At 44.7% G+C, this 115,343-nt stretch carries 90 protein-coding genes and 1 pseudogene (1 of these 91 running past the window's edge); 77 read left to right on the top strand and 14 right to left on the bottom strand.

What is annotated here, in order from left to right:
• From Q0110_RS06275 to Q0110_RS06170, 22 genes and pseudogenes are all read left to right on the top strand, one after another.
• Positions 1 to 537, top strand: the 3' portion of a protein-coding gene (locus Q0110_RS06275; RefSeq protein ID WP_297904340.1) for an NAD-dependent epimerase/dehydratase family protein. 441 nt of this gene lie to the left of the window's left edge; only the last 537 of its 978 coding nucleotides appear in the window; the start codon falls outside the window, past its left edge; the stop codon is at positions 535 to 537.
• Positions 538 to 547: 10 nt separating this feature from the next.
• Positions 548 to 1,450 carry a LicD family protein gene (locus Q0110_RS06270; protein ID WP_297904336.1) on the top strand — a complete coding sequence of 301 codons (903 nt, stop codon included), beginning with the start codon at positions 548 to 550 and terminating at the stop codon, positions 1,448 to 1,450.
• Between the two features lie 11 nt (positions 1,451 to 1,461).
• Positions 1,462 to 2,502 carry an acyltransferase family protein gene (locus Q0110_RS06265; RefSeq protein ID WP_297904333.1) on the top strand — a complete coding sequence of 347 codons (1,041 nt, stop codon included), beginning with the start codon at positions 1,462 to 1,464 and terminating at the stop codon, positions 2,500 to 2,502.
• Positions 2,499 to 3,956, top strand: coding sequence for a radical SAM protein (locus Q0110_RS06260; RefSeq protein ID WP_297904330.1), 1,458 nt, complete (start codon positions 2,499 to 2,501; stop codon positions 3,954 to 3,956). Before Q0110_RS06265 ends, Q0110_RS06260 begins: the two co-directional genes overlap by 4 nt.
• A 16-nt stretch (positions 3,957 to 3,972) precedes the next feature.
• A complete protein-coding gene (locus Q0110_RS06255; RefSeq protein WP_297904327.1) occupies positions 3,973 to 4,725 on the top strand; it encodes a glycosyltransferase family 2 protein in 753 nt (250 codons plus the stop codon).
• 228 nt (positions 4,726 to 4,953) lie between these two features.
• A complete protein-coding gene (locus tag Q0110_RS06250) occupies positions 4,954 to 6,513 on the top strand; it encodes an ATP-binding protein (protein WP_297904324.1) in 1,560 nt (519 codons plus the stop codon).
• A gap of 83 nt (positions 6,514 to 6,596) precedes the next feature.
• Positions 6,597 to 7,715 carry a DUF5009 domain-containing protein gene (locus Q0110_RS06245; protein WP_297904321.1) on the top strand — a complete coding sequence of 373 codons (1,119 nt, stop codon included), beginning with the start codon at positions 6,597 to 6,599 and terminating at the stop codon, positions 7,713 to 7,715.
• A gap of 88 nt (positions 7,716 to 7,803) precedes the next feature.
• Positions 7,804 to 8,010, top strand: a pseudogene (locus Q0110_RS06240) (DUF5009 domain-containing protein); the annotation flags it as partial.
• A gap of 27 nt (positions 8,011 to 8,037) precedes the next feature.
• Complete coding sequence (locus Q0110_RS06235; protein WP_297904318.1) at positions 8,038 to 9,249, top strand: L-serine ammonia-lyase; 1,212 nt, start codon at positions 8,038 to 8,040, stop codon at positions 9,247 to 9,249.
• 37 nt (positions 9,250 to 9,286) lie between these two features.
• A complete protein-coding gene (locus Q0110_RS06230; RefSeq protein ID WP_297904311.1) occupies positions 9,287 to 10,291 on the top strand; it encodes a glycoside hydrolase family 43 protein in 1,005 nt (334 codons plus the stop codon).
• A gap of 139 nt (positions 10,292 to 10,430) precedes the next feature.
• Complete coding sequence (locus tag Q0110_RS06225) at positions 10,431 to 11,057, top strand: TetR/AcrR family transcriptional regulator (protein WP_297904307.1); 627 nt, start codon at positions 10,431 to 10,433, stop codon at positions 11,055 to 11,057.
• 86 nt (positions 11,058 to 11,143) lie between these two features.
• Complete coding sequence (locus Q0110_RS06220) at positions 11,144 to 12,430, top strand: TolC family protein (protein WP_297904298.1); 1,287 nt, start codon at positions 11,144 to 11,146, stop codon at positions 12,428 to 12,430.
• Between the two features lie 27 nt (positions 12,431 to 12,457).
• Positions 12,458 to 13,348: an HlyD family efflux transporter periplasmic adaptor subunit gene (locus Q0110_RS06215; protein WP_297904297.1), complete on the top strand. Its 891-nt coding sequence runs from the start codon at positions 12,458 to 12,460 to the stop codon at positions 13,346 to 13,348.
• Positions 13,326 to 14,246, top strand: a complete 921-nt coding sequence (locus tag Q0110_RS06210) for an ABC transporter ATP-binding protein (protein ID WP_297904294.1) — start codon at positions 13,326 to 13,328, stop codon at positions 14,244 to 14,246. The genes Q0110_RS06215 and Q0110_RS06210 overlap by 23 nt, the downstream gene beginning before the upstream one ends.
• A 130-nt stretch (positions 14,247 to 14,376) precedes the next feature.
• A complete protein-coding gene (locus tag Q0110_RS06205) occupies positions 14,377 to 15,111 on the top strand; it encodes an ABC transporter ATP-binding protein (protein ID WP_297904291.1) in 735 nt (244 codons plus the stop codon).
• A 3-nt stretch (positions 15,112 to 15,114) separates the two neighbouring features.
• The gene (locus Q0110_RS06200) at positions 15,115 to 16,200 is read left to right on the top strand and encodes an ABC transporter permease (protein WP_297904288.1); all 1,086 of its coding nucleotides are present in this window, start codon (positions 15,115 to 15,117) and stop codon (positions 16,198 to 16,200) included.
• A gap of 3 nt (positions 16,201 to 16,203) precedes the next feature.
• Entirely contained in the window at positions 16,204 to 17,295 is a 1,092-nt protein-coding gene (locus tag Q0110_RS06195) for an ABC transporter permease (protein WP_297904285.1), read from the top strand.
• A 63-nt stretch (positions 17,296 to 17,358) separates the two neighbouring features.
• Complete coding sequence (locus Q0110_RS06190; protein ID WP_297904282.1) at positions 17,359 to 18,678, top strand: gluconate:H+ symporter; 1,320 nt, start codon at positions 17,359 to 17,361, stop codon at positions 18,676 to 18,678.
• Positions 18,679 to 18,696: 18 nt separating this feature from the next.
• Entirely contained in the window at positions 18,697 to 19,218 is a 522-nt protein-coding gene (locus Q0110_RS06185; protein WP_297904279.1) for a DUF4833 domain-containing protein, read from the top strand.
• Positions 19,219 to 19,300: 82 nt separating this feature from the next.
• Complete coding sequence (locus Q0110_RS06180; RefSeq protein ID WP_297904277.1) at positions 19,301 to 19,774, top strand: RidA family protein; 474 nt, start codon at positions 19,301 to 19,303, stop codon at positions 19,772 to 19,774.
• A gap of 3 nt (positions 19,775 to 19,777) precedes the next feature.
• Complete coding sequence (locus Q0110_RS06175; protein WP_297904274.1) at positions 19,778 to 20,881, top strand: D-TA family PLP-dependent enzyme; 1,104 nt, start codon at positions 19,778 to 19,780, stop codon at positions 20,879 to 20,881.
• 61 nt (positions 20,882 to 20,942) lie between these two features.
• Positions 20,943 to 22,025, top strand: coding sequence for a membrane dipeptidase (locus tag Q0110_RS06170; RefSeq protein ID WP_366139653.1), 1,083 nt, complete (start codon positions 20,943 to 20,945; stop codon positions 22,023 to 22,025).
• 573 nt (positions 22,026 to 22,598) lie between these two features.
• Here the strand turns inward: Q0110_RS06170 and Q0110_RS06165 are convergent.
• Both Q0110_RS06165 and Q0110_RS06160 read right to left on the bottom strand, forming a co-directional pair.
• Positions 22,599 to 24,143: a HAMP domain-containing sensor histidine kinase gene (locus Q0110_RS06165; RefSeq protein WP_297904269.1), complete on the bottom strand. Its 1,545-nt coding sequence runs from the start codon at positions 24,141 to 24,143 to the stop codon at positions 22,599 to 22,601.
• A 224-nt stretch (positions 24,144 to 24,367) separates the two neighbouring features.
• Positions 24,368 to 25,255, bottom strand: a complete 888-nt coding sequence (locus tag Q0110_RS06160) for an AraC family transcriptional regulator (RefSeq protein WP_297904266.1) — start codon at positions 25,253 to 25,255, stop codon at positions 24,368 to 24,370.
• Positions 25,256 to 25,349: 94 nt separating this feature from the next.
• On the opposite strand from Q0110_RS06160, the gene Q0110_RS06155 reads away from it, so the two are divergent.
• From Q0110_RS06155 to Q0110_RS06100, 12 genes are all read left to right on the top strand, one after another.
• Positions 25,350 to 26,801, top strand: coding sequence for a rhamnulokinase family protein (locus tag Q0110_RS06155; RefSeq protein WP_297904263.1), 1,452 nt, complete (start codon positions 25,350 to 25,352; stop codon positions 26,799 to 26,801).
• 88 nt (positions 26,802 to 26,889) lie between these two features.
• The gene (locus Q0110_RS06150; protein ID WP_297904257.1) at positions 26,890 to 28,149 is read left to right on the top strand and encodes an L-rhamnose isomerase; all 1,260 of its coding nucleotides are present in this window, start codon (positions 26,890 to 26,892) and stop codon (positions 28,147 to 28,149) included.
• Positions 28,149 to 29,174, top strand: coding sequence for an L-rhamnose/proton symporter RhaT (gene rhaT / locus Q0110_RS06145; protein WP_297904496.1), 1,026 nt, complete (start codon positions 28,149 to 28,151; stop codon positions 29,172 to 29,174). Before Q0110_RS06150 ends, rhaT begins: the two co-directional genes overlap by 1 nt.
• Positions 29,175 to 29,185: 11 nt before the next feature.
• Positions 29,186 to 29,986, top strand: coding sequence for a rhamnulose-1-phosphate aldolase (rhaD, locus tag Q0110_RS06140; protein WP_297904255.1), 801 nt, complete (start codon positions 29,186 to 29,188; stop codon positions 29,984 to 29,986).
• A 3-nt stretch (positions 29,987 to 29,989) separates the two neighbouring features.
• Positions 29,990 to 31,738, top strand: a complete 1,749-nt coding sequence (locus Q0110_RS06135; protein WP_297904252.1) for an alpha-L-rhamnosidase C-terminal domain-containing protein — start codon at positions 29,990 to 29,992, stop codon at positions 31,736 to 31,738.
• A 143-nt stretch (positions 31,739 to 31,881) separates the two neighbouring features.
• Complete coding sequence (locus Q0110_RS06130) at positions 31,882 to 34,458, top strand: family 78 glycoside hydrolase catalytic domain (RefSeq protein WP_297904249.1); 2,577 nt, start codon at positions 31,882 to 31,884, stop codon at positions 34,456 to 34,458.
• 145 nt (positions 34,459 to 34,603) lie between these two features.
• Positions 34,604 to 36,820, top strand: a complete 2,217-nt coding sequence (locus tag Q0110_RS06125) for an alpha-L-rhamnosidase C-terminal domain-containing protein (protein ID WP_297904247.1) — start codon at positions 34,604 to 34,606, stop codon at positions 36,818 to 36,820.
• 502 nt (positions 36,821 to 37,322) lie between these two features.
• Positions 37,323 to 38,384 carry a DUF1848 domain-containing protein gene (locus tag Q0110_RS06120; RefSeq protein WP_297904245.1) on the top strand — a complete coding sequence of 354 codons (1,062 nt, stop codon included), beginning with the start codon at positions 37,323 to 37,325 and terminating at the stop codon, positions 38,382 to 38,384.
• Positions 38,385 to 38,537: 153 nt separating this feature from the next.
• Positions 38,538 to 39,533 carry a DNA/RNA non-specific endonuclease gene (locus Q0110_RS06115; protein WP_297904242.1) on the top strand — a complete coding sequence of 332 codons (996 nt, stop codon included), beginning with the start codon at positions 38,538 to 38,540 and terminating at the stop codon, positions 39,531 to 39,533.
• 91 nt (positions 39,534 to 39,624) lie between these two features.
• Positions 39,625 to 40,674: an efflux RND transporter periplasmic adaptor subunit gene (locus Q0110_RS06110; protein ID WP_297904240.1), complete on the top strand. Its 1,050-nt coding sequence runs from the start codon at positions 39,625 to 39,627 to the stop codon at positions 40,672 to 40,674.
• 10 nt (positions 40,675 to 40,684) lie between these two features.
• Positions 40,685 to 43,729, top strand: a complete 3,045-nt coding sequence (locus Q0110_RS06105; RefSeq protein ID WP_297904237.1) for an efflux RND transporter permease subunit — start codon at positions 40,685 to 40,687, stop codon at positions 43,727 to 43,729.
• Between the two features lie 5 nt (positions 43,730 to 43,734).
• Positions 43,735 to 45,027, top strand: a complete 1,293-nt coding sequence (locus Q0110_RS06100; RefSeq protein WP_297904234.1) for a TolC family protein — start codon at positions 43,735 to 43,737, stop codon at positions 45,025 to 45,027.
• 152 nt (positions 45,028 to 45,179) lie between these two features.
• Here Q0110_RS06100 and Q0110_RS06095 read toward each other — a convergent pair whose 3' ends face one another.
• A complete protein-coding gene (locus Q0110_RS06095; protein WP_297904231.1) occupies positions 45,180 to 46,010 on the bottom strand; it encodes a class I SAM-dependent methyltransferase in 831 nt (276 codons plus the stop codon).
• A gap of 107 nt (positions 46,011 to 46,117) precedes the next feature.
• Between Q0110_RS06095 and Q0110_RS06090 the strand changes: the two genes are divergently transcribed.
• A complete protein-coding gene (locus Q0110_RS06090; protein ID WP_297904228.1) occupies positions 46,118 to 47,158 on the top strand; it encodes an AraC family transcriptional regulator in 1,041 nt (346 codons plus the stop codon).
• Between the two features lie 119 nt (positions 47,159 to 47,277).
• Here the strand turns inward: Q0110_RS06090 and Q0110_RS06085 are convergent, their stop codons facing one another.
• From Q0110_RS06085 to Q0110_RS06075, 3 genes are read right to left on the bottom strand one after another with little or no spacing between them, the layout of a single operon-like run.
• Positions 47,278 to 47,967: a DUF3823 domain-containing protein gene (locus Q0110_RS06085; RefSeq protein ID WP_297904226.1), complete on the bottom strand. Its 690-nt coding sequence runs from the start codon at positions 47,965 to 47,967 to the stop codon at positions 47,278 to 47,280.
• A 24-nt stretch (positions 47,968 to 47,991) separates the two neighbouring features.
• Complete coding sequence (locus Q0110_RS06080; protein WP_297904222.1) at positions 47,992 to 49,767, bottom strand: RagB/SusD family nutrient uptake outer membrane protein; 1,776 nt, start codon at positions 49,765 to 49,767, stop codon at positions 47,992 to 47,994.
• Positions 49,768 to 49,781: 14 nt separating this feature from the next.
• The gene (locus Q0110_RS06075) at positions 49,782 to 52,997 is read right to left on the bottom strand and encodes a TonB-dependent receptor (RefSeq protein ID WP_297904219.1); all 3,216 of its coding nucleotides are present in this window, start codon (positions 52,995 to 52,997) and stop codon (positions 49,782 to 49,784) included.
• A 700-nt stretch (positions 52,998 to 53,697) separates the two neighbouring features.
• Between Q0110_RS06075 and Q0110_RS06070 the strand changes: the two genes are divergently transcribed.
• The gene (locus Q0110_RS06070; RefSeq protein ID WP_297904216.1) at positions 53,698 to 54,987 is read left to right on the top strand and encodes a nucleotide sugar dehydrogenase; all 1,290 of its coding nucleotides are present in this window, start codon (positions 53,698 to 53,700) and stop codon (positions 54,985 to 54,987) included.
• 211 nt (positions 54,988 to 55,198) lie between these two features.
• Here Q0110_RS06070 and Q0110_RS06065 read toward each other — a convergent pair whose 3' ends face one another.
• From Q0110_RS06065 to Q0110_RS06045, 5 genes are all read right to left on the bottom strand, one after another.
• Entirely contained in the window at positions 55,199 to 56,758 is a 1,560-nt protein-coding gene (locus Q0110_RS06065) for an STN and carboxypeptidase regulatory-like domain-containing protein (protein ID WP_297904201.1), read from the bottom strand.
• Positions 56,737 to 57,588, bottom strand: a complete 852-nt coding sequence (locus tag Q0110_RS06060; protein ID WP_297904192.1) for a FecR family protein — start codon at positions 57,586 to 57,588, stop codon at positions 56,737 to 56,739. The genes Q0110_RS06065 and Q0110_RS06060 overlap by 22 nt, the downstream gene beginning before the upstream one ends.
• Positions 57,589 to 57,593: 5 nt before the next feature.
• On the bottom strand, positions 57,594 to 58,133 hold the full coding sequence (locus Q0110_RS06055) for an RNA polymerase sigma-70 factor (RefSeq protein ID WP_297904189.1): 540 nt from the start codon (positions 58,131 to 58,133) through the stop codon (positions 57,594 to 57,596).
• Between the two features lie 131 nt (positions 58,134 to 58,264).
• Positions 58,265 to 59,530 (bottom strand): carboxypeptidase-like regulatory domain-containing protein, encoded by a 1,266-nt coding sequence (locus tag Q0110_RS06050; RefSeq protein WP_297904186.1) that lies wholly within the window; start codon positions 59,528 to 59,530, stop codon positions 58,265 to 58,267.
• A gap of 88 nt (positions 59,531 to 59,618) precedes the next feature.
• Positions 59,619 to 60,545 (bottom strand): hydrogen peroxide-inducible genes activator, encoded by a 927-nt coding sequence (locus Q0110_RS06045; protein WP_297904183.1) that lies wholly within the window; start codon positions 60,543 to 60,545, stop codon positions 59,619 to 59,621.
• A 456-nt stretch (positions 60,546 to 61,001) separates the two neighbouring features.
• Between Q0110_RS06045 and Q0110_RS06040 the strand changes: the two genes are divergently transcribed.
• The 22 genes from Q0110_RS06040 to Q0110_RS05935 all read left to right on the top strand — a co-directional run bounded on the left by Q0110_RS06040 (position 61,002) and on the right by Q0110_RS05935 (position 90,643).
• A complete protein-coding gene (locus tag Q0110_RS06040) occupies positions 61,002 to 61,181 on the top strand; it encodes a hypothetical protein (RefSeq protein WP_297904180.1) in 180 nt (59 codons plus the stop codon).
• A gap of 157 nt (positions 61,182 to 61,338) precedes the next feature.
• Complete coding sequence (locus tag Q0110_RS06035) at positions 61,339 to 61,614, top strand: zinc ribbon domain-containing protein (RefSeq protein ID WP_297904178.1); 276 nt, start codon at positions 61,339 to 61,341, stop codon at positions 61,612 to 61,614.
• 287 nt (positions 61,615 to 61,901) lie between these two features.
• Positions 61,902 to 62,390 carry a Dps family protein gene (locus tag Q0110_RS06030; protein ID WP_297904175.1) on the top strand — a complete coding sequence of 163 codons (489 nt, stop codon included), beginning with the start codon at positions 61,902 to 61,904 and terminating at the stop codon, positions 62,388 to 62,390.
• Between the two features lie 158 nt (positions 62,391 to 62,548).
• Positions 62,549 to 63,346, top strand: coding sequence for an IclR family transcriptional regulator (locus tag Q0110_RS06025; RefSeq protein WP_297904172.1), 798 nt, complete (start codon positions 62,549 to 62,551; stop codon positions 63,344 to 63,346).
• Positions 63,347 to 63,363: 17 nt separating this feature from the next.
• Positions 63,364 to 65,139 carry a cytochrome D1 domain-containing protein gene (locus tag Q0110_RS06020; RefSeq protein WP_297904169.1) on the top strand — a complete coding sequence of 592 codons (1,776 nt, stop codon included), beginning with the start codon at positions 63,364 to 63,366 and terminating at the stop codon, positions 65,137 to 65,139.
• Positions 65,140 to 65,151: 12 nt separating this feature from the next.
• On the top strand, positions 65,152 to 66,246 hold the full coding sequence (locus Q0110_RS06015) for an endoribonuclease L-PSP (protein ID WP_297904166.1): 1,095 nt from the start codon (positions 65,152 to 65,154) through the stop codon (positions 66,244 to 66,246).
• Between the two features lie 36 nt (positions 66,247 to 66,282).
• On the top strand, positions 66,283 to 67,041 hold the full coding sequence (locus Q0110_RS06010) for a hypothetical protein (RefSeq protein WP_297904163.1): 759 nt from the start codon (positions 66,283 to 66,285) through the stop codon (positions 67,039 to 67,041).
• 93 nt (positions 67,042 to 67,134) lie between these two features.
• Positions 67,135 to 71,136 (top strand): SUMF1/EgtB/PvdO family nonheme iron enzyme, encoded by a 4,002-nt coding sequence (locus tag Q0110_RS06005; RefSeq protein WP_297904160.1) that lies wholly within the window; start codon positions 67,135 to 67,137, stop codon positions 71,134 to 71,136.
• A gap of 201 nt (positions 71,137 to 71,337) precedes the next feature.
• Positions 71,338 to 73,767 carry a cytochrome c biogenesis protein CcsA gene (ccsA, locus tag Q0110_RS06000; protein ID WP_297904158.1) on the top strand — a complete coding sequence of 810 codons (2,430 nt, stop codon included), beginning with the start codon at positions 71,338 to 71,340 and terminating at the stop codon, positions 73,765 to 73,767.
• 34 nt (positions 73,768 to 73,801) lie between these two features.
• On the top strand, positions 73,802 to 74,116 hold the full coding sequence (locus Q0110_RS05995) for a hypothetical protein (protein WP_297904155.1): 315 nt from the start codon (positions 73,802 to 73,804) through the stop codon (positions 74,114 to 74,116).
• Between the two features lie 41 nt (positions 74,117 to 74,157).
• Positions 74,158 to 75,174, top strand: coding sequence for a dihydroxyacetone kinase subunit DhaK (locus Q0110_RS05990; protein ID WP_297904152.1), 1,017 nt, complete (start codon positions 74,158 to 74,160; stop codon positions 75,172 to 75,174).
• A gap of 8 nt (positions 75,175 to 75,182) precedes the next feature.
• Positions 75,183 to 75,797: a DAK2 domain-containing protein gene (locus Q0110_RS05985; protein ID WP_297904149.1), complete on the top strand. Its 615-nt coding sequence runs from the start codon at positions 75,183 to 75,185 to the stop codon at positions 75,795 to 75,797.
• A 70-nt stretch (positions 75,798 to 75,867) separates the two neighbouring features.
• Positions 75,868 to 76,740 (top strand): 3-hydroxy-5-phosphonooxypentane-2,4-dione thiolase, encoded by an 873-nt coding sequence (gene lsrF / locus Q0110_RS05980; protein WP_297904141.1) that lies wholly within the window; start codon positions 75,868 to 75,870, stop codon positions 76,738 to 76,740.
• 166 nt (positions 76,741 to 76,906) lie between these two features.
• The gene (locus tag Q0110_RS05975) at positions 76,907 to 77,791 is read left to right on the top strand and encodes a hypothetical protein (RefSeq protein WP_297904139.1); all 885 of its coding nucleotides are present in this window, start codon (positions 76,907 to 76,909) and stop codon (positions 77,789 to 77,791) included.
• Between the two features lie 53 nt (positions 77,792 to 77,844).
• Positions 77,845 to 79,164, top strand: coding sequence for an MFS transporter (locus tag Q0110_RS05970; protein ID WP_297904136.1), 1,320 nt, complete (start codon positions 77,845 to 77,847; stop codon positions 79,162 to 79,164).
• A gap of 19 nt (positions 79,165 to 79,183) precedes the next feature.
• Positions 79,184 to 80,182: a glycoside hydrolase family 130 protein gene (locus tag Q0110_RS05965; RefSeq protein ID WP_297904133.1), complete on the top strand. Its 999-nt coding sequence runs from the start codon at positions 79,184 to 79,186 to the stop codon at positions 80,180 to 80,182.
• A gap of 67 nt (positions 80,183 to 80,249) precedes the next feature.
• Entirely contained in the window at positions 80,250 to 80,591 is a 342-nt protein-coding gene (locus Q0110_RS05960) for a hypothetical protein (protein ID WP_297904130.1), read from the top strand.
• Positions 80,592 to 80,724: 133 nt separating this feature from the next.
• The gene (locus Q0110_RS05955) at positions 80,725 to 82,443 is read left to right on the top strand and encodes a phosphoethanolamine transferase (protein WP_297904128.1); all 1,719 of its coding nucleotides are present in this window, start codon (positions 80,725 to 80,727) and stop codon (positions 82,441 to 82,443) included.
• Positions 82,444 to 82,458: 15 nt separating this feature from the next.
• Complete coding sequence (locus Q0110_RS05950) at positions 82,459 to 84,960, top strand: ATP-binding protein (protein ID WP_297904125.1); 2,502 nt, start codon at positions 82,459 to 82,461, stop codon at positions 84,958 to 84,960.
• 443 nt (positions 84,961 to 85,403) lie between these two features.
• A complete protein-coding gene (locus Q0110_RS05945; RefSeq protein WP_297904122.1) occupies positions 85,404 to 86,576 on the top strand; it encodes a DUF418 domain-containing protein in 1,173 nt (390 codons plus the stop codon).
• Between the two features lie 50 nt (positions 86,577 to 86,626).
• Positions 86,627 to 87,949: a sigma-54 dependent transcriptional regulator gene (locus Q0110_RS05940; protein WP_297904118.1), complete on the top strand. Its 1,323-nt coding sequence runs from the start codon at positions 86,627 to 86,629 to the stop codon at positions 87,947 to 87,949.
• Positions 87,950 to 88,486: 537 nt separating this feature from the next.
• Positions 88,487 to 90,643, top strand: coding sequence for an LruC domain-containing protein (locus tag Q0110_RS05935; protein WP_297904115.1), 2,157 nt, complete (start codon positions 88,487 to 88,489; stop codon positions 90,641 to 90,643).
• Positions 90,644 to 90,707: 64 nt separating this feature from the next.
• Here Q0110_RS05935 and Q0110_RS05930 read toward each other — a convergent pair whose 3' ends face one another.
• Together Q0110_RS05930 and Q0110_RS05925 are read right to left on the bottom strand one after the other, a co-directional pair.
• The gene (locus tag Q0110_RS05930; RefSeq protein WP_297904112.1) at positions 90,708 to 91,670 is read right to left on the bottom strand and encodes a GNAT family N-acetyltransferase; all 963 of its coding nucleotides are present in this window, start codon (positions 91,668 to 91,670) and stop codon (positions 90,708 to 90,710) included.
• Between the two features lie 53 nt (positions 91,671 to 91,723).
• Complete coding sequence (locus tag Q0110_RS05925) at positions 91,724 to 92,638, bottom strand: DUF2156 domain-containing protein (protein WP_297904109.1); 915 nt, start codon at positions 92,636 to 92,638, stop codon at positions 91,724 to 91,726.
• A 244-nt stretch (positions 92,639 to 92,882) separates the two neighbouring features.
• Here Q0110_RS05925 and Q0110_RS05920 point away from each other — a divergent pair, with 244 nt between their 5' ends.
• From Q0110_RS05920 to Q0110_RS05900, 5 genes are all read left to right on the top strand, one after another.
• Positions 92,883 to 94,262 carry an FAD-dependent oxidoreductase gene (locus tag Q0110_RS05920; protein ID WP_297904106.1) on the top strand — a complete coding sequence of 460 codons (1,380 nt, stop codon included), beginning with the start codon at positions 92,883 to 92,885 and terminating at the stop codon, positions 94,260 to 94,262.
• Positions 94,263 to 94,272: 10 nt separating this feature from the next.
• Complete coding sequence (gene gnd / locus Q0110_RS05915; RefSeq protein WP_297904103.1) at positions 94,273 to 95,733, top strand: decarboxylating NADP(+)-dependent phosphogluconate dehydrogenase; 1,461 nt, start codon at positions 94,273 to 94,275, stop codon at positions 95,731 to 95,733.
• Between the two features lie 4 nt (positions 95,734 to 95,737).
• Positions 95,738 to 97,204, top strand: coding sequence for a glucose-6-phosphate dehydrogenase (gene zwf / locus Q0110_RS05910; protein ID WP_297904100.1), 1,467 nt, complete (start codon positions 95,738 to 95,740; stop codon positions 97,202 to 97,204).
• 4 nt (positions 97,205 to 97,208) lie between these two features.
• Positions 97,209 to 97,931, top strand: a complete 723-nt coding sequence (gene pgl, locus Q0110_RS05905; RefSeq protein ID WP_297904097.1) for a 6-phosphogluconolactonase — start codon at positions 97,209 to 97,211, stop codon at positions 97,929 to 97,931.
• A 150-nt stretch (positions 97,932 to 98,081) separates the two neighbouring features.
• A complete protein-coding gene (locus Q0110_RS05900; protein ID WP_297904094.1) occupies positions 98,082 to 99,269 on the top strand; it encodes a multidrug effflux MFS transporter in 1,188 nt (395 codons plus the stop codon).
• A gap of 82 nt (positions 99,270 to 99,351) precedes the next feature.
• On the opposite strand, the gene Q0110_RS05895 is transcribed toward Q0110_RS05900, so the two are convergent.
• Positions 99,352 to 100,128 carry a class I SAM-dependent methyltransferase gene (locus Q0110_RS05895; protein ID WP_297904091.1) on the bottom strand — a complete coding sequence of 259 codons (777 nt, stop codon included), beginning with the start codon at positions 100,126 to 100,128 and terminating at the stop codon, positions 99,352 to 99,354.
• A 500-nt stretch (positions 100,129 to 100,628) separates the two neighbouring features.
• Between Q0110_RS05895 and rfbA the strand changes: the two genes are divergently transcribed.
• From rfbA to rplT, 14 genes are all read left to right on the top strand, one after another.
• The gene (gene rfbA, locus Q0110_RS05890; protein WP_297904088.1) at positions 100,629 to 101,507 is read left to right on the top strand and encodes a glucose-1-phosphate thymidylyltransferase RfbA; all 879 of its coding nucleotides are present in this window, start codon (positions 100,629 to 100,631) and stop codon (positions 101,505 to 101,507) included.
• A gap of 25 nt (positions 101,508 to 101,532) precedes the next feature.
• Positions 101,533 to 102,609 (top strand): GDP-L-fucose synthase, encoded by a 1,077-nt coding sequence (locus Q0110_RS05885; RefSeq protein WP_297904086.1) that lies wholly within the window; start codon positions 101,533 to 101,535, stop codon positions 102,607 to 102,609.
• 17 nt (positions 102,610 to 102,626) lie between these two features.
• The gene (gene gmd, locus Q0110_RS05880) at positions 102,627 to 103,778 is read left to right on the top strand and encodes a GDP-mannose 4,6-dehydratase (RefSeq protein WP_297904083.1); all 1,152 of its coding nucleotides are present in this window, start codon (positions 102,627 to 102,629) and stop codon (positions 103,776 to 103,778) included.
• A 109-nt stretch (positions 103,779 to 103,887) separates the two neighbouring features.
• Positions 103,888 to 105,033, top strand: coding sequence for an OmpA family protein (locus Q0110_RS05875; RefSeq protein WP_297904080.1), 1,146 nt, complete (start codon positions 103,888 to 103,890; stop codon positions 105,031 to 105,033).
• Between the two features lie 96 nt (positions 105,034 to 105,129).
• Positions 105,130 to 106,527: an undecaprenyl-phosphate glucose phosphotransferase gene (locus Q0110_RS05870; RefSeq protein WP_297904077.1), complete on the top strand. Its 1,398-nt coding sequence runs from the start codon at positions 105,130 to 105,132 to the stop codon at positions 106,525 to 106,527.
• Between the two features lie 69 nt (positions 106,528 to 106,596).
• Positions 106,597 to 107,019: a Holliday junction resolvase RuvX gene (gene ruvX / locus Q0110_RS05865; RefSeq protein ID WP_297904073.1), complete on the top strand. Its 423-nt coding sequence runs from the start codon at positions 106,597 to 106,599 to the stop codon at positions 107,017 to 107,019.
• A 3-nt stretch (positions 107,020 to 107,022) separates the two neighbouring features.
• A complete protein-coding gene (def, locus tag Q0110_RS05860; RefSeq protein WP_297904071.1) occupies positions 107,023 to 107,580 on the top strand; it encodes a peptide deformylase in 558 nt (185 codons plus the stop codon).
• Between the two features lie 20 nt (positions 107,581 to 107,600).
• Positions 107,601 to 109,148 carry an acyl-CoA carboxylase subunit beta gene (locus tag Q0110_RS05855; RefSeq protein ID WP_297904068.1) on the top strand — a complete coding sequence of 516 codons (1,548 nt, stop codon included), beginning with the start codon at positions 107,601 to 107,603 and terminating at the stop codon, positions 109,146 to 109,148.
• Between the two features lie 12 nt (positions 109,149 to 109,160).
• Positions 109,161 to 109,493 (top strand): biotin/lipoyl-containing protein, encoded by a 333-nt coding sequence (locus Q0110_RS05850; RefSeq protein ID WP_297904065.1) that lies wholly within the window; start codon positions 109,161 to 109,163, stop codon positions 109,491 to 109,493.
• Positions 109,494 to 109,534: 41 nt separating this feature from the next.
• Positions 109,535 to 111,655 (top strand): tetratricopeptide repeat protein, encoded by a 2,121-nt coding sequence (locus Q0110_RS05845; RefSeq protein ID WP_297904062.1) that lies wholly within the window; start codon positions 109,535 to 109,537, stop codon positions 111,653 to 111,655.
• Between the two features lie 90 nt (positions 111,656 to 111,745).
• The gene (gene thrS, locus Q0110_RS05840) at positions 111,746 to 113,701 is read left to right on the top strand and encodes a threonine--tRNA ligase (protein WP_297904059.1); all 1,956 of its coding nucleotides are present in this window, start codon (positions 111,746 to 111,748) and stop codon (positions 113,699 to 113,701) included.
• 33 nt (positions 113,702 to 113,734) lie between these two features.
• Positions 113,735 to 114,349 carry a translation initiation factor IF-3 gene (infC, locus tag Q0110_RS05835; protein ID WP_297904056.1) on the top strand — a complete coding sequence of 205 codons (615 nt, stop codon included), beginning with the start codon at positions 113,735 to 113,737 and terminating at the stop codon, positions 114,347 to 114,349.
• Positions 114,350 to 114,404: 55 nt separating this feature from the next.
• Positions 114,405 to 114,602 carry a 50S ribosomal protein L35 gene (gene rpmI / locus Q0110_RS05830; RefSeq protein WP_297904053.1) on the top strand — a complete coding sequence of 66 codons (198 nt, stop codon included), beginning with the start codon at positions 114,405 to 114,407 and terminating at the stop codon, positions 114,600 to 114,602.
• Positions 114,603 to 114,707: 105 nt separating this feature from the next.
• The gene (rplT, locus tag Q0110_RS05825) at positions 114,708 to 115,052 is read left to right on the top strand and encodes a 50S ribosomal protein L20 (RefSeq protein WP_297904051.1); all 345 of its coding nucleotides are present in this window, start codon (positions 114,708 to 114,710) and stop codon (positions 115,050 to 115,052) included.
• Positions 115,053 to 115,343 lie beyond the last annotated feature (291 nt).

The following is a 115,343-nucleotide window of genomic DNA, read 5'->3' as shown; positions in this document are numbered from 1 at the left end:
AGTGGTTATGTGGATTGTTTGAATCCTAGGGCTTGCTACCCCTCTAGTAAACGTGCTTCGGAGACACTTTGTGTTTCTTATAAAGAGCAATATGGAGTGGATGTTGTAATCGCACGTCCTGGGCATATATACGGAATGGATACCGATCGCGATGATAGGGCATTCGCTCAATTCTTACGAAATGCTAAGAAAAATGCGAATGTGGTCATGAAAAGTGAGGGTTGTCAGGTTCGTTCTTATTGCTATGTTGAAGATTGTGCTTCTGCCTTATTATATATTTTGCTACGGGGTATAAATGGCAAGGCTTACAATATCGCAAATAGTGACTCTGTGTTATCTATTAAAGAACTGGCAGAGTTAATAGCTCAAGCAGCGGGTGTAAAGGTTATGTATGATATTCCTTCCAATTCCGAATCTAAGGGATATTCTAAAGTGCAACGAGCTGTATTGGATTCTTCATTGTTGGAATCTTTGGGCTGGAAACCTCAAGTATCATTGGAAGAAGGATTGAGACGAGTTTTAGGAATATATAAATGAAATTGTGGTTATGTTAAGCATACAAGATTACGTTAAAAACTCAGAGACACAAGCTCGATTAGGCTTAAGAATACCAACGAAGGAGGAACTAAAGCAAATTCAAGATATATTGCTAGATATGTATAAAGATATATTGTATATCTGTGAGAAAAAGCGATTAACAGTCTTGCTAGGTGGTGGTAGCGCATTAGGAGCAGTACGGCATGGTGGCTTTATTCCTTGGGATGATGATATTGATTTGATTATACCTCGAAAAGACATATTCTTGTTTTTAAGTACATTCAAAGAAGAGTTTGGTGATAAATATGATGTGACATCTCCGTCAAATGGAGGTGATGTACCTGATATAGTGCCTCGTATTCATCGTAAAAGAACTTTGCTTGTCAACTTGTTCGATAAAAGAAAAATAGGTCCATCTGGTGTGTCTATAGATATTACTATCATGGATTTTGTTCCAGAAAATAGGCTGCTTCGTTTTCTGCATGGTACGGTTTCCAATGTAATGTTTTTTCTGGTTAATTCAAAAGGTATGTGGTTGTGTTGTAATGAGTGTTCTGATAGTTTTTTTAGCTCCAATATCAAGTCGTATTTATTTTATAAGTTTCGATTGTTTGTAGGAGCTTCTTTATTTTTTATTAGCTATCGTAAAATCTGTTTATGGTTTGATAAATGGACTTCTTTGTGTAGAATATCAAACTTGTTGTCTATTCCGGTCGGTCGAAAACACTATTTTGGAGAAATGTTATGTAAAGATGTGTTTTATCCTCCAAAGGAAATGCTTTTCGAGGGAGTGAAAGCTTATGTTCCCAATGACTTAACAACCTATTTGAGGAATTTGTATGGAGAAGATTATATGTCACTTCCTCCTGTCGAAAAACGAGAATCACATCCTTTTGTCCTTTTGAATTTGTAATCAAGCGATATATGAATGCAAGGATATCTTACATTGATCAATTAAAAGGAATCGCAATCTTGCTTGTTGTGCTTGGGCATATTATAGGGTATAACAATTGTGAGAATAGTTTCTTATGGCGCTTTATCTATTCATTCCATATGCCTCTTTTTATGTTCATTAGTGGGTATGTTGCCCAAATGACATTTCGGATAGAGAATTTTGGTTGGAATGAGGTATCTTCTTTCATGATCAAAAAGTTTAGGACATTGTTGTTACCTATGGTAACTTGGGGAATTGTGATTCCTTTCTTTTTCTTAAGATCAACTGTTGAGAACAGCTTTATTGATTATCTATTAAACTATATTAAAATGTGGGGAGGTGGATTATGGTTTTTCGCTACTCTCTTTTTTCTCTCGATTTTATTCTTGTTATATAGATGGATCATTAAGCTGATAAATTCCAAATCAATCATTATGGATTATGTGATCTTATTATTCTTGTTTGTGCTTATTGTATTGTTGCATAAATCTTTGCCTAAAGATGAGGTTTATTCAGAAGGTATACGTTCTGTTTTTAGTTATTTCACGTTTTACTTTTTAGGAACAATAGTATGCAAACAAACCAAATTGAGGAATCTTGTTTTGGATGATAACTTGTTTTTCTCATTTTCATTTGTTATGTTTTACCTGCTGATACCTTCTTTTGTATATGATATGTCTTCAATGTTTAACCAATTGATGAAGATCGTGTTGTCATTATTCGCTATCCCTTCTTTGTTCTTTATTGTTCGCCATGTTTCTTGGAATAGACAGGTAGATAATATGTTCCAATATTTCGGCCGTGAGTCTTTATCTATTTATGTGACTCATAATGGGCCTTTTTCCTTTTTATTGGTATTATCCAATTATGTTACTTTATCATCTGTTGATAATATACTTTGTTTTTTATTCCTATTGGTATTTTCATTATTCATTTGTTATGCTTCTATATGGATAAGGAACATAGTCTCTATATCTCCTATTTTGGAATTATTTTTATACGGAAAATCTTATAAAAGAAAATCGATATGAACATCTATTTTATCAATCCCCCATTTAAGGCTAAGTATGGAAAATTCTCTCGTGAGTCTCGTAGTCCAGCAATTACGAAAAGTGGGGCTTTATATTATCCTCTATGGCTGATTTATGCGGCTTTGTATTCAAGCAAACAGGGACATAATGTCTCTTTTTTGGATGCTCCAGCTAAACAGTTAAATGAGGAACAGTCTTTAAACATTATTCGGAAGACGGATAATGAGCATTCATTGTTTGTTTTAGATACAAGTACGCCTTCCATTAAAAGTGACGTTGCTTTTGCCGGGAAGCTGAAGGCATTGTATCCTCACTCGTTTATCGTACTTGTGGGGACTCATCCTTCGGCTTGCGCAGAAGAGACGTTGGGTTATTCGAATGCGGTGGATGCGGTCGCTATTGGGGAATATGATTGTATCGTGAATGAGCTAGCGAATGTTCTGGACGCAGGAAAGGATCTGCGGGAGGTTCGAGGGCTTTGTTTTTGGGACGGGAAGGAGTTTGTACGAACCGCGCATATGCCACCGATGAAGAATTTGGATGATCTTCCTTTTGCCTCACAATTTATCAAGGAACATTTAAATGAGAGGGATTACTTTTTCGCTGCTGCCACATATCCCTCTATCCAGATATTTACCGGGCGTGGATGTCCCTTCCGTTGTAATTTCTGTGTCTATCCGCAAACGATGCATGGGCATGCTTTTCGGGCACGATCCGCAGAGAATGTGGTGGCCGAGTTCGAATACATTGCCGCTAATTTCCCAGATGTGAAGGAGGTAGTAATCGAGGATGATACATTTACAGCCAATAAGAAGCGAGTATTGGACATTTGTCGTTTGTTAGTGGAAAAGAAATTGAATAAACGGCTGAAATGGTTATGTAATGCTCGTGTGGACCTTGATTTGGAAACGATGTTGGCTATGAAAAAGGCCGGATGTCGTTTGATTATTCCGGGTATAGAGAGTGGTAGCCAACAGATATTGGATAACATCAAGAAAGGAACGAAGGTGGAATATTTCTATCAGTATGTTGCCAACGCTAAAAAGGCGGGTTTGTTAATACATGCTTGTTATATGGTCGGTAACCAAGGCGAAACCCGGGAAACCATGGAAGAGACTCTTCGGTTAGCGTTAAGGTTGAATACGGATACTGCCCAGTTTTTCCCGTTGATACCTTATCCCGGTACGGAGGCTTATCAGTGGGCGAGGGAAAACAACTATATAGAGACGGATTATGAGAAGTATTGTTTGCCGGATGGTACACATAACACCGTATTGTCTTTACCAGATCTTTCCGCAGGGGAAATGGTTGATTTCTGTAATAGGGCACGGAAGAAATATTATTTACGTGCCAGTTACATTTTACATAGGCTGAGAGTCGGTTTGCGTAATCCTTCAGACTTGAAACGTTCGCTTAAGGCATTCGCTAAGTTGAAACGCTATTTGTTTAAATAATCATTTGTATTTTAACGTGTTACCTCTTGTGTCCATTATAACCCCGTGTTATAATGCGGCTCCTTTTATATCCCAAGCGATTGAGTCCGTATTGGCTCAATCGTTTGAGAATTGGGAGATGATTATTGTGGATGATTGTTCTCGTGATGATTCACTCTCAATCATTCAAAAGTATGCGAGAATAGATTCCCGTATTCGATATTTACGGACGGATAAACCATCCGGCTCGCCTACGTTACCCCGTAATATGGGAATAAAGGAAGCGAGAGGACGGTATATCGCTTTTTTGGATAGCGATGATATGTGGTTACCGAATAAGTTAAGCGATCAGTTAAAAGTTTTTGAAAAGTCCGAGGTCGCTATTGTTTTCTCTAATTATGAGAAAGTAAACCTAGATGGTGAGCGAAACGGACGTGAAATAATAGCTCCTTGTGAGGTTGATTATCCTTTGTTATTGAAAGGGAATTGTATAGGATGCTTGACAGCCATGTATGATTCAGCCTTGACGGGAAAAATATTTTTCAAGGAAATTGGGCATGAGGATTATGTATGTTGGCTTTCTATCTTAAAGCAAGGGTATAAAGCGCAGAACACAAATACGGTGACGGCTCTTTACCGAGTTGGTGACCATTCAGTCTCTTCGAATAAATTAAAAGCCATGCGTTGGCAGTGGAACATTTTGAGAAATGAGATGGATTTGCCGGTGTATAAGGCTGTTTATTATTTTATTCATTATGCGATTAGAGCTTTTGCTAAGGCTATGAGGTGATCTTACTCAGTGAAATATTTGTATGCCTTAGATCTAGTGCTTACTCATAGACAAACTGTCTTGTAAAATAGAGGGCGATATTCTACTTCCAACTTATGGGATGTAAAATATCGCCCTTTATTAGGTGGAAAAAATCGAGTATTTCATAGAATGAAAGCTAGAACCGGAGGCTTGTTCTGAAAAAAGTTCTATCTTTGTTCAACAACAGGTGTAGTAAGAAAAAAGGTTATGACGACTGTGCGTAAATTACCGATAGGAATACAGAGTTTCGAGAATATTCGGAATGAGAACTATTTGTATGTGGATAAGACTGCCTTGATTTACCAACTGGTGACGAAAGGTAAGCCTTACTTTCTGAGTCGTCCTCGCCGTTTTGGGAAAAGTTTATTGATATCTACGTTAGAAGCCTATTTCCAAGGAAAAAAAGAATTGTTTAAAGGATTGGCCATTGATCAGCTAGAGCAAGATTGGAATGTTTATCCGGTATTGCATTTGGATTTGAATGCACGTAAATATGAGTCGGAGGCAGATCTGGTGGCTATATTGAACCAATATCTTGAAATGTGGGAGGCTGTTTACGGCGATGAGATGAAATTGCGAGCTCCGGAAGAACGTTTTTTTTACGTGATTCGTCGTGCTTGGGAACAAACGGGCAGACAAGTAGTAGTCTTGATTGATGAATATGATAAGCCCCTTTTGCAAACGATTTATAACGAACCCTTGCAAGAGGCGTATCGACATATCATGAAAGCGTTTTATGGAGTGCTCAAGAGTGCGGATCGTTATTTACGTTTTGTCTTTCTTACCGGAGTTACCAAATTTGCGCAAGTGAGTGTTTTCAGTGATTTGAACCAACTCAATGATATAAGTTTAGACTATGACTATGCGACCCTTTGCGGGATTACCCATGCGGAGTTGGTCGATAATCTAACGCCGGAATTAGAGCGGTTGGGGCAGATGCAGTCTCTATCAAGGGAAGAGACCGTGGAGACAATGGTGCGGCAGTATGACGGGTATCATTTTCATCCGAACCGAGAAGGTGTCTTTAATCCATTTAGCGCATTAAGTGCCTTGCAGAAGAGAGAGTTTGGCGATTATTGGTTTCAGACCGGTACACCTACGTTTCTTGTCGAATTATTAAAGAAAAGCGAGTTTGATCTGCGTATCCTGATTGATGGCGTAGAGACACAGGCTTCGGCCTTTACCGAATACCGTGCGGAACGGAATAATCCGATCCCTCTTCTTTATCAGAGTGGATATTTGACCATAAAGGAGTATGATCCCCGTTTTAAACTTTATAAACTCGAGTTTCCCAATGAAGAGGTTTGCTATGGTTTTCTGAACTTTATAACTCCTTTTTATTCATCTATATCCGATGAGGAAAGAGGCTTTTACATCGGGAAATTCGTGGATGATTTGGAGTCCGGGAACATAGATTCCTTTATGCGGCGTCTTCGTGTCTTTTTTGCGGATTTTCCGTATGAGCTGAATGACAAGACGGAACGTCATTATCAAGTCGTATTTTATTTGGTATTCAAATTGATGGGGCAGTTTTGTGATACGGAGATCCGTAGCGCAAAAGGTCGTGCCGATGCCGTTGTCAAAACAGCAAACTATATTTATCTTTTCGAATTCAAATTGAATGGCACCGTAGAGGAAGCCTTAAAACAAATAGAAGATAAGGGGTATCTCTTACCCTATCAAATAGACGATCGCAAACTTTTCAAGATAGGTGTTTCGTTCGATCAGGTGGAACGGAATGTTGGAGAGTGGGCGGTAGGAGATTAAGGATCCGACGCCCTATTTCTGTAAGGATGGCAGTAGCTTTTATATTTATGATTTTTGGGAGACTTTAAATGTAAATAGATTATATGGAAAAACAAAAACAACAACCCCAGCGGTTGCAATCATTGGATGCCCTTAGGGGTTTTGATATGCTCTTTATTATGGGCGGTGCTTCTTTATTTGTCGCTTTGGCGACATTGTTTCCGAATTCTTTTTTTCAGGCGATAGCTGAGCAGATGGAACATGTGGAATGGAACGGGTTGTCGCATCACGATACGATCTTCCCATTGTTCCTCTTTATTGCGGGTATTTCGTTCCCGTTCTCACTAGAGAAGCAACGAGGAAAAGGTATGACGGATGGAGCGATTTACAAGAAGATCGTCCGTCGTGGAATTACCTTGGTTTTCTTGGGAGTGGTATATAACGGGTTATTGTCGTTTGATTTTGACCACCTGCGTTGCGCAAGTGTATTGGCACGTATCGGGTTGGGATGGATGTTTGCGGCCTTGTTGTTTGTCCGTTTCGGTTGGAAACTGCGTGCGGGGATAGCGGCTTTTATCTTGGTTGGCTATTGGTTGGCGATGGCTTTTGTGCCTGTGCCGGATGCCGGTGGAGCGGGGCCGTTCACATTCGAGGGAAACCTGGTGGGGTATATTGACCGTCTGTTTCTTCCCGGATGTTTACATGAGACTGTTTTTGATCCGGAGGGTTTATTCTCTACCGTTCCCGCAATTGCCACGGCGATGCTGGGTATGCTCACCGGTGAATGGATCAAGCTGCGGAAAGAAGGGCTGACCGACCGAAAGAAAGTGCTTTGTTTGGTAGGAGCGGGAGCTGTGCTGTTGATCGTCGGTTTGTTATGGAGCTTGCTCTTCCCGATCAACAAGAAGTTATGGACAAGTTCCTTTGTCTGTGTAGTAGGTGCTTATTCCGTTTGGATGTTTGCTTTGTTCTTTTATATCATAGATGTATTGAGGTGGCGTAAATGGACCTTGTTTTTTACCGTGATCGGCATGAACTCCATTACGATCTATTTAGCGCAGCGTTTTATCTGTTTCTCCTATACTTCCGAGGCGATATTCGGTGGGTTGGCGAAGCTGATGCCCGAGACCGCTCAGCCTTTGGTGAACGCTATCGCCTATATCGCCGTTTGTTGGGGTTTCTTATATTTCTTATATCGTCAACGAATTTTCTTGAAAGTATAATAGATACATACTCCGTGGCTTCGACCTTTTTTGTTTAGTGGCGTTGGAGATGGTGTTACATCCGTTGGTTCGTGCGATTGATACACCTTGGCTGAAGGTATACGGCATGAAATCAATTCTGGCTTATATGCTTGCTAACGTGGTAAGTTTTAGGTGTATCGGAGAATCCTTGTTTTTCGGAACCCAGCAATATGTAGGAAATTATTATCCGGTGCTCATAGCCATGTGCAATGTATCGGTAATTTATGTACTTTTGTATGCGTTTTATAAACATAATATTTTCCTTAAAGTATAGAAACAAGAAAACTTAGATCGAAGAAAGATGGAATCAATCAAACAGATATATCGGATGGGGCATGGTCCTTCAAGTAGTCATACTATGGGGCCAATGCGTGCGGCACAAATGTTCTTGGAACGTAATCGGGGTGCCGTGCGTTTTAATGTAACCTTGTATGGTAGCTTGGCGGCTACGGGAAAAGGTCATATGACGGATGCCGCTATTCTTGAGGTGTTACAGCCGGTAGCGAAGACAAACATTACTTGGGAACCCAAGACTTTCTTGCCGTTCCATCCGAACGGGATGTTGTTCGAGTCGTATAATGAGAGTGGCGAGGAGCTGGATACATGGACCATATATAGTATCGGCGGGGGAACTTTGGCGAATGAGTCTTTTAATGAGTTGAAAACGGAGCAAGTGTACGATATGCATACGATCAAGGAAATACAGGCTTGGTGCGAGAAGACCGGCCATTCTTATTGGGAGTATGTTGAGCAGCATGAGGGACCTTCTATTTGGGATTATCTGGCTGAGGTATGGGATGTGATGCAGGATGCGGTTCGTCGTGGTCTGGAAGCGGAAGGTATCTTGCCGGGAGGCTTGGGCATTCGTCGTAAGGCTTCCGATTATATGATCCGGGCGAAAGGATATGGTAGCAGTATCAAGAGCCGGGGAATGGTGTATGCTTATGCCTTGGCGGTGTCTGAGGAGAACGCTTGCGGGGGGAAGATCGTAACCGCCCCGACTTGCGGTTCGTGTGGTGTAATGCCGGCGGTACTTTACCACTTGAAAGAGACGCGTGAGTTCCGTGATTCCCGTATATTACGTGCTTTGGCTACGGCGGGTTTGTTCGGGAATGTGGTGCGTACGAATGCCTCTGTGTCGGGAGCCGAGGTGGGCTGTCAGGGTGAGGTTGGCGTAGCTTGCGCTATGGCTGCCGGAGCTGCCAGTCAATTGTTTGGTGGTACGCCCGCCCAGATCGAGTATGCCGCCGAGATGGGGTTGGAGCATCATTTGGGATTGACTTGCGATCCTGTCTGTGGTTTGGTTCAGATCCCATGTATCGAGCGAAATGCGTTTGCCGCTGCTCGTGCTCTTGACGCTAATACGTTCTCGAACTTTTCCGATGGTAAGCACCGGGTAAGTTTCGATCAGGTAGTAGAGGTGATGCGTCAGACTGGTAATGATTTGCCCAGTCTTTATAAGGAAACCTCGGAGGGTGGTTTGGCGAAGAATATGGAGAATTCGAATGATTGAGATAGAATGTTGGTTTAATAACAAAAATTTACTATTGATGATAAAAGGAAAGAATAGTCTGTTTTGCGCAGTGTTGATGGTAGGTGCCTTGATGTCTTGCGGTGGGCCTAAGCAGGCTCCGAAAGAAGAGGTAGCGAAGAGTGGTAATCCTATATTTGAGGGTTGGTATGCGGATCCGGAAGGAATCATTTACGGGGATACTTATTGGATTTATCCGACACGGAGTGATCTGTATGAGAAGCAAACCGCTTTTGATTGTTTCTCTTCCAAGGATTTGGTGAATTGGACTAAACATAGTTCTATTATCGATACCGCAGAGGTGAAGTGGGCGAAGATCGCTATGTGGGCTCCTTCGGTAATCTGTAAGGATGGAAAGTATTATCTTTTCTTCGGGGCAAACGACGTACATGAGGGAGAGATCGGAGGTATTGGCGTTGCTGTGAGTGATCGTCCGGAAGGGCCTTACAAGGATTTGCTGGGTAAACCGCTGATCAACGAGATCGTGAACGGGGCGCAGCCGATCGACCAATTTGTTTTCCACGACACAGACAATGATGAGTATTATATGTATTATGGTGGTTGGAAGCATTGTAATATGGTACGCTTGAATAAAGATTTTACCGGACTTGTGCCATTCGAGGATGGAACGATTTATAAAGAGGTAACTCCTAAGGATTACGTGGAGGGCCCATTCATGTTCAAGAAGAATGGTAAATACTACTTTATGTGGAGTGAGGGAGGCTGGACCGGACCGGATTACAAGGTCGCTTACGCTATCGCCGATTCTCCTTTTGGCCCGTTTAACCGTATCGGGGAGGTCTTACGGCAGAATTTTGATATCGCTAATGGAGCCGGCCACCATTCGATCATGCACGTGCCGAATTCGGAGGATTACTATATCGTGTATCATCGTCGTCCGGCCGGTGTCGATACGCGTGACCACCGGGAGACTTGTATTGAGAAGATGACGTTTAACGAGGAGGGATTGATCAATCCTGTGGAGATTACGACCGAGGGAGTTGAGGCTCGTACGATTCAATAATTAAATGAAATAAAATAAGGATTACATAGCAAGAAAACTTTGGTTTTATTTGCTATGTAATTTTTTTATACTACTTTTGACGCATATGTCAAACTATAATGACAAACAATGGTGACAAAACAAAAAATAACATTTAATTATGGAAGCGAAAGATATGAATGAGATGGAGTCTCGCATCATAGAAGCGGCGAAGCGAGTGTTTGTCCGCAAGGGATACGAGGCGGCTACCATGAGTGATGTGGCGGCAGAAGTGGGTATCGGCAGGACTGCCTTACATTATTATTATAGGACGAAAGAGATTTTGTTCGACGCTATATTCGGGCAATTGCTTTCTTCATTGTTACCGAATATCGATCGGGTGTTGGATGAGGAGAGCACGATGTTGGAGAAAATGCCGGTGATCGTTGATCTGTATATGGGAATTGTTCGTGCGAACCCGATGTTCCCGAGTTTCGTGATAGGCGAGTTAAACAGAGACCCGGAACATTTGTTCCAAACCGTGATGAGAGATCCGAAGAAGATACAACCCATCCTGCGTCTTCGTAATCAGATAGAGGAAGAAATGGATAAAGGGCTTCTGCGGAAGATGCCGGTCATAGATTTGGTTTCGACCTTAGTGAGTTTGGTGGTTTTCCCGTTGTTGATCCGCAAGCCGTTGACGGTAGCCTTCCTTGATAATGATATGGGACGGTTTGAGGAATATATGGATAGACGCAAGGATTTGATCGTGGGTATCATAACCGACATAATGACCCCCAATACCTAATGCGATTCATTTCCCCGCTTGTAGAGACGTGGCATGCCGCATCTCATCTCAGCCAAATAGTATTGAAGATATTTTAAGTATAATATATGAAAGGTGTATATCTATTATTGAGTATAACCCTGTTGGGATATGTAGGAAAAGTTAGCGGGCAAGAATCGGTTACGATTACCCAATGTTATGAGTGGGCGAGGGAAAACTATCCGCAGATTCACCAAATGAACCTGATCGATCAGACAGAACGTTATAACTTGAGCAATGTCGGTAAGGCTTGGCTTCCCCAGCTTTCGGTAAGCGGCAAGGCAAGCTATCAGAGCGACGTAACGAAATTGCCTTTCGATGGGGATAAGATCTCCTCGCTTCTTCCTGGTTTCGAGATCCCGACTTTGAGTAAGGATCAGTATCAAGTCGTGGCACAGGTAGACCAGACGATTTGGGACGGCGGTAGTACCCGTTCGGCTCGTGCCTTGACCCGTGCCGAGGCAACTGCCAACCGGGAACAATTGGAAAGTGAGTTGTATGCACTGAACGACCGGGTGAACCAGATCTACTTCGGTTGCCTGCTACAAGACGAGTTGATACGTCAGAACGCTTTACTGCAAAAGGAGCTACAGATCAATATCGAGCGTATCAAAGCAATGATGGATAATGGTGTGGCGAATCAGTCGGATCTGGAGAGTATGGAAGTGGAACTACTGAATGCCCGCCAAAAAGAGATTGAGCTAAAGGCATCTCGTACAGCATATCGGCAGATGTTGGCTGTCTTTATCAATAAGCCGCTGACGGATCAGGTTATTTTGAAGACTCCGGAGTCGCCCGAGTATTCGTTGTCCACACAAATCAACCGTCCGGAATTACGTGCCTTGGATGCCAAGAGCGAATGGATCGAGATGCAGAATAAACAGGTCACGGCGAACCTGATGCCTCGTATCGGAGCTTTCATACAAGGTGGTTATGGTCGCCCGGGTTTGAATATGCTGGAGGATAGTTTTGAGCCTTATTATGTGGCCGGTGTCCGTCTTTCTTGGAATTTGGGGAAGTTGTACACGCTGAAGAATGACCGGAGGAAGATCGAGGTAAGCCGTCGCCAGATTGATGTGCAACGGGAGACTTTTTTGTTCAATACCCGCCTGCAACTTTTGCAGCAAAATACGGAGATAAAGAAAATGACAGACCTGATGCGTGCCGATGACGATATAATCCGTCTGAGAACAAGCATCAAGCAAGCGGCAGAGGTGAAACTGGAGAACGGCGTGATTTCCGTCATGGACCTGATCCGGGAGATCAACGCCGAGGACATGGCCCGGCAAACCGCCGCGGCACATCGTGTGCAACGCTTGATGACTATCTATAATTATATGTATACAACGAATTAAATAGAGTATGATAAATACAATTGATTTATGAGACATTTGATTCTTATCAGCCTATGCGGCCTTCTATGGACGGCTTGCGGCAATACAGACAATGATTTTGATGCTTCCGGTACCTTCGAGGCGACTGAGATCTTGGTATCTTCCGAAGCCAACGGAAAGATCATGGAACTGAATATCGAGGAGGGTGACCGCTTAAACGCCGGAGCCATCGTGGGTTACGTGGATAGTACCCAGCTTTTTCTGCGGAAGATGCAACTGTCTGCCAGCCTCCGTTCGGTAGATATACGCAAGCCGGATATCCGTAAACAGATCGCTGTCTTGGAACAACAAATCGCCACGGCTAAGACTGAGCAACAGCGACAAGAGAACTTGGTACGTGCGAAAGCGGGCAACCAAAAGCAACTGGATGATATCGTGAATAACATCAAATACCTTCAGAAGCAACTCGATGCCCAATACTCTTCTTTAAGCAAGACTACGGGAGGTGCCGACGCAGAGGTAGAGGGCTTGCAATACCAGATCATGCAATTGGATGATCAACTGATGAAGAGCCGTATCCTCAATCCCCAGACCGGTACGGTATTGGTGAAATGCGCCGAACCGGGAGAGGTGACGGCGGCGGGTAAACCGCTTTATAAGATCGCCGATACGGATTTACTTTATTTGCGTGCCTACGTGACAGCAGATCAGTTATCCCACCTGAAGCTAGGACAATCTCTCAAAGTCTTCGCCGACTATGGCAACGATCGCCGGGAATACCCCGGTACGATCACGTGGATCTCCGATAAATCTGAGTTTACCCCGAAAGGAATCCAGACGAAGGATGAACGGGCCAATCTGGTATATGCCATCAAGATCGCTGTCCGCAACGATGGTTATCTAAAGATCGGGCAATATGGGGAGATTAAATATGAATAACGAGATTCATATAAATCATATCACTAAGCGCTATGGTGATGTCGAGGCTCTGCGAGACCTATCGCTGGAGATCGGCTCTGGTGAATTGTTCGGATTGATCGGTCCGGATGGGGCGGGGAAGACCACCCTGTTCCGTATCCTGACTACGTTGTTACTGGCAGATAGCGGTTCGGCTTCCGTTTGTGGTTTAGACGTGGTGAAAGACCTGAAGGAGATCCGTCGGCGGGTAGGATATATGCCCGGTCGTTTCTCCCTCTACCAAGACCTGACGGTAGAGGAGAACCTGAACTTTTTCGCTACCGTCTTCAATACGACGATCGAGGAGAACTATGATCTGGTACGGGATATCTATAGCCAGATAGAGCCGTTTAAACATCGGCGGGCAGGGAAACTGTCCGGTGGTATGAAACAGAAGCTGGCCCTGAGTTGTGCCTTGATCCACCGTCCGGATGTTTTGTTCTTGGATGAACCTACGACAGGGGTTGATCCTGTTTCCCGCTCTGAATTCTGGGATATGCTGGATCGTTTGAAGCGGCAAGGCATCACGATCCTTGTCTCCACGCCCTATATGGATGAGGCTTCCCGTTGCGATCGTATCGCTTTGGTACGTTCCGGCGAATGTCTATCTATCGATACTCCGGTAGGTATCCGTGCCTCATACGATAGGCGGCTATATGCGGTACGGAGCATATCGATGTATAAGTTGCTGGGAGACTTACGGGAGTTCCCGGATACGAACTCCTGCTTCGCCTTTGGTGATGCTCATCATCTCACGTTGCGAAAGGATGGAGAGGATGTCATGAGACGGCTAAGGGATTATCTAAAAGGTAAAGGTTACGAAGACGTAAGCCTCGAACCCATCGAGCCAAGTATCGAGGATTGTTTCATGGCCTTATAGCATAATCCAGTTGTAGAGACGGGGCGTGCCCCGTCTCCCACTGTCTGATAGCATCTTTAAGTTTCCATTTAGAGGGGATGAGACGGGGCACGCCCCGTCTCTACAACCGTAGTATTTAATTAGATAATAAATGAAAGCGATAGAAGTAAAACAACTGACCAAACGTTTCGGTACTTTCACCGCCGTCGATCATATCAGTTTCGAGGTAGAGCCGGGCGAGATATTCGGCTTTCTCGGGGCGAACGGGGCGGGGAAGACCACCGCCATGCGTATGCTCTGTGGCCTATCCATCCCGACCTCCGGCGAAGCCCGGGTAGCCGGTTTCGATGTCTACCGGGAAAGTGAGTCCATCAAACGGAATATCGGATACATGAGCCAGAAGTTCTCTTTATACGGAGACCTGAAGGTATGGGAGAATATTCGTCTCTTCGGCGGCATCTACGGTTTGTCCAAGCAACAATTATCCCGGAAAACAGATGAGTTGTTGGATATCCTCGGTTTAGAAAAGGAGCGGAACACCTTGGTAGATTCCCTGCCCTTGGGCTGGAAGCAGAAACTATCCTTCTCCGTGGCGATCATCCACGAGCCTAAGATCGTTTTCTTGGATGAGCCTACCGGAGGTGTCGATCCTGTCACCCGCCGCCAGTTTTGGGAGTTGATTTATGAAGCGGCCGCCCGGGGGATCACGGTTTTCGTCACTACTCATTATATGGATGAGGCAGAGTATTGTAACCGTGTCTCTATCATGGTAGACGGGAAGATTGAGGCGTTAGACAGTCCCTCCGCTTTGAAGCGGGATTTTAAGACAACGAACATGAACCAAGTCTTCCACGCCTTGGCTCGAAAAGCAACGAGAGGAGAATAAACGATGAAACAGTTTATATCATTTGTTAGAAAGGAGTTCTATCACATTTTCAGGGACGCACGCACGACAATGATCCTCTTGCTCATGCCCGTCATTCTGATTATCCTGTTCGGATATGCCATCACGACCGAGATCAAGCGGGTACCGATCGCTATCTTCGACCAGAGCCGGGATGAGTTGACCCTAAAGATGACGGATCGCTTGAAAGCTAGCGAGTATTTCGAGTTATATACGATTGTCGATAGCTATAAGGATGCACAAGCCTTGTTTCGACAAGGAAAGGTACATGTCATAGTCGTCTTTCCCCCTCAATATGCCTCCACGCCCGATGCCCAAGTACAAGTCTTGGCAGATGCTACCGACCCGAACGAGGCTACGCAGTTAATCGCCTATTGCTCTGCGATTATCGCCGAGCAATTAAGAGGCGAGTTGGCTGTTGAGAGTAAGGCCGTGACTCCGGTTACGACTTTGCTTTACAATCCTCAGATGAAAGGAGCCTACAATTTCGTACCCGGTGTAATGGGCTTGATCCTGATCCTTATATGCGCTATGATGACCTCGATCGGTATCGTAAAAGAGAAGGAGATGGGAACGATGGAAGTACTGCTGGTCTCTCCGTTGAAACCCATCTATATCATTCTGGCCAAGGCGATCCCATATCTGTTACTGAGCATGGTGAATATCGCAACGATCTTATTGTTATCTTATTTTCTGTTGGACGTTCCGATAAAAGGCAGTCTGTTGCTATTAGTCTCCGTGTCTGTCCTGTATGCGATCGTATCTCTCTGTCTGGGTTTGCTGATCTCTACGGTAGCCGATACCCAGCAGGCGGCTATGTTGATCAGCGGTATCGCCTTGATGCTTCCGATCATGTTGTTGAGCGGTATGATGTTCCCGATAGAGAATATGCCGGATATCCTGCAATGGTTCTCCCATATCGTTCCGGCCAAATGGTATATTATCGCCGTGAAGGACGTGATGATCAAAGGACTTCCCGCCGTCTCGATCTTGAAGGAAGTCGGGATACTGTCGTTGATGGCGGTCGTGTTGGTATTCTTAAGTGTGAAACGTTTTAAAATACGATTGTAAGCTATGTTACGATATTTGTTAGAGAAAGAGTTCAAGCAGATTCGTCGGGACCGGTTCATGCCGAAGATTATCTTTATCATCCCGATCATGCAGTTGATCATCTTGCCTTTCGCCGCCAATTTCGAGATGCGGAATATCAACCTCAGTATCGTAGACAACGATCATTCCATCACCTCCACACAATTGGTGGATAAGGTGCTATCCTCCGGATATTTCCGTCTGACAGACCGGTCGGAACGTTACGATGAGGCGCTGACCTCGGTAGAGAGCAATGAATCCGATATCATTCTGGAGATCCCCTCCGATTTCGAACGGGATTTGGGGAAGGAAGGTACGGCAGACGTGATGATCGCCGCCAACGCCGTGAACGGTACCAAAGGCGGGTTGGGTAGCTCGTACCTCTCCTCGATTATACAGGATTTCAATAGGGAGAAAGGTTTTACCTCCGTGGGATCGGGTAGGGGAGTAACCTCGATCAACCTCTTCAATCCCCACTTGAACTACAAGATATACATGGTTCCCGGCATTATGGTATTCCTGTTGACGATTATCGGGGGATCGATCTCTGCCTTGAATATTGTGAGCGAGAAGGAGAAAGGTACGATTGAGCAGATAAACGTCTCGCCCGTACCAAAGTCTCTGTTCCTGTTGTCGAAGCTGATCCCTTTCTGGGTGATAGGTTTTGTCTTGCTGACGGTGGCGATCCTCGTCGCCTGGTTGATTTATGGCTTAGTGCCGGAGGGGAGTTTCGGGGTGATCTATTTGTTCGCTGCCGTATACCTGATTGCTTTTACGGGGTTCGGCTTGGCGATTTCATCCTTTTCATCCACGCAGCAACAAGCGATGCTTACGGCGTTTTTCTTCTTGATCATTTTCGCCTTGTTAAGCGGATTATTCACGCCGATCAGCAGTATGCCGGAATGGGCGCAGAAGATCACGCTGGCGAATCCGGTACGTTATTTTGTGGAGGTGATGCGTATGGTCTATTTAAAGGGGAGCAGTTTTGCCGATTTACAGGGACATTTCGTGATCGTCTGTCTATTTGCTATTTTTTTCAATCTGTTAGCGGTAATTAGTTATCGGAAAAAGGGGTAGTTAGGAAATAAATGTTTTCTTTGTATCCCGTTTACGGATTATAAACTAATACAGCGAAAAAACATGTCATTTATCATTGTCGTACTTTGTTTGGCCTTATTGATTGTCTTGATATCCTACTTTAAGGTGGATGCTTTCATCGCGTTTCTGATCTCCTCTATCTTGGCGGGCATCGCTTTGGGTATTCCGTTGGAGAAGCTGCCGGACTCGGTGAACAACGGTATCGGGAGTATCTTGGGTGGGTTGACGTTGATTATCGTACTAGGCGCTATGCTGGGCAAGTTGGTGGCCGAGAGCGGTGCGGCACAGAAGATCGCTTCCGTGATGGTGTCGCTTTTCGGGACCAAGCATATACAATGGGGATTGATGGTGACAGGTTTTGTCGTGGGTATTCCGCTATTCTATGGGATCGGATTCGTATTGCTGGTGCCATTGATCTTCTCGATCGTGTATAAGTACAAGCTTCCGGCGGTCTATATCGGGTTGCCGATGTTGGCGGCATTGTCCGTGACGCATGGATTCCTGCCTCCACATCCGTCTCCAGTAGCCTTGGTTGTACAATTCAACGCAAATATCGGTCTTACGCTGATCTATGGCCTATGTTTGGCGATTCCGGCTATCATTATCGCCGGTCCGGTGTTCGGCAGTCGGTTGAAACATATAAAATCCGGTCCGGTCACGCTGTTCGAGCAGAAGGAGGATAGCGGGAGATATGGAATGCCGGGTAAGGCGAATAGTTTTATCAGCGCTACGTTGCCTGTCTTTTTATTGATTATCGTGACGGTCATTCCCTATTGCTTTAAGGATATGGGCGAGATGGCTAGCGGGATTGTCTCCTTTATTGGCGCTCCTTCCATCGTGATGTTGATCGCCTTGTTGTTCGCTACTTATACGCTGGGTATCCGGCAGGGACGTAGTGTCAAGTCGGTTATGGCAGTCTATGCGGAGGCCGTGAAGGATATCTCTATGATCCTTTTGATCATCGCCGGTTCCGGTATCTTTAAGCAGATCATGGAGGATAGCGGGGTAAGCAATGAGCTGGCGACAAGCTTGGAGCGGTTGCCCGTTCATCCGCTGATCTTGGGTTGGCTGATCTCTGCCGTGATCCGTTTGTGCGTAGGATCGGCTACGGTGGCGGCGTTGACAGCGGCGGGCGTGGTGATGCCTTTAGTTACACAAACGGGAGCGAACCCGAACTTGATGGTTTTATCTCTGGGGGCGGGTAGCCTGATGTTCTCGCATGTCAACGATTCCGGCTTCTGGATGTTCAAGGAATATTTTAACCTAAGCATAAAGGATACGATCTGCTCGTGGTCTATCATGGAGACGATCGTATCGGTCGTAGGGTTGATCGGGGTAATGATCTTGAATTTGATTGTATGACGAAAGAATAATTGAGCGATGAGAAAAAGATGGTTGATTAGTATCATTATTATGCTTTTCCCTTTCGTCGCCTCGTATGCGGCAGATCCGGAGGAGAGTACTTATCCGACGGTCGAGAGGCTTTTTCATATAGCACGGAGTGTCAACAAGAATCTGGTTTGTTACGATGTGAATCTGAGAGACGGTAAGCTGGATACGCGCGATCCTTTGCATGTATATTGGGTCAATCGGGAAAAGCGTCCGGGGGAAACCAATGGCTTGAGCTATATCCAGCGGAAGATGGCTTATGGATATAAGCTGATCTCGGCGGGCGATAACGCTTGCGTATGCTCGTTGACCGCTTATCCTTCCCGCCAGTTGACGATTACCAAACGCGATTCCCGTTATGTGTGCTATATGACGATCAATAACCAACAGGCGATTCTTCAATCCCTCTACGTTAAAGCCAGCCCTAGGAATCCTTTAAGCGTTGAGTATGTAGAGCTGCGAGGAATCTCTGTCGCCACGAATCAACCGGTGACGGAAAGAGTCAAGAAATAGCGAGGATTCATTCTTTTTATTTATCTTTACGATGCTTTTTAGTGAACGATTATACCATATAAAAACATAAATCAAGGAAATTATGAGCATGATTAACGCAGATGAGAATTTTGAGAAACTAGGATTGACCTTACCTCCTGCACCCGCTCCGGGTGGTGTTTACAAACCCTGTGTGATAGATGGTAAATACTTGTATCTTTCCGGACATGGCCCTGTGCAGAATGACCGGTCATTGATTATCGGACGCATCGGCAAGGACCTGACGATGGATGAGGGCAAGTTAGCCGCCCGGCAAGTAGGCTTGACGATGCTGGCCACTATCAAGGAGAATCTAGGTAGCCTCAACAAGATCAAGCGAGTGATCAAGGTATTAGGCATGGTGAATTGTACGCCCGATTTTGGCAAGCATCCTTACGTGATCAACGGATGTAGCGAGTTGTTCGCCTCCGTCTGGGGACCGGATAATGGCGTAGGAACCCGTAGCGCCGTAGGCTTTGGTTCTCTCCCCGATAATATTCCCGTGGAGATCGAGGCTTTATTCGAATTATGTGAGTAAACCATGGATGATTGGTATGATATAAGGAATGTAGACCGGATAGACTCGCCCTCGTTGGCGTTCTATCCGGATCGTATATCCGGTAATATCGAATGTGCGAAAAGGATCATCGGGGATCCGGATCGCCTTCGTCCGCATGTCAAGACCAATAAGACGGCTGAGGTAAGCCGTATGTTATTGAATGCCGGAATCCGGAAGTTTAAATGCGCTACCATCGCCGAGGCTGAGATGCTTGGCATCATCGGCGCTCCCGATGTGTTGTTGGCCTACCAGCCGGTGGGTCCGAAGATATCCCGCTTGTTGGATTTAATAAAAGCATACCCTGCCACCCGCTACTCCTGTTTGGTAGACCAAGAGGAAAATGCCCGTGCGATCTCGACTCTTTGCGAGAGTATGAATATCACTTTAGATGTCTTTATCGACCTGAACGTGGGTATGAACCGTACCGGAATCCTCCCGGAGAAAGCGAAAGCATTGGTAGATGCCGTATTGCCGTTAAAATCTTTGCGGATCATCGGCTTGCATAGTTATGACGGACATATACATGATGCGGAATTATCGGTACGTTGCCAAGGTGCGGATGCCGCGTATGCCTTGACCGAACGTGTGTATCGAGAGATATCTCCTCAATTCGCCTATCCGTTGATAAAAGTGATGGGGGGAACCCCGACGTTCCCGATGTACGCGAAGCGAAAGGATTGCGAATGCAGTCCCGGTACTTTTGTCTTTTGGGATTGGGGATATGGAAACGCTTATCCGGATATGCCCTTCAATGTCGCGGCCTTGTTGATAACCCGGGTCATCTCCGTACTGGATAAACAGCATGTTTGCGTAGATCTTGGTTACAAGGCGGTCGCTTCGGAAAGTCCGTTGCCTCGTGTACATTTCTTAAATCATCCGGAGGCTAGGCCCATTTCTCAAAGCGAGGAGCATCTGGTCTTGGAAGTTCCGGACAGTCGGTTTTATCCGTTAGGTTTTGTCTTCTATGGTGTTCCCGTACATATTTGCCCTACGGTAGCTTTATACGATAAGGCTTCTGTGATCCGGGATTACGAGGTGACAGGCGAGTGGCCTATAATCGCCCGTTCCCGTCGCATTACATATTAGCCACGTCGTATATCGCGGTAATCTAAATTCAATTATCAATTATCAACTCTCAATGAATGAAATGAATAAACCATTTATCATCGATGCCCATCTCGACCTCAGCATGAACGCTTTGGAGTGGAACCGGGATCTGCGTGAATCCCTGAAAGAAATCAACCGTAGAGAAATCGGTATGACCGATAAACCCGACCGTGGAAATGCCACCGTATCGTTCGAGGAACTGCGTAAAGGAAACGTCGGGTTGGTTGTCGCCACCCAGATCGGTCGCTATGTAGGGCCAGACAATCCGCTTCCCGGTTGGCATTCCCCGGAACAGGCTTGGGCGCAGACCCAAGGCCAGCTCGCTTGGTACAAGGCGATGGAAGAGGAAGGCCAGATGGTCATGATTCGGGATAAGAAGGCCTTGGAAGCACATTTAGCGCTTTGGAAAGACGGTGAACCTGCCGATAAGAAGCCGATCGGTTATGTGTTAAGTATCGAGGGAGCCGACTCGTTCGTCACGGTGAGCCATGTGGAAAGGGCGTATGCCTATGGTTTGAGGGCGGTTGGCCCTGCGCATTACGGCCCCGGAAGATATGCCAACGGTACGGATTCCACCGGTCATCTGAATGCCATGGGTAAGGAGTTGTTACGAACCATGGATCGCTTGGGTATGATTCTTGACGTGACTCATTTATGCGACGAGGCTTTCTGGGATGCGCTGGATTTGTATAAAGGTCCGATTTGGGCGAGTCACAACAATTGTCGTGCCTTCGTAAATCACAACCGCCAGTTTAGCGACGAGATGATCAAGGCGCTGATAGAGCGTGACGCCGTGATCGGTATCGCCCTAGACGCTTGGATGATGGTGCCGAACTGGGTGAGAGGCGAGTCTACACCGAGAGGCATGAACTGTGGTATGGAAATTATGGCGAACAATATAGACCATGTCTGCCAATTGGCTGGGAATGCGAACCATGTCGCGATCGGTAGTGATCTGGATGGTGCTTTCGGTACGGAACAATGTCCGTATGATTTGGTAACGATTGCCGATCTCCAAAAGATATTCCCGATTCTCCAATCCCGTGGGTTTACGGACGATGCTATCAACCGTATCGCCTCCGGCAACTGGATCGAGTTCTTGCGGAAGCATTTGCCGGAATAGCATAAGGGTGGATTGACAATGTGACATTTTGTATCGTTAAGTCCCGGATACTTGTTTTTTCCGGGACAATATACGTGCCGCTTCTAAAAACGAAAGAAAATATTTATAACCGGTTTACTTATAGTTGGTTATCGAAATATAACCTTTTATTCTAGCGAAATAGGTTCATCCTAGTTCACATTATCGGGGTTCAAATCCTCTTTTCATAAGGATGCGATGGCAATTTCATACGTATGTATCGCCCGATACATACGGTTGTATCACCCAACACTACCGTATGTGTTGGTAAATGGTACTAGTCGCGTCGTGGTATGAGACCTTTTGAGTAGAAAAATAGGAGCTTTTACGCAGGAACAAGGTACAAAACACCCCTTTTACCCTGATATTTATCGCTAGTTGGAGTTTCAGGAAAAAGAACCGTGTTATAGAAAAGCCTCTATCTTGAGCAAATAGGTAGAGTTGTTGATTTTTATCCGTGGTTTTGTCAGAATAGGAATAAGAAACAAAGAGGGTATGCCAATGAGATATTTCATGTTTGGCATACCCTCAGATCTTATCTATCATAAAGTTCGTTTATATCTGTAATACAAGGATGAAGCGGCATCCTTTTTTGTATTCCTTATCAATAGACAAGGTTCCGTTTAATTTACTAGCCATCAATGCGCAGATCGGTAATCCCAGCCCATCGCCTTGCGCTAAATCCTTCGTCTCGTTGAAGGGCTTGAATAGGTTTTCTTTTAGGTTATCCGGTATGCCAGTGCCGTTATCCGTGATGATAAATTGGCATACATGGGCCCCTTTCCGTTTAAATTCCAGCCGGATATTACCGCTGGAAGTATATAATGCGGCATTCTTCAACAAATGCAATAAGATTTGTTCCAGATGCTCGGCATTCGTCTTGATCTCCAATTGGGGCACATCTGTTATGAGATTGACTTCCGGTTGAATATCCCCTTTTACCTTCTCCACGATTTTCTTGCTGAAGTTTCCTACATTGAAAGGACTGACCTCGTATGGTTCCATTAACGTATTCTCCAAGGAGGAGAGCTCTTGGATATGAATTGCGAACTGCCTCAATGCCTCTACCCGGGCCAATACTCCCTCGGCTTGCTTGGGAGCTATCGCTTGCGATTCCTTGGCGACTGCGCTGAGCTTGTCTAGCGTAGGTTCCATTTGAGCCGATATGTTTTGGATGAATTGTGCCTGTTGCTCGCTATGCTCGTTTGTTGTCTGGATGATTTTCTTCAGTTTCTTGTTCAGCACGATAAAGCGCAGCAATAGGAATCCCAAAAGAAGCAAGGCGGCAATAAGGATTACCGCGAAGGTGATAAGTCCGGCGATTATATATTGCTTGACGGAGAGCTTATCGTCTTTCTCCTGTATGGTTTGTAAGCTCTGATCGTATTTTTGTTGTAGCGCTCCCAGTTGGTCCTTTGCCGCCAAAGCCTTTACGGAGTCCGTCCATACGATGTATTTCTCGTAGGTACGTTCCATCAGCGGGGCGTTGTTGGCTTTACGGGCGGTAGAGATCAGGTTCCGATAGCAATCGCTAACCTTATCGTATTCTTTTTTCTCCTTATACTGGTCGATCAGCTTCTGGAAGGCAGAGTCTCCTTGCTCATTTTGCCCGAATGTGTAGTAATACCCCGCTTGAGTATATAATAAATCGTTCGATAGTTTCTCGTTGCCCGCTTGGTTGGCCAAGTTACTCAACGTATTGAGCTGAGCTTGCGCTTGTGCGGCGTTCTTTAGCTTGATATACATTTCCAACCGCTCTTTGGTTACTTGGAAACGCTGTTCATAGAGCGATTTCTGCAATTTCTGCTCCTCAGTCAAGATAAATTGGTTCATCTGGCGGCAAAGATCGAATGCCTCTTGGTAATAATTCTCGCGATAATATAGATAAGTAGCCTGCGTACCGGCATCAATCGCTTGTTTGTAATCCCCTTTCTCTGCGAAGTTCTTGTAAGCTAGGAGAAAAAGATAACGAGCTTTGGTATAATCCTTTTTTTCTAGGCTGCTTTGTGCCTGTGTCATAAATTGGCTTGTCGTGTTTTGCGCCTGCGTGACTAGGCAAAGACAAAGTACAAGAGAGAATAAAAGATAAGTGATCCTCATAACTTAAAATTTTAATTTGAAGTAAAAATATGTATTTACAAGGATTAAAGCAAAATATATCCATGGAAAATAACCTCGCTATAACAAATAGACAGGAACCTTTAAAGTGCGTTTCGTTCCAGGCTCGATCGACAACTCACATTTATCAATTTATCAATGTGAAACCGTTTAACCGAAAGAGGTAAAGATGAAGTATAATCTCTGTCTTTACCTCGTTTTTTATATCAATGCGTCCGGTTCCGGAATTCTGAGGGCGTAACCCCTTCTTTCTTCTTGAAGAAGGTGGAGAATTGGCTGGCGTTTTCGAAATGTAGGCTATAGGCGATCTCGGAGATTGTCAAGGGAGTACTGGTCAGAAGTTCTTTCGCACGGAAGAGCTTTTGTTGTAATTGATATTGGGCGGGAGAGACACCGGTGTATTCCTTGAACGTCCGGCGAAACCATGAATAACCTAAACCAAGACGAACGGCGATCTCTTCCGGGCTTAAGGGGTTTTCGATATTCTCTTTCATTAATATACGTGCCTCGTTGATTTTATCCACAACATACGTATTTGTGAAGGAGTTGTTCTTTTCCTTATAATATACGGAACCCAATATGTGAAGTACGATACTGGAAATCATCTGCTGATAACCGGATTTCTCTTCCGAGGCGAACTTCAGTATATCCTCATAAAGCCCGACGATTGTAGCGCTCAATCCGATCCTGTGTAACGGTTCTTCCTTGGTGAAGAATTTCTTCTCTACACGTTTGTCGATATGAATGCCCCGGAAACCTACCCAATACTCATCCCATCCTGTTTCTTGGTCCGGATAATAGCTATGCCATTCCCCGGGGAAAAGGAGGATCATCGTCCCTGCGTTTATCTTTTGGGACTTACAAGACTGGGAGGAAAAGTAACCGCTACCTTTCGTTATATATACCAATTGATACTCGTTCAGGATACGTCCGGTCTGAGGCTTGAAATTATACTTCTCCGGGTGTCGGGAAAGCGGGTAGACGCAACCCGGCGGGATAAACTGGTATCCGACCGTCGTGACAACAATTCCCCATTCCTCATCCGTAGCGCTGATAGTCAAGTAACGTAGTAAGTCATTCCGCAGTTCGTTCATGTCAGATTTGAAAGGTTTAAAATCATTTTCGTAAGCAAATATAGCAATAATGCTTTTACTTTTGCTTTCATCAAACAAATAACTTTGTTAAGCCATGAAGGAATACAATTTTCTAGCCTTTGACATAGGGGCTACCAGTGGACGGGCCGTGGTCGGGACCTTAAAGGATGTCAAATTTGAAATAAAGGAGATTCATCGGTTCCCGAATCCGATGGTGGAATTACACGGACGGTTTTACTGGAATATCTATCATCTCTATACTTCTCTTATAGAAAGCTTGACAATATGTGCCCGGCAAAGAATCCGGTTACATTCGATCGGAATAGATACATGGGGAGTGGATTTTGGGTATGTGGCTTTGGACGGCTCTTTGTTGGGTCTGCCTCGTGCCTATCGAGATCCTTATACAGACGGTGCTCCCGAGGACTTTTTCAAACGGATTCCCAAGGAGGAGGTTTATAAGCGGACAGGTATTCAAGTGATGCCGTTTAATAGCTTGTTCCAGCTTTTCAGGGCGGGGCAAGACTCGTTTATCCCACAGGAAGTAGCGGAAAAGATATTATTCATACCAGACCTTCTGGCTTATATGTTGACGGAGCGTATGGTGTGTGAATACACGATCGCTTCCACATCTCAATTATTGAATCCGGAAACCCATAAATTCGATTACAAGCTCTTGGAGGCCGTGGGTGTATCTCCAACCTTGATGTGTCCGGTCATAATGCCGGGAACATTGATCGGGCGGTTGAGCGAGTCGATCGCTCATCAGACGGGAATCGGGGAAATTCCGGTAGTTGCCGTGGCCGGTCACGATACGGCGTCGGCAGTAGCCGCTGTTCCTGCTTCTTCTCCTGATTTCGCTTACTTGAGTAGCGGTACTTGGAGCTTGATGGGGATCGAGGTGGAGAAGCCGATCATCAATGAGGTCTCTTTCAAGAATAACTTCACGAACGAGGGGGGCATCGAGGGTACGACCCGCTTCCTGAAGAATATTACGGGTATGTGGATCTTGGAGCGTTGTCGGGAGCAATGGAAACGATCGGGATTGGATTATTCGTACGATGATATGGTTCGGATGGCCGAGTTAAGCGAGTTTACCTCCTTGATCAATCCGGATGATCCTCGTTTCGCCAATCCGGAGAATATGTTACATGAGATCACTGCATATTGTGAAGAAACCGGGCAGGCTGTTCCAGCATCGGACGCTGATTACGTGCATTGTATTTTTTATAGCTTGGCGAACCGTTATAAAGAGGTGCTGGATATACTCAAATCGATGTCGCCACATCCGATCGAACGATTGCATGTGATAGGCGGTGGCTCACGAAACGATTTGTTGAATCAATTGACAGCCAACGCTATCGGTATTCCTGTATTGGCAGGCCCATATGAGGCCACGGCCATTGGAAATTGCCTGATACAAGCTAAATCAGCTGGATTGCTGACAGATTGTTGGGATATGCGAAAACTGATTGCCTCCGCATTCCCACCCAAGGAATTTCATCCAGTTGTAGAGACGGGGCGTGCCCCGTCTCCCACCGTCTGATAGAATCTTTAAGTTACTATTTTGCTGGGATGAGACGGGGCACGCCCCGTCTCTACAACCAGATTCATTATATATAAAACATCATACCATGACAAAAGACAGTTTAATTCAACAAGCATTTGAAGTAGCGGCAGAACGTTATGCGGCCGTAGGTGTAGACGTTCGTAAGGCTTTAGAGGATATGAAGAAAATATCCCTATCCCTACATTGCTGGCAGGCCGATGACGTAAATGGTTTCGAGAACCAAGGCGGCTCCTTGACCGGTGGCATACAAGTGACCGGCAATTATCCGGGACGTGCCCGTACCATCGACGAGTTGCGCCGGGATGTATTGAAAGCGAAATCCTATATCCCCGGCAATCATCGACTCAGTCTACACGAGATCTACGGGGATTTCCAAGGAGAGAAAGTAGATCGTAACGAGGTAGAACCCCGTCATTTCAGGAGTTGGATACAATGGGCGAAAGAGAATGATTTCAAGCTAGACTTCAACAGTACCTCTTTCTCGCACCCTAAAAGCGGAGATTTGACCTTGGCAAATCCCAACGATGATATCCGTAACTTCTGGATCGAGCATACGAAGCGTTGTCGTTGGATCAGCGATGAGATAGGGAAAGCCCAGAACGATCCCTGTATGATGAACCTTTGGATACACGACGGGAGCAAGGAAGTCCCGGCCAGCCGCTTGCGTTATCGCCGTATCTTGGAGGAATCGTTGGACGAGATATTCGCTACCGAATATAAATGGATGAAAGATTGTATCGAGGCAAAACTCTTCGGTATCGGTCTGGAAAGTTATACGGTAGGTTCCTATGATTTCTATTTGGGCTATGGGGCGAAGAAGAACAAAATCGTCACCTTGGACACCGGCCATTTCCATCTGACGGAAAGTATCGCCGACAAGGTTTCCTCGTTATTGCTGTTTACGCCCGAGATCATGTTGCACGTAAGTCGTCCTATCCGTTGGGATAGCGATCATGTCGTGATCTTGAATGACGATGTGCAGGATTTAGCCCGTGAGATCGTGCGCTGCGATGCCTTGGACCGGGTACATATCGGCTTGGATTATTTCGACGCAACCATCAATCGTATCGGTGCTTATGTCATTGGTAGCCGTGCCACGCAAAAAGCCTTTATGCTCGCTTTGCTGGAGCCGATCGCCTTGCTTCGCCAATATGAGGATGAGGGCAAGTATTTCCAGCGTCTTGCCTTGCAGGAGGAAGCGAAGAGTCTGCCTTGGGGTGCGGTTTGGGATATGTATTGTTTGCAAAGCGGGGTTCCTGTAGGAGAGTCTTATATCGCTGAGATCGAGAAATATGAGTCCGACGTTACCTCCAGACGGAAATGATAGAGATCGGGATCGGGTTATTGATCATTGCGATCGGCAGTTTCGGGCAGAGTAGCTCATATGTGCCGATCAATAAGGTCCAGGATTGGAGTTGGGAAAGCTTTTGGCTGGTGCAAGGTATCTTCGCTTGGCTGGTTTTCCCTTATCTCGGAGCGATGCTGGCGGTACCGGAAGGGAGTACCTTGCTGGAGCTATGGCGTTCGCCGGGTAGCTTGGGAGCGGTTATCTATGGCATGCTCTGGGGTGTCGGCGGGTTGACTTTCGGGTTGAGTATGCGTTATCTGGGTGTGGCTTTGGGACAGAGTATCGCCTTGGGTACATGCGCCGGTTTCGGTACGCTCTTCCCGGCTTTGTTCGGTGGTACGAACCTGTTTGAGGGAACTGGGTTGATCCTGTTGACCGGTGTTTGCATTACCTTGGCGGGTATCGCCGTGATCGGTTACGCCGGAAGCTTGCGGGCCCGGAATATGAGTGAGGAAGAGAAGAAAGCGGCAGTGAAGGATTTTGCCTTGACCAAGGGCTTGGCGGTAGCCTTGCTTGCCGGCGTGATGAGCGCCTGCTTCAATTTGGGCTTAGAATCGGGAAACGAGGTGCTGGCGAAAGCGAAAGAGGCGGGTGCCAGCGATCTGTTCGCCTTGAATCCCGTGATACTGTTGGTAACCTTGGGTGGCTTTTGTACGAACGCTGTGTATTGTATTTTCCAGAACATGAAAAACGGGACGGGCAAGGATTATTTCTCGGTCTCGGGAGGTACATTGCTGAATAATGTCTTATTTTGCGCTTTGGCAGGCGTGCTTTGGTACTCGCAGTTCTTCGGGCTGGGGATGGGAAAGAGCTATTTCTCGGATTCCCCGGTTATGCTGGCTTTCTCGTGGAGTATCTTGATGTCGCTGAATGTTATTTTCAGTAATGTCTGGGGCATCTTATTAAAAGAATGGAAGGGGGTGGATCGCCGGACGATCGTGGTATTGATTACCGGCATGTGTATCTTGATCTTTTCCTTATTGTATCCGAATATAGTTTAATTATAATAGACATGATAACACTAAGAAACAATGAACGCCTAATGGCGGAAATAGATCGTATCGCCGAGGTCGCCGGTTATTTGTGGACCAAGGGTTGGGCCGAGCGAAACGGCGGGAATATATCGGTGAACCTGACTACTTTATTGAGCGAGGAGGAGAAGGCGTTGCCGGCTTTGGTTTCCTCGATCCCTTTGCAAGAGGCGATGACGGCCTTATGCGGCCACGTCTTTTACGTGACGGGTACCGGAAAACGGATGCGTTACGTGGCGAAAGATCCTTTTGCCAACGGTTCCTTGATCCGTATCGCCGCCGATGGGAAATCGTATGATATCCTGGCGGAGCAACCGATCCAACCGACCTCCGAGTTGCCTTCCCATTTAATGATGCACAATTTCTTGCGTGCCAAAGGACGGGATAACCGGGTCGTGTTGCATACGCATCCGACGGACATTATCGGCATGACGCATTGCAAGCCGTTCTTGGATTCGGAGAAGATTACCCGCACGTTGTGGAGCATGATCCCGGAATGTCGGATTATCGTGCCGAAAGGGGTCGGTATCGTTCCTTACGAGATACCGGGCACTTTGGCGTTGGCGCACGCTACGATCCGTCAGTTGGAGAAACACGACGTGGTGTTTTGGGAGAAGCATGGTATCCTTGCCGTCGGTGAGGACTTGATCGAGTGCTTCGACGCGATCGATACGTTGAGCAAATCTGCCCAGATCTATTTCAGTGCCCGTATGACCGGTTACGAGCCGGAAGGCATGACGGATCAGCAATTGGATGACTTGGTTCCGGCTTTTGGACTCTAGCGTATGCGAAAGAAATTAATCATTCTATTCCTAGGAATCGGTTCGTTACCGTTGTTCGCCCAGCAGCGAGATCATCGGACACGGGAGTATATCGCCCCGGTCCGTATTGTCTGGCAGCAAGATAGTTCGCGAATTACGGGAGCGAACCATTTGCTTGTTCCGGGCAACGGACAGTCGGATTTGGCGAATAATCGGTTGTGTGTGTTGAAAAGCACGCCGACCGAACATCCCGCCTTGCTACTTGATTTCGGGAAGGAGTTGCAAGGCGGCCTTCAGCTGGTGACCGGTATGCCGCCGTCTCACGATCCGGTTTCCGTGCGGGTTCGTTTCGGTGAGTCGGTTAGTGAGGCTATGTGCGAGATCGATGGCGCGAACGGAGCGAGCAACGATCATGCGATGCGGGATTTCGTGGTATCGCTCCCTTGGCTAGGCGTGCAGGAGATCGGTAATTCCGGTTTCCGTTTCGTGCGTATTGATGTATTGGGTGATTCTACGGAGTTGCAATTAAAAGAGGTCCGTGCGATCTCCACGTTTCGGGATATTCCTTATCTGGGTTCTTTCCGTTGTAATGACGAGCGGTTGAACCGGATCTGGAAGACAGGTGCGTACACGGTCCACTTGAATATGCAGGAATATCTATGGGACGGTGTAAAGCGGGATCGTCTGGTCTGGGTGGGGGATTTACATCCGGAGGTAATGACGGTCAGTACCGTCTTCGGTTATAATGAGGTGGTTCCTAAGAGCTTGGATTTGATTCGGGATATTACGCCGCTGCCTAGTTGGATGAACGGTATCAGCTCGTATTCGATCTGGTGGTTGTTGATTCAGCGGGATTGGTATTATTATCAAGGGAATCTCGCGTATCTACAAGAGCAACGTCCTTATATGACCGCCTTATTACGTCACTTGATCTCGAAAGTTGACCCAAGCGGACAAGAGAAACTGGATGGGAACCGTTTCTTGGATTGGCCTTCCAGCGAGAATACACCCGCTATCGATGCCGGCCTTCAATCGCTGATGATACAAGCGATGTGGGCGGGGGAGGAGTTATGTACCGTCTTAGGCGAGGATGCGTTGGCTTCGGAATGCCGTGCGGTAGCTTCCAAGGCCGTAGCATTTTCCCTTCAGAAGAAAGACCGGTTCCCTTCGGAGAAAGATCGGATTACACCCGGAGATAAACAGGCTGCCGCTTTGATGGCTCTGGCGGGTATCATGGATGCTAAGGAGGCGAACGAGCGTTGCTTGGCGGTGGACGGGGCGAAAGGCTTTTCTACGTTTTACGGGTATTATATGCTACGGGCGATGGCTTTGGCTGGTAATTACCAAGGTGCGCTAGACGTGATCCGTACGTATTGGGGGGCTATGCTGGATGTAGGCGCTACGACGTTCTGGGAGGATTTCAATATGGAATGGCTTCCGGATGCCGGGCGTATTGACGAGCTGGTTCCCGCGGGAAAGAAAGATATTCATGGGGATTATGGGGCGTATTGCTATCAAGGTTTCCGCCATAGCTTGTGCCATGGATGGGCTTCGGGCCCCACGTCGTGGTTAAGCGAGTACGTATTGGGCGTACAAGTGGTGGAACCGGGTTGCCGTACGGTGCGTATCACCCCGCATCTGGGAGACCTCGAATGGGTGGAAGGTACGTTCCCCACGCCTTATGGGGTGATCGAGATCCGGCATGAGAAAGGTACGGACGGTAAGGTGATAAGCCATATCAACGCTCCTAAAGAGATACGAGTTAATCCATAACTCTTATACTTAGTTGTAGAGACGGGGCGTGCCCCGTCTCCCACTGTCTGATAGTATTCTAAATTACTATTTTGATGGGATGAGACGGGGCACGCCCCGTCTCTACAACTGGATATATTGAATGTGTATAATTTATAGAATATATGAAACAAACAATCTGCATCTACGCTTTCGCCGCCCTCTTATTAGGCGGCTGTAAAAGCAATAATGAATTAACGATACCTACGAATCTTCGTACGGAATACCTTACGGAGCCTATCGGCTTGGATACCTCGTCTCCTCGCTTTACATGGGAATATTCCGGAAATGAGGAAGGCTTTAAGGCTTCCCGCTATGAGATACGGATCGGTACGAGTCCGGATGATCTGCGGCCCTATGCGGAAGGAATGGCTCTGAAACCTCATACCCGTTATTACTGGAATGTTACGGTATGGGATGGTGAGGGACATCCGTGCGCTACCTCGGAGACGGCTTCTTTCGAGACCGCTAAGTTCGATCCCTCGGATTGGTCCGCCTCTTGGATTACCGATCATAAGGATAAGGAGTTCGAGCCTGCCCCTCTGTTCCGTAAATCTTTCCCGGTAAGCAAGGACGTGAAGGATGCCCGTGTGTACGTGGCATCTGCCGGGTATCACGAGCTATTTATCAATGGCGAGCGGGTCGGAACGAATTATCTGGACCCGGGGTATACGCATTTCGATAAACGCATCTTGTACGTGACGCATGATGTTACCTCTTTGCTGAAGCAAGGCGATAACGCCGTGGCCGCTGTTCTGGGAAACGGCTGGTATAATGAGCAGTCCGTGGCGGTCTGGAATTTCCATGAGGCACGTTGGCGGGATCGTCCCCGCTTACTATGCGAGTTGCGTATTACCTATACGGATGGTACGACAGAGGTGATTGGCTCGGACGAGACTTGGAAGACTTCTACGGGTGCTTATACCTATAACAACCTCTATAGCGGCGATAAATTCGATGCCCGTCTGGGAGAGGCCGGCTGGAAAACCGCTGGCTTCGATGACAGTAAATGGGAATCGGTACTTCCAACGGAGGCTCCGGCACCTCTGTTGGTAGCTCAGCAAATGCCTGGAATCCGCATCACGGAAGAGGTGAGACCCGTGTCGATGAAACGTTTTTCCGATCAGTTATATGTATATTCTTTCCCTAAGAACATGTCCGGCCTTTGCCGCTTGAAGGTGAAAGGCGAGGCGGGAACCCGTATTACGCTTAAGCATGGCGAGTTGTTGAAGAAAGACGGTCGTTTGGAGCAAGGCAATATCAATGTATATTATCATCCGGTCAAGCCGGACGAGGTATTCCAGATGGATGTCTTTACCCTAAAAGGTACGGGAGAGGAGGAGATCTTTATGCCTTCCTTCTCCTATCATGGTTTTCAATATGTGGAGGTGGAGAGTAGCCGTCCCGTTTCCTTGACGGAGGAGAACCTGACCGGCTTGTTTATGCACACCGATGTCCGTCCGGCAGGCTCTTTCGCTTGCTCCCATCCGCTGTTGAACAAGATTTGGGAGGCTACGATGCTGGCTTACCGCAGCAACCTGCACAGTATCCCGACCGATTGCCCGCAACGAGAGAAGAATGGTTGGACCGCCGATGCCCATATCGCGATCGACCTCGGTTTACTGGGCTTCGATGGTATCACGCTTTATGAGAAATGGATGAATGATATTATCGACAACCAGCGTGAGGCGGGTGAGATCTCCGGTATCATTCCTTCCAGCGGTTGGGGATATGGCGAGTGGCCGGGCCCGGTTTGGGACGCTGTCATGTTCGTCATCCCGAACGCTTTGTATGATTATTATGGCGACTCTCGTAGCATAGAGCGCTTGTATCCTACCATGCAACGGTATCTGGACTACTTGAAGACGAAGGAGAAAGACGGTTACCTGCCTTTTGGCTTGGGCGACTGGGTATATTGGAAAGCTACGACGAATAATGAATATACCTCTACCGCCTACTATTATCTGGATTATAAGTTGATGGCTCGCTTCGCCTCTTTGCTGGGTAAGGATGCCGCTCCTTATCAAGACAAAGCGAATACGCTCAAATCCTTGATCAACCAGAAATTCTTCAATGCCGAGACCGGTGTTTATGCCGAAGGAACCCAGACGGCACAAGCCTTGGCCCTGTATCTGGGACTTGTACCGGAAGGCAAGGAACAACTCGTAGCGGACAAGCTACGTGAGGTGGTCGCGGGAAATAACCATTTCTTGGATTTTGGTTTATTAGGCAGTAAGACCGTTCCGGCCATGCTTACGAAATACGGCTATATCGAGGATGCCATGAAGATGATCACGAAGACGGAAGCGCCTTCATGGGGGTATTGGGTGGAGACGATGGGATATTCTACCTTACCGGAGACATGGACACTCAGCCCTAAATTCAATGACGCTTCCTTGAACCATGTCTTTATGGGAGATGTCTCCGCTTGGATGATGAACCAATTGGCGGGAATCAATTACGATGCCTCTGCCCCGGGCTTCCACCATATCCGTATCACGCCTCATTTCGTGAAAGAGCTGGATTGGGCGAAAGGTGAGTATCATTCCGTACGTGGCCGTATCGCCAGCGAATGGAAACGGGAAGGGGACAAGGTTACGCTTACCGTGACGATCCCGGCCGATTGTTCCGCCGATATCGTGGTAGGTGACCAAACCGAGACCGTATCCACCGGTACGCACACATTCACATATCCCGCTTAATATACTTAGTTGTAGAGACGGGGCGTGCCCCGTCTCCCACCGTCTGATAGTATCTTTAAGTTTCCATTTAGAGGGGATGAGACGGGGCACGCCCCGTCTCTACAACCAAACCATTATAAACTGTTGAACTTTAAAGATTAGTTTTATGAATAAGCTACTCATCGCCATCTTTTCGTTCCTCTTGCCTTTCGGCTGGATAAAGGCGACAGCTCCTTCCCATCCCGAATCCTTCCCGTGGAAAGCCCAATGGATTAATACCGAGCGTTGCCAAAGCGCTACGAACACTTGGCTGATCTACCGTAAATCATTCGGCGTGACGGATGTTCCGGATCAGCTTATCGCCCGTATCGCCGCCGATTCCAAGTATTGGCTTTGGATCAACGACCAATTGGTTGTCTTCGAGGGCGGTTTGAAAAGAGGACCTTCTCCTTCCGGGACTTATTACGATCCGGTAGATATCGCCCCTTACCTGACAAAAGGCTCGAACACCATCGCCATTTTGCTCTGGCATTTCGGGAAAGATGGTTTCAGCCATATCAACAGCGGGAAAGCCGCCTTGTTGTTTGAGGCGATTGCTCCGGGGCTGGAGATCGTCTCCGACGCAAGTTGGCAGTGTGCCTTGTATGAGGCTTATCAGAATACCGAAGCCCCTTTCCCGAATTACCGTATGCCGGAAAGTAATATCCGTTTCGATGCCCGTCAAGCGATAAAGAACTGGAACCGTACAAGTTTCGAAGGTTCCCTTCCGGGAGCGGTCTGCATCGGTAAGACAGAGAAAGCTCCTTTCGGGGATTTGGTGGAACGTCCGATACCCCAATGGAAAAACAGCGGCCTGTTATCCTATGTATCTGTCCGGAAATCCTTGAAAGGCGATACCCTATTCTGTCGCCTGCCTTATAACGCCCAGATTACTCCGTATCTAAAAGTGGAGGCAGAGGCCGGGAAGACCATCCATATCCGGATGGATAATTACGAGGGAGGAAGCGAGCGCAATGTACGTGCCGAATATATTACCTGTGAGGGCGAGCAGGAATACGAAAGCTATGGCTGGATGAACGGCCATGAGGTCTGCTATATCATCCCCGAGGGCGTGAAAGTGTTGGATGTGAAATACCGTGAGACCGGTTACAACGCCGACCTTGCCGGCTCTTTCCACTGTGATGACCCGTTCTATAACGAGCTTTGGAAACGTTCTGCCCGTACCTTATACATAACGATGCGAGACAATTATATGGACTGTCCGGACCGTGAACGTGCCCAGTGGTGGGGTGACGAGGTGAATGAGTTAGGCGAAGCTTTCTATGCCCTTTCTCCTTCCGGACAGAAACTAGCCTTAAAAGGCATTCATGAATTAATGAACTGGCAGCGGGAGGACGGAACGCTCTACTCTCCGGTTCCGGCGGGTAATTGGGATAAGGAACTTCCTTTGCAGATGTTGGCTTCTATCGGTTGGTACGGTTTTTATACGCAATATTATTATAGTGCCGACAGTAGTTTCGTCCCTGTGATTTACGATCGGATGCACCGTTATTTGCATGAGGTTTGGCAAGTCGATACGAGCGGCTTGGCGATCGAGCGTCAAGGTGATTGGAGCTGGGGTGATTGGGGAGAGCATGTCGATATGGGTGTCTTGACCAATTGTTGGTATTATCTGGCCTTGAAAGCGGAGCGAGCTTTCGCCTTGCAACTAGGTAAGGATAAGGATGCCGATGAGATCTCCCGGATGATGCGTAGCATAGAACGTTGTTTCGACACGAAGTTCTGGACAGGTTCCGCTTATCGCTCTCCCGGCTATAAAGGAGAGACGGACGATCGTTCCCAAGCCATGGCAGTCGTTTCCGGGTTAGCCTCGAAGGATAAATATCCGGCAATGACAAAGGTTCTTAAAGAGGAGTATCACGCCAGCCCTTATATGGAGAAGTATGTCCTGGAAGCCCTTTTCCAGATGGGCGAGCCGGAGTTTGCCTTAGAGCGGATGAAGCAGCGTTACACCCGTATGCTGGATTATGCCGAATACACGACCTTGTTCGAGGGATGGGGCATTGGAGCCGAAGGCTTCGGTGGCGGCACGATCAATCATGCTTGGAGTGGTGGCCCGCTAACTTTATTGAGTCAGAAGGTCTGTGGTATCGAACCGACCTCTCCCGGTTTCCGTACCTTTAAGATCGCGCCTCAACTGGGTTCGTTATCGGAAGCTTCGGCCAGCTTAGAGACTCAATTTGGAACCATCCAAGTAAGCATCAAGAAAAAAGGCAAGCGAATGAAATTCGATCTCCGAATCCCGGAAGGCACCTCTGCCGAACTGATAAGACCGAATGGAACCCGAGAGTTTTTCGCCTCAGGGCATCATCAGGTGGATTAGAGATTGTTTTCCGGCAGACATTCACCTTAGCGGTGCCCCCGACGATAGAGGAAGGGGCACTACTAAGGTATTGTAGTTTCTCTTTATCTTTCACTACGCTCAAATGGAGTTTGAAAGTACCAGGACCTTCGGGTGTCACGGAATTTCTTTCTGCCAGGCATCGAACCCAATGCTCCGTTATCCTACCGAATAGTCCTATTAATCAGTATATTTAATACGCTATTATGTTTGTAGAAAAACTTGTACGTGTTTTCAAAGAAAGTCGTACGTGTTTTTGAAAATTCATGTACGTGTTTTTTAACGGTGTTATTCAATCTTGTATTTTATAATTAGATGATACTCTTAATTGGTTGGGAGAGCCGTATAATGAAGTGTAATTGTTTTTGTGAATATCCCTGAAAAAAGAAGTTGAAATGTTGAGGATTGACTATATTTACAAGGTTTCCTTCGTGCCCAAGCTATTCTGGTTGGTGCGGATGTAAGCGACACATATAGGTGTAATATGAGATCCTCTTTTGATAAATTAGCAATAACCACCGATTCCGGTGAGCAAGTAGAAGCGATAGCTCCGATCGTCATTTCTGCTAGCAGGGCGACAGATATTCCGGCCTTTTATGCCAAGTGGTTCTTTAACCGTTTGGCGAAAGGATATTGCGTTTGGTATAATCCGTTTAATCGGCAGAAGATGTACGTATCGTTCGGAAAGTGTAAGGTGGTCGTGTTCTGGACGAAGAACCCGGGGCCGATATTACCTTATCTGCATGAGCTAGATGAGCGGGGCATCCATTATTACTTTCAATTCACGTTGAACGATTATGTGAATGAAGGCTTTGAGCCGAATGTCCCTAGCGTGGAACAGCGATTGGAGACTTTCTGTAAGCTGTCGGAAATGATAGGAAAAGAACGGGTGATCTGGCGTTTCGATCCGCTTATTATCACTCCGTCCGTTACCCCGCATATCCTTCTCGATCGTATCCGGAAGATTGGCGACAGATTGAAAGGACATACCGATAAATTAGTGTTTAGCTTCGTGGATGTGAAGGCTTATCGCAAAGTGTGGAATAATCTGGTAAGAGAAACGGGCTGTTTTACGGACGAGAACGTAGAGACCGCCGAAATGAATACCTGGCAGCGTCAAAAGATGGTGGAGGGACTGGTAAAACTACGCAAGGCATGGGCCGAGAGTGGTTGGAGTATCAACTTTGCCACGTGTGCGGAAACGATCGATCTTAGCGCATATGGTATTGAGCATAATCGATGTATTGATAATGATTTGATGGAACGAGTATTTCGGGAGGATTACGAGTTGGTTTATTACCTTCGAACAGGCCGGTTACCAGAGCCAGATCTTTTCGGAATGTTTCCCACCCTGCCGGACAAGCGTAAGAACCTAAAAGACAAAGGCCAGCGGAAAGCCTGTGGTTGTATGATAAGTAAGGATATCGGTATGTACGACACTTGTCGTCATTTCTGTACTTATTGCTATGCCAATATAAGCAGGGAACACGTACGAAAGAATACGGCCCAACGCTCGGACGATAATGAGAGTTTGATTAGTGGCTAGAATGTAGAAATACCGAATAAAGGAACCGTATTAAATTAAGCCGTCTTTTATAGTAATCTAAACCAATACTATCCAAAAATAGTGTTGTATAGCATACTGGATTTATCTACTTTTGCATCCGGTACGAAAGATAAAGAACGGAAAATCTTAGGTATGGCAAAAAAGAAAGGTAAAGCTCGACCCCGGAAAGGTAAGAAGAAACGGACATCATCATTCGTCTCTTCCGTGAAGATGATGTTTTTGGGTGCGTTTGCGGTAGTGGTTTGCTTTATCGGCGTATTATTCATTTATAACTGGTTTTATCCGGTATCCGAGACACGGCCCGCAAAGAAGAAACAGGAACGGACCGAGTCTGTGGTTCGCCCGAAAGCTCCAGGTAAGGATAACTCCGGTACATCGGGCAAGAAAGCCGGGCGAGCGACAAAGCCAAAGAAAGAAGCCTCCACTTATACTTTTCAAGAGGGAACCGAGATTCCTAGACTGAAGAATAAACAAAAAGAACAAATTATAAAGCACGAAGGCTATACCGTATCTTATAATTCCGATTATAGGATCGCTAACTGGGTAGCCTATGAGTTGACTTCCAAAGAGGCGACAAGCAAGAAAAGCAGGCGGTCTAATAAGTTTGTCTCAGACCCCATGGTGAAAGGAGCTACCGCCACGAACGAAGATTATACCCGTTCCGGCTATGATCGGGGGCATATGGCACCTGCCGGCGATATGAAATGGTCTGCCAAAGCCATGCGGGAGTCATTCTATCTAAGTAATATCTGTCCGCAAAAACCGGGTTTGAACCGGGGTATCTGGAAAGATCTGGAAGAACAGGCTCGTTTGTGGGCGAAAGAGAATGGCTCATTGCTGATCGTGACCGGCCCGGTGATCACGGATGATCTCCGACGGTTAGGAAAGAACAGGGTAGGAATCCCTAAGACCTTTTACAAGGTAATTTGTACGATAGCGAACGGTAAACCGGAAGGGGTCGGTTTTCTGTTTGATAATAAAGATTATGGAAAAACCTCGTTAAAATCAATGATGATCCCCATCGATAGTGTAGAGAAGGTCACAGGGATTGACTTTTTCTTTTCTTTGCCCGATTCGATAGAAAATCCCGTGGAAGCATACGTGAATGATCGTAGTTGGTCTTTTTAAGGCACGTTATGCCCAACAATCTCCGGATGAGAATGTTTTATATTTACAGTGAAGAGAGTGGAATCATAATTAAATAAAAAAGCAAGTTATTATGAAAGGAAAATTAATCCCTGTGTTTGTTTTGGCAGCATTGGTTTCCTGTAGTCAACCACCCGTTAAGGAGCAAGGTCCTCGTCCCGTTAAGTTGGCAGACGTTACTTCGCTGAACGTGGTTGAGAAATCGTTCAGTGGAGTGGTATCGCCCGATCAATTCAGTGATTTGGCGTTTAAGATGTCCGGTCCGCTGATCTCGTTAAACGTGGATGAAGGTCAGAAAGTCCGTACGGGACAGATTGTGGCCGAGATCGATCCGCTGGATTTTAAATGGGAATATGAGGCGAAGAAAGCATCTTTCCAGACCGCTGAGGCGCAATTGCAACGTGCGAAGAAGTTATTGTCCAAGCAAGCCATCTCCAAGCAAGAGTATGAGTCTACGGAAGCCTCTTACTCAAATGCCAAGGCGGCTTTCGAGTATGCGCAAAATACATTGAACCAGACAAAGCTTCGTGCGCCGTTCGATGGATTTATCCAGAAGAAATATGTGGAGAATTACCAGAAGGTACAGGCCGGACAAGGAATTGTTTGTTTGATCAACCCGAATAAGTTACAGGTCGTATTTACGATGCCGGAGAGTAATATCGATTACTTCTCTTCTCCTTATTCTGTTTATGTGGAATTCGATAATTACAAGGGCGTTCGCTTCAAGGCGAAGGTGAAAGAATACGTGGAAGCCTCTCCCGATGGCTCCGGTGTTCCCGTATATCTGTATATCGACGATCCCAACTTTAATTTAGAGAAATATAAGGTAGCCGTAGGTTTCTCTTGCCGTGTAATCTTGAATGTGGATAGCGAGAGTGTCGCTCAAGGCGCCGTATTGGTTCCTCTGGCCGCTATTGTGGCAGACGATGCCACTAGCGATAAGTATGTGTTTGTCTATAACAAGCAATCTCAGAAGGTTGAGCGCCGCAAGATTACCGAGTCCATGCTGATCGGCAAGGATGGCGTGATCGTAACGGCAGGCTTGCGACCCGGCGAACAGGTTGTCTCAGCCGGAGCCACTCGTTTGGTGGATGGACAACAGGTAAAAGTATTAACAGATTAAGAGATAAACAATGAATATTCCAAAATATTCCTTAGAGAATCAGAAGATTATATACTTTTTCCTAGCGGTCATGCTGATAGGAGGTATCTATTCTTTCTTTAAATTGCCGAAGAAGGAAGATTCTCCCTTCGTAATCAAGCAAGCGGTTTTGGTTACCCAATATCCGGGAGCGACTCCTCAGGAGGTGGAGAAGCTGGTGACCGAGCCGATCGAGCGGGAGATTCAGGCCATGTCGGATGTGTTCCAGATCAAGTCTGAGTCTTATTTCGGTATGTCCAAGATTTCGATTGAGTTGCAGCCTACCTTGTCTCCGGACTATATGCCGGTCAAGTGGGACGAGTTGCGTCGTAAGGTAGCGAATATACAGCCCCGCCTTCCGTCTGGCGCCTCCTCGATATCCGTTAGTGATGATTTTGGAGACGTGTTCGGTATTTATTATGCCTTGACAGCCGATGAGGGATATACTTACGACGACCTGCGTAATTGGGCGCAAAAGATCAAGACGGAGCTATCTCCCGTACCGGGTGTACAGAAGGTCTATCTATTTGGAGAACAGACGCAAGTTATCAACGTAAAAATCTCTATTCCGAAGTTGGCGAACCTAGGTATCGATCCGAACGCCATCCAGCAGGTGATGCAGACGCAGAACTTGTTGGTGAATACAGGGGATATCAATACCGGTAATTATCAATTACGTTTGCGTGCGGAAGGTACGTATAAGGATATACAGGATATCCGGGACCAATTGATCGTGACGAAAGGTGGCGGTGAGGTTCGTTTGGGAGATATCGCTACGGTGGAGCGTGGTTACATGGCTCCTCCCTCGAACCTGATGCGTGTGGACGGATTGCGGGCGATTGGTATCGGTGTCGCTACCGGTTCGAAAGACGACGTGGTTGCTGTGGGTAACGCCGTGGCGGATCATTTGGCGGAGATGGAGCAGCTGTTCCCGGTGGGTATGGACCTGAAAACGATCTATCCGGAGAACAAGATCGCAGATGAGGCGAACAATGGTTTTATTTTGAACTTGATCGAGTCGTTGTTGATCGTTATCGTGATTATCTTTATCGTGATGGGGTCCCGTGCCGGTATGTTGGTCGGTAGCTCGTTGTTGTTCTCGGTAGGTGGTACCTTATTGATCATGTTGATCTGGGGTGTCGGCCTGAACCGAACCTCGTTGGCGGCCTTTATTATCGCTATGGGTATGTTGGTGGATAATGCGATCGTGGTGACGGATAATGCCCAAGTCGGTATCAAGCGGGGGCTTTCCCGTTATCAGGCGTTGATCGATGGTGCCACGAAACCGCAGTGGGCGTTGTTGGGCGCTACCTTTATCGCCGTATGTTCTTTCTTGCCGATGTACTTGGCACCGGCATCCGTGGCCGAGATCGTGAAACCGTTGTTTATCGTATTGGCGGTATCCTTGGGATTAAGCTGGGTCTTGGCCTTGACGCAAACCACTACCTTCGGTAATTTTATCTTGAAAGAGGCGAAACCGGGTGAGAATAAAGACCCGTACGACACGAAGCTGTATCATAAATTTGAGTCGGTATTGAGCCGCTTGATCAAGCGTAGATATGTTACGATCTCTACCGTGGTAGCTACGTTATTCCTTTCCTTGTTCGTGATGAGCATCATGCCGCAGAGTTTCTTTCCGATCATGAGTAAACCTTATTTCCGTGCGGATCTGATCTTCCCGGAAGGATATAGCATCTACGACGTGGAGACGAACGTGAAGAAGATAGAGGAGGAATATCTCAGCAAGAATGAGAATATCAAATCATACTCGTTTACCTTGGGAGGTTCGCCGGTACGTTATTACTTGGCTAGTTCTTCTATCGGCCCGAAGCCCAACTTCGCCAATGTGTTGATCGAGACACAGGATCCGGAGGATGCGCAAGCGGAAGAGGGTAAGTTCTACGATTATATGGTCGCTAATTATCCGAATATCTTGACCCGTTCGGCTTTGTTCGCCTTGTCTCCGGTTCCGGATGCGGCGATCGAGATCGGTTTTATCGGCGATAACGTAGACACGTTGGTTGCCTTGACGCAAAGGGCACAGGAGATCGCCCGGAATTATGATCAGGTTATGGAGGTTCGCAATAGCTGGGGTAACAAGGTTCCGGTGTGGAAGCCGCTGTATTCCCAAGAGAAAGGTTTGCGTCTGGGTATTACCCGTCAGCAGGTGGCTTATTCCTTGCGTTCGGCTACGAATGGTGTGCCTTTGGGTGAGTATCGTGAGGGCGACGTGTTTATGCCGATCTTGCTGAAAGACGCGGATAAGGACTCCATCAGCTTGAATGATATAAAGACGTTACCGGTTTATAGCGCTAAAGGCCGTTCGGTAAAAGTGGAGCAGGTGATCGATGATTTCTCGTTGGATTACGAGTTTAACGTGGTGAGACGATTCAACCGTGAGCCGTGTATGCTTATGCAGTGCGAACCGAAGCGTGGCGCCAATACGATGGCTGCTTTCAGTCATTTGTGGAAGGAGGTACAAGAGAAGATTCAGGTTCCGGAAGGGTATAAGATGACGTATTTCGGTGAGCAATCTGAGCAAGACAAAGGGAATAAGGCGATCGCCGCTAATATCCCGTTGATGTTCGGTTTGATTTATGTCACCTTGTTATTCTTATTCCCGAAATATTACCGGAAACCGGTATTAATCATGGCGATGCTGCCGTTGATCTTCATTGGTGTGGTATTGGGATTACTGGTGTTCGGTAAGTCTCTTGATTTCTTTGCCATGCTGGGTCTGTTGGGCTTGATCGGAATGAATATCAAGAACGCGATCGTGCTGGTGGACGAGATCGGCTTACAATTGAACGCGGGCTTGTCTCCGGTGAATGCCGTGATAGAGGCAACGAAAACCCGTATCGTTCCGGTGACGATGGCTTCCGGTACGACGATCCTAGGTATGTTGCCGTTGCTGGGTGACGCTATGTTCGCCGGTATGGCGGCTACGATCATGGGTGGTCTGTTCGTTTCTACGATCCTGACGATTTTCGTGCTTCCGGTTACCTATTGTGTTTTCTTTAAGATTAAATCAGAGTAAAAGGTATGAGAAATAAAATAATCATAGGTTGTTTATTGTTGGGTGCCTTGTCCGTTAAAGCGCAAGACACACGGCTATCGGCTGTGGAATATAAGGAACGGGTTCTTGAATACAGCCGTCAGATCAAGCAAAGCTCTGAGGAGCGTATCGCTATGCAGCATGCGATCAAGGCCGCTAAGACCGGTTTCTTCCCTTCGGTGGACTTCTCCGGTAGTTATCAGTATCGGATCAATAAATATGATTTGGATTTCGGACCGGGCATGTCCGTGGAGATGGATCATAATACATATAGTCTAGGCGCTACGGTGAGCCAGCCTATTTATGCCGGTGGGCAGATCTATAATAACTATAAGGCTGCGCAGGTACAGGGTAAGATCACCGAGCAAGCGGAGGAATTGACAACGGATAATATCATTTATTCTGCCGATTTGAACTATTGGACAGCCGCCGCCCGTAAAGGTATGTACGATGTGATGTGCCAGTATGTAGACATTGTCGGGGAGTTGGCGAACGTGTTGACGATCCGTTTCAATGACGGCCAGATCAGCAAGACCGATTTATTGCAAGTGGAGTCTCGCTTGAAGGAAGCGGAATTGAATAAAAGCTCGGCTTATAAAGAATATCAGATCGCGTTACAGAACCTGAACTCATTGATGGGTGTGTCTCCATTGAACCCGATCGAGGTGGAAGATTCCATTACGACTTATCTGGCCTTGCCGTTGCAGGTAGGAGAGGATGTAGCTCTTCGGAACCGTCCGGACTACGCTATTTCCGAGTTGAACATAGAGTATCAAAAGAGACAGGTCAATTTGTCGAAAGCGAAATATAATCCGTCTTTGGCGATTGGTTTTCAAGGAACTTGGGGTACGCCGATGTTGAACGTGAAAGGTTCGGACCAGTTGTGGACTCCGGCTGTCTTCGCTTCCTTAAAGATACCTTTGTTCCATTGGGGAGCTCGTTTCAAGGAGGTAAGTTCCCAGAAGGCCATCCTTCGTAGTAAGGAATATGCTTTGGATAATACCCGTGATAAGATCGCTCAAGAGGTCGCGAACGCATGGACAAGCCTCACCGAGTATACGAAACAAATCACTGTCGCGGAAGAGGCTTGTAAAATTGCCGAGGAGAACCTTGATTTGAATACCTTCAGCTACAACGAGGGTAAGTTACCGATCTTGGATGTACTCTCTGCCCAATTGTCGTGGATTCAGTCTTACAGTAGCTTGATCCAGACTTGGTATCAGCAAAAGGCTTCTTTAGCTCAATATAACAAGGCTATAGGTATCCGTCGTTTGCAGTGAGGAATAGTATTTATATTGGCTGAAGACTAAATATGTGAAATAGGGCCCTTGCCAGGGAAGCCGGGGGTACAAGAAAAAGGAAATGGTGTTCCGGGGAAAAATCATTATGTTTTCTCCGGAGCGCTATTTCTTTTTTATAAATCTCGAATATCTTATTTTCTTTCCGCTGTTATCCGATATCCCCAGATACCGCATGAGCGATGAAGGGCAGGTATCTGGCGCATAAACCAACCGGCGATTCCACCTCGTTTTCGTTCATCGTCCATGAAATAAAAAGTATCCAGAAGTTGAATATTAGATGCCCAAGTTTCTACTTCGTGCGGATTGTCTATGCCGGACTTGAATTGCGCTTTTGTATGTTTGACGGAGGAGTGCATCTTCGCCTTGTTCACCATTATTGTACCGGAACGTTCGATGTATAGTTCACTATCGGGGAAATGAGCGGCCAAATCTTGGATGAATTGTTTTACCATCTCTATCTCGAAATACATCAATACACCTTCGCAAATAAAGATAAACGGTTGGTGGGCGTGTTGTTTCCGGAGTTGTTCCATCCAGGCGGTGCTGAACATCGAAGCGGAGATGTAGCGGTCGTTCTCTGTTTCGGGTAATAATTGGCTGCGGAGATTCATGACTTCCGGTAGGTCTAATTCATAACAGATTGCCTTTTCCCTGTTCCGTAAACGTTGAAAACGGGTATCAAAGCCGCATCCTAGGAGTACGATCACCGGTTTCTGCTCGCGGTCGATAAAACGTTGTGTCACCCGGTCTAAATAGCGTGTCCGGATGGATACACCCAAGAGGCTCATCTTGTCATTGCTGAATTGAGAAAAGTCGTAATCCAAATGGCAGACAATCTCGCATGCTTTCTCGTCGCGGATGATAGCGTCTTTTCGCTGCGTCTCTTGTGCCCGCATCCACAAAGGAATCAATAATGTCTCGGCTACCTTATCCTGAAAGTTTAATTTAATCTTTGTTTCCATAAGTAAATACCTACAATTTGCGATTGTTTTATCATTACAAAAATGGTTTATTTGCGGATAGGAATCATTACGAGAAAAGGAATCGTTTTTTTATATAAAGGAATAAAATGGTAAGGTACGAACTTTCGGAAGATAACGAGTGTATCGACATGAGCTATGATCTGTCGGATGCTATCCGTTTTTCCCCGATCTCACGGAGCGAGAATAAGCGATGGACAGTCCGGAATCATTATTTTAAAGGTTGTTTTGAGGAAACACGAAATAATCGTTTCAATATCGTTCATTCATCGATATATAGCGCAAATGATTGCAGCCTTCGGACAAAACACGATGGGGGGTCTTTCCTTTCGCTGGGAATTGTCCAGAGAGGGAGTGTGGAGTTTATCCAATCCGGCAAGCGTTATACGTGGCAACGACAGGAGGCGAATATCTTGGTTGGCTCGGATTATCACGATGAATATAATTTCTTTCGTGGAGGGAAGACCTTTGAGATGCTGAACTTGGTTATATCCGTTCCTTTCTTGCGTTCTTTGGCAGAGCGGTATCCGGCCTATTTCGAGGATGTGTATTTACGGCAAGAACGGGGCGAGACTTTTATCTTCTCGCCTCGAAACCAGCTTGTTTCTCCTTTGTTGCAGGAATGTGTTCAAAGTATTACCCAAGCTCGTATGTTGGGGAATTTCTCGGAAATGTATTTGGAATCTAAGATACAGGAGGCGCTTTCGCTGTTTATCGGTGATTTGGATATGCCTTTATCCCGAAAAGAAAGGGATTCGGTTATCAAGGAGAAGATATTTCTAGCCAAAGAGATACTGACGCAAGAATACCTTTCCCCGCCATCTTTGCATGAGTTGGCATTGCGTGTCGGGACTAATGAATGTACGTTGAAAACGGAATTTAAGAAGTATTTCAAGCAAACAGCCTTTTCTTTCTTATTCGACTATCGGATGCGATTGGCTTCTTCTTATTTGCTGGATACGGATAAGAGCATTGCCGAGATAGCCGAACTGACCGGTTACGAACATCCCAGCCATTTCTGTATTGCTTTCAAGCGGAAATTCGGAGTAACCGCCTTAGCATTCCGGAAAATAAGCAAGACAAAAAACAAAGAGAGGGGTGGGGAATATTTTTTAACTCCCGAAAAATGAAGGTGTATCATGTTTTGAAGTACCTTCATTTTTCGGAGCATTACTAATTTTTTCCATATCTTTATTGAAACTTCCTCAGAAAAAACAATATTAGATACGAAAGAAAAACAAGAGTTAACTTACAATTCTATGGTTTTCGTAAAATTATAGCGTTTGTCGCCACTCTCAGTCCGAGCGCCTATACGAACATAGTACGTACGTTTTTCCTCCAAGCCGGTGATTGTTTCCTCAAATGTCGTATTCAAGATCTCATTATCGGGGATAGAAGATAAATCTTTCATCGGACTTAAATCTGTATCTATGATATTAGAGCCTACGTTCGGATTTGTCGAGACAAAAATGCGAGTATCTATAATCTTTTCCCCGACTTGTTGGCGTTCTATCTTATAGGATACGTTTAGCGTCTCTCCCTTTCGTTCGATATGTAAAAGAGAGATGTGCAGGAAAGGCATCACTTCAAAGTCTACATTTACTTGGCCCTTGATCTCTACCGTTTTCGGTTCCACGTCAAAGAACGGGCCTTCTACAGGTGTCACTTCGTAAGTGCCGGCAAACAGTTTCGTGTTTTGAAACGTTCCGTCTGCTTTTCCCCAGAAATATTCTAACTGAGGATTATCACTCCAACTGATTTCTGCCAATTGGATACGGAATCCGTTCGGTTGCTCTGTTGCGAGCGGCTCGCCGGTTATCTTGTCGATTACCCGTCCTGTCAATGTTTCTTCCGGTCCATCGTAATTATCCAATGTGCCGCACGACAACATCAGGCATGCGGTAAAAGTAAATACTGCGAATAATTTTGTACTTTTCATCCTATTTCTTGTCTTTATACTTGATTAATATCCTGGGTTTTGTACCAAATTCGGATTTGTTGCAATCTCTGTAGTTGGTATCTGTTGATAGTATACTTTCACTTGGAAAGTAAAGGGAGTGGAGAGTTCTTCTTCCTTAAAAATATACTTGTTTTCATCATATATATAATACGGGCAAAGGGCCTTGAACTTTCGGTTATTGATTTCCGAATCAGCGATCCGCCAACGGCGTAGATCCCAATAAGTATGGTTCTCGAAAGCCAATTCCATTCGTCTCTCCTTTTGTATGGATTTCTCGTCCAACTGGTCTGTGGTGTACGGTTTTGCCCCTGCACGTTCTCGTATCTGGTTAACGCAATTCAGTGCGTCTTCTTTCTTGCCCAGAGCGTAGGCCGCTTCTGCCCGGTTCAACAATATTTCCGCATAACGACATTCGATGTACGGTGTTGTCGATTTACTATATGTGACATCTGCGTTATTTAAGTTTGGATTTTGATACTTACGGACAAAGAAACCAGTGTTTGTCGTCTCGTTAGCACCCATTCCGCTTTTCCCGATAACTGGTACACCATTATACAAAGGGATATTTGTCGGTTCGGAAGATGTATGTAATTTTCCATCGGGATAAGATTCGTACAAACCTTGTTGTACATCTATTACTTCTCCCTTAAATTCATCTCCTGGGAAAATGACAGAAGCACGCAAACGAGGTTCTGCCTTGGCAAAAAGGTCTGTCCGTTTTTCATAACGTACCGGAGAGGCGTTTGTTCCTATTTTCAGCCAGTCGGAATTACCGTCTACGTCATCGAACATCTTCACCAGATCCAAGGTCGGTAACCATCCCGAGCCATATCCTTCTGCCCCGCGCATCTGAAATGGTATTGCCCACATATCGAAGTTATGGGCGTATTCCGGATAAACGTAATACTTACAAAATATATTTTCCGGACTTTCCTCATCTAGGAATAACTGCCAATAATTCTCGAATTTATCGCTGTATTTATTATATAAACTGTATTTACCATCCAATGCTTTCGATGCATTATATGACAATTCGTAGTAGCGTTTTGCCTCTGAAGCTGGGATTCCCAAGATTCCGTCTAACTGAATCGTCCCGTATTGGGCGATAGAAGCGGCGTATAGCATTGCTCTGGATAGTAAGGCATATGCCACATTCTTATTGACTCGTCCTTTGGATACGCTCGTTTCGGGAAGCAACTCAATCGCCTTGTTCAAGTCTTCTGCGATAAAGTCGTAAACCTCTTGTTCTGTATTACGCGGTACTTGTAATTCTTCCAGATTTTGTTCCGGAAAATTTTGTACTTCTTTTATGATAGGAATACCTCCGTAACGTTTCACCATGGCGAAATAGTTAAAAGCTCTCAGGAAGTAGGCTTCACCTAAAAAGTTATCACATTGTTCTTCTGAATAGGATTCCTCATAGCTGGGAAATGTTTGCAGGAAGTAATTGATATTTCTGACCGCTGAATAATTCCATGCCTGAAACCATTCTCCGGAAGGTGAGTCATAAATGAAATGTTGGCGATTTAACATATATTCGCCCGTACAAATACCCGAGCCCGGATTCGGAAAATCCTGTTCGAACCCATCGGTTATCTTAAACTTAAAATCCTCGATAGGAAGCTCGGAATACATTCGTGCCATATAAGCTGTAATTCCGGATTCTGTAGAGAAAACATCTTCATCCTGAATGATATTCATTGGTGGTACATCCAGGTCATTACAGGAGAACAGGGTAGCGACAGACAAGCACCCTACTATTATCAATTTGTGATTCATGGTTTCTTAATTAATTAAAATGAAACATTTATGCCGACATTATAAGTTTTAGACAAAGGATACAAATACCCGTAAGTATCGCTAGGATGTTCCGGATCTAAGTATTTGATACCAGTAAAGGTTATTAGGTTATATCCGCTGAAGTACAAACGAACCCGTTGTATCCCTAAGCGAGACAACCATTGTTTCGGGAAAGTATACCCGATTTCCAGACTCTTCAATCGTAAGTAAGTTGCGTTCTGTACGGAGCGTTCCGATTCCTCGTAGTTCTTTGTTTCCCCGGTGTTTGTAGAAGGGTAATAACCGGGAATCCATTCGCTATCCGGATTATTCATATCCACTAGGTGCCAGCGGTCCATGAACATAGCTAAGCCGTTACGGTCCCAATATAATGGCATTTCCAGTTGTTCCGGGTATTTCACGTTACTCATGGCTGCGCCTTGGAACAACATTGTTAGGTCAATGCCTCTCCATTCTGCTCCGATAGTAAAACCAAAGTTAATCTTCGGATCGCCTGTCGTGGCAATAGGATGCTTATCATAATCATCTATGACACCATCACCATTCCAATCTTCATAAGCATAATCCCCCGGACGTGCCGTGGAATTACCTTTTGAATCCATGATTGGAGAATGATAAACCTCATCATAGGATGTGAATTGTCCTAAATAACCATATCCCCACCATAGATCGTTATAACGGTCTGTAGAATTATCCCGCCAATTTCGATAAGAATTTCCACGACGGGAGATTTCTTTTTTTGTCCAATTCGTACGAGCGTAAGAAAAATTTCCAGAGAAATAATACGTGAAATCCTGGATTGTATTCCGATGGGTCACCGCAATTTCAAAGCCTTTCGTCATATCTCCTTCTAGGTTCTCCTGCGGAAGGCTGGCACCGACTGTTCCCGGTAAACTCGAACTTCGTGTAGCGAGTAATCCGTCTCGATCACGGGTAAAGTAATCGACCTGAAAGCCCAAAAGCCCATTCCATAAATCGGCATCTATACCGATATTTAGCATCTTGGAAGTAAACCAGGTGATGTATGGGTTCGACATACCTCGCATTCCAAGGGCATTCACATATGTTCCATCGAATACAGTACCGCTTGAAGGGTAATCATAGCCTGTCAAAAATTGATAAGTAGAGGAATTATCGTCTCCCATTTTACCGTAGGATGCACGTAATTTCAAATTATTGATAAAGGATAATGATGGATTTTCCTTAATAAAAGTTTCTTCCGATAAACGCCAACCGATCGAACCTGCAGGGAAAAAGCCCCAGCGATGTCCTGCCGCGAATTTGGAAGAACCGTCCATACGGAAACTAAACTCTGCCATATATTTGGAGGCGTAGCTGTAATTTAAACGTCCGACCCAGCCTTTATTGGCAATTTTCCACAATCCATCCTGATTGTACAAAGCTGTGTTGGGAGAATAACCGCTTGAATTCATGGAACCTTCTTGATTCAAGGAATTCCCGGCAAAAAGTTCATCAACAGAATCCATACTGAAACGCCGTTTTGCGTAAAAGTTATCCATCCGCTGTGTATTCTCTTCGTATAATGCCAGTACACTCACATCATGTAATTCATTGAATGTCCGATTATAATTCAAAGATAATTGTAATAAAGATGATTCATGTTCTTTGAACGAACGTTTGACAGATGACGGGGTTTGTGTCTTCGTTGGATTATAAACAGCGTTTTCCGTGTCGTAAGTGTATAATGTATATTCTTTCTCGAATTCCTTATTTTCCCACATGGTGTAGTCGTAGCTGTAAGAAGCTTTCGCCTTCAAGCCTTGAATGAAAGGGACATCATACTCTAAGTTGAACGTGCTTTGGAAACTTTTTGTATTATTTTTCTTGTAGCCGCTGATGTCTGCGTCGGTAATTGCCATCGGGTGGTCTGCGTCAGCGGCGTTATACATATAATTTGGATTGTCATTTGCATATAAAGGCCAAGTAGGAACTTGTGTCCAGATGGATTTGTAGACTAACCAAGCATCTGAGTAAGGAGCATTTTTTGTATCCTTCATTGCCCCTAGCAAGACCTCGGCTTTCAAATGTTTTGTCAATTGAGCGCTGATATTAGAACGGGCATTAAAACGCTCATAGTTCAAATCTCCACTTTTCCAATATCCATCCTGCTTCAAATAACCAAAATTGATAAAGTAATTGATCTTCTCCGTCTGTCCATGAGCACTAAAACTATGTTGGGTCTGGGGGGCAAACTTATTAATGGCCGACCCTGCCCAGTCTGTACTTTGTCTGCTCCCATTCAAGTAAGGCTCGAAGTCAGTATCTGAATACATAGGCGAACGACCATTATTAATCGCATTCTCATTCATCATCGTCATATATTCTACCGCATTTGCCGTTTCTGGTAAGCCGGTTGCTTGTTGCCATCCTACACTACCGTTATAGTCCAGCTCTAGTTTTCCTCCTTTTCCTCGTTTGGTCGTGATAAGTACTACACCGTTAGCGGCACGTACACCATAGATAGCCGCTGAAGCATCCTTAAGAATGGAGATATTCTCTATTTCGTTAGCATCAATGCGGTTCATGTTTTCTCTTGGAACACCATCTACAATAATCAATGGATTCCCCATTCCGCGAATTTGGAAAGTGTTATTAAAAGAACCTGGCTCACTAGATTTTTGTACGACACGTACACCCGGTATTTTTCCGGAAAGCATATTCTCTACATTCTCGTTTTTCGTTGTTAAGATATCATCGCTATTGATAGCGGCAACCGATCCGGTCAATGTCACTTTTTTCTGCGTACCATAGCCGACAACTACTACTTCATCTAATTTTTGGGTATCTTCCTTCAATATAATTTGAAAAGAATCCTGATTCCCAACTCGTATATCCTGAGACAAGAAACCGATGTACGAGACTTCAAGTATGGCGCCCTCCGGTACGGAAAGTGTAAATTTACCATCTATGTCCGAAATTGTTCCATTAGAACTTCCTTTGACCATGATGTTCGCTCCGATAACAGGTGTTCCGGAAGCGTCTACCACCGTTCCCGTAATGGTCTTGCTTACTTCTTCTTTTTGCTGGCTTAAAGATACTGTGGGTACCACATCGGATGGTGACACCACACGGACGAATCCGTTTTCTTCCACCGAAAGGTTAAAACTCGCTGGTAATGCTACGCCTGAAATCAGGCTGAGGCTACCGAAAGCAAGTCCTTTCCTAAAATTCTGTTTAAGGTTACTCATCTTTTCTTGTGTTTTTATTAGTAATAAATAAAGGTCTCTTTTATCTCTTTCCAGACAATACGGATATACTCGTCATGTAGACGATATACCGTCTCTTGGTAAGAGATCGTAGAAATATTTATTCTGCTTATTATCAAATATGTAAAATATAATGAAGTATCTTTTTTACTCAGTTTACTCAGATTGGTACTCGAAAACGGAAAAGGTTATAGCTTGGAAAAATATATTTTCTCGTTACACGAATTAGCCATAAAATGGATAGTAGAAAATAACATGATATATTTACATACACTGTTGATTAGCACGTTACAATAGCTAAAAGTGTAAATTATGCCTTAAAATGATCTTTATAGTTTTTTGTTTCACCAATTATAATTACATTTGAAACGTATTTCTACGATCTCTTACCAAGAGACATGCCATTTATTCCCTTTTTGAATTTTCTGTTTTTTTACCCAGAGGTTTCTTGTTCCAGAAAAGAGATGAGGGACTTCTTATATGAAATAAAAAGCCCTTTATATCGTTAGGTAAAGTGAAGATTGTTACATTTGCATATGATATACATTGCTGGTGAAAAGATTACTTTCTTTTCTATATGCATTGTGGAAATTGGTAATGCTGGTGGAAGAAGAAGGTCGGCAGGGGTTGAGGATATTTGTGGAAATCCGTGTTTTTTAAGTAGAATGACGAAATAATAAAGATGTATACAAAGTTACTAGATAGACAAACGAAACTTGCCCTTATCGGATTAGGATATGTCGGGCTTCCTATTGCGATGGAGTTCGCTAAATATGTTTCAGTTATCGGATTTGATATCAATGAGGAGCGTTTGGAGAAACTTCGGAACGGTATTGATCCGTGCGGAGAACTTCCTGCGGAGACTTTCGAGCATAAAGATATCATATTTACTTCTTCTGTAGAGAGGTTAAGAGAAGCAGCCTTTTATGTGATAGCCGTTCCTACTCCGATAGACAGTCATAACGAACCGGATTTATCCCCATTGCTGGGTGCGACCCGTACGGTAGGGAAAGTTCTTCAGCGAGGTGATTATGTAGTATACGAATCTACCGTATATCCGGGATGCACGGAAGAGGATTGCATTCCAATCTTGGAGGAGGTTTCTGGGTTGAAAGTAGGGAAGGACTTTAAGGTCGGGTATTCACCGGAACGGATCAATCCGGGCGATAAGGTACACACTTTGGTAAATACCGTAAAGATTGTTGCCGGTTGTGATACCGAGGCTTTAGAAACTATAGCGGAAGTCTATAAACTTGTTGTCCGAGCTGGGTTACACCGTGCGCCTAGCATCAAAGTGGCTGAGGCGGCCAAGATTATCGAGAATACCCAGCGCGATGTAAATATAGCCCTTATGAATGAACTATCCATAATTTTCGATCGTATGGGTGTAAATACGTTCGATGTTTTGAAAGCCGCTGGAACAAAATGGAATTTCCTCCCTTTCTCTCCCGGGTTGGTAGGAGGACATTGTATAGGGGTAGATCCCTACTATCTGGTACATAAGGCCAAAGAATTGCAATACCATCCGAAGATGATCAATTCCGGTCGCTACGTAAATGATTCCATGGGGCGGTATATCGGAAAAAAGGTCGTGAAAAAAATTATCTCACAAGGGAAAAATATTCTAGGGGCGCATGTGCTGGTGATGGGAATGACTTTCAAGGAAAATGTGTCGGATATACGAAACTCGAAAGTCGCGGATATTATCAACGAGTTTAAAGACTTCGGGGCCGAAGTAGATGTGATGGACCCGTTCGCTTCCCCTTCGGAAGTATTGCGGGAATATGGTATCCGTCTAGTAGAGAAGCCCGGTAAGAAATATGATGCCGTGGTGGTAGCTGTCGCCCATGCGACCTATCTGAAGCTGGATGAATCTTACTTCATGTCGATCACGAACGAGCATGCCGTACTGGTAGATGTGAAAGGGATTTATCGAGGCTGTATCCATCGTATGATTTATTGGAGCCTGTAATTGTTAAAAAGTAACACAAGCTGCAAAGAAGTTTCGATAAACTTAAAAAAATGTGTTGTACAATATCTTTTTTTATTTGCTCAATAATATTAATTAGCCCATCTTTGCATGCAGATAACCTAAACAATCTTTTTGCCTTAAAGACTAATACCTATTAAAAACCTATAAAGAGAGCCTTTGCGAAAAGGCTCTCTTTATGATTTTTAAGGGATTAGTCGTTTATTTCCTCTATCTTAGAGGTGATTTTGCTAATAGCCTCATTTAGTTTTTCCTCGGGTAATATTATGTTAAAATCTCCCCAGAAACCTTCATCATAAGTAAAGTGAGTATCTGAGAAAACCGTGTGCGTAGGGAGCGATTCAATGCGTGAGAAACGGTAGACATTAGCTGTGTCTATTTTGCAGGTAACCATTTCGAACCAAGTATGCAAAATGCCTGTGTTAAAAAGTTGTCTTCTTTTTTTAATTTTAAAATGCAGATCTCCTCGGATATGATTAATGTAATAAGTGTCATTCCATTGTTTATAAGATACCGTATAAGTTACTTTTTGAGGGGTGATCCGTAAATTCCTACTTTTTTTCTCAACAAACATGCCGATCGCTTGTTCGATATATCGAGGAGCTACCTCAAAGTCTACTCTTAATAAGGCGTTATTTTCCGTGTCGATATATATTTGTCCCCGGTAAAGCGGTTCATCGATACTTTTCAGTTGCTCAAAAGAGATAACATTGGCAAGGCGATCATCCACTACCGTGATGTCCGTATGGGCGTATGTATAGCGTGAATCCGGGTTGGGATCTAAAAACTCCGGTAATTGTTTCATCAAATCCAAGATAAGGCAAGAGTAGATACCCGATCTCATTTTTGTGATCAACGTGTCTTTTTCCTGCTCGTTACTGATACGGCGCATTTTTAATAGTTTGACCTGATCGGCTAGAGCTTTGGTGTGATAAGATGCCTTATATATCTTAAAAACAGCTTCGGTTAGTTTTACTAGACCTTTTTTACGCTCAATACCTTCTCGGTAAAATGTGGTAAGGAAAATTGGATGTTGGGCATAATTATTCTTTCTCCCATTCAACATCTCTTGTAATAAGCGTTTTGGATTTGTTAAGCGTACGATGACTTCTTGGATGGAGATTACTTTTGGCTCGAGAGATAGGGTGGTATGTTTGCCTGCAAGTTCCTGGCTATCCATTTCCCGGGGAAGATAGCCGATATGAGAAAAAAGTACTTTGGATAACCGGAGTGAGTCCGGTAATTTCAACCTGAAATCTCCGTTCTGGTTGGTGATAGTACCGATAGCGGCCTCATTGATTCCTACCGATCCGAAAGCAATCGGCTCGTGGGTATATTGATCTTGCAAAGAACCTTCTATCATGAAATAAGTTTGTATGGAATCAGGGAGTACGGATACGCTTTTAGAAAGTACGGAGGGGTTCTCTGGCACATAGAGTAAAAGATGGTTCTCTATCGCACGGATCGCCAAGCCCTTATTACCGGTAATTGCGTACACGGCTTCTTGTATCGTATAATCTCCACCTTTTATTGATGTCGTTTGTTCATTATTGATAATGGTGCTGTCGTATATGAAAAGATAACCGGAACATTTCGTAACGAGTCCCAGCAGTTGGTAAATAGTTCCTTTTGATTTTGGCAATTGTATGAGTTGCCCCAATACGTTGCTGTTTTGTGCTTTTATAGGGATAAAGACTACGAGGAGTAGTAAGCATCCTATGATTGGCCATTTCAAGGTTCGGAAATTATCCATGTGTTGTTTTCTTGCGTACATTTTAGTTTTAGAGCCGCGCAAATCAGTTCAGCCACCATTGCAGGTGAATTATTATAGAAACAGACAGTCAACCGTCTATTTTCTAGATCAGGCGTTGTCTTCAAGGATGTCTTCGGATATTCCAGATTGATCACATGTAAGATATCCACTAGTTTCTCATCCTTGAATTGAATCCGGCGGGTGTAATTGGAGAATTGTTCGTTGTCTTGAGTAGGAGTTACTTGCAATTGGTCGGAAAGCAAGGAAACGGTTTGACCGGCCTTCACCAATGTTCGTTCTCCGTTCTTTTTGAGTGTCACTTTCACTAATCCTCGTCGGACGGCCAATTCAAAGATGTTCTTATCAGAACTTTTGATATTGAATGAGGTTCCCAAAACCTCGATCCGGGCTTGTTCGGTTTCGATCAGGAAAGGACGTGCCTTATTTCCACTTACATCAAAAAGGGCATTTCCTTGTAGGGACACCTCTCTTTTTTCTCTTTGGAAATGCTTTGGGTAGCTTAGCCGGCTGTTATCGGCCAAATAAACAATAGATCCGTCTTCTAGGGTCGTGATCAAGGTGGTGGAAGCCTCGTTATTATGTAAGGTAAGTAGAGCGGTTTCCGGTGTCCGTCCTTGTCTAAGAAAAATAACTGTGATTACCGATACGCAGAGTATAACGATAGCGGCAACCCATTTCATAAGTCCGGTCCGATACAGGATTTGTTTATCGGAAGTCGGTTTATCCAAAAGTCCGTCTTGCTCCAAGCGTGTGTATAATTGTTCCCATGCTTGGTCTGTTTTCAATTTATTTTTTTCTATTTGACTCATAACTGTTAAGTATAATTCTCGATTTCTTTTCTTAGTACTTGTAACGCTTTGGTCATTTCCGCTTCTACTGTTTTTATGGATAATGAGAGACTGGAGGCAATCTCCGCATATTTCATCCCCTCGAAACGGTGCATACGGAAGATTTGAAGACGGCGTTCGGGTAATTTCCCTAATGCCCGGTTCACCAAGGATTGCAGTTCTTTGTACTCAAGTTGGTCTTGCGGGGTATCTGATTCGGATTTTGGAACCTCCCCGGTCAGAACCGTGTTTTGGTATCGCTGTCGTACTTCCTGATGCTCCAGATATTGTAAAGACCGGTTCCTGATCGCTCCATAAAGATAATTCTTGATGGAACGTAAGATCGGAAGAGATTCCCTTTCTTTCCAGAACACATAAAACAGGTCTTGAACGATCTCCTCCGCGATTTCCTGTTTTCCTGTTATACTGGTTGCGTATAGGCAAAGAGGGGTATAGTAAAGCTTGAAGATGTTCTCGAAAGCTTTGATATCCCCTTCCTTGATCTTTTTGAGTACGAACAGATCCATTTCTATTCAGTTGATGATTGGTAATAGGCAATTTAGCAGACCGTCAAAGATACTTTATAGTTCGCAGGACGTTTTCCGATCCAATATGAATTATCCCCATAAGGGCAGGTAAATCCTTATCCTTGCTAAAGTTATCTTGCTTGTTGTTTTTTCAGCTTGTGTACTGCGTTCTCCAGTGATTCGGTAGGCTCGATGATGTTGTAGGCTCCCCAGAAATTCTCATCGGCGAAGTCTGATACTTTGTCGGATAAAGACTGATCCGCTTTAAAGGACATCCGGTAGGGAATGGAGTTACTTTGCTCTTTGTCATCGGTAATGACCATTTCGGATACGATCGTATAATTAGTAGAGAAAAGTCTTCGTTTCCAGTCACATTTGAAGCGAACCTCATTTCGGATGTAGCTCAGATGGCTTACGCCATCGCGTTCTTTGTAAGTTACGAGGAAAGCTACCTCCACTGGCTTAAATCGAAGGCCAAAAGGTTTCTTGCGAAGAATAGCCTCGGTTGCTTTATTCCGGTCATCCATGCTAAGAGCGAATTCCGCACGGCTGAAAGAAAGTTTTTCCTTATCAATATAAAGCTTGCCGTAATACAAGGCATAAGGCAAAATCACCTGAGGCTGAAAACTGATTACGTAATGTGGTCGATCATTTAACATCACACTTTCTTCCATGCGGAATGCGTAATAAGGTATGACATTCGGATCGAGCAATAAATCCGGATTCTTTACTACATCCACATAAACGGACAGGTTGGGTCCTCCTAATAGTTTCACGGCTAATGTATCGCTAGCTTTTTGGCTCAATAATTTACGTCCTTTATAGATTTGTACCCGGTCTCGCTCTACATTCCTGTCTTTATAAGGTGTTTTATAGACATCGATAACCGCTTCTGATATATTAATGTAACGACGGCCCTTTTGTGCGGTTTCCCGATAAAAACCTGTGAGCATACTACCTGTGGCAATGTAGTTTTTATCTATTTTCTCAATGGCCTCTTTAACGATATACCGAGGGTCTCCGGCCCGAATAATGACTTCGCTAAGTGTATTCGTATTTGGTTCGAGTAATACCGTATATTCTGATATATCCTTGTTGTTCACTGGGATCAACCCATTTAAATATCCGATGTGCGATACTTCTACTTGTCTGGCGTGGAGGTTATTTCTCACTTTGATAGAGAACTCGCCGTCTTTATTGGTGATTGTTCCTGCATTAGTCCCCGGAATAGAGATATTCACGTATTCCAGTTTTTTTCGTGTTTGTTTGTCTTTTACTACACCGCTGATGGTAATAAACTCATCGTCTGCGTTATCTTGTGCCATCGTGAGAGTTGCATGGCAGGTCAACAGTATTATCAGGATAAATCCCATAGTTTGTTTACAGAGTGTTTTCATATTTGTATTGTTTTTATATGGTAAATAATCTCTTTCTACTTATATGATCGCTCAGAAAAGAAATACCCTATGGGATTTACCGGAAAAATCACACTACTTTTTGTCCAGGCTGTAGAGTCAGCATTTCTTTAGGGACTGCTTTCTTGATACTTTCTATCAAGATTCCCGCTACCGTATGCCGGATGAAGTCCTTACGGGTGACTAATACGATCTCCCGTGTTGGTTTGGGGATGGCGAACGGACGTACTAACTCTTTCTGCTCCTTATTTAATTGAAGAGTAGCTAATTCCGGGATGAATGTGATACCATTGCCACTTTCTACCATGCGCATAAAAGTCTCCAAGCTACCTAAACGATAAGCGGCTTGGCGAATTTTTACCTTTTCCATCTGGCAGAAACGCATCAATTGGTCTCGAAAACAATGCCCCTCGTCGAGTAACCACAACCGCTCGTCGTTGATATCGGCGGTACGGATCAAATCCTTTTTGAAGATAGACTCATTGTGAGCCACGTATCCGAAAAATTGCTCGTAGTATAATATGTCTCCTTGCAAATAGGATTCTGTGGGTTGGTTTGCTATGATAGCGGCATCGATTTCTCCGTTTTGTAGAGCGGACATAGTGGGAGCGGTTTTCATTTCCAGGATGCGGATATCAAGGTCTGGATGTTTCTCCGATAATTGTTGGAAGAATCGGGGCAATAAATAGGGAGCGATTGTTGGTAGTACCGCTAAGCGAAATGTACCTTTTAGTGATTGTTCTTCCTCGTTCACGATATCTTTAATAAGGGATGCTTGGTATAAGACGTTTCTTGCCTGCTCAATAACCTTGCGTCCGGCAGGTGTGGGGCGAACAGGTTGTAAGTTCCGGTCAAACAATTTAATACCCAGTTCGTCTTCCAGCTTTTGGATCATCATGCTCAATGTTGGTTGTGTCACCCGGCAATGTTCCGCTGCTTTTGCGAAATGACGATAAGTATCCACGGCCAAAATGTATTCGAGTTGCTGTATATTCATAAGTACTTTTCATTTAAAATCCAAGCTAGGTTGGATGGTTCGTTAATAATTAATTTTAGTATTCATTCTTGTACCAAGGTGTTAAAGTGGAAGCTGGCTTTGTTAAGCGGCGACCTACCAATAACAAACATCCTGACAGTACGTAGTAACGCTCTTTGTGAGAAGATCATATTGTTAAGAAAACAGACTTTTACTTCGTTCTGCCCTCTGATAACAAGTACAAATATAGCGATTTTTTTGCTGTCCGAAAACTTCCGTAGATAATAAGTTGCCCGGATGGTTATCAAGGTATCTTCTATATAATTTGTGAATAGAGAGGGCTGTGATACTAATTGGGTATACGGTGAAAAAGGGCTTGGTTGTGTTAAATTCAATTTGTCTATAAACAAAAGCTTAGAAAAGCCTGTTTAAAATTAAAAAATAAATGGTTTTACTTATTAATCTAAATAGAGATATATGATACCAAAAGTGGAGATAGAAGCAGGAAAAGCGGATTTAATCCGTGAAATTTTAGATATCGATGATTTGCAAGATATTGATTTGCTTGATAAGTATCGTGATATATTTATAAAATCGCAGAGCTTTTTCCCGGAAAATGAATGTATTGATGATATTGAAAGTAGAACGAGTAGATAATCTTCATCACTTACTGATTCTAATCGGATATTTTTATTGGTTTAAGGATTACTTTTTATGGAGATATTAAATACTATATGCTAATGTTCAATATTCGATGCGACTGTTAGGATTATTGTGTATCTTTACCATTTATATACCAATAAAATAAATGAGTATGGAAACAACATTTTGTCAAAGTTGTGGCATGCCGCTGCAAAAGAATGAGGAACTAGGAACGAACCGTGACGGAAGTAGGAATAAAGAATATTGTTGCTATTGTTATAAAGACGGGGCTTTCACGATGGATTGTACGATGGAGCAAATGATTGACCATTGCGTTCAATTTATCGATGAGTTCAATAAAGATATGGATATTCATTATACGAAAGAAGAAACCATAGCGAATATGAGATTATTTTTCCCTACATTGAAACGTTGGGCTGTATTATGATAAAACTAACTGGATATATCCAGAGAAGTTAGATAAAAAGTATCTGAAAAAGCGTGTTCCGCAACAGGGATACGCTTTTTTAATTGTATATAATCTATTGGTTGATAGTAAGCGTGGGATGAAGAAGCCGGAATCGCTTGTACATACCCCTGATCAATCATCTTTTGTTTGTTTAATAAATTCCTTCTATTTGGATATAGAAATTATCTGTTTGACAGCCGTTTATACTTGTCGTACCTTTGTGATACAAGAAAAATGAAAAGTATAATAATTAAAAAGTAGCAATTATGAAAACATTAGATTATCTCCATTTAAATGCATCTGTAATAAATAATGTAGTAGTAGGTTTAAAGCAATTATTGGCAGATTACCAAGTGTTCTATACGAATCTTCGTGGTTTCCACTGGAATATCAAGGGACATGGTTTCTTCGTCCTTCATGGTAAATTCGAGGAACTGTACAATGACACGGCAGAGAAGGTTGATGAGTTGGCAGAACGTATATTGATGCTGGGGGGTGAACCGGAGAATAGGTTCAGCGAGTATTTAAAAGTAGCCCATGTAAAAGAGGTCTCAAATGTATCTTGCGGTGACGAGGCTTTAGGGAATATCCTTGATACATATGGTTATTTGATCGCTGAGGAACGTAAACTTCTCTCTTTAGCATCTGAAGCGGGGGATGAGGCAACGGTGGCTTTGATGAGCGACTATTTGAAGGAACAAGAGAAATTGGTTTGGATGTTGGTGGCTTATTCAACTTGCGATTGCAAGAAATAATAAAATAGCTAGAGTGTTTGGAGAAGGCCGGAAGTAATTCCGGCTTTTTTTATGATATTTATGCTCTGCAACATACTTAACGCTTTTTTACATATTTCATGTCTTGTTTAAATTCATCACAGCTATATTTGGTTCAGATCTGAAATGTAATTTCAAATATGGAAAATACGCTGCCAAATATGGAAAAAATGGATGAGAACTACAAAGTGCCCAATTTAGAAAAGGGCATAGCGGTTCTTGAGTACTTGTCCTTGCGGTCGGCGGGGGAGACATTGCAGGATATTAAGTCGGCGCTTGATATATCCCAGACTACGGCCTACCGTATTTTGAATACATTGGTACGCTTGGAGTATCTTAATTTCAATGAAGATACGAAACGCTATAAACTTTCCCGGAAATTATTGACACTTGGTTTCAGATCCTTGAATGAACATAACCTATTGGAAACCGTTTTACCACATTTGCGTGATTTACGCGACCAGGTAAAAGAAACCGCTTGTTTCGGAGTGCTGGGAGATGAGAAAGGAATTTTCATCGAACAGGCGCAAGGCCATCATACGTTTCGTTTCGTCCTATCGCCGGGAAAGCCTTTTGAGTTACATTGTTCGGCTCCCGGAAAGGCGATTATGGCTTATTTGCCGAAGACAGTGAGAGATCGTTATTTGTCTTATATGACGTTTACACGGTATAATTCCCGGACAATCACTTCTCGCGAGGCGTATTTGGAGGAATTAGTGAAAGTGGCTAAGTTGGGGTACGCCATGGATAATGAAGAGGAATTAAGTGGGGTGATTTGTGTAGGTGCCCCGATCTTTAATTATACGGGATATCCTTGTGGGGCGATCTGGATCTCTGGTCCGAAAGATCGTTTGTCGAAAGAGGTAGTGAAAAATTCGGTCAAAGCAATCAAAGAGGTTGCGGGATTGATCTCGAATGAACTTGGATTTAGAAAATAAGGAATACGAAATATACCATGAACACACGAAAATACTTGATGAAAAACTCGTTGGTGGCGTGTTTGCTAGGCTGTTGCGTTTTTCTCGCCTCAGCCGGCAACCCACCTTTCTTTACTACGGACGCGGTATTGAATGCGAAAGGGGAACTGTTAATGGCGCAGAAAGGAACAAAACGTCTAGATGTCTTTTCTGCGGATGGTAAAAACCTGCTTCATTCATATCCGTTTGATGAGATCCCGACCGGTTTGCTTCCGGATGGGGATAAAGTATATGTGACAACTTTCCAGAAGACTGGGCGTTTACAGGTGCTTTCCTTGGAATCGGGTAGGGTGGAAGCGGCTATACCGACAGGTTCGGGTGCATGTTATCCGATATTCGGACCAGATAAGAAATATATATATGTATGTAATCAGTTCGATAATTCGGTGGTTGAGATAGATCCGGTGATGCGTAAGGTAGTCCGGAGCGTGAAAGTGTTGCGTGAGCCGAAATCTGCTGTATTCAGCAAGGATGGGAAATATATGTTTGTCACGAATTTCTTGCCTGCTCAACGGGCAGACGTGGATGTTGTGGCCGCTTGTGTATCAGTAATTGAGATGGATGGATTTACGAAAGTAAAGGATATCCAGCTTGCGAATGGTAGTAATGCCTTACGGGGTATGTGTATTACGCCGGACGGGAAATATATATATGTCTCTCATAATTTGGGGCGATTTACCGTGCCTACTTCCCAGCTTCAACAAGGTTGGATGAACACGAGTGCTTTTAGCGTGATCAATGTGGAAAAGCAGGAATTCGTGGGGGCCGTATTGGTGGATGAGCCTGATCGGGGAGCAGCCGGTATTTGGAGTATCGCTTGCGATGACAAACATATTTTTATTACGCATAGCGGTACACATGAGGTTAGCGTGATTGATCATCCTGCGATGTTGGCTAAGTTTGAGTCTTATAAAGATAAGAGTCGTCTGGATTATGACTTAAATTTCTTGTATGGGCTTCGTGAGCGAATTCCCTTAAAAGGAAACGGCCCTCGTGATTTCATATTTTCGGGTGACAAATTGATCGTTCCTACCTATTTTGCAGACATCTTGAATGTCATTGATATAAATACGCTGGAAGTAACGGCTACCGATATGAATCCGGGACGTACAGAAACGCTGGAACATAAAGGCGAGAAATACTTTAATGATGCGAATCATTGCTATCAGGGATGGCAGAGTTGTAACGGTTGCCATCCGGGAGATGCCCGTACGGATGGGATGAACTGGGATTTGATGAATGATGGAGTAGGTAATTCGAAGAATTGTAAGAGCATGCTATATTCACATGTGACACCTCCCAGTATGATCTCTGGAGTTCGTGAGACCGCGGAATATGCGGTTCGTGCTGGTTTTAAGTTTATTCAGTTTTTTGAGCCGGAAGAGGATATGGCGAAATGTGTAGACGCTTATCTGAAATCCTTGCGTCCGGTACCTAGCCCGTATCTGGTAAATGGGGAATTATCAGAAAAGGCGAGAAAGGGGAGAAAGGTCTTTGAAAAGCTGAAATGTGGCGAGTGTCATAGCGGACCATATTATACGGATATGAAAATGCACCGTATTGGTGAGGATATTGAATTTGAGAAGGGGTGGGATACACCTACTTTAGTCGAGGTTTGGCGTACAGCTCCCTATCTGTTTGATGGACGTGCGGCTACTATGGAAGAAGTGTTCGAGGTCTATAAACATGGTATTGATAAAAAGGTTTCCAAGAAAGATATCGAGGCATTAACTGAATATGTAAACTCCTTGTAAATATAGAATAATATGAATTATTGCGAGAAAATACATTATACGATATTAAGTGCCAAGCCGGCAGAGTTCACGGCTATGGTGGACGATCTGTTATCTCGGTTGCCTCAAAATGAGGTTATCGTGAGACTAGCCTTTTTCGGTACACCGGGCACGAATGAGGAATATGTGAAACGTCGTGTTTTGCTCCGGGAAAAAATTCGTCGATATTATGGAGATTGTGAGCCGGCTTTGAGTTATGTCTCTCAGCCTCCGTTGAACGCTCCATTGTTGATGGAGGTACATAGTTATGTGCCCGATGCGCAGGATCGGATTACTTTCCGTCATTATCAAGGTGTTCCGTATGTTTTATTGGAAAATGCGTCGGGACGTTTTCTCTTCGCCGGCGGTTTCCAAGGTGATGTGCTTCATTTTGGTATCGAGGCTCAGTCGGTGGAGGCTTTCCGGTTGTTGGGGGATGTACTTCGTCGGGAAGGTTTTCCGTTGAATAGTATTATCCGTCAATGGAATTATATTGAACGTATAACGGCTTTTGACGGCTCGGATCAGCATTATCAGGCATTTAATAACGCTCGATCTGATTTTTATAGTAAGACGGAGTGGATGAATGGATATCCGGCCGCTACGGGTATCGGGGCAAATCTGGGAGGAATCTTGATTGATGTGGATGCTGCCGTGTTTACTTCGCCGGATGCTTTTGCTACGCCGATAGATAATAAGTTGCAGGTAGCGGCTCATGCTTATTCGGAACAAGTGCTGGAGGCCGCCAGACAAAAGAAAACGACACCTAAATTCGAACGTGCCAAGAGCATGACTTTTCAGGATCGCACATTAATCTATATCTCCGGTACGGCCGCTATCCGTGGAGAGGAGAGCTTGAGAGAGGTCGGGTTGGAATGTCAGTTACGGATCACGATGGAAAATATAGCGGAACTGATAGGCGACGCTAAATTAGTCAAGTTACGTGTTTACTTGAAAAATAAATCCGATTATGAGGAAGCCGAGCGGTTGATGAATACTTACGGATTGAATATCCCGATCTCTTATATGTGGGCCGATGTGTGCAGGGATGAGTTATTGATTGAGATCGAGGGTATAGCGATACGTTGAAATAAATTAAGTACTAACAAATATACACAAAGACAAATGAGAAAAAGTTTGAACATGAAAATGGCGGCTATGGGATTGGTATTAGCATCTATGGTCGCATGTACAGGAAAGACAACGACAGACGCTACTTGTTGCGCCGCTAACGGAGAAGGCAATTGTCCGGAAGGTATTTGCCGTGAAGAATGCACGAATGCATGTAATACTAACAATCAAAAAAATAAAAAAATGGCTTATTCAAAGAAGTACACGAACGCCGATTTTTATAAAGACGGCAAGTTTCAACAAGATGTCGCTATGGAGGCGATGAAAGATATGTTTGCCTTCTACGATGTTCCTTTTACGGAGTTGATGGCGAAAGATATGTGGGTGACAGACTTTGGCTTGGGGGATTTTGAGAACGTAGGAATGGGCGGTATTTTCTGGATTAATGATCCGGAGTATAAGTATTTCGCTCATGCTATTTATTTATTGCCAGGCCAGATGATTCCGGAGCACGCGCATGTAAAAACAGACTTCCCGGCTAAACATGAGTCTTGGATGGTAGAGAAGGGTTGGGTTTATAATTTCTCTGAGGTTGGTGATGAGACTCCGAATGCCCCGGCTATCCCTGCTGGACACGGTCCGATCAAGAGCAAGAATTTTGTGATCCAGAAGGTTGGTGATGTATTACGTCTGAAGGAATTAGAAACATTCCACTTTATGATGGCTGGGCCGGAAGGTGCTATCGTAGATGAGTGGGCATGTTATCATGATAATGCTGGTTTACGTTTCACGAACCCGAAGGCCGCATTATAAAAAACTCTAGGTTTTATGTGTCGTAATCCTAAGGATTATTGTTCATGATCCTTAGGATTTTAATAAACAACCTTCTAAATTTAAATTTAATACATGAATAAATACTATATAATGGTATCACTCTTGTTGTCGACCTCTTTTCTTGTTTCGGCAGGTCCGAAGCAAAAGGAGGTAGATAATTGGATTGATGCTTCAGTAAAACAAAAGTCTGAGCTTCGTGCCTCTTTGGTGAAAGCGAACATGCCGATCATGTCGGCTTGGATCAAGGCGAAGCAAAAGGCTGTCCCGATGTCTGCCGATTTGACAGGCTTGGATCAGTTAGTGCTTGTTACATCTGCCGGGCCGGACGGTACGGATTGGGATTGGGGTACATGGGCAAACGCCCGCTTGATCAAGGCAGACGGTAGCTCGGTTTGGTTGGATGAGTTGGATCCTGATTACTGGGTTTCTGGCTCGGGTAGCATCCGTAAGAATACGGATTTATACGGAAATCCTTTGTTGATAGGTGGAAAGAAATATGATCATAGCGTATTATGTCATGCCAATGGCGTGATGGTGTACAATATCAATAAGGAGTATGTACGTTTCGAGGCTGAGGTAGGATTGGCTGACCAGTCGACGGTAGGTAGTGTATATTTCCGTATCATGAATGTTTTCCCGAAGGAAGAGGCCGCACGTTTGCTAGCCGCTTATCCAAAGGAATTAGGAGCCTTAAACGCTAATATAGATGGGTTGGAGAATTGGTTGACCGCCAGTGATGCTTCCGCTGAGCGTGATATCGTGTTGAATCTGGCGTCTCGCCTGAAAGATGCTACATACGTAAGAAATGCAGTCAAGCAGATAGAGGCAGAGAAAGATATCGATACTCAAATTCGTGAGTATTTGAAACTCTATGAAAAAACTCAGCGGATTTGTAATTTGCAGAGCGACTTGAGTTGGTTGAATATGGAGGCGATCCGCTTAGCTTTCGACGATATGAAGAAGTTGAAAGGTTTTGATGCCGCTAAGTATCAACCAGTCTTGGATGAGTTAGAGCAACAGGTGAAGAATGGTTTCGATAATATTTATAGCGGTGATGAGGCTGCCTTAGCTAACGGAGAGAAAGCGATTGCGAATAAACGTGCTATTTTGTTGGCAAATCCATTCTTGGATGGTGACAAGGTATTAGCGGCCCGTTTTAAATTGGGAGTAAACGCTCACAAAGCGATGGCCCCGGATTTGGGTACGCAGAGTAATAACTGGAGTAACCAAGAGTCTGCCCGTCGTATGGGTTTTGATGCTGATATCGTAGAATTGAGTAATTTACGTGGGGAAGTACAAGTTCGGTCAGTTTATAAACCGGAAAACGGCTCTTCTATTGCGGACTTACGGATGCACTGGGATGGTGATCGGGCGATGTTTACTCAAACAATGCCGGATAAGCGTTGGAACGTATTCGAGGTGAAGCTGGATGGAACTGGTTTTAAACAATTGATACATAACGAGGAACCAGACCTTGAATTTTATGATGGAACTTATTTGCCGGACGGACGTATCATTGCCAATTCGAATATCGGTTACCAAGGTGTGCCTTGTGTAAGTGGTGATGATCCTGTCGGTAATATGGTACTTTATACACCGGAAACGAAGAATTTACGTCGTCTTACATTCGATCAAGACGCTAACTGGAATCCGGTAGTGATGAATAACGGTCGTGTGATGTACACTCGCTGGGAGTATACGGATTTAACGCACTATTATTCTCGTATCGTGATGAATATGAATCCGGATGGTACGGAGCAGAAAGCGTTGTATGGTAGTGGGTCGATGTTCCCGAACAGTACATTCGATATCCAGCCATTACCGGGCCATGGTTCTGCTTTCGTGGGAATTATCTCTGGTCATCACGGTATCGCCCGTTCCGGTCGTTTGATCGTGTTCGATCCGGCGAAAGCCCGGAAAGGTGCCGCAGGTATGGTACAGGAGATCCCATATCGTAACCGGCCAATCGTAGAGGAAATCAAGGATGAATTGGTAAATGGCGTGTGGCCACAGTTTATCAAACCGACTCCTTTGAATGATAAATATTTCTTGGTTGCCGCTAAATTGGACCCGCAAGATTTATGGGGTATTTATTTGGTGGACGTGTTTGATAACGTGACTTGTTTGCGTAAGGTGGAAGGAGAAGGTTATATCAGTCCGGTCGCCGTGCGTAAGACACCGACTCCTCCCGCTATCCCGGATCGCGTGAAATTGAATGAGAAGGAGGCTACGGTCTTTATTCAGGATATTTACGAGGGTGAAGGCTTGAGAGGTATTCCTCGAGGTACGGTTAAATCTCTTCGTCTACATGCTTACGAATATGCCTACGTGAAGACTACCTCAGACCATAACTGGCATGGAATCCAGTCTGGTTGGGATATCAAGCGTTTATTAGGTACGGTTCCAGTGGAAGAGGATGGTTCTGCGATCTTTAAGATTCCAGCAAACACACCGATCTCTATACAACCATTGGATAAGGACGGAGTGGCTATTCAGTGGATGCGTAGCTGGTTGACAGGTCAGCCTGGTGAGGTGGTATCTTGTATCGGTTGCCATGAGGACCAGAACCAGATTCCTATCCCGAAACGTGTGATGGCTTCGCAGAAAGCCCCGCATCCGTTAACTCCTCCGGAAGGTGGTACTCGTTCGTTTACGTTTGACCTAGAGATCCAACCGATTTTGGATCGTGCTTGTATCGCTTGCCATAATGGTGAGGGTAAGGCCTTTGACTTACGTGGGGGAAAGAAAGATAAGTTGGGGTATGGTACTTCTTATTTGAACCTGCATCCGTATGTACACCGCCAAGGTGGTGAAGGTGATATGGTAGTGCTTCAACCGTATGAATACCATCCGAACACGAGTGAGCTGGTTCGTATGTTGAAGAAAGGGCACTTTAACGTTCAGTTGACGGATAAGGAGTGGAGAACTCTTTATAACTGGATTGATTACAATGCTCCGGATAAAGGATATTTCAATGCGAATGTCCTTTCGAAAGATATCATCCCATATCAAGGTTTCGATCAGATCAAACGCCGTAAGGAATTGACAGATAAGTATGCAAATGGCGCAGGTGTGGATTGGAAGAAAGAGATCTCTGATTATGCCGCTTACTTGAAGAGTAAAGGAGAGATTAAACCGGAGATGCCGGAGAAATTGCCTCCTGTCAAGGAAAAAGAATTAAAGGTGAAAGGCTGGCCTTTCAATGCGGAACAAATTAAGGCTATGTTGGCTGATGAGAAAGAGACTCGTAAGGAGATTGAGCTAGCTCCCGGCATCAAGATGGCATTTGTCCGCATCCCGGCTGGACAATTCGTGATGGGTAGTTATCGTGGACAATCTGATACTTATCCGACTGCCAAAGTGAAGATAGACAAGGCTTTCTGGATGGGCGAGTTGGAGGTTACGAATGAGCAGTTTAATGTGATCTTCCCGGAACACGATAGCCGTTTCGTGGATCAACAATGGAAGGATCACGTGGTTCAGGGGTATCCTGCGAATAAGCCGGAGCAACCGGTGATTCGTGTAAGTTACAACGATGCTATGGATTATTGTAAGAAGTTGAGCGAGAAAACAGGTTTGAATATCACGCTTCCGACTGAGGCTCAATGGGAATGGGCTTGTCGTGCCGGTAGTGATCAGGATTTCTGGTATGGTGATATGAATACTGATTTCGGCAAGAAGGATAACTTAGCTGATGTGACCACACTTTTGTTTGCTGTAAGCGGTATCGACCCGAAACCGATGCCTAAAACTTCTTTCTGGTATAAGTACTATACATTCTTGCCGAAAGAGGAAGGTGTAGACGATGGCAATTTGGTTCAAGTGGGTGGCAAGCAATATGAGGCGAATCCGTTTGGTTTGTATTGTATGCATGGAAATGTCGCAGAGTGGACGCGTTCCGATTACTTGCCTTATCCTTACAGCGAGAAATCAAAAGAGGTTTCCGAGTATAAGGTGGTTCGTGGCGGTTCTTATATCGAACGACCGAAATTCTCGACATCTTATACCCGTAAGGGATATTATCCATACCAACGTGTGTTCAACGTAGGTTTCCGGGTAATTATTGAGGATTAGTTGACAGATGACAAATGACAGTTGATTGTTATTAAGATAAGCTATTGAAACTTTTAACTGTCAATATTCAACTCCTATCGCTTCATAGACCTAGTCTATGGAGCGATAGATGATACAGATGCGGCAAATTAATCGCCGATTCTTTTAAAAATGATTAATCTGCGTACATTTGTCGCATCAGTATTATTAATAAATGAGCAAATGAAAATTCTAGAAAGACTTACCTCTTCTTCTGTGACGACAATCGTCCTTCTATCGATCTACGCCTTTGGCTTGGCTATCGCTACTTTTGTAGAGAAGTATCACGGTACTGCCGCCGCTAAAGCGATGATTTACTATTCTCCTGTATTTTTCTTACTTCAATTTTTATTGGTAGTCAATTTCGTGGCTATCGTTGTCAAACGCCAACTACTTAAACAGCATAAATGGGGATTGATGGTGACCCATGCCGCTTTTATCGTGATTCTTCTAGGTGCTCTTGTTTCCCATCTTTTCGGCGAAGAAGGAATTCTTCACCTGCGTGAGGGAGAGTCCAGTGATCGTATCATGATCCGTACCTCGGACCAGACCCTCTATCATACGCTTCCATTTAGCGTAGAACTCATGAAATTTACCTTAACCCGTTATCCCGGCTCTGCCAGTCCTTCCTCTTATGAGAGTGAGTTATTGGTACATGTGGATGGACAGACTCGCCATGCCCGGGTATATATGAATAACGTATTAGACGTGAAAGGCTACCGTTTTTTCCAGGCTTCTTATGATCCGGATGAACGAGGGACGGTACTTTCCGTAAACCGAGATGTGGCCGGAAGAAATATTACGTATACCGGCTATGTAATTTTAATGATTGGCTTTATTCTTTGTCTGGTAGGTAAGAACTCTCGTTTCATGAGATTAAGCCGTCAGTTGAAAGAGCTAAGAAAAAACGCTCGTAAAACAACCTTGTTGGTGGTTCTCTTTCTTTCTACTTGGGGGATGCACGCACAAAGCGCAGCTATCCCGGAAATGAAAGAAACCGTGCAAAAATATGTGATAAGCCAAGAACATGCTGCTAAGTTTGGCGCGTTACCTATCCAATCGGTGAGTGGGCGTATGTTGCCGATTAATACATTCTCTTCCGAGGTATTGCGGAAGTTACATAAATCAGATCAGTTTGGAACTTTGAATTCAGACCAGTTTTTGCTGAGTGTCTTGGTTATGCCGGATATGTGGGCCCGGATACCGTTTATTGCTTTTTCTAATAGTGAACTTGCTAATTATTATGATCTTACAGATAAGGAATGTGCCTATGTAGAAGTGTTCGACAGTAATGGACATTATAAATTACAAGAAAGATTGGAGGAAGCTTATAATAAGATGCCCGCAGAGCGTAACCGCTTTGATAAGGATTTGATCAAGCTGGACGAACAGATGAATATCTTTCATCAATTAATTAATTACCAAATGCTAAATCTCTTTCCGAAAGAGGATGATCCAGATCACAAATGGTATGCGCCGGGTGATGATTTATCGGTATTTTCCGGAAAAGACTCTATGTTTGTTTCCCACATTATGGGATGGTATTTATCGGAGGTACAAGAAGGGTTGAAGAGCGGTGACTGGAAGAAAGCGGATGAGGTGGTCGGAATGATCGATACGTACCAACAAGCTAAAAACAAGACTTTGGATATTAGCCCGAAGAAAATACAAGCTGAAATTAAATACAATCAAATGGATGTATTCCGGCAATGTAAGAAAGGGTATTTGATTTTGGGAGGTTTGTTACTGGTCTTCGCTTTTGTGATTTTATTCAAGAAGGAGAAATGGATTGTTTATACGATTGGGGTATTAAGCGTGGGTATTTTTGCTATATTCGTTTTTCATATGTATGGAATGGGAATGCGCTGGTATATCGCTGGTTATGCCCCTTGGAGCAATTCGTACGAAACGATGGTTTACGTAGCTTGGGCTACAGTGTTTGCCGGATTGTTGTTCGTGCGTAAGAGTATGCTTACATTTGCCTTGGCTACTTTATTTGGAGGTATCATCTTGTTCGTATCCGGCTTGAGTTGGATGGATCCGCAAATCAACCCGTTGGTGCCTGTATTGAAATCTCCCTGGTTGATGTTTCATGTGGCGGTTATCGTGGGAGCCTATGGCTTCTTCGGTATTAGCTGCCTGATCGGTTTGACGGATTTGGTGATGATGAGCGTGAGCGGAAAGAAGAATGCTGTGATGCTAAAGGAGCGTATTCGGGAATTGAGTATCGTGAATGAGATGTCGCTTTGGATCGGGTTAGCCTTGATGACAATCGGTACTTTCTTGGGAGCGATTTGGGCGAATGAGTCGTGGGGACGTTATTGGGGCTGGGATCCGAAAGAGACCTGGGCGTTGATTACGATGGTGATATATGCGATCGTTACACATCTTCGCCTGATACCGAAATGTAATAACTTATGGTTATTTAATTTTTCGTCTGTCTTGGCATTTTATTCGGTGCTGATGACTTTCTTCGGCGTGAATTATTTCTTGAGTGGAATGCACTCTTATGGCCAGAACGACAATGTGAATGGAATATTTATTTATCTTTATTTGTCGGTTTTCCTTGTGCTGTTGATCGGTTTTATATCTTTTAAGAAGAGAAAAAACTAATAATATAATTGTCTAACTATAAATTGAATAGATCATGAGAACGTTTAATCATGTAGGAATTATCACTACAGAGAACAAAGATGGGGCTGTTTATAACGAAGGCCTGAGTGTCTGGTTGACAGATTACAACAAGAGTCCGAACCGGATCGAGTTCTTGAAATTTGAGAAAGGTAGCTGTTTGCCGGAGTTGGTACAGACCAATGGCCATATAGCTTATACGGTTCCTTGCTTGAAAACAGAGTTGGAAGGTAAGAATGTAATTTTCGGTCCGGTTGTTTGCGATGAGCACTTGACGATCGCTTTTATCGAGGAAGAAGGTATCGCTATTGAGATCATGGAAATAAAATAATTCGTAAATCAAAATTTATAAATCTAAAGGAGGATAATATCATGTCAGACATCAAGACAAAATTCATAAATGATCCTGAGAATATTACGGCAGAATTGTTAGAAGGTTATGTATTAGCCTATCCAAATCAGGTAAAGTTGGCAGCAGAGAATATCATTGTACGTGCAAATCCGAAAGACAATGATAAAGTAGCGATTGTTACTTTAGGCGGTTCCGGTCATGAGCCGGCTTTGAGCGGATTTGTGGGAGAGGGTATGTTAGATTGTTCCGTTGTAGGCGATATATTCGCTGCTCCGGGTGCCCAGCGTTTGTTTCAGGCTCTGCAATTGATGGATCGTGAAGCTGGGATATTATTAGTTGTATTGAATCATTCCGGCGATGTGATGAGCGCTAATATGGCTTGCCAGTTGGCTGCTCGCAAAGGAATCAAAGTGAAGAAATTGCTTACGCATGATGATATTAGCGCAGGTATCAGGGCAAATGCCGACGATCGCCGCGGTTTGGCTGGTTGCGTTCCTTTATATAAGATTCTAGGTGCCGCCGCCGAAGAAGGGAAGTCTTTGGACGAATTGATCGAGATCGGAGAACGCTATAATAAGAATGTGGCTACTTTAGCTGTTGCCATGCGTTCTTGTACACATCCCCAAAACGGTGGTACGATCACGAACCTTCCCGATGGAATCATGGAAATCGGTATGGGGCAGCATGGTGAAGGTGGCGGTGGACAGAAACCATTGGTGTCTGCCGATGATACGGCTGCGGAGATGGTAGACTTGCTTTGCCAGCAGTTACAGCCAAAAACTGGAGATAAGATGTTGCTGATCATCAATGGTGTAGGTGCGACTACCCATATGGAATTGAATATCATCTTCCGTAAGGCTTATAAAGAATTGGAAGCCCGTGGTTTACAAGTAGTAGTAAGCCGTATCCAAGAGATATTGACTGTGCAGGAGCAAGCCGGATTCCAGATGATCATGGCAATCTTGGATGAGGATCATATCGATTATTTGAATAATAAACGTGCGGATGCACCTTATTGGACAACCTTAGGTAAATAAATATATACATGAAACAACTTACTATCGAGGCCTTCAAGGCTATGTTAGACAATGCGCTGAAACAGATTAAAGCACGTGAGGAGGAATTCTCTAAATTAGATGCCGTAATTGGAGATGGTGACCATGGTACCGCTATCGTTGCTGCTATGACCGCTGTGAATAAAAGTGCTCAATCCGGAACGGAATTCAAGCAAATGCTTAGTGATATGGGTATGGATGTAATGATGGAAGTGAGTGGATCGACAAGTACTTTGCTCGGCGCTTTCTTCTTAGGTATGAGCGATCATGCCGAAGGTACCGAGTTGGATGCAGCGAGTGTGAAAGCTATGTTCGCCGGAGGTCTGGCGAATGTGCAACAACAAACCCAAGCGAAAAGAGGTGATAAGACGATGATGGATGCTTTGATCCCGGCTGTGGAGGCTATGCAAGCTTGTACGTCGGATGATATCAAGGAAGTCTTGAATGCCGGTGCTAAGGCTGCGCTTGAGGGAGCGGAGGCTACGGTACAGATGAAAGCTAATTTCGGTCGTGCTCGTAACTATGGTGAACGCTCAATTGGCTTTGCTGATAGTGGAGCTACTTCTTGGAGTTGTATGTTCGCTTCATTTGCTGAGGCGCTATAAAATAATACGCAGTGTGAGACGGGGAAGGTCCCGTCTCTACAAAATATAATATATTATAACGATAATAAATATGGCAGATTTAGATGATTTGAGAGAAGGTGCGGACTTCGGTTTAGGCATCAATTGTGAGAACCAGAGTTTCCATGTGAAGGGGGCTGAGAACTTACCTTGGGGTATGAAAGATCGTTTATCCCGTATTTTCAATCCGAAGACAGGTAAGGCTGTTATGCTGGCTTTCGACCATGGTTTTATTATGGGACCGACTTCGGGTTTGGAGCGTATCGACTTGAATATCGTTCCTTTGATTGAATATGCGGATTGCTTAATGTGTACCCGCGGTATTCTGCAATCTACGATCCCGGCGAATACGACGAAACCGATTTGTCTCCGCTCGGACGCAGGGACATCTATCCTTACGGATTTGAATGATAATGTATTGATCGATATAGAGGACGCAATCCGAATGAATGTGTCGGCCATGGCGGTTATGTTGGCTATCGGTGATGGGGCGCATGAGGCTAAGACGGTGGCTAATTTATACAAAGCGGTCGATAAGGCTAGCCGTTACAATATCCCGATAATGGGTGTTACCGCTGTTGGTAAGCAAATGGCCCGTGACGCTCGTTACTTTGGCTTGGCTTCTCGTATTTGTGCGGAGAACGGTGCGAATATCGTGAAGACTTACTATTGCGAAGGCTTTGAGAAGGTCGCTGCCGCTTGCCCGGTTCCCGTGGTAATCGCCGGAGGTAAGAAACTTCCGGAAAAAGAAGCGTTAGAATTATGTTATAATGCGATCAATGATGGTGCGGCCGGTGTGGATATGGGACGTAACGTGTTCCAGAGTACTTCTCCTGCGGCTATGATCCAAGCAGTTCATGCGGTCGTACATCAAGGTATCACTCCAGACCAAGGATATGAGTTGTTCCGTGATTTAGCGAAATAATCCGGTCGGGTAGATGTGACAATACAATAAGCCGGATGCGGAATTTGTGGGCTGACACAGATTAATCTATTGTAATTGCGATTGATGGTTGTGTTATTCTGCGCTTGTCTGTGTCCGGTAAATATTAATTTATATACCTCTTCTCTTATTTTTATATTATTATACCATGAAAATCTATACTTTTATACTATCTGCCTGCCTGTTACTTTTGTGTCCAGCCTGTTATGGTGTATCACGTTATCTTTTGTTAGGAGGTTCCGGTTGGGATAAGATCGCCATTGTAAACAAGAACTCGAAAAAAATCGAATGGGAGCATCCTTTGGAAAAAGGATGGGAGTGTAATTCTGTGGCTGTTACTCCTGATGGGAATATTCTTTTTTCATATTCGAAAGGTGCGAAGCTGATCACTCGAGATCATAAGGAGATTTGGAATATCGCCGCTCCGGAAGGATGTGAGATGCAGACCGCTCGTGTGCTTCCTAATGGTAATTATTTATTGGCGTGGTGTGGATGTCCGGCGACGATCATGGAAGTGAATGCGAAGGGAGAGATTCTTTCGAGAACAGAATTAGATACCGGAATCGACCAACCTCATGCCCAATTCCGCCAGGTGAACAAAAATGAACGGGGTAATTATTTAGTACCCTTGTTTGTTTCCTCCGAGATCCGGGAAATATCTCCATCCGGTCAATTCGTGAAAAGTGTGAAAGTAGATGGTAATCCTTTCTGTGTGGCAGCGTTGGATAATGGCAATTATCTGGTTGCTTGTGGTGATGCCCATTGTTTCGTCGAACTAAATTTCGAGACGGAAAAGGTTGTTCGTAAGGTGAATGCGAGCGATATCGAGGGGGGGCGACTCTTTTTTGTAGCCCAGTTGCTTCCTATACATGGTGGAAGTTTGTATATCTGTAATTGGCAAGGCCATGATGGGGAAGCTGCGAAAGGACATTATCCGCAGTTGATCGAGATAAATGAGGTCGGAAAGATTGTTTGGGAACTGAATGATAACGCTACTTTCGGAATGATCTCCTCTATTTGTCCAATTGATTAAGAAAATATATCCGGATTATTAATATATTTGTACACCTAAATTCTAAGTAAAGCATGGAAGAAAAAAACACGAATGCCGCTAAACGTCGAAGCCCTGTAACTTGGGTACCTAGTGTCTATTTTGCTATGGGACTGCCTTTTGTCGTATTGAACATGGTTACCGTATTAATGTTTAAAGGACTGGACATCTCGGATGCCCAGATTGCGCTATGGACTTCGGTAATCATGTTGCCTTGGACCTTAAAACCTTTATGGAGCCCGTTCTTGGAAATGTATCGTACCAAGAAATTCTTTGTCGTATTGACCCAATTATTATCCGGTTGCTTATTTGGTTTAGTAGCTTTGGCATTAAATTTATCAAGTTTCTTCGCTTTATCGATTACCTTATTAGGTATTATTGCGCTTAGTGGAGCTACACATGATGTAGCGACGGATGGTGTTTATATGAAAGAGCTTTCGCCGGAAGACCAAGCTAAATATATTGGTTGGCAGGGTGCTTTCTATAATTTGGCGAAAATCGTGGCTACGGGTGGCTTGGTCTATCTGGCAGGTTACATGATGAATTATTTTACGGGGATAGGATTGGAGAAAGAGGCGGTGATATATGCTTGGATGATCGTTATGTTACTTTGTGGTACGATCATGATCTTACTTGGTTTCTATCATATGAAGATGTTGCCCTCAGGGGGTGAGGCAGCTACCGGAGGTCGTTCTCTCAAGGAAAGTTTACAGGAGTTATGGTTGGTTTTTTGCGATTTCTTTACGAAAAAGCATATTGTGTGGTACATTTGCTTCATCATATTGTATCGTTTTGCCGAAGGATTTGTGATAAAGATCGTACCTTTGTTCCTTAAAGCACCGATAACTGAGCAAGGATTGGGACTTACCGAGCAAGAGATCGGCTTATATTATGGTACGTTTGGGGCTGCGGCGTTTGTGTTGGGGTCTTTGCTAGGCGGGTATTACATTTCAGCCAAAGGTCTGAGAAAGGTATTGTTTACGCTTTGTTGTTGCTTTAATATACCGTTTTTGGTATATACATTTTTGGCGTGCCTCCAGCCGGATAATGGCTTCATTATCGCTTCTGCCATCGTATTTGAGTATTTTGGTTATGGGTTCGGTTTCGTCGGTTTGACACTGTTCATGATGCAACAGGTAGCTCCAGGCAAACATCAGATGGCACATTATGCTTTCGCCTCTGGTATCATGAACCTAGGCGTGATGCTTCCGGGAATGATAAGTGGTTTCGTGAGTGACTGGCTAGGCTATAAATATTTCTTTATCGTGACCTTGCTGGCGATGATACCTTCATTTTTGGTTGCTTATTTCGTGCCATTTACGTATGATGATAAAGGTAATAAGTTAGTACAGTAACATTTTAATAGGTTTAGTTATGGATAATTTGAAAATCGTAGGCGCTCCGCTTCCTGATATGCCTTGGGAAGACCGCCCCGAAGGTAGCAAAGAAGTATTGTGGAGATATTCGAAGAACCCGGTGATTCCTCGTGATATCCTTCCAACATCAAACAGCGTGTTCAATAGTGCCATTGTCCCTTTCAAGGGTGGTTATGCCGGTGTGTTTCGTTGTGATGATACGAACCGGCGGATGCGTTTGCATGTAGGTTTTAGTGCAGATGCCATTCATTGGGACATTTCCAAGACGAAGCTAGAGTTTGAGTGTGATGATGAGGAGATCGGTGAGTTTGTTTACGCCTACGATCCCCGGGTATGCTTCATTGAGGATCGTTACTATGTGACTTGGTGTAATGGTTATCATGGACCAACGATCGGTGTGGCTTACACGTTTGATTTCGAGACCTTCCATCAGTTAGAAAATGCTTATCTGCCATTCAACCGTAATGGAGTGATGTTCCCTCGTAAGATTAACGGTAATTTTGCCATGTTGAGTCGCCCGAGTGATAATGGTCATACTCCGTTTGGCGATATTTTTTATAGCGAGTCTCCGGACATGTGTTTTTGGGGTAAGCATCGCCATGTGATGTCTCCGGCTCCATTTGAGGATAGCGCATGGCAGTGTATGAAAATCGGTGCAGGCCCTATCCCTATCGAGACTTCTGAGGGGTGGTTGCTGATTTACCACGGTGTACTTCGTTCTTGTAACGGGTATGTGTATAGTTTTGGTTCCGCTATATTGGATTTGGAACAACCTTGGAAGGTAAAATTCCGGTCTGGTCCTTATTTGTTATCCCCGCAGAAGGATTACGAGTGTATGGGAGATGTTCCGAACGTGGTGTTCCCGTGTGCCGCCTTGCATGATCCGGAAACGAGACGTATTGCCGTCTATTATGGTTGCGCAGATACGGTGACAGGATTAGCTTTTGGCTATATTGATGAGATACTGGACTTTACGAAGAAAAACTCAATCATTTAACATACTTAAAAAACAATATACTTTTTTACAGAAAGTATATTGTTTTTTCATTTGAGATATAAGATCTATGACAAAGATACAACGTTTTTTGGCAGATCTGCCCGAGGAAAAGAAAGCCTTGTTTATTCCTGTTTTCGGGAGCGTGGAGAAATTTTATACGGTAGTTTACTTAATTGCCCGGAATGAGCACGTTACCGATCAGGAGAAACCGGATCGCTATGAGGATCGTTTACGAGTGATTCGCCAGATGCGCAACCGGGTAGAGAGGCTGGTTTCTTCGTATGGCTTGGAAGGAGAGGAGATCGTAGCCGATATTGCTAGCGATTATTTTGAAGATTATGTTAATTACAAAGAGCCTGAGCTGGACATTACAAATGATGAGTTTATCTCTATCCTTCAGAAAATATAAACAATAACATTTTTTGTATATAATACGCTTTGAATGTGTTTAATAACACCTATCTTTGCCAATTACCGGAATTCCAGGTTCTGGATGTTAGTTGAGAAGAGTAATGATTGAGAGTTGGCAAAGTTTTGATTGAATGAAGTATTTTACAAGGTTAATACGCTGGATATCTTCACAGGAGCATTTATATTTCTTATTTGCCCTGTTATTTATCATCCCGAACTGTGTGTTCTTTTTTACGGAACCACTTCCTATTGCGATCGGTGTCGCTTCCTTATTAATCCCTTTGGCTTTTTGGCTGGGTGTCTTGTTATTGGCCCGTAAACCAGGAATCATGGTTTGGTGCTTATTGCCCAAGATCCTATTAGATGGAGGGCAGTTGGTGCTTCTCTATCTTTTTGGGCAATCCGTGATAGCGGTCGATATGTATTTGAATCTTACCAGTTCGAATGCTTCTGAGGCTAGCGAGTTGCTGGAGAATATCATTTTAGTAATCGGTTGCGTATTTTTTTTATATACCTTACCAACCTTGGTGCTCGCTTATCGTTCAATACGGCAAAAAGAGAGACTGCAAAATCCTTTCCGGAGAAAATGGGCGAAGATCAGCCTAGGTATGTTTGCCGTAGGTTTGATGCTTTGTTTCCTGTATCCTGCGCAAGATCATCATTTTTCGTGGAAGGACGATGTGTATCCGGCTAATGCTTTGTATAATTTATATTTCGCCATAAATAAGGCAGAGAGGAATAGTAAGTACCATATCACTTCAGCGGATTTTAAATTCAACGCCACGAGACCAGAACGAACAGGGGGAAAACGGGAGATATACGTTTTGGTCGTGGGAGAGACTTCCCGTGCCATGGAGTGGAGTCTTTACGGATACAAGCGTAAAACCACCCCCCGTATGGAGACGCTGGATGGATTGGTACGTTTTACGGATGTAGTAACGCAATCAAATAATACACATAAAAGTGTCCCTATCATTTTATCCGCAGCTAGTGCCGAGAATTATGGAATCCTTTATGACGAAAAGAGTATCGTGACTGCTTTCAAAGAGGCCGGTTTCCATACACTTGTGATTGTCAACCAAAAACTGACGACTTCAATGATCGGTGCTTTTTACCGGGAGGCTGATACTTTTATTGACATAAGCGCACTGAATACGGGATCTACGCTGACTTCCTTGCATGATGCTGCGATCCTGCCTTACCTGAAGAAAGAGTTAGATAAAGAGGATGGTAATCTTTTCGTAGTGTTGCATACCTATGGTTCGCATTTTAACTATCATGAACGTTATCCGAAGGAATTTCGTTTCTATATGCCGGATAAACCGGAGGGAATCCGAGCTTCATATAAAAAGGAATTACGAAACGCTTATGATAATTCTATCCACTATACGGATTATGTGCTGGGGGAAATCGCCGATATGCTGGCGAAGACGGATGCTGAGGCTTCCATGCTTTACCTAAGCGATCATGGGGAGGATATTTTCGATGATTCCAGGGCCCGTTATCTGCATGCTTCCCCGATACCAACTTATTACCAATTACACATCCCATATGTGATCTGGTTCTCGAAGGCTTATCGGGAATCATACCCCCAGAAATTCTTGGAGGCACAGGCGCATGAGACCTATCCGGTTAGTACGAACAGTGTATTCCATACGATGCTTGATATTGCTGGCGTGCGGACCCCAGTGGCCGATTCCACTTTTGCACTGACAAATCGTGCATTCAAGGTACGTGACCGTATGTATCTAGGAGACCATGACGATCCGATCCCATTCTGGAAAGTTGGTCTGAAAGAACAAGATTTCGAGATGATGGATAAATGGAATATCGCTTACGATAGGAATTAGATTTATCTTAACCGTATGAAAGAGCAAAGTGGGCATATTACCAGTAAAGTGATATTCGGCTATATTTTGCTGATTACTATCGCGGTCTGCTCGGTCGCTTACATTTACAATATTGTGGAGAAAGTGGCCGAGGAAGATGAGCCGGATCATCAGGCTCGCCGGAAAGTGTATCTGGTCACCAACACGCTCTCCTTGCTCTATGAGAGCGAGGCGTTAGGCCAGTTGGTCGGTATGCCCCAGAATGAGTTCCATCATTTTAACCGTACATTGAATAAGGCTCATAATAACATGGATTCGTTAAGGATTTTGGTGACGGATTCCATGCAACTACTCAAAATAGATACGATCGATATGTTGCTGGAACGTAAGCGATGGAATACCCGTCGTTTGCTCAAGACTTGGCAGGAGGCAAATACAGAGCGTCTTTATACGGAGAACATCGAGAAAATAATTGCCGTCCGGGATACGATCGTAAACGAGGTGCAGATACAGGAGCGAATAGAGGTCAAACAAGATACGGTAGTTGTCCCTCGTAAGAAACGGGGATTCTTCAAGCGTCTGGCCGATGTGTTTTCTCCTAGTAAGGAAGATACCAGTATCGTAGTGAACACGACCCGGGAGATCGTTACCGATACATTAGTGAACGCTTATAATCCGACCGATACAATTGTCAGCGTATTGAAGGGTATTCAAGACAGCGTGGCTTGGCAACGACAACAGTTGATGGATCAGTTGCTGGAAAGAGCCTCCAATTTGCGCTATAACAATAGTGTGATTACCCGGGAGATCAATCAAATGCTCCGTAATATCGAGGAAGAAGAGATGGAAGCCTCGCTAGAAAGAGTTTATAAAAAGCAAGCGTTATTAAAGGAGACCTCCCATCTGATCGCCGGTATCGCTATCGTTTCTGTCGTTATTGCCTTTTTATTCTTGTTTTTTATCTCACGTGACATCTCGCGAAGTAAATATTACCGCATGCAACTGGAAAAGGCGAAACTGATCGCGGAGAGTTTATTACGAAGCCGTGAGAAGCTAATGCTGACGATAAGCCATGACATACGGGCCCCGCTTTCTTCCATCATCGGATATATTGAACTATTGTTGCGTCGCCATCCAGATGAGCGTCAGCAGTATTATCTGGAGAACATGAAAGGCTCCTCGGATCATATCCTTTCTTTGGTGAACGACCTGTTAGATTTCCAGCGGTTGGAGTCCGGGGAGATGGAGGTGCATAGTGTTCCCTTCCGTGTCCCAGTCTTGTTTGACGAGATTTATACTAGCTTTAAGCCAATAGCAGAAGCAAAAGGTCTGCAATTTGTCTTGAACCTGAAACCGGAGGGGACGGGACAGGTTTATATGGGCGACCCGATCCGTATCCGGCAGGTTGTAGGGAATTTGTTGTCTAATGCTATTAAATTCACGGAAGTGGGACGAGTCGTATTATTGGTCTCTCTCCAAAAACTATCACCTGCTTCCTATCATCTATCAATTACTGTAAGCGATTCCGGTCCGGGTATCCCGAAAGAGGAGCAGGAGAGGATATTTGGAGAGTTTACTCGCTTGTCTAATACGGAAGAGGTGGAAGGGTTTGGCTTGGGGCTCTCCATTACCCGTAAGCTTTTATCTTTGATGAACGGTACATTATCTTTGAATAGTATACCGGGAAAAGGGAGTGATTTCACGATCGTATTACCACTTCCCTTGGCCGATAACCTATCTTTGCCAGATTTGGCGGTGGAGGAATCGAATTCTGGTAAGGCCGAGGCTTTGCCCTCATTTGAAGGACAAGAGGTCTATTGCCTTTTGGTGGATGATGATCCTTTGCAATTGGCTCTGACGGAGGAACTCCTGAAGCAAAGCCATGTACAGGTTGTAGGTTGTACGAATCCCCATAACGTTCTTGAGTTATTACGAAATACTGTGTTCAATGCAGTTATTACCGATATACAAATGCCGACACTAGATGGCTATCATTTATTGGAGCAGATACGTACATCCGGTATCCCCGGTACAGACAAGATTCCGGTGATTGCCCTGTCTGCTAGTATCGCTAAGGAGCACGAGCATTATTTAGAGGCTGGTTTCACCGGTTTTTTAAACAAGCCATTTACTGCCGCCCAATTGATCTCTTTGTTGAATGAATTGTTGACACTTCATCTGGAAGCGAGGAGTGAGTTGAATTTCTCTTCGTTAACCGCTTTTGCGGGGGAAGATACGGAGGCATCGGTGTCTATATTGAAGACTTTCTCTGAGGAGACTCGTAAGAGTATTGATTTGCTCCGGGAGGCGTTAAAAGAGAAAGAGCGAGAGCAAGCCTCTCGGATATCCCATAAATTAATACCTCTGTTTACGATGTTGGGGGCTAATTCTTTGGTACAACATCTGCGTATCTTGGAAAAGAATGATGAGGAGTTGACCGATTCAGGTTGGTATCATTTATTAGACGAGGTAATTACGCAGGCGATCGCTATCGTGGAAAATGTAGAATCTGTTATAACGATAGATTCACGAAAATAATCTTGTGGATTTATAAGGATAATTTCTCCGTTTTCATGGATATTTCATAAAAAAAGAAAGGAACGTTTGGTGATCCTGTGGAAATTGGTGTGGAATAAATCCCCGTCCGTGGAATATCTTTCCCCATACCATTGAAATAAAATCCAGCTTTATATAAACATTGTTTGCCTATTACTTGTTAGAGGATAAGTAGTTAGATATTTATCAGCATTCGTTTGGCAGACTTTGGCATGATATTCGCTATTTATTTAATGAAATCGCAAATGAGCGTTTCTACATTTAAACCGTTAAAAACAAAAGTCATGAGTTTTTTCATGGCAGAAGATTAAGTCTGGAGTATTTAAATTAAGTCTGCAAAATAAAAAGGCATCCTCAAAAGGATGCTTTTTTTATTTAGTTTCGTTACATTTGTCACGAAATAATAAAATCTACTTAATAATATCATGGAACACGGACTACAGACCCGACCCCGTATAGAGGTTGTCGATGCATTACGAGGATTCGCTGTTATGGCTATTATCCTATTACATAATATCGAACATTTTAACTTATATAATTTCCCGGAGGCTACTACCGATTTCATGAAGGCCTTGGATAAAGGGGTATGGGATACTTTGTTTTTCCTTTTTTCCGGTAAGGCATATGCTATTTTCGCCTTATTGTTTGGTTTTAGCTTTTTTATCCAATTTGATAATCAGGCGAGAAAAGGCAAGGATTTTCGGTTTCGTTTTTTCTGGCGGTTAGTCCTCTTGTTTTTTATCGGTTGTTTTAACGCTTCGTTTTTCCCGGGAGAGATCTTAGTCCTTTATTCGATCTTAGGGATCGTGTTGATTCCGGTCTGTAAATTAAGTAATAAGGTCGTGTTGATAATTGCGGTAGTCTTGATGTTACAGCCGATGGAGTGGGGGAAATTCATTTATGCGTTGACACATCCGGAATACATCGCCCCTACGGAACAATGGCTGGTTCATTGTAAGCGGATTTATCCATATATGGAAGGTACCGGTTTTTTGGAGATGGTCAAGTCCAATCTGTGGGACGGGCAATTATATAGCTTTCTCTGGGCTTGGAGTTACGGACGCTTTTTCCAGACTTCAGCTCTCTTTATGTTGGGTATGTTGTTGGGACGTATGGGATTGTTTGTCAATCTGGAGAAACACCGGGTATTTTGGGCAAGAACCTTTGTCTTTGGAGTAGTTTGTTTCATTCCCTTATATTTCCTGTCTCTTTCCTTACCCGGTTGGTTGGAGCGTACGGAAGAGCTTCGTCCGATGAGTACGATCGTGTCTTCCTTGCGTAACTTCTCTTTCATGTGTGTATTAACCTCCTCTTTTGTCTTTTTGTGGCAGTGGGAACAGCTGCGTAAGGTCCTTCACGGGCTTGTTCCTTATGGGAAGATGAGCTTGACGAATTACCTGACGCAATCAATGGTAGGCTCTTTCATTTATTTCGGCTATGGTTTATCCCTGTACGATGACTTAGGCACGACCGCCAGTTTCGCTGTAGGAATCCTTCTTTTTATTCTTCAGCTAGGTTTTTGTCACTGGTGGTTAAACCATCATAAACAAGGTCCTTTCGAGGGAGTATGGCGCAAAGCTACGTGGATATTTTCATGATTCGTTTTATTTATTTACTTTTGTGATAACTATAAATAATCTGAGTAGGTATGTTGTCGATTCTGATCGTTGAAGATGATATAACTTTTTCCTTGATGCTTACCACATGGTTGGGAAGGAAAGGGTTTGTAGTAAAATCCTCGTCCTCTGTCTCCGACGCTAAACGAAAGCTGGGTGGAAAGGAAGCATTCGATTTGGTTATATCGGATTTACGCCTACCGGATAGCGATGGAATCGACTTGCTAAAATGGCTGAAAAACACTCATCCTTCCTTGCCTCTCATCATGATGACCAGTTATGCGGAAATACAAACGGCGGTTCAGGCGATGAAACTAGGTGCGGCAGATTATATCGCTAAGCCTTTGAATCCGGATGAATTATTGGGGAAGATCAAGGAGGTCGTGTGCGTGGAGGAGAAAGCTCCGGCGAAAGCATCGACTCCTTCAGCTCCAGACCTCTATATCGAGGGGCAAAGTCAAGCGGCTCGTCAGCTTTATGAACATGTGCGTTTAGTGGCTCCTACCGATATGTCCGTATTAGTGACAGGTGCTAGCGGTACCGGCAAGGAGTATATTGCCCGACGGATTCATGAGCAAAGTAACCGTAGTAAAGCTCCTTTCGTCGCCGTGGATTGTGGCGCTATCCCGAAAGAGTTGGCGGCTTCCGAGTTCTTTGGTCATGTGAAAGGCTCTTTTACAGGAGCTATCGAGAACAAGACCGGGGCGTTTGTGGCGGCGCAAGGTGGAACAATTTTTTTGGATGAGATAGGAAACCTGACGTATGAGGTGCAAGTCCAGCTATTGCGTGCTCTGCAGGAGCGTAAGGTAAAACCTATCGGGAGCAATCAGGAAATTTCTATTAACGTGCGTTTGATATCCGCTACAAATGAGAATTTGCGACAAGCGATAGAGAAAGGTGATTTCCGCGAGGATTTGTATCACCGTATCAACGAGTTTACGATCCGTATCCCGGATTTAAAAGAACGTAAAGAGGATTTACTCTTGTTTGCCAATCATTTTCTTGATCTGGCGAATAGTGAGCTCCAAAAAGATATCATCGGTTTCGACAACGATACCATGCAATTGTTCCAATCTTATTCTTGGCCGGGTAACCTGCGCCAAATGAAGAATGTTATCAAGTATGCTACCTTGTTGGCGACTGGACGCTATATCACCCGTAAAGAACTTCCGGAAGAATTGACGGAAAGTATCTCTTCCCATGCTAGCATCCAGCTAAAAAATGTAGAGCACGAGCGTGACCTTATTCGTAAAGCTCTCCAAGAATGTCACAATAATAAGACTCGTGCGGCTCAATTATTAGGTATCGACCGGAAGACGCTTTACAATAAGTTGAAGATTTATCAGTTGGATTGATATCCGGATGATTCTACCTGTTTCTTTCCATATTAACAAGAGGTTCCTTTTTTAGAGAATTCTATATAATCCGGTATCTACTTTCCGGAGGTTCTAATAGTTCTTTCCTGAACTATCCAATAAAAAAGTTCTACAAATATAACATGGTTCAAACATATCTGAGATCAGGATATATTCTTGGGTATGATAGGAGATAGGATACCCAAGTTGTGTGGGCGTTTTGTCTCGGATAGATTGGCAAAATTTGTTCGCTGGAAATATGCTTCAAAAGTATGTATTTGTTATTCGTTAACAATGTTAATATTCTATGTTTATCTGTTTTTCAACGATACTTTTTGTTTTAAGCATGTAAATCTTGTTAATTAATGTGATTTTTGTTGATTGATTAACTTATTTTTATTGCAATAAATTCTACCTTTGCGACAGATAATATTCAATAAGTTGATTAGAATATACAACTTCTTTTTAAATAATGATATTATAAGATAATATTAATTTTTTAAGCATATGATGAGGCCTATTCTAAAACTAAAATTCATGGTGCTAGCGTTATTTGGAACGCTACTGGCCGCTTGTACGGCAGATATCTATGAACCTACTCCAGATCCGGAGCCGGATCCGACACCAGAGGTGGAAGCTCCTGCGGATAATGCTTTTTCCACGGGAAAATCTAAAACACTGACAGTAAATGTTCCAGATGCGTATGACGGTAAATACTTTTATACAGTAGAGGCATTTACAATGAACCCTCTTTTTGATGAAAATGCGAAAATGATCCCTGGTTCGGGGCAGAAGACTAATAGTAAGGTTCCGTATTGCATTGAGCTTAATTTCCCGGATGATATGTCTACTGTTTATCTCCGTGTTACAGATCCTTATCATAGAACAGCGGTATTTGCCTATGATGTTGTAGAAGGGGAAAATATGGTTTGTAATATTGGAGAACCAGCAACTTCTACAAAAAGTACTTATGCTCAACTAAGAAGTTCAAATACTGATTTTCCTACAATAGACTATACTATTGGTTCAGATTGTGAAACTATTTCAGGAAAGGGGCGTGTTACTTTGCGAACGAATAAGACTTATATGATTCCTGAGAATGCTACACTTAGTGGTAATGTTTCTATTGAAGGGGGGAATGTTAAGATCTATGTGAAAGGAACTTGGAAGATTTCAAATAAGGGGCTTCGATTAGGAAAAGAGACTTCTATCTATATTTTAGACGGAGGAAAAATAGAGACAGATGGTAGTATAATAATGAGTGGGACATCTAGAATTGCTATCCAAGATGGTGGAGAATTTGAAAGTGAAGATGAGGATAAAAATAAGTTGTATATGACCGATAATACATCTATTGTTAATGAAGGTGATTTCGATATTGCACAGGTGACGATGGATTTAAATAGCTCCATTTATAATAAAGGAGATTTCGATGTGAAAAAGTTGACAGCTTTGAAAAATAGCTATATTGTAAATATGCGTGAGTTTGATGCGAAGAATATTTCAATGGTAGAGAATAGCAAACTGGATAATTTCTGTAAATTTGAAGCTGATGAGTTTTATGTTAAAGATGCTTCTATCAATGTTGCTCCGGCCGCTTATATGGAGGTAGATTATTTAAATGCACGGGGATTGACTTTATGTATGGATGCTAAGTCTATGTGGGTAGGAAAACGTGTTGATTTTGCAGGAAAAAAGAGTTGGGTTTTGGGAAGTGATACAGATTATGCACTGTTTAAAGTTGATGAGATAATTATAGAGAGAGGATTGGGAATCCAACTACAATATGGGAAGCTACTCAATATAGAGTGTAAGAAACATACTCAAAATAATATGTTTGATCAATGTTATTATCCTGGTCCTGGTGTAGCGTTTTCTAAAGGTCAAGGTTTTGTTAAAATAGACGAAGATGACTGTAATAATGGCGGTAACCATAATGAAGGTACAGGTGAACCGGATGATGATGAAACTTACGAAGAAACAGAGACATTACCTTACGTTTATCTATTCGAGGATAATTGGCCTGTAACTGGAGATTATGACATGAATGATCTTGTGCTTAAAGTTGAGGTCATGAATCGCAAAGAGAGAGATAAAACGAAATCAGTGAAGATCAGATATACGTTGTATGCAACAGGTGCGACAAAACAGATTGGTGTAGGTTTCCAATTGGATGAGGTATCAGCTTCAACTGTTTCTGGGGCTGAGGCTGGGCAAAGCAAGGCTGTGGTTTCACTATTTTCAGATGCTCATTCACTACTGGGTAGTTCGGAGAGAATTCCGATCAATACTTATAATATAACAACGGAACCTGTAGTGAATGAAGTGACAGTTGATTTTAATACACCTATTAGTGGAGTGATAAACGTTAATAATTTCAACCTCTTTATTGTTACCAATGGCTTTGATTCAGACCGTAGGGATGAAGTTCATGTGGCAGGTTATAGAGGTACAGATAAGGCTTCTTCTAATGATAATAGTACGGAAGACTATGTATCAAATGAGAACAGGTTGATGTGGGCTCTCTGTATTCCGGCACAAGAATTTGCGACCTATCCGAAAGAGACGATTCGTATTGATGATGCTTATGAAGGTTTTGAAAGCTGGATTAAAGGAGATGATACTCCAGGTTGGTACTTGAATCCTATAGAAGATAATGTGATAAAATATGATTTAATAAATACGGGTGAATAAATGTACATTTAAGTATAAATGAAAAAGGGGGCTAAAGGCTCCCTTTTTTATTTTGTGTAAGAATTTAATCCAGCATCAGGCTCATATAAGCCATCCTTCCCTGATAGCCAAGCAACTGCCGTGTCAATGTCTGGTTATCCATTTCTTCAAAGTCTTTTTTGGAAATAGGGCTTTCATGCTGTTTGGATAGCCAAAGATGGATCATTCGTTTCGTGTCGATGATGCGGGCCATCCCCATAGGTAGGGTACCCGGAGGGGTCGGAGGGGTTTTGACCGTTGCCTGCGATACCTTATTTTGCAGGGTAAGCTCTTGTAATAATAATTCCTTGATTTCTTCCGAGTCATAAAGAAGTTCTTTGACAAGAAGCTTTTTATCGGATGGTGCGTTTTTGGTATCGAGAGGCAGTGCCAAAGCCATGCCGATCACTTTCTCATGCTCGTCTAAAGCTACATACATTCCTCCGTTACCTAATTGAAGATCTCGGAGTATCGTGATAAAATTGTCATATGAGTGTAAGATACATGAAGGACGTTCGCGCAATTTACGGTTAAAGTAAGCAAACAACTCATCGGTTGTCGGTACTTCTGGTTGGATAACCGTTATTTGGGGGAGCTGGACCGGTATATTCGGGCGTATATATGTCTCCAATGAATAATCAAAAGCCTCGGTATAACCTTGTTCCCTATAATAATCGAATAACCAAGGATTGGCGGGAATCAAGGCAGAGATAGTAACCTCACGCCGTTTCATTTCCTCGAAAGTCTCTTGTAGAAGTTGTCGCATAAGCCCTTGGCCTCTCTCTTCCGGGGCCGTACATGCTCCGGAGATATAGGCCACCGAGATCTCGGTACCCAAGTAAGTCATCGTATAAGGAATTATCTGCAAGGCTGATACGATTTTACCATCCTTCTCGATGGTCATGGTGTTCTCGTCCTTGTAAACACGGTCGAAATAAAGACTGATAAAAGCCTCGGAGTCCCCGAAACAGGTTCGCCATAGGCTTACGATTTGTTGTTTCTTGTCCATAATCTTTATAATTTAGTTGACAGTTTATAGTCGACAGTTGCGATAAACGATATTTAACGATCAACTGTCAACTTCTTTATGGCTGCGTTCTTTTCTAGCAATATGGTAGGCTGATAAGAAAGTTTCGCTTTACGCAAGCCCGGTATACCGAGATCTTCCTCCCGGTTTATATACATATATGTTTCCGGAAGGTGGGATGCTAGCTCTTGGTTGATCACCGTATATGCGCCGTCAAAATTCACGTCCGCTTTCTCCACGTGAACTCCGAATGTATTATGATTGATCGGTGCCCCGAAGGAAAAGGCGATAATCTCGTTATCGACCCGGATAGCGCCACCTATCAGGTTTAAGTTCTCGAAATGATGTAAGGCATACGTAAGGGAGCGACGTTCGTCATTAAGTTCTTCCCCGTCATTATTCTCGTTGTTCGCCTTATACCATTTGCATTCCAGTTTTAGGCATTGTGGTACGATCTCCGATGTGATGGGGACATATTCATACGAATAACGTTTCTTGAAATTATTGATATGATTACGCTTGGATTGATATTTTTTACCCCGTAGGGTAGCTAAATCCTCCCGTAAATAAATGTAATCGAAGTAATCCCGTTCCGGGATATAGAAAAAGCTTCCGGGAAGCGCGCCTTCCAATTGGTCTTTGGCATCAGGGGTGATACCCAGCATACAGAGTGGATGTCCATGTTTTAAAGAATCCTCTTCCAGTAAACGGATGGCATTCGCTAAACTTCCCTTTCCGACAGGCATCATATAGGCGAAACGGCTCTTATCCTCGATCATGAAACGGATCAATAAATAACCATCCACGATAGCAAATTCACTATCATATAAAAAACGCCAACTACACATGTTCGCGAAAGAAAAATCACAATTGCGATAATCGCTGGGAAATGTAAATGAGGTTATGATCTCTTTGTCTTCTAACCTGATTGGTCTAAACGGTATATCCATAAATTTTTTGTACTGTTTTACAAACTGCAAATATAAAACTAAAATGTATGTGTGAATGTTCAAGAACCCAATAATAAAAATAATCTATTTTAATTCTTGATTTCGGGAAAAATGGCTAAGCATATAGGGTGAACAGCCATTTTGTAAAATAAGGGCTGGAGCTATTTTTGCGATATGAAATTCGCAACAATTAGGTTAAAACGAATGTTATTTTAATGTCTAACGAAAAGGAGATAAATCAGAAATGAAAAAGTACGACGCGATTATTATTGGTTTTGGGAAAGGTGGAAAAACCTTGGCGGTGGATTTGGCTAATCATGGATGGAATGTAGCCGTGGTAGAGCGTTCGGCGGGTATGTACGGAGGTACTTGTATCAATATCGGCTGTATACCGACGAAAGCGCTTGTCCATTACGCTCAGGTGGCAGGGTATCGCAGGCCTTCTACCTTCGAGCAATATGCGGAGGAGTTTAAGCAGGCGATCCTTGCCAAGGAAAAACTCACCTCTTTGCTTCGTGAGAAGAATTTCAAGAATCTGGATGACCGGGAGACCGTGACGATCTATACCGGCGAGGCTTCTTTTCGTTCCCCTTATGAGATTATCGTGAAAACGGATACGGACTCCTTTTTGCTGGAAGGCGAGAGGATATTCATCAATACCGGAGCCACGACGATTATTCCTACGATAAGCGGTATCGAAGATAATCCTTACGTATATACAAGTACATCTATCATGGAACTGGAGAAATTGCCACGGCATCTGGTGATTGTCGGAGGTGGATACATCGGGCTGGAATTCGCTTCCATGTTCGCTGGTTTCGGATCGAAGGTGACGGTCTTGGAGGCAGGGGAGGTGTTTATCCCCCGTGAAGACCGGGATATCGCCGAGTCCGTGAAGTCTGTGCTGGAGAAAAAAGGGATCGCCATCCATTTGAATACGGTCGTGCAGACGATCGAGCAGGATGCCGAACGTGCCACGGTGATCTGCCGTAACGCTATCTCGGGAGATACCTTACGGCTGGATGCCGAGGCAGTGCTTTTGGCTACCGGCCGTAAACCGAATACGGAAAGCTTGAACCTGCAAGCCGCCGGAATACAGACGACCCATCGTGGCGCTATCGAGGTAGATAGTAAGTTGCGTACCAATATCCCTAATATCTGGGCGATCGGGGATGTACATGGTGGATTGCAATTCACCTATCTGTCTTTGGATGATTACCGTATTATCCGGGAAGAGTTGTTTGGCAGCGGTTTCCGGAGCTTGGATGACCGGGAAGCCGTGGCTTACTCCGTATTCATCGATCCTCCGTTGGCCCATGTCGGGTTGAACGAGACGCAAGCCCGTAAGATGGGTAAGAATATAAAGGTGGTCAGCCTGCCTGCCGCCGCCATGCCTCGTACCCGTACCATCGAGCAGACGGATGGCTTGCTGAAAGCCGTGGTAGATGCGGGTACCGGGAAGATCCTAGGATGTACCTTATTCTGCGCCGAGTCCAGCGAGGTTATAAATACGGTTAGCTTGGCGATGCGTCTGGATCAAGACTACACGTTCCTCCGGGATTCGATATTCACCCATCCGTCGATGAGTGAGGCTTTAAATGATCTATTTGGATTAATAAAATAAAAACATAAATATGAAAACATCAAACATTGGATTAATCGGCTTAGCCGTGATGGGCGAGAACCTTGCGTTGAATATGGAAAGCAAGGGGTTCACCGTATCCGTTTATAATCGTACGGCGCCGGGAGAGGAAGGCGTGGTAGACCGATTCATGAGCGGTCGTGGAAAAGGAAGGAATTTTATAGGAACCCATACGATACAGGAATTTGTAGCGTCTATCGAGCGTCCTCGCAAGATTATGCTGATGGTAAAAGCGGGTGCCCCGGTGGATGAGCTGATGGCTCAATTGATCCCTTACTTATCACCCGGTGATGTGATTATCGATGGTGGCAACTCGGATTTCCATGATACGGAACGCCGGGTGAAGGAGATGGAGGCGCATGGGATGTATTTCGTAGGTACTGGGATCTCCGGAGGAGAGATCGGGGCTTTGTACGGACCTTCCGTGATGCCGGGTGGCTCGCCTGCCGCTTGGCCTCTGGTGAAGGATGTCTTGCAAAACATCGCCGCCAAGTTGGATGACGGGACGCCTTGTTGCCAATGGATCGGCCCGGGTGGAGCCGGCCATTTCGTGAAAATGGTACACAATGGCATCGAGTATGGGGATATGCAGTTGATTTCCGAGGCGTATTCCTTGTTGAGGAATCGTCTGGGTCTGGATAATGAGGCCTTGGCCCGTATCTTTGAGGACTGGAACGCGGGAGAGCTGGATAGCTACCTGATCGGTATCACGGCCGATATTCTCCGCTTCAAGGACGAGGCGGGAGAGGGCTATCTGCTGGATAAGATATTGGATGCCGCCGGCCAGAAAGGTACCGGCAAATGGAGCGCTATCGCCGCTATGGACGAGAATGATCCGCTGACGTTGATTACCGAGGCTGTTTACGCCCGTATGCTTTCGTCCATGCAGGAAGAACGGAAAAAAGCATCCTCGCTTTATCCGAAGAGTGGCGTGCTGGGGCAGACCTTGATCTCGGAGAAGGAGGTCAAGCAGGCTTTGTATGCGGCTAAGTTGGTTTCGTATGCGCAGGGATTCTCCTTGTTGCGCCAAGCCTCTAAGCGGTATGACTGGCAGTTGGATTACGGCACGATCGCCAAGATCTGGCGGAAGGGATGTATCATACGCTCTGTCTTCTTGGAGAAAATTACGCAGGCTTATGAGAAGAACCGGAATCTGGAGAACCTCTTATTCGATGAGTTCTTTATCCAAAAGATCGAGACTTCCTTGCTGGCTTGGCGACAAGTGGTAGCCGAGGGTGTCTTGCATGGAGTGGCTTTGCCGGCGATGAGTTCGGGGTTGAGCTATTTCGATGGACTGTCTACCCCGCATTCAGCCGCTAACCTGATTCAAGCCCAGCGGGATTATTTCGGAGCTCATACCTATGAGCGGGTTGATTGGGAGCGTGGTAAGTTTTTCCATACCAACTGGACGGGTGAGGGAGGAAAGACGGTTTCTGGAACTTATAACGTATAAAGGCATGAAAAAAGCAGATAATCAATTATTAGTTATATTCGGGGCGTCGGGCGATCTTACCAGTCGCAAGTTGCTTCCTTCTTTGTTCGAGTTATATGTCCGGGGCTTGCTACCCGATCGCTTCTGTATTTTGGGAGCCGCCCGCACCGCTTATGGCGATGAGGAGTTCCGCGCGGAGCAGCACACGCATATCTTGAAGGCCCAGAAGGGAAAGACTTACGATGAGGGCTTGGTCGATGATTTCTTGGAGAATGTTTATTACCTCGCCTTCGATTCCACGAATGCCGATGAATACTACAAATTGCGTGAGCGCATCGAGTTCTTGCAAGAGAAACACGATTTGCCGGATAAGATCATCTATTACTTGGCTACCCCGCCGGTGATGTACGAGATCGTCTCGCGATGTTTGCTGGAGAGTGGTTTGAACAAGACCGAGTCTTCGGATGGTTTCCGGCGGATCATCGTGGAGAAGCCGTTTGGCACCAGCTTGGAGTCTGCCCGTCGGTTGAACGATCATTTACGGCATATCTTCCATGAGGAGGAGATTTACCGTATCGACCATTATCTGGGGAAAGAGACCGTGCAGAATATCTTGGTATTGCGCTTCTCGAACGGTATTTTCGAGCCATTGTGGAATCGTAATTATATCGATTCCATCGAGATCAGTGCCTCCGAGACCTTGGGGGTGGAGAATCGGGGCAAATATTATGATGGAGCCGGGGCGATGCGGGATATGATCCAGAATCACTTGATGCAATTGATGTCGTTTATCGCCATGGAGTCTCCCTCTATATTCGAGCCGGAACCGATTCGTGACGAGATCGTGAAAGTATTCCGCTCCATACGTCCGTATACGGTACTGGATATGGATAAGATGGTTGTCCGTGGACAATATATCGGTTATCGGGAGGAGAAGAACGTAGCTCCCGACTCGAATACCGAGACATACGTGGCGATGAAGTTCTTTATCGATAACTGGCGCTGGAGCGGCGTGCCCTTCTATTTCTATACGGGAAAGAAGCTGCCGGAGAAGTCGTCGGAGGTGGTGATCCATTTCAAGTCTACGCCCCACCAACTGTTTGTCGGGCAATGTTCGGGAGGTTCCTGCAATAAATTGACCATCCGTATCCAACCGAACGAGAGTATATCCTTGAAGTTCGGGTTGAAAATGCCGGGAGCCGGTTTCGAGGTGAAACAAGTCAGCATGGATTTCCGCTACGATTCCCTCTCGAAGAGCTATCTTCCCGATGCTTACGAGCGTCTGTTACTGGATGCCATGCTGGGCGATTCCACCCTGTATGCCCGTAACGACGCCTTGGAAGCTAGTTGGAAATTTATCGATCCGATCTTGCTCCATTGGAAAGAGGAGGGTTCGAAGAACTTGTTCTTTTATGAGCCGGGCGAGGATGGGCCGGAGGAAACTGTTGTTTTAGGTGTGGAAAAGAAAGTCTGCGCCTGTCAAAGAAAATAATTTTATGGAAATAAAGAGATATAATGAGATGAAAGAGGCGCTTCGGGCGATGACGGAGGATATGATGGCGATGATTCGCCGGAAAGATTTCGCTCCGTTTAACCTGGCGCTTTCGGGTGGGGAGACGGCAAAACATATGTTTTCTCTCTGGGTGGATGAGTATAAGGAGAAGATTGACTGGAATAACATCCGTTTTTTCTGGGTGGACGAGCGTTGCGTTCCACCAACGAGCCCGGATAGTAATTACGGTCATGCGAACCGTTTGCTTTTTAAGCCTTTGTGTATTCCGGAAGACCATATCCACCGGATCAAGGGTGAGAACGAACCGGGTACCGAGGCGATGCGTTATTCATGGGTCGTAAAAGAATTCTTGCCGTTGTTCAACCAAATGCCTACGTTCGATTGCGTCATACTCGGCGTAGGCGAGGACTCCCATACGGCATCCATCTTCCCTACCACCATGGAGCTATTGTCGGATAGCCGTAACTATGCGGTATCCCAGCAACCTTCTACCGGCCAATACCGGATCACCATGACGGGACCGCTTATCTTAAACGGTGCTCCCTTATTGGTTCCGATATTGGGTACGGGCAAAGAACACGTAATCCGGAAGCTCTCCAAAGGCTATTCCCCCTCGAACGATACGCCTGCTGCCTATATCTTATCGCATGCCGTACAGGCTACGATTTATGGGCTCACGATACCTTCTACTCATGAGAAGAGATAGCCGATATCACTGATACCAGAACCTTATCCAAAGTCATTTGCGAGAGAATATTTAGTCTCTATTTGGACAATTCAGACATAGAAATGGACAACAGGATATGGCAGAATGTTATGAACTTTGCCTCGGAAAATAATTGAGAATAAATTAGTCATGGTGAAAGGAACTTTAAACTCAAGACTGTATATCCTGATTGTTATCGGGATCGTTTCTGCCCTCGGTCCGTTTGTGACCGATTTTTATTTGCCCGCTCTTCCTGTATTGACGGGGTATTTTGATACTACGGCATCGCTCGTACAGCTCAGCCTGACTTTTAGTATGGTAGGGTTGGCTGTCGGTCAATTGGTTATCGGGCCACTGAGTGATAAATATGGGCGTAAGAATCCGTTGATAGTTTCTCTCGTCCTGTTTTGTGTGTCCACATTAGGTTGCTTGTACGCTCCAGGTATATATGTATTTATCTTTTTCCGACTATTGCAAGGGTTGTCTGGGGCAGGTGGAGTGGTTATTTCCAAATCTATCGCTACCGATCTTTACGAAGGGAAAGAACTTGCCCGATTTTTCTCCAAACTCAGTTCCGTACAAGGTATAGCCCCGGTTTGTGCGCCTGTTTTGGGAGGCGTATTGCTGGAAATGACCGATTGGAAAGGTATTTTTTGGATATTGGTATTGATCGGGATATTGTTGATCGCGGCATTGGTCTTTTTTAAAGAGTCTCTGGAGGATGGCCAAAGACAGCGTTGCGGCATGTTCTCTACATTCCGGTATTATATACCGGTGTTCCGGAATACCCGGTTTATGCGCTACGTATTGGTACAGGTGTTTGCTATGGGGGTGATGTTTACTTACATTGCAGCTTCTCCTTTTATCTTTCAAGAACATTTCAATATATCTCCGTTGATGTACAGTATTTGCTTCGGCGCTAATGCGGTAGCTATAATGTTGGGTAGCCTGGCTGTTTCGTGGTTTCATGATGCGGCCGGAGCGTTACGTATCGGTTCTATTGGTTTTGGGATTATGAGCTTGTTTGTAACAGCGGCATTGATTTTCGGTACTTCCGTGTGGTTGGCAGAATTGTCTTTGTTTATTTTTATGCTCTTTTTAGGTATAATACTTCCTAGCTCTACGACACTGGCCCTTGATTTAGAGAGGAAAAACTCAGGAAATGCTTCTGCGTTACTGGGCTTTTTAATGTTTTTGTTCGGTGGGATACTTTCTCCTTTGACCGGACTGGGAAATATGCTCTATACAACTAGTATCATCATCGTGACTTGTTGTATAGGTACGTGGTATTGTAATCATATCGCGGTTTCTCCGGATAAACTGCTTACGGATAATTGATCTGAGAGAATTGCTTCGGTACTGCCGTGTGAACTTGAAAAGGGGATATGCCCACTTTGACATATCCCCTTCCGATTACTGTTTAGATTTTCTTTCCGATATAAAAGACATATCCGTAAAACTCTTTGTATTTATGGAACAATTCTCTTTCTTGACGCTGTCCGGCAATAAAATCCCGGACGGTTGGATTACCCGCGTGTTTCTCTATGAACGCTTCCTGAATCTTGTCGCATGGGGCAAAATAATGCTCCGTCCAGCAATTTTCCGGTAGAACAAAGGTGGCGACAGGAACATAACCTGCGTTTTGCATCTGTGCGACTTTATTGGAGATCGTATCTATTTCGGGATAATGCTCCATCCAAAAGTCGTGGATTTTACCGGGACGTTTATTTGTGAGCCATGAGACTTCAGATACGGCGATATAGCCGTTCTTTTTTAGGTATTGTCGCCATTCATTCATTCCTCGCTCAAATCCGATGTTATAGATAGCTCCTTCCGACCAAATAAGGTCCAAGGATTCTTGTTCGAAAGGAAGCGCTTCTGCCATTGAGCCGATAATGCCTTTGACCCGGTTCGATAGATCGAGCATACGGGCGTTTCGGTTGAATATACTAATAAAATCGGGGAAAAGGTCGATTCCCGTAATCTCTCCCGGCGCATTTTGCGCCAGAGTCATAGTTTGCCCGCCTGTTCCGCAACCAAGGTCAACAATACGGGATCGAGGTGTCAGGTTATTAATGAAACCCAATGCTTTGATAGTAGCCTCGGGACTTCCGGGCCCTTGACGTTCCACGTTTGAAAAGTATTCACAGATTAAGCTAAAATCGAATTCATGAATGTCTTTATATTCGTTACTCATTATTTTAATGTATATAGCGCGTACCTGTAAAAACATACCCATGTTTTCATCATTGTACGCAAGGTGAAAAATAAAATGTAAATGTACAAGAAATCACTCCCGGAAGGAACTATCCGAGAGTAAACGAAAGGACAATCCGTATCAGAGATACAGATTGTTTACTACACCAAATCCTGTTTTAACATCGTTGTCATATGGCAAATATACATACTCTTTTTATTTTCAGCAAACCTTTTTGAAAAAACACGTACGTCTTTCTCAGAAAACATGTACGAGGTTTTCAAAAAAGACGTACGTGTTTTTTATCGAAATTTCCGTATGTCCGTATATGTATGTTATTAGCTCATTCCCTGTATGTTATGGCGTATCGTCCTGTCAGTATATGAACGATTTTTTGAAAACGATGCGTTGATATATTATTATTTGTTTAACTTTGTATACTTTTAGGGGCGATGTGGAATCGATCCTGAGCTAGTATTGTCGAATAAAATGGAAAGAATATGAAAGGTATAGTTTTAGCCGGTGGATCGGGTACTCGTTTGTATCCGATAACCAAAGGAGTTTCCAAGCAACTTCTACCTATTTACGATAAGCCGATGATTTATTATCCGGTATCCGTGCTCATGCTGGCGGGGATACGGGAGATTCTTATTATATCGACCCCGCAAGATTTGCCGGGTTTCCGCCGTTTACTGGGCGATGGCTCCGATTATGGCGTTCGTTTTGAATACGCCGAGCAACCTTCGCCGGACGGATTGGCGCAAGCTTTCATCATTGGAGAACGCTTTATCGGCGATGACTCCGTTTGCTTGGTGCTTGGCGATAACATCTTTTACGGACAGAGCTTTACCCGTATGTTAAAAGAGGCCGTTAACAAGGTGGAGAACGAACAAAAAGCGACCGTGTTCGGTTACTACGTAAACGATCCGGAACGCTATGGCGTGGCCGAATTCGATGCGGAAGGGAACGTTCTTAGTATCGAGGAGAAACCCAAGCAGCCGAAGTCGAATTATGCCGTGGTAGGATTGTATTTCTATCCGAACAAGGTGGTGGATGTGGCCAAGAATATCAAGCCTTCCGCTCGCGGGGAGCTGGAGATCACTACCGTGAACCAGTGGTTCTTGAAGGATGGGGAGTTGAAGGTGCAGTTGTTGGGGCGTGGATTCGCTTGGTTGGATACCGGGACCCACGACTCGTTGTCTGAGGCATCTACTTTCGTTGAGGTGATCGAGAAGAGGCAGGGCCTAAAAGTGGCTTGTCTCGAAGAGATCGCTTTCAAGCAGGGATGGATTGATGAGAAGCGGCTTGAGCAAGTGGCCTTGCCAATGATTAAGAATCAGTATGGCCAGTATTTGATGAGGTTGATTGATAATAAGTAGAAGTAGTTCAGAATACGAGATGTTGATGGAAAAAAACAGTAAAATATTCGTTGCCGGTCACCGGGGCTTGGTAGGTTCTGCCATCTTGAATAATTTGCGTAGCAAAGGATATACGAATTTCCTGCTTCGTACGCATGCGGAGCTGGATTTGACGGATCAAGTCGCCGTGAACGAATTTTTCGCGACCGAGAGACCGGAGTATGTCTTTTTGTCGGCGGCACATGTCGGCGGTATCATGGCGAACAGCCTATACCGTGCGGATTTTATCTACATTAATTTGATGATTCAGAATAATGTCATTCATGCCTCTTGGAAGAATAACGTAAAGAAATTATTGTTCTTAGGAAGTACTTGCATCTATCCCCGTGAGGCCCCCCAGCCGATGCCGGAGGATTGCTTGCTGACATCTCCTTTGGAATATACCAACGAGCCTTATGCGATCGCCAAGATAGCGGGTATCAAGATGTGCGAGAGTTACAACCTGCAATACGGGACGAACTACATCGCCGTGATGCCTACGAACCTCTACGGGCCGAATGACAATTTTAATCTGGAAACTTCCCATGTATTGCCTGCTATGATCCGTAAGATCCATCTGGCGAAATGCCTGCATACGGGAGATTGGGAGGCCCTGCGTAAGGATATGGACATTCGTCCGGTAGAGGGCGTGTCCGGAAAAGCCTCCGAGCTGGAGATACTCTCCGTGTTGGATAAACAGGGTATCCGTCCGGGCGAGGTGGAGCTATGGGGAACCGGCAAGCCGCTTCGTGAGTTTTTATGGAGCGAGGAGATGGCCGATGCTTCTGTTTATATCATGGAACACGTAGATTTCGAGGATGTACGCCAGAAGGAAGGCGAGGTACGGAATACACATATTAATATAGGTACGGGAATCGAGCTTTCGATCCGTGAGATTGCCGAATTAATCCGGAAAGAGATAGGTTTCGAGGGTGAGTTGAGATTTAACCCGGCCAAGCCGGATGGTACGCTTCGCAAGCTGACGGACGTAAGCAAGTTGCACGCCTTAGGCTGGCATCACACGATCGAGATCGAGGAAGGGGTGAGACGACTCTATAGATGGTATTTAGGAATTGAGAACTGAAAATTGAGGATTAGAAGATGAGTAAAGTAGCGTTAATAACAGGTATCACGGGGCAAGATGGCGCCTATCTTACCGAGTACTTAATCAAGAAAGGATATACGGTACATGGTATCAAGCGTCGTTCTTCCATGTTCAATACGGATCGTATCGATCATTTATATCAGGATCCTCATGTGGAAAACCGTAATTTAATCCTGCATTATGGCGATTTGACGGATAGTTTGAACCTTACGCGTATCATTGGCGAGGTTCAACCGGACGAGATCTATAATTTGGCCGCTATGAGTCATGTAAAGGTGAGTTTTGATACTCCCGAATATACGGCGAACGCGGATGGTTTGGGGGTATTGCGTATCTTGGAGGCGGTACGCTTGCTGAATTTGATCCCGAAGACGCGTATCTATCAAGCCTCTACGTCCGAGTTGTACGGATTGGTGCAGGAAGTTCCGCAGAAGGAGGCCACTCCTTTCTATCCGAGAAGCCCTTATGCGGTAGCGAAATTATACGGTTATTGGATCACGGTGAATTATAGGGAGGCTTATCATATGCATGCTTCCAACGGTATATTGTTTAATCATGAATCTCCACTAAGGGGAGAGACGTTCGTGACCCGTAAGGTAACCCGGGCGGTTTCGCGTATCGCTCTGGATATGCAAAAGAAAGTTTATATGGGCAATCTTTCCTCCAAACGGGATTGGGGACACGCAAAAGATTACGTGCGTGCCATGTACGCTATTTTGCAACAAGACGAACCCTCGGATTATGTAATCGCTACCGGGATAACTACTACTATCCGGGACTTTATCCGTATGGCTTTTGAGGAAATAGGTGTAGGAATCCGCTTTAAAGGGGAAGGGGTAGAAGAGGTCGCTATCTTGGAATCAATAGATGAGAAATTGTTCATCGAGAAGGTAGGAGATGCCTATCTGGAGAACCTGAAAAAGCGTGTGGGTGAGGAAGTTGTAGGTGTAGACCCGCAGTATTTCCGTCCTACGGAAGTAGAGTTGCTGATCGGTGACGCGACGAAGGCACACACCCGGTTGGGATGGGAGCCGGAGTACTCATTAGCGGCATTAATCGAGGATATGATGAAGAATGATATAAAGTTGATGAAAAAGGAGTCTTATCTGAAAGAAGGAGGCTATAAAATTTTGAACTATTTCGAGTAAGTTCGAAACAATTCGAGGATTTTATTTGTTGTATTTACAAAAAGAGTTAAATTTGTGAGAATTTTAAGATATATAGGTAATTGATTGTTTAATTAAAATGTTTAAAAATATGAAGACAAAGGTTTTGCTTTTAGCTTTGTTGTCCGGTTTTGTATTCTCTGTGGCAGCGCAGGAATATCAACCGAAGGTGGGCTTCAGCAATGAGGCTGGTTATAAGACTAATTTTAAGAAGAATAAAGCTCGCGATAATTGGTTTATTTCTATTGCGGGTGGTGCCAGCGTATTGTTGGGCGACCAAAATGGAGAGGCGGATTTCAAGAATCGTTTAAACTTCGCTCCGCAGGTGTCTTTCGGTAAGTGGTTTAATCCGTATCTGGGATTCCGTACGCAGTTGAATGGTGGTATCATCCACGGTTTTGAGGGTGATGGCGCGCAGTTCATGCAACATAATAAATATGTGGCCGCTCATGTGGATTTGTTATGGGATATCACGAACTTTTGGGCTCCTTATAGAGAATCCAAGGTGTTCCGCTTGATTCCTTGGGTCGGTTTCGGTTATGCGCAACGTTTCAAGACTACGGAGTCTTACGATCGTCCAAGAACGGAGTCTCCTACGTTGAACGCCGGTATCTTGACCGCTTTCCGTTTGAGCAAACGTGTAGATTTGAATGTTGAGCTTCAAGGTTCTTTGTTGAATGAGCAATTCAACCGTGTCGAGATGTTTCACTTGACAGACGGTATCGTGCAATTGAGTGCGGGTTTAACATTCAAGTTGGGCAAGACGGATTTCGAGGTATTGGAGCCGATGGATTACGCCTTGTTGAACGACCTGAACAGCCAGATCAACTCTTTGCGTGCCGCTAACGATGAGTTGAGCAAACGTCCGGTTTCCTGCCCAGAGTGTGAGGAGACTGTTACCGAGGTTGTAAATAACTACGTTGACAATGTGGTTTACTTCCGTATCAACAGCGCTAAGATCGACAAGAACCAGCAGATCAATATTTACAATACCGCTGAGTTCATAAAGAATAACAATACCCCGATCAAGGTGGTAGGTTATGCGGACAAGAAGACCGGTACTTCCGATTACAACATGGGACTTTCCGAGAAACGTGCTAGAGCGGTCGCTAAGGAGCTTATCGAGAAATATGGTATCTCCTCCAGCCAGATCACTATCGAGTGGAAGGGTTCCGATGAGCAACCTTACGGCGAGAATAGCTGGAACCGTGTGGTAATTATGAGCGCTAATAATTAATTCGCGAATTAATACTTTAAAAAGGCCGTACTTCCGGGTACGGTCTTTTTTTTGCGCCGGAAAATACTTACTTTTGTAAGAATTTATCGAATTGCTATGATATTGAACAAAAAACATGGTTATTTAATCCAATGGCTGATCGGTGTAGGAGATTTGATCGTTTTGAATCTTTTGTTTATGGCCGTTTTTCATCTGCTTGCCTCTAAATATACGGAAGCGATATCTTATAATCTGAGGGAGGTTATCTTGTTATTGAACTTCTGTTATTTCTTCTCCTTATACTTTATCCCGATCCAGTTGCATCAGGCGGTTGTGTTTATCGACAAGATCGTACAACGGGCGTTCGGGCTGATTACCGTACTGATCTTCTTGTTTGCCACTTGCTTGATATTCTTGAATGTAGGCGATGTCTTGGCTACCTTCCTTTTGGTCTATTACGGTGTATCCGTTATCCTGTTCTCTCTTTGGCGGGTCTTGGTCCGTTTGTCCTTGAAGTTTTATAGACGGAAAGGTTATAACTTCAAGAAGGTAGTGATCGTCGGGGCCGGAAAGAATGGCATGGAGCTTTATCAAGTCATGAAAGATGATTTGAGCTATGGTTTTAGCGTGAAAGGATTCTTTGATGATAACGACTCGTTGAAAGATGTCTTGCCTAATTATTTGGGTAAGACAAGCGAGGTGGAAAACTACGTGCTGGAACATGATATAGACGAGATTTATTGTACCTTGCCGGGCACGAATAACGGGAAGATCGTGAGGCTCCTGAATTTCGCCGAGAAGAAGATGGTACGTTTTTATATCGTACCGGAGTTTTACCGGGATGTGAAGAAGAGTATGGTAATGGAAGTGATGGAATCGATCCCATTGCTGACAGTCCGCAGGGAACCTTTGCAGTCCGCTTATAACCGTTTTTTGAAACGGACGTTCGATATCTTGTTCTCGTTGGCGATATTATTTACGATTTATCCGGTCTTGTATGTCGTGGTCGGTATATTGATTAAGTTAAGCTCGCCGGGACCGGTCTTGTTCAAGCAGAAACGTACCGGATTATATGGACGTGATTTCAAGTGTTTTAAATTTCGAACGATGAAGGTGAACGCACAGGCAGACACGTTGCAAGCCGTCAAGAATGATCCCCGGAAGACCCGGATTGGCGATTTCTTGCGCCGGACGAATCTGGATGAGTTCCCCCAGTTCGTGAACGTCCTGTTGGGAGATATGTCCGTGGTAGGCCCTCGTCCGCATATGTTGAAGCATACCGAGCAATACTCGGCCCTGATCGATAAGTATATGGTACGGCATTTGGTGAAACCGGGAGTCACGGGATGGGCGCAAGTCACCGGTTACCGGGGAGAGACCAAAACGTTAGAACAGATGGAAGGGCGTGTGAAGAGAGATGTATGGTACATCGAGAACTGGACGTTTTTCCTTGATTTAAAGATTATTGTGGTTACGGTATTGAATATGTTTAAGGGAGAAAAGAATGCGTATTGATCCTACCCGTTGCACACTTTTTGAGAATTTGTGTAATCCGTATTTATATTTATGCTATATTCGCGCTCGATGGGAAGGATAATTGCAATAGATTATGGCCGGAAGCGTACAGGGATAGCCGCTACGGATACGTTACAGATGATCGCTAACGGCGTGGCGACAGTCCCTAGTGGAGAGGTCGTGAGATACTTGTCTGATTATATATCCCGGGAACCGGTGGATTTGTTTGTGGTCGGGCTACCGAAACAAATGAATAATGAGCCTTCTGAGAATATGAAATACGTGGAGGCGTTCGTGACCTCTCTGAAGAGGAAGATACCGAATATACCGGTAACTTATTACGATGAGCGGTTCACGTCGGTCTTGGCTCATAAGGCCATGCTGGAAGGAGGTTTGAAGAAAAAGAGACGGCAAGATAAAGGGCTGGTCGATGAGATTAGCGCCGTGATCATCTTGCAAACTTATTTAGAAAGTAAAAAATATCAATTATAACTTATGATTTTACCCGTATTTTTATATGGTCAGCCTGTATTAAGAAAAGAGGCAGAGGATGTACCTGAAGATTATCCCGACTTGAAACAGCTAGTCGCGAATATGTTTGAGACGATGTATAATGCCGACGGGGTGGGGCTTGCCGCTCCTCAGGTGGGTTTGTCCATTCGCCTGGTAGTCATAGACGGAGACGTGATGAGAGACGATTTTCCCGAATGTAAAGGTTTCAAGCGCGTGTTGATTAATCCGGAGTTCCTTGAGCGTAGCGAGGAGGAAGTCGCCATGGAGGAAGGTTGCTTGAGCTTGCCGGGAGTACACGAGAAAGTGTCGCGCTCGAAAACAGTCCGCGTAAGGTACCGGGATGAGAACTGGGAGGAACACGAGGAATTGGTGGAAGGTTTCGCCGCCCGTATCGTGCAGCATGAGTGCGAGCATCTGACAGGACATGTCTTTATAGACAACGTATCCGCTATTCGCCGCCAATTGAATAAAGGCAAATTAAATAGTATCATTAAAGGGACGGTTCGTTGCTCTTACCGGGCGAAGGCCGTTGGCAAATAATAAATCTATAAATAATCGATATGACAGATTTAAGTAAAAACATTGAGGCTCTCAGGGAAAAGAAAGCCGTTATCGAGATGGGCGGTGGCGAGGCCGCTATCGAGAAGCAGGTGGCGATGGGAAAACTTACTGCCCGTGAGCGTATCTTGGCTTTGTTGGATAAGAACTCTTTCCATGAGTATGACATGTTCGTGAAACATGATGGCCGTGATTTCGGCATGGAAAAGAAAGTTTTGCCGGGAGATGGTGTGGTTACCGGTACGGGTACGATCTTTGGTGCTCCGGTCTGTATCTATGCGCAAGACTTCACGGTGGCCGGTGGTTCGTTGGGCTTGCAACACGCCCGTAAGATCACTAAGATCATGGACCATGCGTTGAAGATGAAATGTCCGATCATCGGAATCAATGACTCGGGAGGCGCACGTATCCAGGAAGGTGTTGGTGCTTTGGCCGGTTATGGTGAGATATTCTATCGCAATACGATCGCCTCGGGTGTGATCCCTCAGATATCCTTGATCCTCGGTCCTTGTGCCGGTGGTGCCGTTTATTCTCCGGCGTTGACGGACTTCGTGTTCGTGGTCGAGAATATCTCCAAGATGTTTATCACCGGACCGAACGTTATCAAGACCGTGCTGGGCGAGGATATCTCTATGGAGGATCTTGGCGGCGCACGTGTACATGCGGAAACTACGGGTAACGCTCATTTCTATGCCTTGAGCGAGCAGGAATGTTTCGATCAAGTGAAACGTTTGGTAAGTTTCATTCCTTGGAATAACCAGGAACGTGCGAAAGTGGTCGAGCCGAAGGAGCCGTCCGCTATGCTGAATATCGAACAGGTGGTTCCGGCAGACCCGAAACAACCCTATGATGTTCGCGATGTCATTAAATGTATTGTTGATGACTCGGACTTTTTGGAGATCCAAGAGCTGTGGGCCGCTAATATCGTGATTGGTTTTGGCCGTATGGCGGGAGAGACGGTAGGTTTCGTCGCGAACCAGCCGATGGTTTTGGCCGGTGTGCTTGATTGTGATAGCGCGGACAAGGCCGCTCGTTTCATCCGTTTCTGCGACTCATTTAATATTCCTATCATCACATTGGAGGATATGCCGGGTTATCTGCCGGGCGTAGACCAAGAACATGCGGGCGTGATCCGTCACGGAGCTAAGGTTCTGTACGCTTATTCGGAGGCTACCGTTCCTAAGATTACGGTTATCTTGCGTAAGGCGTACGGTGGAGGTTATATCGCTATGAACTCCCGTCATTTGGGCGCGGACTTCATGTTCGCTTGGCCGAGCGCCGAGATCGCTGTTATGGGGCCGGAAGGTGCCGCTAATATCATCTTCCGTAAGGAGATCATGGAAGCGGAAGACCAGAACGCTATGCGCCAAGAGAAGGTGAAAGAATATATCGAGAAATTTGCGAACCCGTACGTGGCGGCTTCCAAGGGATTTATCGATTCTGTGATCGAACCGAAAGAAACCCGTTCATTATTGCTGCATGCGCTGAAACTTTCCATCCTAAAAGAGGAATACAGACCGGCCAAGAAGCACGGTTTGCCTCCGTTCTAAATTGATGAGAGTATGGAAAAGAAACACCAGCAAGAAGAATATGTAGACTTCGTGGTGACGGCGCGTAAATATAAGACGTTGCTTACAGCGAAGTACAAGAACCGACCGATGTGGCATAAGCCATCGGTTGGCGACGTGGTTTCTCATCTTCCCGGAACGATTATCAAGATCATGGTAGAGGAAGGCCAGGCAGTGGAGGCCGGACAACTCCTATTGATCCATGAGGCGATGAAAATGCAGAACCGGGTGGTTGCTCCCGTATCGGGAGTCGTTGTCGAACTCAATGTAAAAGAGGGTGATAAGATAACGAAGAATCATTTAATGGTAAAAATAGAGCCTAAGTAAGATAATTTACTTATTTTTGCCTCTCAATCATTTTTAATAGGATGAAGAAGGCAACACTCTTTTTGATATTACAGATATTTACGATTTCGCTTTTTGCGCAGATTAATACGGACCGTGTATTGGCCATTGGTAGGAATGCCCTTTATTTTGAGGACTATGTTCTTTCCATCCAATACTTCAATCAGGTTATCAAATCCAAGCCTTGGTTGGCGGAACCTTATTTCTACCGTGCGGTAGCGAAAATAAATCTGGACGATTTCAAGGGGGCCGAGGAAGACTGTTCTTTATGTCTTCAACGGAACCCTTTTTTAACGCAAGCGTATTATGCCCGCGGCATCGCCCGCCAAAGCCAGGAGAAATACGATGAGGCGATTGATGATTACCGGAAAGGGCTTGAGTTCAAGCCCGAGGATCGGCAGATGCTGGTGAATATGGCGGTAGCTTTTATCCAGAAGAAAGACTATAACGGGGCAGAGGAGACATTTGACGATTTAATGACCGCCCATCCGAAATATTCCATGAATTATCTGACACGAGGCGCTATGTATCTGGAGAAAGGGGATACGGTGAAAGCCTTGGCCGACTACAATAAGGCGATCGAGATGGATCCTTATTATGCGCCGGCGTATGGTAACCGTGCGATCCTTCATTATCAGATGGATAATTACAAGGATGCCTTGGCCGATTTAAACGAGGCGCTCCGTCTGGATACCCGCGAGAGCGGATATTATATTAACCGGGGATTGGTACGTTATCAGATGAATGACTTGAGAGGCGCGATGGCCGACTATGATCAGGTGATCAGCATGGATAGCCGGAACTTGATCGCACGGTTTAACCGGGGCTTGCTTCGGTTTCAGGTCGGGGATAACAACCGGGCTATCGAGGATTTCGATGTCGTGATCCAACAAGAGCCGGATAATTATATGGCTTATTACAACCGTGCGTTGCTTCGTTTCGAGACAGGGGATTACCGGGGGGCCGTACAGGATTACGATGTGGTATTGAATCAATATCCTACTTTCCTGCCGGGCTTCGTGAGCCGTTCGGAGGCGAAGCGTAAGCTGGGAGATAACGCGGGGGCGGATCGTGACTATTGGGCGGCCATAAAAATGGAGGAGCAAGCCAAGAACGGGACGTTGCCGAAGAGCTCGTCATCCGGCTCCAATACGGCCGGTGGAGATGCCAAGGCGGACGATTCGGAGGAGAATACCCGTGAGGAGTCTGATAAAAACATCAATAAGTTCAACCGTTTGGTCGTATACGATAAGGAACAGGAGCGTAAAAGTAAATACCAAAGTGAGGTCCGCGGGCGTGTGCAAGACCGGAATGTCCATGTGGATCTGGAGCCTCAGTTCGTCTTGACTTATTATGAGAAAGCGGATCCCGTAAAGAAATTGGTTTATTACGACAAGATGGTGGAGGATTACAACGCCCGGATGGTATTGAGACGTAAATTGCGTATCACGAATGAGGAAGCCGCCCTGACGGAAGACCAGATCGCCATACATTTTGCTTCTATCGATGAGTATTCTGCGGATATCGAGCGTGATCCGAACAACGCCGATGCCTATTTTGGCCGTGCGATGGATTTCATGTTGGTGCAGGATTTCTCGGAGGCGATAAAGAACTTCTCGGAAGCGATCGAGCGAAACCCTTCATTTACGATGGCGTATTTCAATCGTGCGGTGGAACGTTATAAGCAATTGATGTACAATCAATCCCAGCAAGCGAACAAGGATACGTACGACTTGAGTGGCTCGGGTATGAACTTGAATATCGGCAGGTCTGCCCAGTCGAGGATAAATTCCAATACATCGGTAGATCCACGGAGCGCCATGTTGAAAGATAATAAACGAGCTTATGAGCATGAGCAGATCATGAGGGATTATGATATGGTGATCAAGCTGAATCCGGGTTTTGTGTATGCCTACTTTAACCGGGCGAACTTGCGTTGTGCCCAGCGTGACTTCCGTGCCGCTATCATTGATTACGACGAGGCGATCGAGCGAGACCCGGAATTTGCCGAGGCCTACTATAACCGCGGATTGGCCCGTCTGTCGCAAGGAGACGTGAACCGGGGCATCGCCGACTTGAGTAAGGCAGGTGAGTTGGGTATCTACAACGCCTATAGCATTATCAAGCGGATGACAAGCCGCTGATATTGCGAATTATTCGAGTTAAATGTTTCTCTGATAGAAAAGAAATATTAACTTTGTGGGCTGAATATAAAGAATTTTAGAGAATAGAATATGATAAAGATTACATTTCCGGACAATTCCGTAAGAGAATATGCAAAGGGAACGACTGCTATGCAGATAGCGGAAAGCATTAGTTCTCGTTTGGCACAGGAAGTGCTAGCCGCAAGCGTGAATGGAGAGGTGTGGGACTTAAGCCGTCCTATCAACGAAGACGCTACGGTGAAACTTCTGAAGTGGGAAGACGAGGAAGGTAAACATGCGTTCTGGCATTCCAGCGCTCACCTTATGGCGGAGGCTTTGCAAGAATTATATCCGGGTATTAAATTCGGTATTGGTCCGGCGATTGAGAACGGTTTCTATTATGACGTAGATCCGGGTGAGGCCGTGATCAAAGAGGGGGATTTTCCCGCTATCGAGGCTAAGATGCTTGAGTTGGTAGCCAAGAAAGAAGAAATCAAGCGTCAGGACATTACCAAGGCAGATGCCATGAAAATGTTCGGCGATAGAGGCGAAGTGTATAAGACGGAGCTTATCAGCGAGTTGGAAGACGGTACGATCACTACCTATACACAAGGTTCTTTTACGGACTTGTGTAGGGGGCCGCACTTACCGAATACCTCTTATCTGAAGGCTGTCAAGATATTGAGCGTAGCCGGCGCTTATTGGCGCGGCGACGAGAAGCGCAAGCAATTGGTTCGTTTGTATGGCATTACTTTCCCGAAAAAGAAAATGTTGGATGAGTATCTGACATTATTGGAGGAGGCTAAGAAACGCGATCACCGTAAGATCGGTAAGGAGATGGACTTGTTCATGTTTTCCGATACGGTGGGTAAGGGCTTGCCGATGTGGTTGCCGAAAGGTACCGCTTTGCGTTTGCGTCTGCAAGAGTTCTTGCGCCGTATCCAAGCTCGTTATAACTATCAGGAGGTAATGTGTCCGCCGATCGGTAATAAATTATTGTATATTACCTCCGGTCACTACGCTAAATACGGTAAGGATTCATTCCAGCCGATTCATACGCCGGAAGAGGGTGAGGAGTACTTCTTGAAACCGATGAACTGTCCTCATCACTGTATGATCTATAAGAATTCTCCTCGCTCGTATAGAGACCTGCCATTGCGTCTCGCCGAGTTCGGTACGGTTTGTCGGTATGAGCAGAGCGGCGAGCTGCACGGATTGACCCGTGTTCGCAGTTTTACGCAAGATGACGCTCACATTTTCTGCCGCCCCGATCAGGTAAAGCAGGAGTTCTTGAATGTGATGGATATTATCTCGATCGTATTCAAGACGATGAATTTCGAGAACTTTGAGGCTCAGATCTCTTTGCGCGACAAGGTGAATCGTGAGAAATATATCGGTAGCGACGAGAACTGGGAGAAGGCTGAGCAGGCGATCGTGGAGGCTTGTGAGGAAAAAGGCCTGAAAGCTAAGATCGAGTATGGAGAGGCCGCTTTCTATGGGCCAAAACTCGATTTTATGGTGAAAGATGCTATCGGTCGCCGTTGGCAGCTAGGTACGATCCAGGTAGATTATAATTTGCCGGAACGTTTCCAATTGGAATATACAGGTGCCGACAACCAGAAGCACCGTCCGGTTATGATCCACCGTGCGCCGTTCGGCTCGATGGAACGTTTCGTGGCTGTATTGATCGAGCATACCGCCGGAAAGTTCCCGTTATGGTTGACACCGGAGCAGGTATGTATCATGCCGATCAGCGAGAAGTTCAATGATTACGCTTGGCAGATCGCACGAGAGCTAGGCAATCAGGAAATTCGCTCTATCGTAGATGATCGAAATGAGAAGATCGGTCGTAAAATCCGCGACAATGAATTGAAAAGAATCCCTTATATGCTCATTGTAGGAGAAAAAGAAGCGGAAAATGGTGAAGTTTCTGTAAGAAAACAGGGCGAAGGTGATAAAGGTTCGATGAAAATTGCTACCTTTGCAGCGCTTTTGAATGGCGAAGTAGAGGATATGATGAATCGCTGGCAAAAAAGTAATGATTAAATAACTAATAACGAGGAGAATAAATCTTTTTGAATGAAGAATGACAATCTGAAAGAACAGTATAGAATCAACGAGCGTATCCGTGTTCGTGAAGTTCGTTTAGTAGGTGATAATGTAGAGACGGGTGTTTATCCGATTGCTCAAGCGCTGAAAATAGCGGAAGAGCAGGGGATGGATCTAGTTGAGATTTCACCAAATGCTGCGCCCCCCGTTTGTAGAGTAATCGATTACCAGAAATTCCTCTATCAGCAGAAAAAACGTCAGAAAGAGCAAAAAGCGAAATCCGTGAAAGTGGTCGTGAAAGAGATTCGGTTCGGACCTCAGACAGATGACCATGATTATAATTTTAAGTTGAAGCACGCCAAGGGATTTTTGGAAGAAGGTTCGAAGGTTAAAGCCTACGTGTTCTTCAAAGGTCGTTCTATTCTTTTCAAAGAGCAGGGAGAAGTTTTGTTACTTCGTTTTGCCAATGATTTGGAAGACTACGGAAAGGTAGAGCAGTTGCCGGTATTGGAGGGAAAACGTATGATCATCATGCTTACTCCGAAGAAAGTAGGGGCTAGTTCTGCCGCTGCGCCGAAAGCCGTGAAGAAAGTGATCACGACCCCTAAGCCTAAAAGCGAGGGAGATAAACAAACAGAAGAATAAAATCCGTCCCTGATAGAAGGGAGGTTAAGTTTAATAATTAAAATATAATTGGAAAATGCCTAAGATGAAGACTAATTCCGGTGCCAAAAAGAGGTTCGCCCTTACCGGAACAGGAAAGATCAAAAGAAAACACGCTTTTAAGAGTCATATCTTGACAAAGAAGACTAAGAAGCAAAAGAGAAATCTTACTCACACGGGTTTGGTAGCTAGTGTTGACGTAAGCAACGTAAAGCAGATGCTTTGCATGAAGTAATCTTTATTCATTAAGCGAGTTTTATAACGATTTTTATTAACCGAATGCATTAGCAATCAAGTTCATCCTTAGAGGTGACGCTAACATTCAAAACAGATTAGAATTATGCCTAGATCAGTAAATCATGTTGCTTCAAGAGCAAAAAGAAAACGGATTTTAAAACTAACCCGCGGTTATTATGGCGCACGTAAGAACGTTTGGACCGTAGCGAAGAATACATGGGAAAAAGGTTTGACTTATGCTTTCCGCGACCGTCGTAACAAGAAACGTAATTTCCGTGCCTTGTGGATCCAGCGTATCAATGCTGCCGCTCGTATGGAAGGTTTATCTTACTCTCGCCTGATGGGTGCTTTGCACGCAGCCGGTATTGAGATTAACCGTAAGGTTTTGGCAGATTTGGCCATGAACCATCCGGAAGCATTCAAGGCTATCGTAGCTAAAGTGAAATAAGTTTTTGCTATATAGTTAAAGGAAGAGTCTCCTTGAAAAGGAGGCTCTTTTTTTGTTGGTTTTGTTTGGTTATGTCAATGTGATTACATATCTTTGTAACAAGAAAAAGATAAACAAGGAATGAGTTAAGCCGCACTTGTTCGATTGGGAAACTCATCAGTTTATTTTAATTCCGAGACATAGCTCTTGTCGCCAATGGCGGGCCGCGCCCTTCGGGGTATGCTTAGCACGGCGGATTACAAAGGTGGCAAAGCACTCAAATCCTGTCATACGGAGTTTGTTCATATCTAC

Source organism: uncultured Parabacteroides sp., assembly GCF_947855115.1.
GTDB lineage: Bacteria > Bacteroidota > Bacteroidia > Bacteroidales > Tannerellaceae > Parabacteroides.
The sequence above is the reverse complement of the archived record's forward strand: the minus strand, read 5'-3'. Positions and strand labels throughout refer to the sequence as shown.

Coding starts and splice junctions, on each gene's coding strand:
- Q0110_RS06270 (WP_297904336.1), top strand. CDS start 548: ATGTTAAGCATACAAGATTACGTTAAAAACTCAGAGACACAAGCTCGA.
- Q0110_RS06265 (WP_297904333.1), top strand. CDS start 1,462: ATGAATGCAAGGATATCTTACATTGATCAATTAAAAGGAATCGCAATC.
- Q0110_RS06260 (WP_297904330.1), top strand. CDS start 2,499: ATGAACATCTATTTTATCAATCCCCCATTTAAGGCTAAGTATGGAAAA.
- Q0110_RS06250 (WP_297904324.1), top strand. CDS start 4,954: ATGACGACTGTGCGTAAATTACCGATAGGAATACAGAGTTTCGAGAAT.
- Q0110_RS06245 (WP_297904321.1), top strand. CDS start 6,597: ATGGAAAAACAAAAACAACAACCCCAGCGGTTGCAATCATTGGATGCC.
- Q0110_RS06235 (WP_297904318.1), top strand. CDS start 8,038: ATGGAATCAATCAAACAGATATATCGGATGGGGCATGGTCCTTCAAGT.
- Q0110_RS06230 (WP_297904311.1), top strand. CDS start 9,287: ATGATAAAAGGAAAGAATAGTCTGTTTTGCGCAGTGTTGATGGTAGGT.
- Q0110_RS06225 (WP_297904307.1), top strand. CDS start 10,431: ATGGAAGCGAAAGATATGAATGAGATGGAGTCTCGCATCATAGAAGCG.
- Q0110_RS06220 (WP_297904298.1), top strand. CDS start 11,144: ATGAAAGGTGTATATCTATTATTGAGTATAACCCTGTTGGGATATGTA.
- Q0110_RS06215 (WP_297904297.1), top strand. CDS start 12,458: ATGAGACATTTGATTCTTATCAGCCTATGCGGCCTTCTATGGACGGCT.
- Q0110_RS06210 (WP_297904294.1), top strand. CDS start 13,326: ATGGGGAGATTAAATATGAATAACGAGATTCATATAAATCATATCACT.
- Q0110_RS06205 (WP_297904291.1), top strand. CDS start 14,377: ATGAAAGCGATAGAAGTAAAACAACTGACCAAACGTTTCGGTACTTTC.
- Q0110_RS06200 (WP_297904288.1), top strand. CDS start 15,115: ATGAAACAGTTTATATCATTTGTTAGAAAGGAGTTCTATCACATTTTC.
- Q0110_RS06195 (WP_297904285.1), top strand. CDS start 16,204: ATGTTACGATATTTGTTAGAGAAAGAGTTCAAGCAGATTCGTCGGGAC.
- Q0110_RS06190 (WP_297904282.1), top strand. CDS start 17,359: ATGTCATTTATCATTGTCGTACTTTGTTTGGCCTTATTGATTGTCTTG.
- Q0110_RS06185 (WP_297904279.1), top strand. CDS start 18,697: ATGAGAAAAAGATGGTTGATTAGTATCATTATTATGCTTTTCCCTTTC.
- Q0110_RS06180 (WP_297904277.1), top strand. CDS start 19,301: ATGAGCATGATTAACGCAGATGAGAATTTTGAGAAACTAGGATTGACC.
- Q0110_RS06175 (WP_297904274.1), top strand. CDS start 19,778: ATGGATGATTGGTATGATATAAGGAATGTAGACCGGATAGACTCGCCC.
- Q0110_RS06170 (WP_366139653.1), top strand. CDS start 20,943: ATGAATAAACCATTTATCATCGATGCCCATCTCGACCTCAGCATGAAC.
- Q0110_RS06165 (WP_297904269.1), bottom strand. CDS start 24,143: ATGAGGATCACTTATCTTTTATTCTCTCTTGTACTTTGTCTTTGCCTA.
- Q0110_RS06160 (WP_297904266.1), bottom strand. CDS start 25,255: ATGAACGAACTGCGGAATGACTTACTACGTTACTTGACTATCAGCGCT.
- Q0110_RS06155 (WP_297904263.1), top strand. CDS start 25,350: ATGAAGGAATACAATTTTCTAGCCTTTGACATAGGGGCTACCAGTGGA.
- Q0110_RS06150 (WP_297904257.1), top strand. CDS start 26,890: ATGACAAAAGACAGTTTAATTCAACAAGCATTTGAAGTAGCGGCAGAA.
- rhaD (WP_297904255.1), top strand. CDS start 29,186: ATGATAACACTAAGAAACAATGAACGCCTAATGGCGGAAATAGATCGT.
- Q0110_RS06135 (WP_297904252.1), top strand. CDS start 29,990: ATGCGAAAGAAATTAATCATTCTATTCCTAGGAATCGGTTCGTTACCG.
- Q0110_RS06130 (WP_297904249.1), top strand. CDS start 31,882: ATGAAACAAACAATCTGCATCTACGCTTTCGCCGCCCTCTTATTAGGC.
- Q0110_RS06125 (WP_297904247.1), top strand. CDS start 34,604: ATGAATAAGCTACTCATCGCCATCTTTTCGTTCCTCTTGCCTTTCGGC.
- Q0110_RS06120 (WP_297904245.1), top strand. CDS start 37,323: ATGAGATCCTCTTTTGATAAATTAGCAATAACCACCGATTCCGGTGAG.
- Q0110_RS06115 (WP_297904242.1), top strand. CDS start 38,538: ATGGCAAAAAAGAAAGGTAAAGCTCGACCCCGGAAAGGTAAGAAGAAA.
- Q0110_RS06110 (WP_297904240.1), top strand. CDS start 39,625: ATGAAAGGAAAATTAATCCCTGTGTTTGTTTTGGCAGCATTGGTTTCC.
- Q0110_RS06105 (WP_297904237.1), top strand. CDS start 40,685: ATGAATATTCCAAAATATTCCTTAGAGAATCAGAAGATTATATACTTT.
- Q0110_RS06100 (WP_297904234.1), top strand. CDS start 43,735: ATGAGAAATAAAATAATCATAGGTTGTTTATTGTTGGGTGCCTTGTCC.
- Q0110_RS06095 (WP_297904231.1), bottom strand. CDS start 46,010: ATGGAAACAAAGATTAAATTAAACTTTCAGGATAAGGTAGCCGAGACA.
- Q0110_RS06090 (WP_297904228.1), top strand. CDS start 46,118: ATGGTAAGGTACGAACTTTCGGAAGATAACGAGTGTATCGACATGAGC.
- Q0110_RS06085 (WP_297904226.1), bottom strand. CDS start 47,967: ATGAAAAGTACAAAATTATTCGCAGTATTTACTTTTACCGCATGCCTG.
- Q0110_RS06080 (WP_297904222.1), bottom strand. CDS start 49,767: ATGAATCACAAATTGATAATAGTAGGGTGCTTGTCTGTCGCTACCCTG.
- Q0110_RS06075 (WP_297904219.1), bottom strand. CDS start 52,997: ATGAGTAACCTTAAACAGAATTTTAGGAAAGGACTTGCTTTCGGTAGC.
- Q0110_RS06070 (WP_297904216.1), top strand. CDS start 53,698: ATGTATACAAAGTTACTAGATAGACAAACGAAACTTGCCCTTATCGGA.
- Q0110_RS06065 (WP_297904201.1), bottom strand. CDS start 56,758: ATGGATAATTTCCGAACCTTGAAATGGCCAATCATAGGATGCTTACTA.
- Q0110_RS06060 (WP_297904192.1), bottom strand. CDS start 57,588: ATGAGTCAAATAGAAAAAAATAAATTGAAAACAGACCAAGCATGGGAA.
- Q0110_RS06055 (WP_297904189.1), bottom strand. CDS start 58,133: ATGGATCTGTTCGTACTCAAAAAGATCAAGGAAGGGGATATCAAAGCT.
- Q0110_RS06050 (WP_297904186.1), bottom strand. CDS start 59,530: ATGAAAACACTCTGTAAACAAACTATGGGATTTATCCTGATAATACTG.
- Q0110_RS06045 (WP_297904183.1), bottom strand. CDS start 60,545: ATGAATATACAGCAACTCGAATACATTTTGGCCGTGGATACTTATCGT.
- Q0110_RS06040 (WP_297904180.1), top strand. CDS start 61,002: ATGATACCAAAAGTGGAGATAGAAGCAGGAAAAGCGGATTTAATCCGT.
- Q0110_RS06035 (WP_297904178.1), top strand. CDS start 61,339: ATGGAAACAACATTTTGTCAAAGTTGTGGCATGCCGCTGCAAAAGAAT.
- Q0110_RS06030 (WP_297904175.1), top strand. CDS start 61,902: ATGAAAACATTAGATTATCTCCATTTAAATGCATCTGTAATAAATAAT.
- Q0110_RS06025 (WP_297904172.1), top strand. CDS start 62,549: ATGGAAAATACGCTGCCAAATATGGAAAAAATGGATGAGAACTACAAA.
- Q0110_RS06020 (WP_297904169.1), top strand. CDS start 63,364: ATGAACACACGAAAATACTTGATGAAAAACTCGTTGGTGGCGTGTTTG.
- Q0110_RS06015 (WP_297904166.1), top strand. CDS start 65,152: ATGAATTATTGCGAGAAAATACATTATACGATATTAAGTGCCAAGCCG.
- Q0110_RS06010 (WP_297904163.1), top strand. CDS start 66,283: ATGAGAAAAAGTTTGAACATGAAAATGGCGGCTATGGGATTGGTATTA.
- Q0110_RS06005 (WP_297904160.1), top strand. CDS start 67,135: ATGAATAAATACTATATAATGGTATCACTCTTGTTGTCGACCTCTTTT.
- ccsA (WP_297904158.1), top strand. CDS start 71,338: ATGAAAATTCTAGAAAGACTTACCTCTTCTTCTGTGACGACAATCGTC.
- Q0110_RS05995 (WP_297904155.1), top strand. CDS start 73,802: ATGAGAACGTTTAATCATGTAGGAATTATCACTACAGAGAACAAAGAT.
- Q0110_RS05990 (WP_297904152.1), top strand. CDS start 74,158: ATGTCAGACATCAAGACAAAATTCATAAATGATCCTGAGAATATTACG.
- Q0110_RS05985 (WP_297904149.1), top strand. CDS start 75,183: ATGAAACAACTTACTATCGAGGCCTTCAAGGCTATGTTAGACAATGCG.
- lsrF (WP_297904141.1), top strand. CDS start 75,868: ATGGCAGATTTAGATGATTTGAGAGAAGGTGCGGACTTCGGTTTAGGC.
- Q0110_RS05975 (WP_297904139.1), top strand. CDS start 76,907: ATGAAAATCTATACTTTTATACTATCTGCCTGCCTGTTACTTTTGTGT.
- Q0110_RS05970 (WP_297904136.1), top strand. CDS start 77,845: ATGGAAGAAAAAAACACGAATGCCGCTAAACGTCGAAGCCCTGTAACT.
- Q0110_RS05965 (WP_297904133.1), top strand. CDS start 79,184: ATGGATAATTTGAAAATCGTAGGCGCTCCGCTTCCTGATATGCCTTGG.
- Q0110_RS05960 (WP_297904130.1), top strand. CDS start 80,250: ATGACAAAGATACAACGTTTTTTGGCAGATCTGCCCGAGGAAAAGAAA.
- Q0110_RS05955 (WP_297904128.1), top strand. CDS start 80,725: ATGAAGTATTTTACAAGGTTAATACGCTGGATATCTTCACAGGAGCAT.
- Q0110_RS05950 (WP_297904125.1), top strand. CDS start 82,459: ATGAAAGAGCAAAGTGGGCATATTACCAGTAAAGTGATATTCGGCTAT.
- Q0110_RS05945 (WP_297904122.1), top strand. CDS start 85,404: ATGGAACACGGACTACAGACCCGACCCCGTATAGAGGTTGTCGATGCA.
- Q0110_RS05940 (WP_297904118.1), top strand. CDS start 86,627: ATGTTGTCGATTCTGATCGTTGAAGATGATATAACTTTTTCCTTGATG.
- Q0110_RS05935 (WP_297904115.1), top strand. CDS start 88,487: ATGGTGCTAGCGTTATTTGGAACGCTACTGGCCGCTTGTACGGCAGAT.
- Q0110_RS05930 (WP_297904112.1), bottom strand. CDS start 91,670: ATGGACAAGAAACAACAAATCGTAAGCCTATGGCGAACCTGTTTCGGG.
- Q0110_RS05925 (WP_297904109.1), bottom strand. CDS start 92,638: ATGGATATACCGTTTAGACCAATCAGGTTAGAAGACAAAGAGATCATA.
- Q0110_RS05920 (WP_297904106.1), top strand. CDS start 92,883: ATGAAAAAGTACGACGCGATTATTATTGGTTTTGGGAAAGGTGGAAAA.
- gnd (WP_297904103.1), top strand. CDS start 94,273: ATGAAAACATCAAACATTGGATTAATCGGCTTAGCCGTGATGGGCGAG.
- zwf (WP_297904100.1), top strand. CDS start 95,738: ATGAAAAAAGCAGATAATCAATTATTAGTTATATTCGGGGCGTCGGGC.
- pgl (WP_297904097.1), top strand. CDS start 97,209: ATGGAAATAAAGAGATATAATGAGATGAAAGAGGCGCTTCGGGCGATG.
- Q0110_RS05900 (WP_297904094.1), top strand. CDS start 98,082: ATGGTGAAAGGAACTTTAAACTCAAGACTGTATATCCTGATTGTTATC.
- Q0110_RS05895 (WP_297904091.1), bottom strand. CDS start 100,128: ATGAGTAACGAATATAAAGACATTCATGAATTCGATTTTAGCTTAATC.
- rfbA (WP_297904088.1), top strand. CDS start 100,629: ATGAAAGGTATAGTTTTAGCCGGTGGATCGGGTACTCGTTTGTATCCG.
- Q0110_RS05885 (WP_297904086.1), top strand. CDS start 101,533: ATGGAAAAAAACAGTAAAATATTCGTTGCCGGTCACCGGGGCTTGGTA.
- gmd (WP_297904083.1), top strand. CDS start 102,627: ATGAGTAAAGTAGCGTTAATAACAGGTATCACGGGGCAAGATGGCGCC.
- Q0110_RS05875 (WP_297904080.1), top strand. CDS start 103,888: ATGAAGACAAAGGTTTTGCTTTTAGCTTTGTTGTCCGGTTTTGTATTC.
- Q0110_RS05870 (WP_297904077.1), top strand. CDS start 105,130: ATGATATTGAACAAAAAACATGGTTATTTAATCCAATGGCTGATCGGT.
- ruvX (WP_297904073.1), top strand. CDS start 106,597: ATGGGAAGGATAATTGCAATAGATTATGGCCGGAAGCGTACAGGGATA.
- def (WP_297904071.1), top strand. CDS start 107,023: ATGATTTTACCCGTATTTTTATATGGTCAGCCTGTATTAAGAAAAGAG.
- Q0110_RS05855 (WP_297904068.1), top strand. CDS start 107,601: ATGACAGATTTAAGTAAAAACATTGAGGCTCTCAGGGAAAAGAAAGCC.
- Q0110_RS05850 (WP_297904065.1), top strand. CDS start 109,161: ATGGAAAAGAAACACCAGCAAGAAGAATATGTAGACTTCGTGGTGACG.
- Q0110_RS05845 (WP_297904062.1), top strand. CDS start 109,535: ATGAAGAAGGCAACACTCTTTTTGATATTACAGATATTTACGATTTCG.
- thrS (WP_297904059.1), top strand. CDS start 111,746: ATGATAAAGATTACATTTCCGGACAATTCCGTAAGAGAATATGCAAAG.
- infC (WP_297904056.1), top strand. CDS start 113,735: ATGAAGAATGACAATCTGAAAGAACAGTATAGAATCAACGAGCGTATC.
- rpmI (WP_297904053.1), top strand. CDS start 114,405: ATGCCTAAGATGAAGACTAATTCCGGTGCCAAAAAGAGGTTCGCCCTT.
- rplT (WP_297904051.1), top strand. CDS start 114,708: ATGCCTAGATCAGTAAATCATGTTGCTTCAAGAGCAAAAAGAAAACGG.